A 112,922-nucleotide genomic window follows, 5' to 3' on the forward strand; every position below is an offset into this window, starting at 1 on the left:
CTCGGTGCACAGGGTGGTGCCGAGGATGGCGCACGCCTGTCCGGGGTCGACGACCCCGGCGCCGCGGGCGGTGGCGGCGATGTCGTAGGGGGCCATCACGACGGGAAGGCCGGTGGGGAGGCCCAGTTCGGCCGCCGCGTGAGGGGTGAGCCCGGCGACGCACTCGTCGTGTCCGAGGACGCGCGGCAGCAGCCGGCGGGCCCACGCCAGGCCGAACAGGTCCACGATCGCCGGGTCGTACCCGCCCGTGGCGTGGTCGAGGAAGGGGGCCGACGCGTCGGAGGCGTCGATCGCCGTGACGCCGGTGAGCTTCAGGAACAGCCAGCCCGCCGCGGTCAGCGCGGTGTGCGAGCGCTCCAGGCGCGCCGGGTCGTGCTCGGCGAGCCAGGTGAGCACCGCGTTGGGCATGCCCGCGCAGCTGAGGGAGCCGTTGCGGCGGTACGCCTCGGCCAGGACGCCATCGGTCTGCCAGCGCGCGAGCAGATCACCGGCGCGCCCGTCGGACCAGAGGATCGCCGGGCCGGTGGGGCTGCCGTCGCCGTCGACCAGCCAGCAGCCGTCCCCCTGGGCGGTGAACGCGATCAGCCGCACCGCGTCCTGCCCGGGTCCCAGCTGGGCCAGGGCGCCGCGCACGGTGGAGGCGACCCCGCGCCACACCGCGTCCATGTCCTGCTCGGCCCATCCGGGGTGGGGCCGCAGCACCTCCGTACCGGTGCGGGAGACCGCCACTTCCCTTCCCTCGGTGTCGAACACGACGGACTTGATGACCGACGTGCCGACGTCGACAGTGAGAACCGTCATGACCGAAATACCTGCCCCTTCACCACGGCTGGAGCGGCGGCGTACCAGTGGATCGCCACCGCTCGGGGAACCGACGCCGTCGGCGGAATTCCGCGCCGACAAACCCAGAGAATCGGCGCCGGGAAGCCACGTCAATCGGGGCGCGGGATTATCCCGCGACCGGCCCACGGCACCGTGCGATGTCCTGGGCCACCGTCCCCGCACACGGGGCAGGCGACGGTCCGCGGGCATGTTACCTTCGCGTGAGTTTCACATCAGTTCGTCTCACGGCGGTCCGCCGGGGTGGTGCGGAAGGGATAAGGAGCCGCAGGCCATGACCCGTACGGATGGGCAGGAGGAACGGCGGCGCCGGTTGCGCGAACTGGTCACGGCCAAGGGCTTCGTCCGCACCTCGGACCTGTCGGCCGAGTTCGCCGTCAGTGTGATGACCATCCACCGCGACCTGGACGCCCTCCAGGCGCAGGGCTGGCTGCGCAAGGTGCGCGGCGGCGCGAGCTGTCTGCCGTCCACGCAGTTCCACGGCAGTGTCGGCGAGCGCATGACGACGATGACGCAGACCAAACAGCGGCTGGCGCGGGCGGCCGCCGAGGAGCTGGCTCCCGGCCAGATCGTGGTGCTCGACGACTCCACCACCTGCCTGGGCCTGATCCAGCATCTGACCCACCACACACCGATCACGGTGATCACCAACTCGCTGCCCGCCATCACGGCCCTGGCCAGGGAGCCCGGAGCGGCGCTGGTGGCGCTCGGCGGCGCCTACTTCCCGGCGTACGACGCGTTCATGGGACCGCACACCGCGCAGAGCATGTCCGCCTTCCGCGCCGATGTGCTGTTCATGTCCACCACCGCCGTCACCGCGGGCCGCTGCTATCACATGTCACCCGAGACGGTGCAGGTCAAGCAGGCGATGATGGCCGCCGCGGCCCGCCGCGTACTCCTCGTCGACCATACGAAGTTCGCCAACCAGGGGCTGTACGCCCTGGCTCCGCTCACCGACTTCGACCTGGTCGTGGTGGACGACGCGGCACCGGCCGGGGAGGTGCGCGGGCTGCGTGAGCGCGGCGTCGATGTGCGCATCGTTCCCGGTGGGGACTTGCCGGATACATCCAAGCTCTGACGCCGACGTCCTGTGGCCCCTCGTGATCGTCAACGACGTCAACTCGCGCGCCACCATCCCGCTCGGCCTCCAGGCGTTCTTCGGGCAGCAGGGCAATGAGTGGAGCCTCGTCATGGCGGCCTCGGTGATCTCTATGCTGCCGACCGTGATCATCCTCGTCCTCCTCCAGAAGCACCTCGTGCGCGGCATCGTCACCAGCGGCCTGGGCGGCCGCTGACCCCTGTGTGCCTCCTCTTCTCCGGGAAAGGAATCCCCCTCGATGGCCATCCCCGCCTGGTTCACCGAAGAACGCTTCGGCATGTTCATCCACTGGGGCCTGTACGCCCTGCCCGCCCGCCACGAGTGGGTGAAGAACCGCGAACGCATCACGGACGAGGACTACGACCGCTACTTCCGCCACTTCGAACCGGACCTCTTCGACCCCCGTGAGTGGGCGCGGTCCGCAAAGCGCGCCGGAATGAAGTACATGGTGCTCACGACCAAGCACCACGACGGCTTCTGCCTGTGGGACTCCAAGCTCACCGACTACACCTCGATGAACACCCCGATCGGCAAGGACCTCGTCGCCGAGTTCGTCCAGGCCGTGCGCGCCGAGGGGCTGCGCGTCGGCTTCTACCACTCGCTCATCGACTGGCACCACCCGGACTTCGTCGTCGACGGCCTCCACCCGCGCCGTGACGACCCGCCGGAGGAGATCAAGCGGCTCAACGAGGGCCGCGACATGGCCCGTTACCGCGCCTATCTGCACGGTCAGGTGGAAGAACTGCTGACCGGCTACGGCACCATCGACTACCTCTTCTACGACTTCTCGTACAAGGACGACGACCACCACGACGTGTGGAACGGCAAGGGCAGGGAGGAGTGGGGCTCGGAGGAACTCCTCGCGCTCACCCGCAGGCTGCAGCCCGAGATCATCGTCAACGACCGGCTCGCCATCCCCGGCGACCTCGTCACCCCCGAGCAGTACCAGCCCGACCGGCCCATGGAGATCGACGGGCGGCCGGTGGTGTGGGAGGCGTGCCAGACCCTCAACGGCAGCTGGGGCTACGACCGCGACAACCTCAATGTGAAACCGGTCGACCTGCTGGTCCGGATGCTCGTCGACGGCGTCTCGAAGAACGGCAACATGCTGCTGAACGTCGGCCCGACCGGACGCGGCGACTTCGACGCCACCGCCCTCGCCACACTGGAGGGGATCGGTGCGTGGATGTCCCGCCACCAGCGCTCCATCCACGGCGCCGGCCCCTCCCCGCACCGCGCCCCGGTCGACACCCGCTACACCCAGCGCGGCAACCGCCTCTATCTGCACCTCTTCACCTGGCCCTTCGGCCATGTCCACCTGCCGGACCTGGCGGGCAAGGTCGAGTACGCGCAGCTCCTGCACGATGCGTCCGAGATCAGGTACCGCGAGATCGACCCGTCGATCAAGGCGCAGAACACCGGCCTCGGCGGCCAGCCACCCGGCACCCTGACCCTGACCCTGCCGGTCGTCCGCCCCGATGTGGCGGTACCGGTCGTGGAGCTGTTCCTGCGCCAGGACACCTGACACTCGACCGGGGCGCGCCCCCCCTCACCGTCGGTGAGCTCAGAAGCGGCCCGCGCCCCGGTACAGGTCCAGCTCCCCGTCCAGCTCGACGGCGAGGACCGTCGCGTACTCGTCCAGGTCCTCGGTGGCGGGCCGGTCGAGCCACAGCACACCGGGGACCTCGTGCAGACCGCCGATGACCTGGTGGCCCAGCTCGGTGCCGGTGCCGAGGACAGTGACCCGCCGCACCGGGGTGCGCAGGCCGCGCACGCCGATGGGGCCGCGGGGGATGTCGAACACGGTGAGATAGAGCGTGCGGCGGTCGGCGGAGAGCGTGCTGGGGCCGTAGTGGTGACCTGCGGGCAGGCCGCGGACCGTGCCGTAGACGGCCTCGGCGTGCCGGGCGAGCCACGCGCCCACGCCCTCCAGGCGTTCGACCTGCTCGGCCGGGATGGTGCCGTCCTCCTTGGGGCCCACGGACAACAGCAGGTTTCCGCCGCCACCGATGGTCTCCGTGAAGTACCGGATGAGCTGACCGGTCGACTTGTAGTTGTGGTCGTGGTGGCGGTAGCCCCATGAGTCGTTGAGGGTCAGGCACAACTCCCAGGGCCCGGCGGGCGGTTCGATCGGCACACCCTGTTCGGGGGTGGCGTAGTCGCCCTCGCCGAGCATGCGCGCGTTGAGCACACACCGCGGCACCTCGGAGCGGATCAGCCGGGCCAGATCCTTGATCCGCCACTGCTCCTCGGTGCGCTCCCACTCACCGTCGAACCACAGCAGGTCGGGACGGAACCGGGTGGTCAGCTCCCGCACCTGGCCGTCGCGGTAGGCGAGGTAGCGGGCCCACGCCGCCAGATCCTCCTCGTCCTTCGGCACCTCGGCGTAGGGGTTGTTCTCCTGCTCGGGCGGGCGGCCCTCGTAACGGGTGGAGGCGTAGTCGGGGTGGTTCCAGTCGTTGTGGGCGTAGTAGAGGCCGACCTTGATGCCGCGTTCCCGCATCGCCGCCGCGTACGGGCCGACCAGATCGCGCCCGGCGGGGGTGTGCCGCACCACGTCGAGGTCGCCCTCCGCGGTGTCCCACAGGGAGACGCCGTCGTGGTGGCGCGAGGTGAGCACGGCGTACCGGGCACCGGCCCGGGCGAAGAGGTCCGCCCAGTCCTCCGGGGCGTAGTGGCGGGCGGTGAAGCCGTGTCGCTGCGCCATGTACTGGTCGTGGGGGACATCGCCCTCGAAGAACGACCAGGACTCCTGGACGCCGTCGACGGCGTAGATGCCCCAGTGGATGAAGATGCCGAACTTGGCGTCGGGGAACCAGGGTTGCATGGCCATGGTGCGCTGAACTCCCGTTTCCTAAAGGGCCCTGGAGGGGCCTGGAGTGTCCTGGAGGGCGGAAAGCGTCCAGGACCAGCGGTACGTGCCGGGGCCGACGCGGTAGCGGGCGAGGGTGTCCGGGCCGCACGAGGCGGTGCCGACTCCGCGGTGCGCGGCGTCGATGTGCACCACGCAGACGTCGCGCGGGACCAGTTCGTCGTGGTGCGCGGCGGCCGCCAGGTCGGCGGCGCGGTGGCGGGTGACGGAGACCTGGCGCGGCGCGTCGAGGGCGATATGCCACCGGGTGTCGAGCGTGAAGTGGCGCACCGCGTGCCGCCCGCCGCTCTCCTGCGGGCGCAGATACGGCGTGCACAGCTCGTCCACGGCGGCCTGGTGGTGGCCGACGGCCCCGCCCGCGCACCGGTCCGGGTAGGTCTCCCAGGGGCCCGGCCCGTACCATGCGAGGCGGTCGTGCCGGGCGGCCGTCTCGAAGAGCGTGCCCACGCGGGGCACATCGGTCAGCCCGGCGGGCAGCTCGGCCGTCTCCGCCACGTGGATCCCGGCGCGGATCGCGGAGTGATTCCCGGCGCGGCTCCCGGCGTGGGTCCCGTCCGGCACCGGCCGCAGCACCTGCCGGTGGCGCACCGGACCAGCCGTGGTGTCGTACTCCGCGAGGACGGTGACCACCCCGGCGGCGTCCCGCTCGACGGACACCAGCCGACGGCGCGGGGCATCAAGCCCCCAGGCCCGCCACCGCTCGCCGAGCCCGCCAGCTCGTCGTTGTCCGTCGGCGCCCGCCACAGCGAGAGCACCGGCGGCGCGGACAGCGCCGGATGTGCCAGCAGCCCGTCCGCGCCGACCTCCACCGGCGGCAGGCCGTGGCCGTCGACCGGCGTGGGGGGCGTGGCGGGCGCGGTGGACGCGGCACGCTCCCGCAGCAGCACCCGCGGCGTGCACACCTCCGTTTCCGCCGGCGCCCACGCCTCCTCCTCCGCCGTACGGACCCGCAGCGTCAGCCATGCCTCGCCCGGAGCGGACGGCAGCCCGGCGAGCAGGTCCGGCGGCAGCTCGACCGGGGCGCTCGCACCCGGCGGGACGTGTGGCAGCTCCGCCGGGACCGGCGGGTGGTCGGCGCCGTGCCCGTCGACGGACAGCACCCACTCGGCCGCCAGCCACGACAGATCGCGGAAGTGCTGACGGTTGTGGACGCGCACCCCCTCCTCGTCGCGGGTCAGCCGCACCGGCGCGGCGATCTCCCGGTGCTCGTACATGACGGGCTTGGGCGTGCGGTCGGGGAAGACCACGCCGTCGGCGATGAACGCGCCGTCGTTCGGCGTGTCACCGAAGTCGCCGCCGTAGGCCCAGCGCATCCCCGGCCCGGCGACCCCGCCGCCGTACCGGCCCGCGCCCGCGAGCCCCGCCGGGCGGCCGTCGGAGAGCCGCTGGAGGATGCCGTGGTCCCAGAACTCCCAGATGAATCCGCCCTGGAGACCGGGCGTGGCCTCGATGGCCGCCCAGTAGTCGGCGAGGCTGCCGTTGCTGTTGCCCATGGCGTGCGAGTACTCGCAGAGGATGAGCGGCTTGGTCTGCTCACCGGAGCGCGCGTGTGCGGTGATCTCGTCGATGGAGGCGTACATCGGGCAGATGATGTCGGTGACGGTGTCCGGGCGGGTCCAGCCGCGGTGCAGCGCCCCCTCGTACTGCACGGGGCGGCCCGGGTCGTGGCGGCGCACCCAGGCGGCCGCGGCGTCGTGGTTGGCGCCGTAGTCGGATTCGTTGCCCAGCGACCACACGATGACCGACGGGTGGTTCTTGTCGCGCAGCACCATCCGCGAGACGCGATCGGTGAACGCGGCGAGGTAGCGCGGGTCGTCGGCGATCTCGTGGGCGTGGTCGTGCGCCTCGATGTTCGCCTCGTCGACGACGTACAGGCCCAGCTCGTCGCAGAGATCGAGGAAGGCCGGGTCGTTGGGGTAGTGGGAGGTGCGTACGGCGTTGAAGCCGAAGCGCTTCATGGTGACGAGGTCGGCGCGCATGTCGTCGTACGACACCACGCGCCCGGTCAGCGGGTGGAAGTCGTGGCGATTGACCCCGCGGATGAACACCCGCTCGCCGTTGACCAGCAGATCCCGGCCGCGCACCGCGACATCGCGGAAGCCGACGCGGTGGTACGAGGTGTCCGCGACCGAACCGTCCGCGCGGTGCAGCCGGATCACGCAGTCGTAGAGGTGCGGGGTCTCCGCGGACCAGGTCCGCGCCTCCGGCACGGTGGTGTGCAGCCGGGCCTCGCCGAGGAAGTCCGACACCCGCTCCTCGGCGGCGCACCACGCGGCGTACTCCGCGTCGAACCGCAGCTCACCGACGCCCTCCAGCGATCCGCTGACATACCACCCGGCGGGGAGGGCGCCGTGCGCCGAGCGGACCAGCACCTCGGCCCGTAGCCGCCCGTCCGCCGGTGCGTTGATCCGCACATCGGCCAGGTGCAGCGGGTCGACGGCGTACACATACACGGATCGTGTGATGCCACCGTGCCACCAGTGGTCCTGGTCCTCGATGTGCGAGGCGTCCGACCACTTGACCACCGTGAGCCGTACGGTCGCGCGCCCGCCCGGCCGCACGGCGTCGGTGATGTCGAACTCGCCGGCCAGGTGCGAGTCCTTGCCCATGCCCACCGGGCGGCCACCGGCCTCGGCCAGCAGCACGCTCTCGAAGGCCCCGACGTGGAGCACGATCCGCTTGCCCGCCCACTCCGCGGGGATGTCGACCTCGCGCTCGTACACGCCCGTCGGGTTCTTCGCCGGGGAGGCCGGGGGGAACTCCGGCCACGGCATCGTGAAGTTGGTGTAGTGCGGCAGGTCGTCGGTGTCCTGCGTGGTCCAGCAGCCGGGCACCCGGGCGGTTCCCCACCGCTCGGCGAGGGGCTCGTCGGGCGACGCCAGCAGCTGGAACCGCCAGTCGCCGTCGAGCGCCGTCCGGCCGGTGTCCGTGGCGCCGCGCACCACCGCGTGCAGCGGCAGCCGGCGCCAGGACGTGAGCTCGGGCGTCTCCCAGGGGCGGGCGTACGGGGGCGGGTGGTGCATCAGCGGATGGCTCCCTTGGCCAGGTCGGCGATGAAGTGGCGGGCCGCGAAGATGAACATGATCAGCAGCGGGATCAGGGCCAGCAGCGCACCGGCCATGACCATGCCGTAGTCCGTCATGCTGTGCACGCTGTTGAGCTGGGACAGCGCCACCTGGAGGGTGACATGGTCCGGGTTGGTCAGGGCGATCAGCGGCCAGGCGTAGTCGTTCCACTGGCTCATGAACGTGAAGATGCCGAGGAACGCCAGGCCCGGTCGGACCACGGGCAGCGCCACATGCCAGTACTGGCGCAGGAAGCTGCAGCCGTCGAGCCGTGAGGCGTCCATCAGCTCGTCGTGAATGGCGCCCGTCATGTACTGGCGCATCCAGAAGATGCCGAACGCGTTGGCCGCCGCCGGGACGATCAGCGCGGTGAGCGAGCCGATCCAGCCCAGCTTCGCCATGATGACGAACTGCGGGATGGCGGAGAGCTGCGCGGGCAGCATGAAGATGCCCATCATCAGCCCGAACAGCAGCTTGCGGCCCGGGAAGTCGAACTTGGCGAAGACGAACGCCGCGAGCGAGTCGAAGAACAGCACGAGCACGGTGACGGTGCCCGCGACGATCAGCGAGTTCAGCATCGACCCGAAGAAGTCGATGTTGTCGAAGAGGTGGCCGACGTTCTCCCGGAAGTGCGACCCGGGCCACAGCTTCGGCGGATACGAGAAGATCTCGCTGGAGGTCCGGGTGGCCATCACGACGGCCAGATAGAACGGGAAGACGGACAGCAGCACGCCCGCGATCAGCGCGGTGTGCAACGAGACACCGCGGGCCATGGCCCCTTTGGTCCTGCTCATGACGGCCTCCTAGCCCTTTTCCCGGCGGTTGACCAGACGCCAGTTGATGAGGGAGAAGACCACCACGATCATGAAGATCGCCCAGGCGATGGCCGCTCCGTAGCCGAAGTCGTTGTTGTCGAAGGTCTGCTGGAAGAAGTAGAGGACCACCGTCTGTCCGGCGTGTTCGGGGCCGCCCGCGAAGGTCGACAGGCCGTCGTTGCGGCCGAGCAGCACCTGGGACTCGGAGAACGACTGCAGGCCGGTGATCGTGGAGACCACCACGGTGAACAGGATGACCGGGCGCATCATCGGCATGGTGACCGAGAAGAACGTCCGGATCGGCCCGGCCCCGTCGACCCGCGCCGCCTCGTAGAGCTCGGTGGGAATAGTCTGCAGACCGGCCAGGAAGATGATCGCGTTGTACCCGGTCCACTGCCACGTCATCAGCGCGGCGACGGCCACCTTGATGCCCCAGGGCTCGTTGAGCCAGGCCACCTCGCTGATGCCGACGGTCTTCAGCACGGCGTTCATCAGGCCGAAGCTGGTGGAGAAGATGGAGCCGAAGATGACGGCGACGGCGACGACCGAGGTGACGGACGGCACGAAGTAGGCGAAGCGGTACACCCCCTTGAAGCGCACCGCGGAGTTCAGCATCACGGCGCTGACCAGGGCGATGAACAGCATGGGCAGGGTGCCCATGGCCCAGATCTCCAGCGTGTTGACCACCGCGTCCCAGAACTGGGTGTCGGCGAGCAGATAGCGGAACTGCGAAAGTCCCGCGTACTCCATGTCACCCAGACCGTCCCAGCGCTGGAAGGCGAGGAAGAGGGAGAAGCCGGCCGGGATCAGGCCGAAGCAGAGGAACAGCAGATAGAACGGTGAGATCGCCGCGTACAGCCGCCAGTGGCGGCGGATGCGGCCCTTGCGGCCGGAGAGCACCGTGGCCGCCGTTCCCGCCGGGCCCGGCGCGGTCGCGACCGCCGCGGCCGGTGCCGTTTTCATGTCGGCCATGGCTCAGCTCACCCCCAGGTGGTCCGCGATGCGTCGGCATGTGCTCATGGCGTCCCGCCAGGCTCGCTCGGGGTTCTTGCCGGAGATGTGCACGGAGGTCAGCTCGTCCATGATCGGCTGCTTGAGTGCCACGTCGTAGGGGCTGTTGTAGGCGACCTGGATCCGCTGAGCCGCCTTGGCGAAGATGTCGTTGGTGACCTGACCGCCGAAGAAGGGGTCGGGCTTGCGCATCGCGGCCATCTCGTAGGACGCGGGAGTGGAGGGGAAGAGCGACGCCTCCACGAAGCCGCGGGTCTGGTTCTCGGGGCCGAGCAGCCAGGTGATGATCTCGAAGGCCACCTCGGGTCTGCGGCAGTACTTGGTGATCCCGAGGAACGAGCCGCCGTCGTTGGCCGGCCGCTCGGGCATCGCGGCCACCCGCCACTTGCCGGCGGACTTCGTCAGCTGCGACTTGAAGTCCCCGGACACCCACGAGGCGCCGAGCTGACTGGGCAGCCTGCCGTCCTCCAGCGCCGCGGTCTGGTCGACCGTGCCGGACTTGAAGGGGGAGACCAGACCGCGCCTCTTGCACTCCAGCGCCAGATCCCAGGCGCGGACGATGTGCTCCTGGTCGCCGATGAAGTGGCGGTCCTTGTCGACGAAGCGCTTCGCCGACTGGCCGATGCCCATGTTGAGCACCGCCAGCAGATCGTTGACCAGGTACGCGCCCTTGACCCGCTTGACCAGCCGCTCGCCCGCGGCGAAGTAGTCGTCCCAGGTGCTCATGGCCGCGGCCACCTCGGCGGGCTCGGTCGGCAGGCCCGCCTTCCGGAAGACGTCGGGGCGGTAGTAGTGCACACAGGGGCCGGTGTCGATGGGGAAGCCGATCTGACGGCCGTCGTCGGCGGTGCCCTGGGCCCATTTCCAGTCCAGGTACTGGCTCTTGAGCCGGTTCGCGCCGAGCGTGTTGAGGTCGATGAACTGGTCGGCGTTGGACAGCAGCGAGGCGATGTCCTCGCCCTTCAGACCGGTGATGTCGGGCGCGTAGGCGCGGGCGGTCAGTGTCGTCAGCAGCTTGGAGCGGAAGTATCCGCCGATCTGGGTGGCCTTGAGGTCGACCTGGGTGAAGTGCTTGGCGGCGTCCTCCACCAGCTTGTCGCTCAGTCCACCACCCCAGTACCAGAGTGTCATGTTCCGGCCGGTCGATCCGGCCGGGACCGCACAGCCCGCGGCCGCGCCGCCCAGCACGGCGGCCGAGGTGGTTGCCAGGCCCGCGCGAAGCAGTCCTCTGCGTGAGGGGTGCACTGCTTCACCGCCTTTCGGTGTCTCGTCGTTGAGGTGTCGGGGTGTTGCCGTGGGGGGGTGTCCTCGAGAAGGGGCTTCTGCGAGAAGGGGCTTCTGCGAAAGGGTGTGGCGCCGCGTCACCACGGGGTGGCCGTCACCACGGGGTGGCCGGTCACCACGGCGCGGCCGGTCACCACGGGGTGGCGGTCATGACGGCGCGGCCGGTCACAGCGGTGTGGCCGGTGCTTCCGGCGGCGGCGGGCCGACGCCGGCGGGGATCCGGTCGGCGAGGAAGCCGTACGTCCGGCGGAGCTCCTCGGCGCCGGGGTCGGCCACGACCTCGCGCCACCACTCCGCGACACCGCCCCAGCCGGGCGCCGCCAGCGCTCCGCCGTGGCGGCGGGTGGACAGCCCGGAGGCGAGCACCGCGAAGCGCAGCCGTTCGGCGAGCGGCCAGCCGGCCAGGGTGGCGGCGACGAAGCTCGCGCCGAAGACGTCGCCGGCGCCCGTCGCGTCCAGGACATCGATGTCGAGCGCGTCGGCCTCGGCGTACTCCCCGGTGTCCTGGTCCACGGCGATCGCCCCGTCCCGGCCGCGGGTGACCACGGCGACCGGCACCAGACCGGTGAGCGCGCGCAGGGCCGCCCCCGGGGTGGCGGTGCGGGTGTACGCCATGGCCTCGGTCTCGTTGGGCAGGAAGGCGTGGCACCGGGAGAGCTGATCGAGCAGATCCGTGGACCACCGCTGGGAGGGGTCCCAGCCGACGTCGGCGAAGACCCGGGTGCCGGAGGCGGCGGCCTTGGCGATCCAGTCCTGTGGCTCGGGGCCGATGTGCACGAGCGCGGAGCGGGCGGCCGGGGGGTCGCCGATCAGCTCGTCCTGGCCGTACGGGGGTTCCGCGCCGCCGGTGACCAGCGCCCGGTCCGCGCTCAGCGCCAGCGAGACGGTGACGGGCGTGTGCCAGCCGGCGGTTGCCGTACGGGACGGCGAGAGGTCGATGCCCTCCTGCCCGGCGAGCACCTCACGGCAGTAGCGGCCGTAGAGGTCGTCGCCGAACACGGTGGCGAGCGAAGTGCGCAGCCCGAAGCGGGCGGCGGCCACCGCGAGGTTCGCGATGCCGCCGGGGCCACTGCCCATGCCCCCGGCCCAGATCTCCTCGCCCGGCACGGGTCCCCGGCCGAGGCCGGTGAAGACCAGGTCGTAGAAGAGCAGTCCGGTGAGCAGGACGTCGGGAGCGGTATCGCCCGGTGACCCGTCGGGGAGCGGCTCGCTCACGAGCGCGTCCTCTCGTCAAGGGTGTGCAAGTTCTGACGTGGATCGTGAGCCACCTGAGCAAACTTTTCAAGACCTAATCAAAAACAAGCATGGAGTTGATTGAAATTGCAGGGTAGTGTGCGCCGCATGCTGGCAGAGCGACGACACCAACTCATCCTGCGGGCATTGCGCTCCGGTGGCCCCGCGTCCGTGACCGACCTCTCCTCCGAGCTGGGAGTGAGCGCCGCCACCGTGCGCCGCGACCTGATCAGACTGGAGGAGGACGGCCTGCTCACCCGGGTGCACGGGGGTGCGGTGGCGGAGGACGGCGATCAGCCCTTCGCCGAGGTCGCCGAGGTCCGGGTCACCGACAAGGACGCCGTGGCCGAGCGCGCCGCATCGATGGTCGAGGACGGCCAGACGGTGCTGCTCGACATCGGCACCACCGCCTATCGCCTGGCCCGGCAGCTGCACGGCCGTCGCCTCACCGTGATCACCAGCAATCTGGTGGTGTACGAGGAACTGGCGGAGGACACCGGGATAGAGCTGGTGCTGCCCGGGGGCGTGGTGCGCCGCGAGTACCGCTCGCTCGTGGGCTTCCTCACCGAGGACAGCCTGCGCCAGTTGCACGCCGACTGGCTGTTCCTGGGCACGAGTGGCATCCGGCCCGGCGGCCATGTGATGGACACGACCGTGGTCGAGGTCCCGGTGAAGCGGGCCATGATGGCCGCCTCGGAGAAGACGGTGCTGCTCGCCGACGCCGGGAAGTTCCCCGGCCGCGGGATCGCCAAGGTGTGCGGTCCGCAGGACATCGACATCGTGGTGACCAACGCGTCCGCGGATCAGGCCACATGTGCCGTCCTCGCCGAGGCCGGCGTCGAAGTGATCAAGGTCTGACCGCTCCCGGAGCGGACAGCGAGTCGGGACATCTCGGAGGTTCTTCAGTGAGACTGACCATTCTCGGCGGCGGGGGATTCCGGGTGCCGCTGGTGTACGGGGCGCTGCTCGCCGATCGCGGGGAGGGCCGGGTCACCGGCGTGACCCTGCACGACCTGGACGCCGGCCGGCTCTCCGCCATCGCCCGGGTGCTGGCCGAGCAGGCCGCGGACCATCCGGACGCGCCGACGGTGACCGTCACCACGGACTTGGACGAGGCCCTCAAGGGCGCCGACTTCGTGTTCTCCGCGATCCGCGTCGGCGGCCTGGAGGGGCGGGCGGCCGATGAGCGGGTGGCGCTGGCCGAGGGCGTGCTGGGACAGGAGACGGTCGGCGCCGGTGGCATCGCGTACGGGCTGCGCACACTGCCGGTGGTGGATCACATCGCCCGGCGGGTGGCCGCGCTGGCCCCGGACGCCTGGTTCATCAACTTCACCAACCCGGCCGGTCTCGTCACCGAGGCGATGTCCCGCCACCTGGGCGACCGGGCGATCGGCATCTGCGACTCGCCCGTGGGCCTGGGCCGCCGGGTGGCCCGCGCGCTCGGCGCCGAGCGCCCGCGGGACGCGTGGATCGACTACGTAGGGCTCAACCATCTCGGCTGGCTGCGCGGGCTGCACTTCGACGGCCGCGACCAGCTGCCGCGGCTGCTCGCCGACCAGGAGCTGCTGGGCTCCTTCGAGGAGGGCAAGCTCTTCGGCCCGGAGTGGATCCAGTCGCTCGGCGCCGTCCCCAACGAGTATCTGCACTACTACTACTTCAACCGCGAGGCGGTGACGGCATACCGGGAGGCCCGGCAGACCCGCGGCGCGTTCCTGTGCGAGCAGCAGGCCCGGTTCTACGACGCCCTGCGCGACCCGGCCGCGCCCGCGCTGAGGACGTGGGACAACACCCGGGCCGAGCGCGAGGCCACGTACATGGCGGAGAACCGCGAGGCGGCGGGCGCGGGGGAGCGGGACGAGGACTCCCTGGCCGAGTCCGGCGGCTACGAGAAGGTGGCCCTGGCCCTGATGCGGGCCATCGCCCGCGACGAGCGCACGACGCTGATCCTCAACGTGCGCAACCGCACCACCCTGTCCGCCCTGGACGAGGACGCGGTCATCGAGGTCCCCTGCCTGGTCGACGGCAACGGCGCCCATCCCGTGGCCGTCTCCCCGCTCCCCGCGCACGCCACCGGCCTGGTCTGCTCCGTCAAGGCGGTGGAGCGCGAGGCCCTCGCGGCAGCCGCCTCCGGCTCCCGCGCCGCTGCCGTCAAGGCGTTCGCCCTGCACCCCCTCATCGATTCGGTCGAGGTGGCCCGCCGCCTGGTGGACGCCTACCGCCGGGCACATCCCGGGCTCGCCTACCTCACCTAGCCCCGGCCCCGGGCGAGTGCCCGCGACCGGTGCCCCCCGAGCAACGCGCCCGCGGCCGACCCCACGCCGTCACCCCAACCCCGAAAAGAGTTCCCCGTGCACGACGAACGCCGCCGGATCGAGGAGCGCGTCGCGCGCGTCCACGACCAGCGCATCAAGCCCGCCGTCTACTCCGCCACCACCCCGCTGGCCGTCGAAGCCTGGCAGGCCCCCGGCGAGCCGGTGCCCTTCGCCGAGGCCGAGCGGGCCCCGTACGAGCCGTTCGCGATGGACACGCCCTGGGGTCCGCCGTGGGGCACCACCTGGTTCCGCATGCGCGGACAGGTGCCCGCGGAGTGGGCGGGCGAGCGCGTCGAGACGGTGATCGACCTCGGCTTCGTCGGCGACTGGCCCGGCAACCAGGCCGAGGCCCTCGTCCAGCTGCCGGACGGCCGGCCGCTGAAGGCCGTCAACCCGCAGAACCAGTACGTGCCCGTGGCCCGTCCTGCCGTCGGCGGCGAGGAGATCCACTACCTGGTGGAGGCCGCCTCCAACCCGGACATCCTGGCCAACGACTTCAGCGGCCCCAACCCGCTCGGCGACCGGCTCACCGCGGGCGACCAGCCGCTGTACACGTTCCGGCGCGCCGACCTCGCCGTCCTCGACGAGGAGGTCTGGCACCTCTCCCTGGATGTGCAGGTCCTGCGCGAGCTGATGCTGGAGCTGGACGCGCACGATCCGCGCCGGCACGAGATCATGACCTGTCTGGACCGGGCCCTGGACGCCCTGGACCTGGACGACGTCTCCGGCACCGCCGCCGACGCCCGCGCCGTGCTGAGGACGGCGCTGGACCGGCCCGCGCACGCCAGCGCGCACATCATGTCGGCGGTCGGCCACGCGCATATCGACTCGGCGTGGCTGTGGCCGATCCGCGAGACCAAGCGCAAGACGTCCCGCACCTTCTCCAACGTCACCGCGCTCGCGGAGGAGTACGAGGAGTTCGTCTTCGCCTGCTCGCAGGCCCAGCAGTACGCATGGGTGCGCGACAACCACCCGCAGGTGTGGGCCCGTATCCAGCAGGCTGTCAAGGACGGTCAGTGGGCGCCGGTCGGTGGCATGTGGGTGGAGTCGGACGGCAACCTCCCCGGCGGTGAGGCGATAGCCCGGCAACTGGTGCACGGCAAGCGCTTCTTCATCGAGCACTTCGGCATCGAGACCAAGGGCGTGTGGCTGCCGGACTCCTTCGGCTACAACGCGGCCTACCCGCAGCTGGCGAAGCTCGCCGGGAACGAGTGGTTCCTCACCCAGAAGCTCTCGTGGAACCAGACCAACAAGCTTCCCCACCACTCGTTCTGGTGGGAGGGCATCGACGGCACCCGCATCTTCACCCACTTCCCCCCGGTGGACACCTACAATGCCGAGTTCTCCGGCAAGGAGATGGCGCACGCGGTGCGCAACTACCAGGACAAGGGTGTGGGCACCCGCTCGCTCGCCCCGTTCGGGCACGGTGACGGCGGTGGCGGCCCCACCCGCGAGATGATGGAGCGCGCCCGCCGCCTCGCCGATCTGGAGGGCTCGGCGAGGGTGCGGGTCGAGCACCCGGACACCTTCTTCGCCGAGGCGAGCAAGGAGGTCCCCAAGGACCAGGTGTGGTCCGGGGAGCTGTATCTGGAGCTGCACCGCGCCACGTACACCTCGCAGGCCCGCACCAAGCAGGGCAACCGGCGCAGCGAACACCTGCTGCGCGAGGCGGAGTTGTGGGCGACGACGGCCGCGCTGCACGCGCCGGGCTACCGCTATCCGCTGCCGGAGCTGGACCGGCTGTGGAAGACGGTGCTGCTGCACCAGTTCCACGACATCCTGCCCGGCTCGTCGATCGCCTGGGTGCACCGGGAGGCCGAGGCCGAGTACGCGCGGGTGGCGGCCGAGGTGCGGGAGCTCACCGAGCGGGCGCTGGACGCCCTCGCCACGACCGGTGACGGGTCGCCCGCCGTGTTCAACACCAGCCCGCGCGACCGCGCCGAGGTCGTCACGGTGCCGTCGGATCTCGTGGCGGAGGGACAGCGGCTCGCGGACGGTTCGGTGGCCGTGTGGACGCGGGTCCCGGCGAACGGCAGCGCACCGCTCGTTCCCCAGGGGACGCCCCCGCGTCCGGTCGCCGTCGACGGCCGGGTGCTGGACAACGGCCTGGTGCGGGTGGAGCTCGCGGAGGACGGCACCATCGCGTCCGTACGCGACCTGGCGGCCGACCGCGAGGTGCTCGCGCCGGACGCGGCGGGCAACCTGCTCCGCCTCCACAGCGACCTGCCCAACTACTGGGACGCCTGGGACATCGACAAGCACTACCGGAACCGCTACACGGACCTCACCGGCGCCGAGTCCATCACGGTGGCCGAGGACGGGCCGCTGCTGGGGGCGCTGCGCGTGGAGCGCCACTTCGGCAAGGGCTCGCGGATCGCGCAGACCATCGTGGTGCGGGCGGGCAGCCGCCGTATCGACATCGAGACGGAGATCGACTGGCACGAGGCGGAGAAGATCCTCAAGGCCGCATTCCCGGTCGATGTGCGGGCCGACCACTCCCGCGCCGAGATCCAGTTCGGCCATGTGCAGCGCCCGACCCACACCAACACCAGCTGGGAGGCGGCCCGTTTCGAGGTGTACGGCCACCGCTGGGTGCACATCGGGGAGCCGGGCTACGGGGTCGCGGTGCTCAACGACGCCACGTACGGCCACGATGTCTCGCGCACCACACGGGAGCCGGACGGTGGGACGACCACGACGGTCCGCCTCTCCCTGGTGCGCGCGCCGCGCGTGCCCGACCCCGAAGCCGACCAGGGGAAGCACCGCTTCACCTACGCGCTGCTGCCCGGCGCGACGGTCGAGGACGCCATCGCGGAGGGGTACGCGCTGAACCTGCCGCTGCGCGTCGGCGCCGCCGCCCCGGCGGCCCCCGTGATCACCAGCGACAACCCGGCGGTGACGGTCGAGGCGGTCAAGCTGGCCGACGACGGATCGGGCGATGTGGTGGTGCGGCTCTACGAGTCGCTGGGCGGCCGGGCGCGGGCGGTGCTGCGCACGGGATTCCCGCTCGGCGGGGCCCAGGTCACGGACCTGCTGGAGCGCCCGCCGGCCGAGCGGCCCACGGAGGTCTCGGCGGTCGGTGAGGACCAACTGGGCGTGGCGCTACGGCCGTTCCAGATCCTCACCGTGCGGCTGACCCCCGCGGTACGTGCGTCCTGACGTGGTGTCCGGGCCACCGGTCATGACGGCCGGGCCGGGAACGGGAGCGCCTCGGCAGCCGTCACCTCGTCCCCGGCCCGTACCCCGTGCAGGACGTGGGCCAGCACCTCGGCTCCGCGCACCACACGCGGGCCGGGGCGGTTGAAGTAGGCCGGGCCGTCCAGCACCCAGACCCTCCCGGCCCGTACGGCGGGCAGGTCCGCCCAGCCCGGCAGGCGGGTGAGCGGGTCCGTCTCCCGCAGAGTGCGCTCGGGCGGGAAGCCGCACGGCAGGACCAGCACCACCTCCGGCCGGGCGGCGCGCACCGCCTCCCAGGTCATCGGGCTGGTGTGCGCCCCGGACGCGGCGAGCAGCGGTTCGCCTCCGGCGGTGGCGATCTGGTCGGGGACCCAGTGTCCGGCGGGCCACAGCGGGTCGAGCCATTCGATCGCCACGACCCGGGGCCGGGCCCGGCCCGCCACCGCCCGACGGATCCGATCGAGGCGGTCGCGCAGGCCGGCCCGGCGCCGCTCGGCACGCTCGCGCACACCGAGCAGCTCGCCCACCGTCACCAGAGAGTCCAGTACGTCGTCGAGCGTATGCGGCTCCAGGCTGAGGACGCGGGTGCCGGCGTCCAGCAGCCGGACGGCCCGGCTGACCTTCCGGTACGACACGGCGCACACCTCGCACAGGTCCTGGGTGAGCACCACATCGGGGCGCAGGGCCGCCAGCGCCCCGGTGTCGAGGGTGTAGAGCGAGGACCCGGAGTGTGTCGCGCCGCCGACCGCGTCGGAGATCTCCCGGCTGGTGAGGGCGTCCTGGTCGAGGCCGGTGGCGGTCACCACGGGGATGTCCGCCACCGCTTCCGGCGGCCAGTCGCATTCGTGGGTCCGTCCGGCCAGATGCTCGGCGAGCCCGAGTTCGGCGACGATGTCGGTCGCGGCGGGCAGCAGGGAGACGATGCGCATACCGCGACTGTAGGCGGGTTGTCCGGGACATCGGTGACAGGCGGCGCGCGGTCGGCGGCGCGCCGGTGGCGTGGCGCCGTCAGATGGCCGCGGCGCGTCGCGGGTCGGTGCGGTGACGTACCTCCTCGGAGCCGCCGGGGTCGTTCGGGCGGTCCAGGGAGCGCCACCACCGCGCCACCTCGGAGCCGGTGGCGAACCACACATCCTGGCGCCGCCTCAGGTACGCCAGGAACTCCTCCAGCACCCCGATCCGGCCCGGTTTGCCGATGCAGGACGGCTCCAGGGTGATCACACAGCACAGCCCGTAGCCGTGGTACGCGTCGAACTCGGCGCACCAGTCGTCCAGGGTCTGCCCGTATCCGGCGATCCGCACCTGACCGGCGGGGTAGGCCGGTCCGTAGTTGAACATGAAGCGGGGGAAGTCATTGAGCTCCCAGTGGGCCGGAACGTCCACCAGCGAGGTGGCGCCGGGGCCGGTGGCCGGGTGCAGCAGGGTCGGCCGGTCGTCGCCCCGCGCCAGGGAGGTCCAGGTGAAGCCCAGTTCGCCCAGCACCCCGGCGGTGTCGTCGCCGATCTCCGCGGAGGGCGGCCGGAAGCCGGTGGGCCGCCGTCCGGAGATGTCCTCCAGCACCCGCGCGGAACGCTCGATGGCGCGGCGCTGCCCTTCCGCGTCGAGGGTCGCGTAGTCCTCCAGCCCGTCGCCGCGGGAGGCGATCTCATGGCCGCGGGCGGCCACGTCCCGCACCGTCCCGGGGTAGCGCTCGGCCACCGTCGCCGGGATCATCCAGCTGGCACGCACATCGGCCGCCTCGAGGGCGTCGAGCAGCCGGGGAGCGCCGCGCTTCGGGCCGTACTCGCCCATGGACAGGGTCTTGGGCCGCTCGTGGCAGGACTCGTCCAGCCGCAGCCAGAACAGCTCCGCGTCGAGGTTCACCGTCACCACGACCGCGCACCGGGCGCCGCCCGGCCAGGGCGGGTTCTCCTCCAGCCGGGGCCACGCCTGCTCGCTCTTCACCGCGTTCTCCTTCACTTGTCGCCCCTGGCGTCCCCGTGGTGTGTCCGCCACCACTGGGCGATCTGGCTTCCGGTGGCGAACCACACGTCGTCATGGGAGCGGATGTGCTCGATCAGCCGGCGCAGCAGCAGCACCCGGCTCGGCTTGCCCATGACTTCCGGGTGCATCATCACGACGTAGCACAGCCCGTAGCGGTAGTAGCCGTCGAACTCCCGCCGCCAGTTGTCGAGGGTGAGCTCGGTGCCGGCGATCCGGTCCTGACTGCGGGGCTCCGCCGGGACGTCGTTGTAGGCGAACTGGGGGAAGTCGTCCAGCTCCCACTGCGCGGGGATCTCGATGAGATCGGTGTCGCGCCCGTCGATCCGCCAGCGGTACGGGCGGTCGTCGCCGCGCATGGAGCTGGAGTAGGAGAAGCCGAGATCGCACAGCAGCTGGGGGCTGTCGGCGCGGAAGTCACCGGAGGGGGTGCGGAATCCCACGGCCGTGGTCCCGGCCACCCGCCGGAAGACCTCCTGGCTGCGCTCGATCAGCGCGCGCTGCTCGGCGATGGTCTTCGAGTAGTACAGCTCGTGCATATAGCCGTGGTGGCCCAGCTCATGGCCGCGGTCCGCGATGGTCTTCAGCAGGCCGGGCCAGCTCTCGCCGGTCCAGCCGGGGACGAAGAAGGTGGCGGGGATCCGGAAGTCCGCCAGCAGGTCCAGGATCCGGGGGGTGCCCCGGTGCGGGCCGTAGGCGCCGAGCGAGAACAGCCGTGGTGAGCGCCAGATGTCGGGGGCGTGGCCGAGGTTGGCCAGCAGCGCCGGGCCGTCCACGTCGAAGCTCAGCATCACGGCGCAGCGGGCGCCGCCCGGCCACCGGGGGCGGTCGACCGCCCCCGGTCGGGGCCGGGGGCCGGGCGTCGGGGTGGCGGAAGTGGTCATGGATGGCTCCGTAGTATCTGCTACGAACTTGTCGTGAATGCGACGCGAGGAAAGTAGGATGCGCCGCGGACGCACGTCAAGAGAGGACAACCGATGGAAATGGCGGAGATCCCGGAGGGCGCGCCGCTCCAGCAGCGGGTGGCGGCCGCCTGGCCGCGGCTCGCCCCCGCCGAGCAGAAGGTCGCGGCGTTCCTCAGGGAGCATCCGCAGGAGGTGGGCTTCTCCTCCGCCAGCGAACTCGGCGCGCTCACCGGCACCAGCGACGCCACGGTGGTGCGCACCGCCAAGGCCCTCGGCTACAGCGGCTTCACCGGTCTCAAGCACGCCGTGGCCCGGTCGCTCGCCACCCTGATGCGGCCCTCCGCGCGGCTGCGCAGCCGCGTCGAGCACATGGCCGGATCCACCGAGGAACTGCTGGACCGGGTCTTCGAGGACGCCGCCGAGGTGATCCACGAGACCCGGCGCAGCCTGCGCGCCGACGCCTTCGCCGCGGCCGTGGAGCTGCTGCTGCCCGCCAAGGAGGTCATGACCTTCGGCGCCGGCCCGTCCGGCATCATCGCCGAGTACCTCGCGTTGAGGCTCAACCGGCTGGGGCTCAGGGCCCGTCACACGGCGGACATGGGCTTCAGGCTGCCGGACGCGCTGGTGCCGCTCTCGGCGGACGATGTCGTGGTGATCTTCGGCCCGGCCCGGCTCTTCAAGGAGATCGAGGTCATCGTCGACCACGCCGAGGAGGTGGGCGCCCCGGTCGTCCTGATCACCGACGCCCTCGGCCCGGCGCTCGGCGACCGGGTGGCCGTCACCCTCCTCGCCACCCTCTCCGCCTCCGGGGCCACCCGCGAGGCACTCGGCTCACTGGCCGTGGTCGACGCCCTGGCCCTGGCCGTGGCCTCCCAGTTGGGCGAGCGCGCGCTGGAGACCTCCGAGCTGCTGACCCGCCTGCGCGGCCACTTCCTGCCGCCCGGCAGCCCCCATTACGGGCGTGACGAGTGATGCGTGTGCGTCCTGCCGGGACCGGCCGCCCGGTATGAGAGAGGCGTCTCACCAGGTGGGCGGTCTTGGCCAGGCATCCGACACGCGGTACCTTCGGTGGGATATCGACGATGGTCTGACGGAAGCCGGTGGGAATCCGGCACGGTCGCGCCACTGTGAACGAGACGTATCCGAAAGGGACGTTCCGTGAGTCAGACCCGCAGCCATCGTCCTGTGCACCACCGAGATGGGACGCGAACTCCCTTTAGGAGGCCACTGTCATGGCGCAGCATGTCGCGCAGCCGACAGCCACCACTCCCGCCCTGCCCGCCACGCTGCCGCTGAAGGCGATAGCTCCCTGGGCCGTCTTCTTCGGCATCCTGATGCTGGTTCTGCTGTACTTCGTCGGCGCCGAGCAGGGCGCCACCGCGGTCGTCTCCGGCTCGGGTGTCCACGAGTGGGTGCATGACGCCCGCCATCTGCTCGGCTTCCCCTGCCACTGACGCGAGGGACGCCGCACCCCCATGAACTCCGCAACAGTGAGAAACCTGTTGGCGCGGGGCATGCTCGCCGGTCTTGGTGCCGGTGTGCTCGCCCTGATCGCCGCCTATTTCCTCGGTGAGCCGAACGTCGACCGCGCGATCGGCTTCGAGGAGGCCCACGCCCCCGCGCATGAGCACGAGGTCGAGATCGTCTCCCGTAGTCTGCAGTCCACCGCGGGCCTGGCCACCGGTGTGCTGATCTACGGGATCGCGTTCGGCGGCATCGCCGCCCTCGCCTACTGCGTCGCCCTCGGCCGCGTCGGCCGCTTCAGCCCGCGGGCCACCGCGCTGCTGCTGTCCGGCTGCGCGCTGCTCGCGGTCTATGTCGTGCCGTTCCTGAAGTACCCGGCCAACCCGCCCGCCGTCGGCAACGGCGACACCATCGGCAAGCGGACGACGCTGTACTTCCTGATGATGGTGCTCAGCGTGCTCCTCGCGATCGCCGCCACCATCCTCGGCAAGCGGCTCGCCCCGAAGCTGGGCACCTGGTACGCCACCGTCGCCGCGGTGGCCGCCTTCGCCGTCGTCATCGGGCTGGCGTTCGCCTTCCTGCCCGTCATCAACGAGGTCCCGGCGGACTTCCCGGCCACCGTCCTGTGGCGGTTCCGGCTGTCCGCCCTCGCCATGCAGCTGATCCTGTGGGGTGGCTTCGGCCTCCTCTTCGGCGAGCTCGCCGAGCGGTTGCTGAACCCCAGGCCCGCGAAGGCCGAGGACAGCCGGGCGATGGCGGCCGCCCCGAACTGACCGACCACGCCGAGACGCACGAGGGCCCGCGGAACCATTTCCGGGGCCCTCTCGCGTTGAGCGCCTTGCGTTACTTCCGCGGGGGCGGGCGCCGCAGCCCGTTCTCCAGCAGCGCGAACGCGTGCTCCGCGTCGGCCACCGCACCCGCGTAGCGCTCGTCGGCCGGTTCCCCGTACGTCACGCGTGCGGTGTTGTCCTGTGCGAGTGACCACTGGACGGCGACGATTTGGACGGCGGCCAGCCGCGCGGTGAGTTCCGGGGTGTCCGCCGACTCCCGCAGCGCCTGCGCGAGCGCGCGCTCGGCCCCTGCCTTGAACCGCTCCATCCGGGCCACCAGCGAGGGCGTGTCGAGGATCATCCGGGTGAGCTTGAGGATCTGGGGATGGTCGTTGAGCCCGGTGATCGGGTCCCGTTCGCGCAGGCCCTTGAGGAAGTGCTCGCGCAGTGCGGTCAGCGGGGCGGTGCGGGGCGGGCGGGCCCGTACGACGCGGGCGCTTTCGGTCTCGTGGTCGGCGAGGCGGTGCACCACGAGGTCTTCCTTCGCCGGGAAGTAGGCGAAGAGCGTGCGCTTGGACACCTCGGCCGCCTCGGCCACCTGGGCCACCGACACCTGGTTGAAGCCGCGTTCGAGGAAGAGCGTGATCGCCGCCTCGGAGATCGCCGCGTGGGTCCGCTGCTTCTTCCGCTCCCGTAGCCCTGGCTTGCCGTCCACGACGACCACCGTAGCAGAGCGATTGCCCTCAGGAGATTTCTGCACCTGGTATACATATAGTCCGAGGAGAGAAATCGAGAGGGAGTGACCGTGTCGACGGAGAAGACGGAGAGCGCGACCGAGGTCGTCATCGCGGGCGCCGGCCCGACCGGGCTGATGCTGGCGTACGAGCTGGCGCTGGCCGGGGCCGAGACCCTGGTGCTGGAGAAGCTGGACCAGCGCATCGAGCAGGTGAAGGGCGGCGCGATCCAGCCACGTACGGCCGAACTGCTGGAGTCGCGCGGGTTGTTGGAGCCGATGCTGCGGCGGGCCACCCCGCGTGACCCGGTGGGCGGGCACTTCGCGATGCTGCCCGTGCCCTTGGACTGCACCCCCTGGCGGACCAGGCACAACAGTCCGATCGGCATCCCTCAGTGGAAGATCGAGGAGGTGCTCGAAGAGCGGGCGACCGCCGCGGGCGCGCGGGTTCTGCGTTCCACCGCCGTCTCGAAGGTCGAGCCGGACGAGGACGGTGTGGTCGTGACGGCGGACGGCCTACGGGTGCGGGCGCGCTATCTGGTCGCGTGCGACGGCGGCCACAGCACGGTGCGCAAACTGCTGGAGCTGCCGTTTCCGGGGCGGGCCGGGACCCATCAGGCGGTGCTGACCGACATCCGGCTGACCGCGGTGTCCTCGCTGGTGCCCAAGCAGATGGGGCACATCAGCACCATGACCCGTCGCGTGGGCGGCTACTGGGCCATGCTGGTCCCGGTCGGCGGTGACCTCTACCGCTTCACCTTCGGGCACGAGGGCCAGGCGGACACCGCCCGCGACGTCCCCGTCACCCATGAGGAGATCGCCACCGCGCTGCGGGAGGTGTACGGCGAGGAGACCACCCTGGGGGCCGTGGAAAACTCCTCGCGCTTCGGCGATGCCACGCGGCAACTGGAGCAGTACCGCGTGGGCCGCGTGCTGTTCGCGGGCGACGCCGCCCATATCCATTCGCCGATGGGCGGCCAGGGGCTCAACCTCGGTATGCAGGACGCGATCAACCTCGGCTGGAAACTGGCCGCGGTCATCCAGGACCGGGCGCCGAGCGGCCTCCTGGACAGCTACCACGCCGAACGGCACCCGGCCGCGGCCCGGGTCCTGCATCACACTTCGGCCCAGCGCGTCCTGGCGGACACGAACCCGAGCGAGGACGTGGCCGCCCTGCGTGACATCTTCGTCGACCTGCTGCGCCTGCCCGACGCCAACCGCCATCTCGCGGGACTGATGTCCGGCCTCTCGCTGCGCTACGAACTGCCCGGCGACCATCCCCTCACCGGACGGCGGGTACCGGACGCCGACCTGGTCACCGAGGGCGGCGCCACCCGGCTGTCGGCGCTGTTCGGCTCGGGCCACGCCGTTCTGCTCGATCTGGCCGGAGCCGTTCCGGACGGCCTCCGGCTCCCGCCCCGTGTCGACCTCGTCCGGGCCACCTGCGCCGACGACCTGGGCGCCGCCGCCCTGCTCATCCGTCCCGACGGCTATGTGTGCTGGGCGGCGGACACCTCGGCCGCCTGCGACGAGAGCCTGCTCGCCACGATCGAAGGCGGGCTGACGAAGGTGCACTGAGCCGGGCGCTTCAGGCCCGGCGGCGGTGTCCGGTGGTCAGTGCGACGAGTGCCGCAAGCGCGAGCAGACCGGCCGGGCCCGCGTAAAGCGCTACGGCGGCTCGGAGGCCGTACCACGTTGTCAGGAGTCCGGCGATGACGGCCGGGACGCTCATCGCCAGATAGCTCAGGACGTAGTAGGCGGCGAGGGTTCCGGAGCGCTCCTCCGGGGCGGCGGGGGCCAGCAGCAGCCGCAGCGCGCTCTGGGTCACCGCGCCGAATCCCGCGCCTGCCAGCAGGGTTCCGCCGAACAGCGCGGGCAGACTGTGCAGGTACGGGCTGACCAGGGTCAGCAGCGCCCCGGCCATCAGGGCGACGGCACCCCCGGCGCTCACCGCGCGGGCGGGCCGGGTCCGGGTGGCGCAGACGGCCAGGGCGGCACTGGCGGTGAGGGCGAAGAACACCAGCCCGCCGGTGGCGTGCGGGGCGTGCGGGGCGATCAGACGGGCGAGTTGCGGGCCGAGCGAGGAGTAGAAACCGCCGAGGGCCCAGGCGGCGATGACACCGGGCGCGATGAGCGGCAGCACCGCCCGGGAGGCCTGGGCGACAGTGGCGCCGGGCTGGAGCGAGCGCCACACACCGGGGTGCGGGTGTGCGGTCTCGGCCGTACGGACGACGAGGACGGCCTGCGCGGCGAACAGCAGGAGCAGCAGGACGTAGACGGTGTGGGTGGGGGCGGGGGCGTACTGGACGAGGGCGGTCGAGACGAGCACACCGGCCGCCATGCCGGAGACGGGGGTGACGCTGTTGGCCAGCGCCGCCCGCCCCGTGTGACGCGGATCCTCGAAGTCGAGCAGGGCGGCGCCCGCGGCGCCGGTGGCCACGCCGGTGGCCAGCCCCTGGACGACCCGGGCGATGATCAGCTCCGTCACCCCGTGTGCGGTGGCGAAGACGGCCATGGAGGCGGCCTCGGCGAGCAGCGCCCCGGCCAGTACGGGGCGCCGCCCCAGGTGGTCCGAGAGCGTTCCGGCGACCAGGAGTGCCACCAGCAGCGCGAGCGCGTAGGCGCTGAAGACGACGGTGACCATCAGGGCGGAGAAGTGCCAGCGCGCCTGGTACTCGGCGTAGAGCGGGGTCGGCGCGCTGGACGCGGCCAGCAGGCCGATGAGCACGGAAGCGTGCAGTGCGAAGGCGCCGCCGCGGCCGAGAGGAGGAGGGAGGTGGTGGGGACGGGACAGTGGGGCCGTGGCAGTGGGCATGAGACCTTCCGAGCACACTTAAGGCAATTTCTTTGCCTTAAGTGACGGTAGCGCCGCCTCCGCATCTAATGCAAATCCTTAGCTTTTGGGTGCTCGGAGGAGGTGCTCAGTGGTCCAGGGGGAGCAGGACGCGGAATGTGGCGCCCGCGCCCGGGGCCGTACGCACCTCCACCCGGCCGCGGTGGGCCGTCACCAGGGAGCGGACGATCGCGAGGCCGAGCCCCGCGCCGCCGCTCCCGGTGCGGCCGCGGGCGTCATCCGCGCGGTAGAAGCGGTCGAAGGCGCGGGCGGCCTGCTCCTCGGACATCCCCGGGCCCTCGTCGTGCAGCTCCAGCACCGCCAGACCGTCCTCGGTGCCGACGCCGATCCGGACCGGAGTGCCGGGCGGGGTGTGCGCCACCGCGTTGCCGACGAGGTTGGAGGTCACCTGGCGCAGTCTCGCCTCGTCGCCGAGCACCGGCGCGCCGCCCGGCGGCCCGCCACCGGGGCCGGTGAGGGTGACGGGGCGCCGTGGATCGAGCGCGCGCAGGTCGTGCAGGGCGTCGGCGGCCAGGGTGCGCAGATCCATCGGGGTGGGATGGAACGGGAGGTCCGCGGCGGCGGCGTACTCGTCGAGGCGGGCCAGCAGCAGCAGATCCTCGACCAGCCGGACCAGCCGTGCCGCTTCCCGCTCGATACGGCCCATCGCGGCGTCGACATCGGCGCGCTCGGGCATGCCGCCCATCCGGTACAGCTCGGTGAACCCCTTGATGCCGAAGAGCGGGGTGCGCAACTCGTGGCTGGCGTCCGCGATGAAGCGGCGCATCCGCTCGGCGGCGGCCGCCCGCGCGGCGTCGCTCTCCTCGACCCGGTCCAGCATGCCGTTGAGCGCCATGGCCAGACGGCCGAGTTCGGTACGGGCGGCGGCCAGCTCCGGGACGCGGCTGGACAGGTCGCCGTCCGCGATGGCCGCCGCGGTGGTCTCGACCCGGCGCAGCGGGCGCAGCCCGGCGCGTACGGCGAACCACCCGGCCCCGCCCAGCAGCGCCAGCACCAGGGAGTCGATGAGCAGCATCCGGGTGCCGAGCTGTCTGATCGTCGCGTTGACCTGGGTGAGGGAGGCCGCGATGACGACGCCGTGGGTGCCCTCGGCCCGCTTGTGCCGTTCTCCCGGCGCGTTGAGCGGTACGGCGATCACCCGCCATGCCTCACCGCCGTCGGCGGCCGGGGCCTCGAAGGGCCGACGGCCGCGCTCGCCGACCGCCGCCGCGCCGAGCGGGGGCAGGGCGGGAGCGCTGTGTGCCGAAGGCCGGATGACCTGCCGGACCCGGCCGTTCGGGCCGAGGGAGGCCAGATAGACATCGCCGGTCAGCTGCTGCTCCACGGTGTCGCGCACCCGCGATGTCCGATCGCCCGCCATGTCGGACGGGTCGGTGAGGCGCGCGGTGTCCGTGGCGGCGGTACGGAGCCGGTTGTCCAGCTGATGCACCAGGTCGCGCTGGAGCAGGACGACGGCCAGGGCGTTGCTGCCGAGCAGGGCGACCACGAGCAGCATCAGGGCGATCGCCAGCAGCCGGCCGCGCAGCGAGAGCCGGCCGCGCAGCGAGAGCCGGCGGCGCTGCCCGCGCGCTGGGCTCTCGCTCACCGCGGCGGCCTGCGCAGCACATACCCGGTGCCGCGCACCGTATGGATCAGCTTCGGTTCGCCCAGGTCCACCTTGCGCCGCAGATAGCTGATGTAGGAGGCGACGATGCTGTCGTCGCCCCCGAAGTCGTACTGCCAGACCAGCTCCAGGAGCTGGGACTTCGACAGCACCTGCCCGGCGTTCTCCATCAGCACGCGCAGCAGGCCGAACTCGGTCGGGGACAGCCGCACCGGCTGCCCGCCCAGGATCACCTGATGGCTGTCGGGGTCCAGCTCCAGTTCGCCGACGACCAGCCGGCCGTCCGACTGGCGGCCGCTGACGCGGCGCAGAATGGCCCGGATGCGCAGGACCAGCTCCTCCAGGTTGAACGGCTTGGTGACGTAGTCGTCACCGCCCGCCCTGAGCCCGCTGATCCGGTCCTCGGGCGCATCGCGGGCGGTGAGGAACAGCACCGGGGGATGGCCCGCCGCGGCGAGCGGATGCTGCCCGCGCAGCCGGTGGACGACCTCGAAGCCATCGATGTCGGGCAGCATCACATCCAGCACGATCAGGTCGGGACGCCGCTCCCGCACCGCGGCCAGCGCCTCTTCACCGGTCGCGACCGCGACCACGGCGAAGCCCGCCAGCCGCAGACTCGCGGAGAGCAACTCGCGCAGCGTCGGCTCGTCCTCCACCACCAGCAGCCGTTCCGGTGCCGTCATCCGTCCCGTCCCCACCCGATCGTCCGCCCTTCCGCTTCCCGGCCCGTTACGCGTCGCGCCGGCGGAAGACGATGAACGCCGCGGTCAGCAGGGCCGCGACACACCCTGCCATGACGGCGAGCCCGGACCAGGGGGCCAGGAGCGCCGGGTCGCGGTAGCCGGTGATGATCTGCCCGCCCGCGATCGGCGGCCAGTACTTCGACACCCCGTCGCCGACCGCCCCGGGCAACGCGGGCGCGAACGCCTGCACGATCAGCATCGCGCCGAACAGGGTCGTCGCCGTCGCCGTCGTACTGCGGATCACCGTGCCGATCGCAAGGCCGAACAGCGCGGCGAGCGTCAGATAGAGCCCGCCGCCCAGAACGCCGCGCAGCGCCTGGGGATCGGACAGGCCGAGGTGCGGGGCGTCCGCACCCGCCAGCGCGGCCTGCCCCACGAGAAAGCCGCTGAGGGACACCAGCAGCCCGGCCGGCAGCGCCACCGCGATCAGGGCCGCGGCTTTGGCGGCCAGCACTCGGGCCCGGTGCGGTACGGCGGTCAGCGTGCTGACGATCGTGCGGGCGCCGTACTCGGAGGTGATGATCAGGCCGCCCAGCAGGCCGAGGGCGATCTGCGCCAGCAGATAGCCGCGCAGACTGGTGGCGAGCGGGTCGAAGGTGGCCCGGTCGGCAGCCGTCATGGTCGCGTAGTCGCCTCCGGCGGATGTGCCGTTGAGCGAGGCCAGACCCATGCAGAACGCCAGGGTGCCGAGGATGACGTAGCCGGTGGACCGCATGGTGCGGATCTTGATCCACTCGGCGCGCAGGGCGTGGCGGAACGTGGCCCGGCCCGCCGGTGCCGGGGGCGTCCGGTGCGTTCGCGGCCGGTCGGGTGCCGGCTCGTGGCCCATCGCCGTCCGGGTGTCCGCGGTGCTCCCGCTCATGAGCCCGTCTCCTTCTCCGTGTGGTATTCGCGGGCATCCCGGGTCAGGTCCATGAAGGCCCGCTCCAGCGACGGCTGCCGGGGCGTCAGCTCGTGCAGCTCCACTCCGCCGGCCGCGGCCAGTGCGCCGATCCCGGCCGCGTCCAGCCCGGTCACCACCAGGCCGTCCGCGCCGTCCGCGCGCACCTCGGCCGCCGGTGCCAGCATCCGGCGCAGCGATTCCGGCCGCGGGCCGCGCACCAGGACCTCACGGGTGGAGTGCGCGTCGATGAACGCCGCCATGGCGGTGTCCGCGATCAGCCGTCCGCGGCCGATGACGATGAGGTGGTCGGCGGTGAGTTCCATCTCGCTCATCAGATGGCTGGACATCAGCACCGCGCGCCCCTCGGCGGCCATCCGCCGCATCAGCCCGCGGATCCAGACGATCCCCTCCGGGTCGAGCCCGTTGAGCGGCTCGTCGAAAACGAGTACCGGGGGATCGCCCAGCAGCGCCGCCGCGATGCCGAGCCGCTGCCGCATGCCGAGCGAGAACGTCCCGGCCCTGCGGCGGGCCACGCTCTCGAGACCCACCTCAGCCAGGACCTCCGCCACTCGGCCACCGGGGATGCCGTTGCAGGCCGCGAGAGCCAGCAGATGGTGGCGGGCCGTCCGGCCGGGCAGCACCGCGCCCGCGTCCAGCAGCGCGCCGACGGCTCTCAGCGGTGCCGGTTGCGCGGAGTACGGGCGCCCGCCCACGGTGGCGGTCCCCGAACTGGCGGCGTCCAGGCCCAGGATCATCCGGAGCGTGGTCGACTTGCCCGCGCCGTTGGGACCGAGGAAGCCGGTCACTTCCCCCGGGCGGACGGCGAACGACAGGTCGTCGACGGCCACCACCCTGCCGTAGCGCTTGGTCAGTCCGCGTACTTCGATCATCATGACTCCAGAGCCGAGGTGCGTGCCCGGTGCCGTCGCGTGCGCAGGAGGAGGACGGCGACCACGGCGGCGGCGAGGAAGGCGCTGGTGGCCATGGCGATGTAACTGTGCACGCCCAGCGCCGAGTTCACCGTCTCCCCGTCCACGACCGTGTTGGTGGACTTGAGTACGGCCGAACCCACGAACTTCAGGATCACCGCCCCGGTCGCCACCATCACCATGACCATGCTGGACACCACGCCCTGCCGTTCCGGGGGTGCGAGCGTCGCCGCCATGTTGAAGCCGGATGTCACGAGCGTTCCCGCGGTGAGGCTCAGCAGGAAGGAGCAGACGACCGCGAGCGGGAGCACGGAGTCCCCGAGGAACATCCCGACGGTTCCCACCGTTCCGATCGCCACTCCACCCGCCAGCGCCACGGCCGGTCCGACGCGGGTGCTGAGCACCCCCGCCAGGGTGCCGCCGAACACGATGCCGATCGCCGGTACGCCGTACAGCAGGCCCAGCGCTCCCGGGGCGGCGAGTCCGTACCCGAGGTCCTGATCCGCCGAGACCTTGGCGATCAGGCCGAAGAGCGTGAGCATGCTCTGGTACGCGCCGGTTCCGAAGACGACCACGAGCAGCGTGAGCACCAGTGGCCTGCCGAGGTTTCTGATGTCGATCACGGGCTCGGGAATCCGGCTCGCCACCAGGAACCACCGGGCCAGTGCCGCGGCGCCACCGACGAGCAGGGCCAGCGGGCCCACGGTGAACCAGCCGAACTCCGACCCGAGGCTCACATAGCTGAGCACCGCCGCCAGCCCGCCACCGAGGAGGACGGCCCCGGCGATGTCGACCTTGCCCGGCGTCCTGACCGTGGACTGGGGAACGAGGCGGTGCACCAGGACCGCCGCGATGGCCGCGAAGATCGCCGACGCCACGAACACACTCCGCCAGCCGAACTCCGCGGCCGTGAACTCGAAGAGGGCGGGCATGACGATGCTGAGGAGCGCGGAGCCGGAGGTCACGACGCCCGTGACGACCATCGCCATGTCCGGTGCGCACATGTCACGGATGAGGGCGACCGTGAGGAACACGGCTCCCACGGCCGCTCCCTGGAGCAGGCGGCCGAAGATGAACACCCAGAGATTGGGGGCGACGAGACACACCAGGGCGCCCGCCAGGGCGGTGATCAACGTCGCCACCAGCACCCTGCGCTTGCCGTGGATATCGGCGCTCTTCCCGAGCAGCGGCGCCCACATCGCTCCCGCCAGCAGCGAACTGGCGTCGATCCACGCCGACTGATCGGTACCGAAGTGGTCGAGCATCTCGGGAAGGACGAGGAGCGGTGCGGTGACGACGGTGTCCACCATGGTGTTCACCAGAATCAGGATGGCCACCTGGCCGATGAGCCGCCTGTTCCACCTCGTGTGCTGTTCGCCGCCGAGCGGTCCCGCGCCGGTATCGGTGCCGGTGCCCGCGCTCGTGCTGGTGGCGGCGCTCGTGGGGGCGCTGCCAATGCTGCCGTTGGGCATGAAGCGCTCTTCCTTCCGTCCCTCTGGACCTGGTTGCGGTCGCCCGACGTCGTCGTGGCGCGTCGCATCACAGTGATCCGCCGTTCTGGGACAGCTCTGCACGAGTCTGGGCGTGTGATGTGAACCGGAAGCCGGGCCAGGAGGAAACCGGCAGGTCGCGGCAGCCGACCGGCCGGTGATTCACAGAAACTCACAGAATCGGTCGACGGTCAGCCCTGGCCCGGTTCGGGCAGGCCCGGACCGGCGCAGTGCACATCGGCCGCCGGAACGGTCCCGTCGACCAGGTACGCGGCGGCGGCACCGTCCACGCAGGGGTTGCCCCGGCTGGCGAACACCCCGTGGGAGTAGTCCTGGTGGAGCGTCACCAGCCGCGAACCGGGCAGCCGGTGCCGGAGCCGGCGCGCGCCCTCGATGGGGGTGACGGGGTCGTGGTCGGAGGCGATCAGCAGGACGGGCGGGGCGCCGGGGCTGCCGAGCCGGGTGCGGTGGGCGGGCCGGTGGTGCCAGTAGGCGCAGGCGGACGCCTCGATACCGGTGAGGACCGGCCGCGGATCCAGCCGCCGTGTCCGGCGGATGTCGGCGGCCACCCGGCGGGGCGTGGGGGCGTGGCCGTCGGCGCACTTCACGATCCGGTTGGCGGCCTCGTAGTTGCGTGACTCCGGGCCGTCGAAGGGCTCGTCGGGGCGGAGGGCGCGGGTGTCGCCGTCGCGCAGGGAGGCGCGGAGGCCGTCGGCGAGGCCCGTCCAGCGTTCGGTGCGGCCGAGCGCGCGGTAGACGGCGCGGTCGAACCCGGCCGCGCCGAACCCGTCCACGGGATGGGCGGCTAGCCCCGCCCGCACCCGCAGATACGCCTCGCGCACCGCCTCGGGGCCGCCGCCGAGCCCGAACCGTCCCGCGTGCCGCGCCACCCAGCGGAAGAACACCTGGCGCTGGCGCAGCAGGGCCCGGGTCTGCCGCAGGTCGAAGTCGTACCACTCCCACGGGCCGACGACGCTGTCGAGCACCATGCGGGACACCCGGCGGGGGAAGTGGGCGGCGTAGGCGGCGCCGAGGTAACTGCCGTAGGAGACACCGAGGAAGCCGGTGCGCCGCTCGCCGAGGGCCGCCCGAATGGCGTCCATGTCGTGGGCGGTCTGCTCCGTCGACAGATACGGCAGGGCGTCGGCCGCCCCCGCCGCGCAGTCGTCCGCCATGTGCCGCAGGGAGTCGAGGTGTGCGCGCTCCGCCCCGGGGCCGACCGGTACGGGATCGGCGCCCGGGGTGTCGAAGAGGCCGCCCATGCGGCCGCAGTCGGCGGGTGCGCTGTGGCCGACACCGCGCGGGTCGAAGCCGATGATGTCGTACGAACGCCGGACGCCCTCGGGGAGTTTGGCGCGCTTGGTGACGCCGTACGGCAGCCCCGATCCGCCGGGCCCGCCCGGGTTCACCAGGAGGATGCCGCGCCGCTCGGCGGGGGCCCCGGAGGCCCGTACCCGGGAGACGGCGATCCGGATGCGCTTGCCGTCCGGGTGGCTCCAGTCCAGCGGGACGGCGAGCGTGGCGCACTCGACGTGTTCCGGCGCGGGCGGGTCCGGTACGGAGTCCGGGCAGGCGCCGAAGCGAAGGGCCGGGGCCGGGGTCGGGCTCGGGTTCGGGGGAGCGGCGTGGGCGGGGGCGGGCGCGCCGGTGAGGAGGGTGGCGGCGCACGCCGTCAGGGCGCATGCCACCGAGGCGCGCCGTTGGGGGGAGGTCATGTGTCTCGCTCTCCTCGGACCATCAGATGACAATGAAAACGATTATCGATTAGTGCGCGGTGGGCGGTCAAGGCGGGGACACCCGGCGGCGCCCTGTGCCCCGGCCTGCCCTGACCGCCAGCCCGACGACGAGGGTTTACCCCCAACCTGCCTACGATGAAGGAGAGTTGTGGCCCACCTGCTGATGGTCGAAAGCTGGGTCGGATCGATGAGCAGGCTGCTGCCACGGGCGATCCGCGAGGGTGGGCACGAGTTCACCTTCCTCACCCGCGACCTGCATCACTATCTGCGTTCGGCGCCCGAGGGCACCGCGCATCCGCTGCTCGCGGCCCGTCATGTGCTGACCGCCGACACCAACGACGCCGACTCCCTGCTGCCGGTGGTGGAAGGGCTCCACGGCACACTGCGCTTCGACGGCGTCATCACCTCCTGCGACTACTACCTGCCGACGGCCGCGCGTGTCGCCGGCCGGCTGGGGCTGCCCGGACCCTCCGCCGAAGCCGTGGAGAACGCCTGCCGCAAGGACGCCACCCGGCGCGCGCTCGAAGCCGCCGGGGTGGCCGGGCCGCGCTACGCGGTCTGCGCCGACTGGGCGCACACCGCCGGGGCGGCCCGCGACATCGGCTATCCGCTGGTGGTCAAGCCCGTGGACCTGTGCGCGGGGATGTACGTACGGCGGGTCGAGGACGAACGCGAACTGCTGGACGCCTACCGGGCGCTCGCCGACTTCCCCGTCAACGCCCGTGGCCAGCTCCGTTCCCCCACCGTGCTGCTCGAAGAGCTCCTCGACGGGCCGGAGGTCAGCGTCGAGACGGTGTCCTTCGGCGGTGCGGCCGAGGTGGTCGGGGTGACGGACAAGAGCGTCGGCGGGGCGCCCGCGTTCATCGAGACCGGGCACATGTTCCCGGCCGCGCTCGCCCCGGAGGACACCGAGGCGGCGTGCCGGACCGCGCTGCTCGCGCTGAAGGGGCTCGGCCTGGACGGTGTCGTGGCCCATACCGAGATCAAGCTGACCACCGCCGGGCCACGGGTGGTGGAGGTCAACCCCCGCCCCGCGGGCAACCGCATCACCGAACTGGTCCGCCATGTCACCGGGATCGACCTCGCGGCCGCCTGCGTGGACGTGGCGCTCGGGCAGCGGCCCGATCTGCGGCGGCGGGACACCGGGCTGCGCAGCGCCGCCATCGGCTTCCTGATACCGGACACCGCCGGAACACTGGTGTCGATCGAGGGCGGCGACGCGATGTGGGAGCAGCCGGACGTCCTCGAGGTGCGGTTCGCCGAGCCCGGCGAGCAGGTCACGGCGGCCGGCAGCAACAACGAATACCTCGGCCATGTCATGGCGGCCGACGCGGCCGGGGCCGGGGCCCGCGCCCGCGTCGAGACCCTGCTGGCCGGGGTGCGCCCGCGGGTGGTGGCCGCATGACGACGCGCACCGGACGAGCCACCTCCTTCGAGGAGTTGCGCGGCCGGGTGCTGGCCGGGGCCCTCGGGCCCGATCCGCGCACCCTGCGGATCGCCGCGGCCTTCACCACCCGCCAGGCCGTACGCCACGCCGGGCGCGGCGGCGGCTACCGCAACGAGGTGCTCAGCCTGCGGCTGGCCGAGGCCGTCGGCTCGTGCGCCGTCGAGCCCGGCGCGCTGCCCGACGGCGCGATCGACGACTGCGTCGGCGCGGACGTGGCGGGGTTGCTGCGCCATGACCTGACGCCGGTCCGGGTCGCCGCCCTCGACGCGTATCTGACGCATGCGATGCCACACACCTCCCACCACGGGGCACGGCCGGTGGCCCTCGCGGCGGGCGACTCCCTCCAGAAGTCCCGTGCGCGCGCCGCGTCCGTCGCCGGGCTGCTGGACCTGGCGCCGGGCCGGACCGTCCTCGTCGTGGGAGTGGTCAACTCCCTTCTGGAAGCGCTGCGTTCGCGCGGACTGCGCTATGTGCCGTGCGACCTCAAGGGCGGCGCCACGGAGTGGGACGAGCCGATCGCCACCGACGCGCTCGCGCGGCTGGCGGACTGCGACGCCGTGCTCGCCTCCGGTATGACGCTCGGCAACGGCACCTTCGAGCCGCTGCGCGAGCACGCCCTGCGCCACGGCAGGCAACTGGTGATGTTCGCCCAGACCGGGAGCGCGATCCTGCCGCGGCTGATCGGCGCCGGGGTCACCGCGGTGTGCGCCGAGCCCTACCCGTTCTTCTGGCTCGACGGCGGCCCCGGGACCATCCACTGTTACGGGGGCGCCCCATGACCCCGGCCCTCCACCGCGCCCCCGCGGGCGGCGACCTCCTCGCCCTGCTCGGCCGTACCCCGCTCGCCCGGATCACCACCGACCTGCCCTGCCCCCACCCCGGCTTCTGGGCCAAACTCGAAGGGCTCGGCGCCGGCGGGATGAAGGCCCGCGCCGCCGTGTCCATGGTGCTCGGCGCCCGGGAACGCGGCGAACTGCGCCCCGGCGCCCCGGTGGTGGAATCCACCTCCGGCACCCTCGGCATCGGCCTCGCCTTCGCGGGCCAGGCGCTGGGCCACCCCATCGTGCTGGTCTGCGACACCGAGCTGGAACCGTCGATGCGGCGGTTGCTGCGCACCTACGGCGTCCGCCTGGAGCTCGTGGACCGCCCGGCGGCCGAGGGCGGTTGGCAGGCGGCCCGCCTGGCGCGGCTGCGCGAGATGCTGGCACTGCTGCCGGACGCCTACTGGCCCGATCAGTACAACAACCCCGACAACACCACCGGTTACGCCTCACTCGCCGCCGAACTGACCACCCAGCTCGACCATCTCGACATCCTGGTGTGCAGCGTCGGCACCGGTGGCCACAGCGCCGGCCTCATCCGGCCGCTGCGCGAGCACTGGCCAGGGCTGCGGCTCATCGGGGTCGACGCCACCGGGTCCACCATCTTCGGCCAGCCCGCGCGGCCCCGGCACGCGTATCTGGTGGCGCTGCCGATCGGGCTCACCGCCGCGCTCACCCACCGGGGCTGGCTGGAGGAACTGCTCATCCGCCCCCTGGACATCCTGCTCGCCGTGCCGTCGCTGCTGCTGATCCTGCTGGTCGCCACCGTCTTCACCCCGGGCACGGCGGGTCTGGCGCTGCTGGTGGCGCTCGCCAACATCCCGGACGCCGCCCGGCTGGTGCGCGCCGCGGCCGCCGAGGCCGCCTCGCGCCCGGCGGTCGAGGCGATGCGGCTGCAGGGCGAGACCTGGTGGCGGATGGGGGTCGGCTACGTCGGACGGTCCATGCTGCGCACCCTGGCCGCCGACGCCGGAATCCGGCTCACCGGTGTGCTCTACCTGGTGGCCACCGCGGCCTTTCTGGGCGTCGGCGTGGCGCCGGACGCCGCGGACTGGGCGGTGATGGTGGACCGCAACCGCACCGGGCTGTTCGTCCAGCCCTGGGCGGTCGTCGTGCCCGCGCTGCTGATCGTCGCGCTGACCACGGGCAGCAATCTGCTGTTCGACGCGGCGCTGGAGGACGGCGGGCGCACGGAGAAGAAGAACGGGCGCACCGAGAGGAAGAACGGGCGCACCGAGAGGAAGAACGGGCGCACCGAGAGGAAGAACGGGCGTACCGAGAGGGAGAAGGGGAAGCGGACGTGAACGCGGTCGCCGAGATCAAGGACCTGCGCGTGGAGATCGACGGCCGGGCCGTGGTCGACGACGTGAGCCTCAGCGTGGAGCCCGGACAGATCACCGCGCTGGTGGGCCCGTCCGGCAGCGGCAAGACGACCACCGGGCTGGCGCTGCTCGGCGAGTACCCGCCGGGGGCCCGGGTGACGGGTCACGTACGCGTGGCCGAGGGGCTGGTCGGCTATGTCCCGCAGCATCCGGCCGCGGTCCTCAACCCGGCGCGCCGGATCGGCGCGCTCCTCCACGACATAGCCCGCCGACAGGTGCGCCATCCGCGGCGCTCCGAGCGCCGCGCCGAGGCCCGCGAACGGGTTCTCGCCGCCCTGGCACAGGCCCAACTGCCTGATCCGGCAGCCCTGTTGCGCCGCTATCCGCATCAGCTGTCCGGCGGTCAGCAGCAGCGCGTCGTCCTCGCGCAGGCGCTGCTGCTGGGCGCGCGGGTCGTGGTCGCGGACGAACCGACCACGGGGCAGGACGCGCTCACCAAACGCCGTGTCGTGGAGCGGCTGTCCGCGGTCGCCGAACGCGGTATCGCCGTCGTACTCCTCAGCCATGACCTGGACGTGGTGCGGGCGCTCGCCGACGAGGTCGTGGTGGTGCGCGCGGGCCGGGTGGTGGAGTCGGCCCCCACCGGGCGGCTGTGGACGGCGCCGGCACACCCCTGGACCCGTACGCTCCTCGCCGCACAGCCAACCACACCGGCCGGTACCCCGCCGGGCGATGTACCACGCGACGAGCGGCAGGCCGGGGAGGCGACACCCGGACCGGGGGCGCGCGGGCTGCGGGTGCGCGGGCTGGCCGCACGCCACGGCGCCACCACCGTGCTGCGCACCGCCGAACTCACCGTCCGTTCCGGCACCTGCCTGGCCGTCGTCGGCCGGTCGGCCAGTGGCAAGACCACGCTCGCCCGGTGCCTGGCCGGACTCCACCGCGACCACGACGGAGAGGTGCTGCTCGACGGCGCCCCGCTGCCCCGCAGCCTGCGCTCCCGCACCCGGGGGCAACTCGCCGCCGTGCAGTACGTCTTCCAGGACGCGCGGGCCGCCTTCGACGAACACCGGCCGGTCCTGGACCAGGTGGCGCGCACGGCGTCACGGCTGCGAGGAGCCGCCCCGGCGACGGCGCGGACCGAGGCGGAGGCGACCCTGAACGGTCTCGGACTCGCGCCCGACCTCGTACGGCGCCTCCCGGGGCGGCTGTCGGGCGGCGAGCTGCAGCGTGCCGCCCTCGCCCGCGCCCTGCTCGCCCGGCCCCGGGTGCTCGTGTGCGACGAGGTCACCTCCGGCCTGGACCCGATCACCCGCCGGGACATCCTCGACCGCCTCGTCGCCCTGCCCCGCGACCACACCGACCTGGCCCTGATCCTCATCACCCACGACCTGGACGCGGCGGCCCTGGCCACCCGCATCGCCGTCCTGGAGGCGGGCGAACTGATCGAGCAGGGCCCGGCCCACCAGGTGCTGACCGCGCCGAGCCACCCGTTCACGGCCGAGCTGACGCGCGCCTGGCCGGCCCTCGCATGATTACGCTGCATCCATGAGTGAGCTGATCAGGATCCCCGCCCCGGACGGGGTCGCGCCCGCCGCCCAGTACTCCCATGTCGTCCAGGGCACCGGGCACTTCGTGGCAGTCTCCGGCCAGATCGCCCTGGACGAGGCGGGCGACATCGTCGGCGAGGGCGACCCGGCGGCCCAGGCCCGTCAGGTCTTCGAGAATCTGCGGCGCTGCCTCGCCGCCGCCGGTGCCACCTTCGACGATGTGATCAAACTGACGTACTTCGTCACGGACATGGCCCATATGCCGGCCATCCGCGAAGCCCGCGCCGCCCGCATACCCGACGACCGGCTGCCCGCCGCCTCGGCGGTGCAGGTCGTCTCGCTGGCGCGGCCGGAGTTCCTGATGGAGATCGAGGCATTCGCGGTGGTGGCCGGGTAACCCCCGAGGACGACACGCGGATCGCTTACGGGGCGTCGTCGGCGATCCGGTGTCGCAGCTGGTCGTGGGCCCAGGCGGCGAGGGTGGTCGGGGTGGTGGTCCGGAGGGTGCGGGGCTGTTCGGGCACGAAGTCCTCGCGCAGTCCGGTCGACATGCCGAGCACGGCCTCGACCAGGCTCTCGGCCATCCCCGCCCGGCGGAGTCGCGCCCGCATGGCGTCGTCGGTGATCCGCTCGACGCCGATCCGCCGGCCGGTGGCGGCGGTGAGGATGTCGCCGACCTGTCGCCAGGTGAGGTCGGCGGGCCCGTGAACGGCCTGTACGCACCGGCCGGACCAGGCGGGCGCCAGCAGACGGGTGGCGGCGACCTCGGCGATGTCGCGGGGCGCCACCCACGCCATGGGCTGGTCGAGCGGCAGGATCACCTGGAGGGCGCCGGCGCGCAGGGCCTCGACCTCGAATTCGAGATTGGTGAAGAAGTAGCCGCAGCGCAGATGGGTGACGTCGACGCCCGTGCCGTTCAGAGCGATCTCGGTCTGGGCCAGGCCGTCGATCTCACCGGCGCCGTGGCGCTTCTCCGCGCCCACGCTGCTTTGGAACACCACGCGGCCGATCCGGTTCTCGGTGACGGCGCGCACCACGCTTTCGGCGGCGCGGGCGTATTCGGCGAGGGGATCCCCGTGGCCGCTGGTCGGGTTCACCCAGAACAGGGCGTCCACATCGCGGGTGGCGGCCACCACCGCGTCGGCGTCGTACTGGTCGGCCGGCACCGCGTCCACCTCGTCCCGGACCCCGGGCGCCAGCCGCCCGGGGTCGCGCAGCAGGACACGTGGCCGGACCCCGGCGCGGACGAGTGTGGCCACGACGTGGCGGCCGACGTTTCCGGTCGGGGTGGTGACGGCGATCCGCATGGCTTCTTCCTCTCGTCGATGGCCTCGATGGCCTCGATGGCTCGACCGCACCCTAGGAACCAAGGCGGCCTGAAGCTGTCCTCCTCTCCTGGAAGGCTGAGGGCATGGAGCTCGATCCCACGATCAGGACCTTGACCATGCTGACGCTGCTGCAGTCAGGGGGCGAGTGGACGGCCACCGAGCTGGCCGAACGGCTCGGCACGAGCGTCCGCACCGTGCGGCGCGACGCCCAGCGGCTGCGCCGTCTCGGCTACACCGTCGAGGCCCGCCCGGGACCGGGCAGTGCCTATCGGCTGAGCCCCGGGACCAGGATTCCGCCGCTGCTGTTCACCGCCGACGAGATCACCGCGCTGGTGGCCGGGCTGCATCTGATCCGCGCGTTCCTCCCCGAGGAGGCGGTCGCGTCGAGCGCGCTGCTCAAGCTGGACCAAGTGCTGCCCCGCCCGCTGCGGCGCCGCGCGGCCGCCACCGACCTGGCCACCGAGGTGCTGCAGCAGCCCGGCGCCGTGGTCTCGGCGGCGACCGTCGGTGTGATCGCCGACGCGGTGGCCGAGGACGGCAGACTCCGCTTCCGCTACACCGACCAGCACGGCCGTCCCTCCACCCGGCTGGTCGAGCCGTACCGCCACTTCCTGCGCGCCGGACACTGGTACCTCGTGGCGTTCGACGTCGACCGGGACGACTGGCGCACCTTCCGCCTCGACCGGATCACCGGCATCTCACGGGTGGCGGGCACCTACCGGCCGCACACGTTCCCCGATCGGTCCATCGAGCACTGGCTGACCACCGACTTCGGCCGCGCCACTCACGGCGTGGCGTGAGGCTTCGGGACATCCGGGCCCCGCTGGAAGGTCCGCCGGTAGGCGGAGGGCGTGGTGCCGAGGGCGTCGCGGAAGCGGGCCCGGAGGTTGGTGCTGGTGCCGAGGCCGCTCTGGGCGGCGATCCGCTCGATGCCGAGGTCGGTGACTTCGAGGAGTTCACGGGCGTGGCTGACGCGCGCGGTGAGCAGCCACTGGTGCGGGGTGATGCCGGTTTCCTGGCGCCACATGCGGACCAGGGTGCGGGTGGAGACGCGGGCGTGGCGGGCGAGGGCCTCCAGCGTGAGGGGTTCGTCGAGGTGGTTCAGCGCCCAGTCGCGGGTGTCGGCCAGGGTGCGCGCGGTGGGTTCGGGCAGGGCCTGGGCGATGTACTGGGCCTGGCCGCCGTCGCGGTGCGGCGCGGCCACCAGTTCCCGGGCGATGTCATTGGCGACGGCGGCGCCGAGGTCCTTGCGGACGATGTGGAGACACAGGTCGATGCCCGCGGTCACACCCGCGGAGGTCAGCAGCGGATCGTCGTCGAGGTAGAGGACACCGCGGTCCACCCGGACCCGGGGGTAGAGCTCTTCGAGCTCGTCGGCGCTGGCCCAGTGCGTGGTCACCGTACGGCCGTCCAGCAGCCCCGCCGCGGCGAGTGCGAAGGCGCCGGTGCAGATGGAGGTGATTCGGGCGCCCCGGCTGAAGGCGGCCTTCAGGGCCGCCGCCACCTCGGGCGCCGGTGGCCGCTGATACTCCCAGTAGCCGGGCACGATGATCGTGTCCGCCTGGGCCAGGGCGGGCAGCCCGGCGGTGTCCCCGACCGTGAACCCGGTGCTGGTCATGACGCTGCCCCGGGCTCCGCCGCACACCGTGAGTTCGTACGGCGTGTTGGGCCGGGCGTTGAAGATCTGCGTCGGGATGCCGAGGTCGATGGGGAGGACCCGGGGCAGCGCCAGGACCGCGACACGATGAGGGGCCATGGCTCCAATGTTACGGCCATAACTTTCCCGCCAGGCCGGACAGCCGGGCGGAGATCCGCGGACGGTCACCGGCGACCGTGTCCCGAAAGTTGCGAAGGGTGGCATCGGAGCATGTGGTTGATCGAGAAGCGCTGGCCGACGATCGAGCCATGAACAGCGTGACCACCACCAAAACCCCCATCGGCCGGTACTTCGGCGTGACGGGCGGCCGGGTCTACGGCAACGTCCGCGAGGGCGACGGCCCGGCCCTGGTCTTCCTCCACTACTGGGGCGGCTCCCACCGCACCTGGCGGCCGGTCATCGAGCGCCTCGGCCCAGCGCAGGCCTTCGTCTCGTACGACCACCGCGGCTGGGGCGAGTCCACCGAGGTACCCGGCCCCTACGGCATCGAGCAGCTCGCCGACGACACCGAGCGCGTCATCGAGGAACTGGGCTACGGCGCATACGTCGTGGTGGGCCACTCGATGGGCGGAAAGGTGGCCCAGGTGCTGGCCGCCCGCCGCCCCGCCGGGCTGAAGGGCGTGGTGCTCGTCGCACCCGCTCCGCCGGCACCGGTCGGTGTGACGCGGGAGTTCCAGGAGGCGCTGGCGCATGCCTACGACAGCGACGAGACCATCGACGGCAGCATCGATCTCGTCCTGACCAGCGGCGAACTGTCCGCCGAGGCGCGCCGCCAGGTGCACGAGGACAGCTCCCGGGCGGGCGAGGCGGCCCGTATGGCGTGGCCGCGCGAGGCGCTGGTCGAGGACTTCGCGGACCGGGTCGGCGCGATCGACGTTCCGGTACTGGTGCTGGCCGGCAGCGACGACAAGGTGGACCCGCCGCATGTCCTGCGCGACCACCTGCTTCCGCTGATCCCCACGGCCACCCTCACCGAGCTCGGCGGCACCGGCCACCTGTCGCCACTGGAGGTGCCCGACCAGATCGCCTCCCACATCGGCGCGTTCGTCGCCCGGCTCCGGGGCTTGGTGGCGGGTCGGTAACCGGGCGCGGGCGGGATCGCCCATGGGCTACATTCGCGCCTGTGCCCGAATCACATGTCCACGCCGCCGCCGACGGCGCCGTCCCCGGCTTCGGCATCGACGCCATCCACGAGGCCGCGCGGCGCCTGACCGGTCAGGTGGTCAGGACGCCGCTGCTCAACTCCCCGATGCTGGACGACCTCGTCGGCGCCCGGGTCCTGGTCAAGGCCGAATGTCTGCAGCTGACCGGCTCGTTCAAGGTGCGCGGGGCGCTCAACGCCCTGCTCACCCTGGACGAGGACGCCCGCCGCGCCGGGATCGTGGCCTACTCGGCCGGTAACCACGGGCAGGGCGTGGCCGCCGCGGCGCGGCTCGCCGGGTGCCCCGCGGTCATCGTCATGCCGAGCACCGCACCCCGTATCAAGGTCGACAACTGCCGCTGGTGGGGCGCCGAGACGGTCCTGTACGACCCGCGGACCGAGGACCGGGAAGAGGTCGCCCGGAAGATCATCGAGGAGCGCGGGATGACGCTGATCCCGCCCTTCGACGACCCTCGCGTCATGGCCGGGCAGGGCACCGTCGGCCTGGAGCTCGCCGACCAGGCGCGCGAGCTGGGCCTGACCCCGGACACGGTCCTGGTGAACTGCAGCGGCGGTGGGCTGGCCGCCGGTGTGATCACCGCGCTCGGCCACGCGCTCCCCGGCCTCGCGAACCACATCGTCGAACCGGCGGGCTTCGACAAGATGGCCCGGTCCCTCGCCACCGGCCGCGTATGCGCCAACCCCCGCCCGCCGGGCGGCCTCATGGACGCCGTCTCCGGCCCGGTGGCCGGTGCCCGCCCCCTGGCCGTCCTCCGCCACTACGACGTCACCGGCCTGACCGCCACCGACGAGGAGGCCCTGGCCGCCATGGCCACGGCCCACCGCCTCCTCAAGATCGTGCTGGAGCCGGGCGCCGCCGCGTCCCTGGCGGCCCTGCTGTCCGGGAAGGTGGACGTCCGGGACAAGGTAGTGGCGCTCGTGGCATCGGGCGGCAACGTCGATCCGGCGGTCTTCCGCAGGGCCCTGGCGGACTGAAACCGTTCCACCGAGGAGCACTACGTCGACGTCGCCCCGGCGGAGAAGACCGGTGGGCGATGTGACGCCCAGCAGAACGCGGTCGGCATCCGGATCGAGCCGCCGCCGTCTCCGCCCTGCGCCACGGGCACCATGCCCGCGGCGACCGAGGCCGACGCGCCACCTGATGAACCACCCGGGGTGACATCCGTACGCCACGGGTTCCGCGTCACCCCGTGGACCCGGCTCTCGCTCACCGAGAGCGGGCCGAACTCCGGTGCGCGCGGATCGACGCGGCCCTGCCCCCGCCGGCGCAGCCGGAGAACGACGCCGCCGAGGGCTGGGACGCCCTGGACGCGCGGCTCCTCGAACTGCTCAGCGCCGACGGTCGAATGTCGATGCGCAAGCTCGCGGCGGCCACCGACGTGGGCCTCACCACGGTGCGCCGCAGACTGCGGTCGCTGTTCCCGTCCCCGCTGAGCCTGCGCTGCGACCTCGCCCGCTCGCCGTTCGGATGGCCGCAGTCCGCGGTCTACTTCGCGTCCGTACCGGCCCAGCACCTGGAGGAGACGAGCCGTGTGCTGTCCGGCTTCCGCGAGGTCCGCGCGTGCGCGATCATGGCGGGCCCGCACGATCTGGTGGTCGACGTCTGGCTGCGCGGCCTGAGCGATGTGCACGCCTTCGAGGCGCACCTCTCCCGGCGGCTGCCCCGCCTGACCATCGACGACCGTTCGCTGGTCCTGCGCACGGTCAAACACATGGGCCGGCCGCTGGACGAGGACGGCCGCTCGGTGGGCGTCGTCCCGCTGCTGCAGCCCTGTTGACGGGCGTGGAGCGGGCCCCGGACACCGATGGCCGTCGGTGTCCGGGGCGCGCGGGGATGCCCTGTCTCAGGCGCTGGGGACGAGGGAGTCGTCCTCGGGGTGGGCGCCGGGGAGCTGGTGCCGGGCGGCGATCAGGGCGGCGTCGATGTCCCGGGTGCCGGTGACGACGCACAGCGTGTACGAGACGTCGGCGAGCCGCTGCCGCGCCTCGGGGCTGCCGTCCTCGGCGTGCAGCGTGCGGAGGGTCTCGTACTGCTGGATGAGGTCGGTCAGCACGGCGGGGTGGGCCATGAGCATGGCAGGCTCCTTCTTCTCCTGGGACGGGGGCGGGGCGGGGCGTCGTTACGCGTGGACCGGGATCCGGTCGGGCCGCGCCTCGGTCTCGACCTGGTTGCGGATCCTGGCGCAGCTGCGGGAGATGAGGCGGGAGACGTGCATCTGGGAGATGCCCAGCTCCTCGGCGATGCCGGCCTGGGTCATATCGCGAAAGAACCGCAGATACAGGATGTGCTGCTCCCGCTCCGGGAGCCGGTTCAGGCACGGCTTGACCGATTCCCGGGCGATGACGGTGTCGTAGCGGGTCTCGGACCGGCCGAGGGTGTCGGCCAGGGAATAGCCGTCGTCCGCCCCGGCGAGTTCGGCGTCCAGGGACAGGGACCGGAAGCTGTCGATGGCTTCCATCCCGGTGAGGACGTCCTCTTCGCTCATGTCGGCTGCCTGGGCGACCTGGGCCACGGTGGGGGAGCGGTCGTTGCCTTCGGCCGCGGTGAGGTCCTGGATGGTGGCGCGGACCCTGTTGCGCAGCTCCTGCACCCGCCGGGGGACATGGAGGTCCCAGGCGCAGTCGCGGAAGTACCGCTTGAGTTCCCCGACGATCGTGGGGATGGCGTAGGGCTGGAAGGCGCCCCCGCGTTGCGGGTCGTAACGGTCGACGGCCTTGACCAGGCCCAGGGCGGCGACCTGCTCCAGATCCTCCAGGTTCTCCCCGCGGTTGCGGTAGCGGCGGGCGAGTCGGTGGGCCATCGGCAGCCATGCCTCGACCAGCTTCTCGGCCAGGGCCTCCCGCTCGGGCCCCTTGGGCATGGCGGCCAGCCGTTCGAAGTCGGCCGCGGTGTCAGGAGTGTCGTCGTGGTGGCGGCGGGCGCCGGTACCCATGGCGCTCATCAAGGTCCTCTTCTCTCCCTGCTCGGTTCGCTGTTCAGCGGAGCGGGAGGCCGGCACGGCACGTCTGGGGCTCACAGCGCGCGACGCGCGCCTCCCGCCAGGTGTGCCTGCCTTCCGAAGCACCTTGGTCACTCACTCTTCTAGCCAAGGCCACGGACCTCAAACCAATGAATTCATGAATTCTGGTTCGTGTTCGGTTCTCGCGGAGCCGCCGCCGGTCACGGCGGCGGGGTGCGGAGTGACGTGGGCCACGCGGGGTTTGTGGTCGCGTCAGTCCCTCATGACGCGACGCCAGATCGCGACGGTGGTCGCGGTCGCGGCGGAGAAGTCCTTCTCGGGGGAGCAGGCGGCGCGGTAGAAGGTCCGCTCCGTCAGCCAGCACAGTGCGTGGGCCAGCGCCGCGGCTCCGTCGGGGGCGCTCTCGTCGGGGATCCCCGCCCGCGTCAGCACCGGGGTCATGATGCGGGCGAAGGCTTCGACCGTGTCGTTCCAGGCGGCTCCGATCACCGGATGCAGCGCGGAGTGGTCCACGGCCGCCCGCATGACGGTGCCGTGCTCGCGCCAGACCCGCTCCACGCCCTTGACGGCCCGTTCCATCACCTCGACGGGTGGGGACGCCGCGTCCCGCGCCGTGCTGTCGGCCTCGGCCCGGATGGTGCGCAGGGTGCGCTCGACGAGGGCGGCGAGGACCTCGTGCTTGTTGCCGAAGTAGAAGTAGAGGGAGCCGCGGGAGATCCCGGCGCCTTTGGCGATCGCCTCGACCGTGAGCTCCTCGAGGCCGGTGTGCTCGAGCAGCGTCTCGGCGGCGTCCAGGAGGGCCTGCTCGCGCAGGTCTCCCTTTCTCGGGGCGGCACTGCGCCTTCCCACGGTGATCTCCCCTGATCGGCTCTTCCGAGCACTGTACTTCCGCCGGACAAGGACTCAGGACGTGCCCGGCGGCCGGCTCACGCGCTGGTGATCCGCGCTCCGTCGGGGAAGTCCGTCGTCCGCGACAGCTCCTCCCAGCCGCGGATATCGTCGTCCACCGCCCGCCGGGCCGCCCCGACCAGGCGCAGCGCGTCCGAGCCCAGCACCAGATGGCCGGGGGGCTCGGGGACGTCGAGGATGTGCAGGAGTGCCTCGGCGGCCTTCCGCGGGTCGCCGAGCTGATTGCCGCTGGCCGCCATCCGCGCCTCGCGGATCGGTGTGAACAGCGCGTCGTAGTCGGCGATGGTCCGCTCCGCGCGGGTCATCGACCGGCCCGCCCAGTCCGTACGGAACGAGCCGGGCTCGATGGCCGTGACATGGATGCCGAACGCGGCGACCTCCTTACGGATGCTCTCGAGCATGCCCTCCAGTGCGAACTTGCTGCCGCAGTAGGCCGACATCCCGGGCACCGCCATCAGACCGCCCATGGAGGTCACCGCCATCAGGTGGCCCGCGCGGCGCTCGCGCATATGGGGGAGGACGGCCTGAAGTGTCGCCGCGGCCCCGAACACATTGGTCTCGAACTGTGCCCGGACCGCCGACAGCGGTGTCTCCTCGAAGATCCCCTCCAGGCCGTACCCGGCGTTGGCGATGGCCACATCGAGCGGGCCGACGGCCGCCTCCACCTCGTCGACCACGGCACGTACGGCCACGTCATCGGTGACGTCCAGCCGGCGGGCGTGGGCCCGTCCCGGCGCCAGGGCCTCGAACGCCGCCCGGTCGGTCTCCCGGCGCACGGTGCCGACCACCGTGTGCCCCGCATCGAGCGCCCCCTCGGCGAACGCCCGGCCGAGCCCACTGCTCACACCGGTGATCAGAAAGGTCTTCATCTCCGCTCACATCCCTTGGTCGCGGCGGCCGCGCCGCGCATGGCTCCGGCCTCTCTCCTAAAATCTACACTACGTCGATTTTTTTCGTCGTGACGTAGGCCGGGGTTGGCGGACCCCGACGAGAGCGGTCGCGCCGTGGTGGTCCCGAGGTCTGACCGCCACCCGCGCGCATGCGCCCCAAGACGGACGCCGTCGTATGCCCCGGGCGGATGTGGCCGGGTGCGCGTGGGTGACAGCCTCCGGGTGTCGGAGCAACCCCGCACACAGGAGCCGCCGCCATGTCCACCAGCGCAGCGCCACTCGCTCCCTCCTCCCCCGCGACCTCCGCGCCCGTCCCACCATGGGCGAGACGCGCGGCGGCCGCGGCCTTATGGGCATCGGCGCCGTCCGCGCTCTGGCGGTTCGCCGTGGTGCTCGGCGTCCCGCTGGGGCTCGCCGAGTCCGAGTACGACGCGATGCTCATCCCCGGCTGGGGGTATCTGGTCGTGCCGTTGCTGTCCGCGGTGCAGGAGGCCCTGGCCTTCCTGACGCTGGGGCTGGTGCGGCCATGGGGGGAGGTGTGGCCGCACTGGATCCCGGTCCTGCGGGGCCGCCGCGTCCCCGTACCCGCCGCGGTCGTACCGGCCGCGCTGGGCGCGCTCGGCTGCACGGTCTACGGTGTGCTCTTCACCTGGACGACGCTGCACTCCGACATGGAGATCACGCGGTGGGGGGAGTGGCTGATGAACGCCTGCTACGTGCCGCTGGTGGCGTGGGGGCCGCTGCTGGCCGCCGTCACCGCGCACTACTACCGGCGCCGCGCACACGGCTGACCGGCAGCCGGACGGTCACCGCTCCCGGCGTCTCAGGCGGCGACCGTGTCCCGGTAGCTGCCGAGCCTGCCCTTGTGGAAGACCAGGGGTTCCCCGGGGCCGGTGGACATGCGCCGTACGCGGGCGATGACGATGAGGTGGTCGCCGCCGTCGAGCTCCTGCTCCGGTTCGCAGTCGATCCAGGCGACGGCGCCGTTGACGCGCGGGGCGCCGTCGGGGGAGGGGTGCCAGGGCACATCGGCGAACTTGTCGCCGCTCTTGCGGGACAGCGACCGGCACACCGCGTCCTGGCCCTCGGCGAGGACGCTGGCGCTGAACCGGCCACCGCGGCGGACCCCGGGCCAGCTGCTGGAGGTGCGGGCGATGCTGAAGGCGACCAGCGGAGGTTCCAGGGAGAGCGATGCGAAGGTGCCGACGATCAGTCCGACGGGCCGCGCTGAGGCGGGGTCCACGCCGGTCACCGCCACCACACCGGTGGGCAGGTGCGACATGACGTGCCGGAAGTCCATCTGGTCCGCGTGGTCCATGGGGTCCATCTGGCCGCTCCGCGGGCCGGAGGCGGTGGTCGGGGCGGTGGTCATGGTGATGCTCCCTTCGATGTGGTGGAACGGTTGAGATCGTGCGCCGGTGCGCCGGCGGTCGGGCCAACGCACCGACGGGTCAGGCCAGTGCGCCCACGGCGCCCGGCAGTTGGTCGCCCGCGCGCCGCGCGGCGCGGATCCTGGAGGCCGGGTGGTCGGGCAGGGTGCGGCGCCGGCCCGCGCCGTAGAAGCTCTCGCGGAGGGTGGTGGCCCGCTCGTCGTAGGCGTCGCGGGCCAGGCCCTGCCGCCGCAGCTCCGGGAGCGCCAGCTCGATGAAGTCCTCCCAGCCGCCGGGCTTGGTCGCGTAGCTGAGGTTGAATCCGTCGAGGTCCGCCGTGTCCCGCCAGCTGCGCAGCTCGGCGGCGACGGTGCGCGGGGAGCCGACGATGACCGCGCCGGTGCCGCCGATGCCGATGAACTCGGCGATCTGCCGGGAGGTCCAGGTCCGGGTGGGGTCCGCCTTGGAGAACATCTCCACGATCGAGCGCGAGCCGTCCACGTCCGCGTACTGGAGCGGCATGTCCGGGTCCAGTGTGCTCAGGTCGATCCCGGTCCAGCCCGCGTACCGGGCCAGCGCGCCCTCGTAGCTCACATTGGCCAGGTGGCGCTCGTACTTCTGCCACGCCTGTGCGTCGGTGGGCGCGACGATCACGGTGATCAGGGCGAGGATCCGCACGCTCCTGGGGTCGCGGCCCGCCTGGGCGACCGCGGTCCGGATCCGGTCGACGCCGTGCCGGGTGAGCTCGGGCGTCATCGTGTTCACGAAGACCGCTTCGGCGTTCCGCGCGGCGAAGAGCAGGCCACGCGAGGAGGCGCCGGCCTGGAAGAGCGTGGGGGTCCGCTGCGGGGACGGCTGGCACAGGTGGACGCCGGGGACCTCGAAGTAGGTGCCCTTGTGGTCGATGGGGTGGATGCGCCGCGGATCGAGATATTCACCGGCCTCCGCGTCGCGGATGACCGCGTCGTCCTGCCAGGAGCTCTCCCACAGCTTGTAGCAGACCTCCAGGTACTCGTCCGCCATGTCGTAGCGCTTGTCGTGCGGGATCTGCGTACCGAGCCCGAGGTTGCGCGCGGCCGATTCGCTGTAGGAGGTGACGATGTTCCAGCCGACCCGGCCGGCCGTCAGATGGTCCAGCGTGCTGAACTTGCGGGCCAGCGCGTAGGGCTGCTCGTACGTCAGGGACGCGGTGACGCCGAAGCCCAGGTGGCGGGTGACCGAAGCCATCGCCGGGACGATCAGGGCCGGGTCGTTGATCGGGAACTGGGCGGCGTCGCGCATCGCGGCGTCGGGGGACCCGCCGTGGACATCGTGATATCCGACGGTGTCGGCGAAGAAGATGCCGTCGAAGCAGGCGTCCTCCAGCATCCGGGCCGTGTCGGTCCAGTAGTCCACGTCGGTGTAGCGCCGGCCCTCGTCCTCCGGGTCACGCCAGGAACCCGCGGTCAGATGGGCGGGAGCGGCGACGTCGAAGGCGAAGAACTTCAGCGGCTGACTGCTCATGCTGCGCTCCAGGGCGAGAGGCGGGGCCTTCCTGCGGTGAGAGTTCCGCAGAGCACCTGAGATGGGGAGAGTAGGACCGCTCCGACGTTCAGTATGCGAACGCGGCGTCCATATTCAGCATGCTGGAGTCTCGCGAGGGCCGGTGTCAACAGGTGGGCCCGACGCGCCATGTGCCCACGGCGGGGCGGAGTCGATAAATCGCCTACGGGAGCCCAGGAGGGCAAGCTGGGCTCGCCGCAGGCCCCGGGGCGGGACGCCCGGATGTGCCCCGAAGGGGCGCGGGGCCGTATCGATATGCGGCTCCGCCGCGGGGCGCGACCGGCCACGATGGCGCCGCAGTCGGCCGACGACGCATCGCGGCACTTCCAGCGGAGCGCTCAGGCGGACGGCGAGTCCTGCCAGAACGCCTCGGTCAGGCGGTCGACGATGGACCGCATCTCCTCGAGTGCCTCGGGGATCCGGTCCCGGCCGAACCGGTACCGGGGCCCGTCGAGGGCCAGGATCGCCACCAGGGTCCCGGACGAGTCGCGGATCGGGCGCGCCAGGGACAGCAGCTCTTCCTCGAGTTCGTTGTCGATGACGCCGAAGCCCTGCTCGCGTACCTGCTCCAGATCCTTGAGCAGGAGCGCGCGATCGGTGATGGTGCGCGAGGCGTAGGGCTCCAGCCGCTCCGGCAGGAGCGCGAGCACCTGCTCCACGGGCAGGTCCGCGAGCAGGACCTTGCCGGTGGAGCTGGCGTGCAGGGGGTAGTGCTCGCCGACCATGTTCCGCGGCACGATGCTGACCACGTGGGAGCCCGCGGCCTCGGCGATCAGCTCGACCCCGCCCCTGAGGTCCGGCACCGACAGGGTCACCGACTCGTTGAACCTGTCCGCCAGCTCCTGCAGCAGCGGCTGGGCGCGGGCGGCGAGGCCCGCGTGGGGGTCCGCGTAGCGGCCGAGCCGGGCCAGCTCCCAGCCCAGGATGTAGTTGTTGTCGACGCGGTCGACGAGCCCGCTCTGCTCCAGGCTGTACAGCAGGCGGAAGGCGGTGGGCCGGGAGATCCCCGCCGCCTTGGCGAGGGTGGTGACGGTGGCTCCGGACCGGGGCTGGGCCGCCAGCTCGCGGAGCAGCCGGACGCCTTTGGTCACGGACTTGTTGGTCATGTCCGCCGGTCCGGACGCGTCGCTCATGGGGCCCTTTCGTCGTGCCGATCGCCGTGCGGAGCCGCTCCGCGCGCGACCATTCCCTCCACCGTACCGTCGGCCTGTTCGGGGAGTGAACGCCGTCACCGCGACGAGCCGGGGGCGGCGGCCGCGCGAGGTCTTGACAGCGGGGCGGCGCATGCGGCCCACTATCCATACGCGTTGATATGAACGTCGCGTTCACTAAGTGGACGCGCCTCGGAGTCGGGGCTCTGCGAAGGAGGACTCACTTGCCCGGGCAGCCAGACGTCGTCGTCATCGGAGCCGGAGTCGCCGGCCTGATCACCGCTCGCGAACTCGGCCGGAAGGGAGCCAAGGTCGTCGTCCTCGAGGCACGCGACCGGATCGGCGGCCGGACCTGGACCGATCACCGGCTGGGGCGGGACCTGGAGCTGGGCGGCACCTGGGTGCACTGGGTCCAGCCGCACGTCTGGGCGGAGATCACCCGCTACGGCCTGGAGATCACCCGCGGCCCCCGCTCGGAGGAGACCTACTGGCTCGCCGGGGACCAGGTGCGCCGCGGGACCCTGGACGACTTCATGCGGCTCATCGACCCGGGCATGACCCGGCTGCTGGAAGACACCATGAAGTGGATCCCCCGCCCGAACGCGCCGCTGACCGTCCCACGGCTGGCCGACGTCGACCAGTTCAACCTCCAGGAGATGCTCGACGACCTCGAACTGTCCGTCGACGAGAGGAACGCCAACGAGGCCGCGTGGGTCGGCCACTTCAACGCCCCGCTCGACCGGTGCGCCTACGCCAGCGCCCTGCGCTGGACCGCCGCCACCGCCGGGTCCTGGCACCTCATGCACGAGGCATCCGCGATCTTCCGGCTCGCCGGCGGCACCCGGAGCCTGGTGGAGGCCATCGCCGCCGACGCGGAAGCCGACATCCGGCTGTCCGCGCCGGTCCGTTCCCTCACCCACGACGCCCACGGCGCCGAGATCACCTACGGCGACGGGCACACCATCACCGCCCGGCGCGTGGTGGTCACCGTGCCGCAGAACGTCCTGCACCAGCTCGACATCGCCCCCGCGCTGCCGGACGGCAAGCTCCGCCCCAGCCTGGAGAAGACCGCCTCCCGTGGCGCCAAGGCGTGGATCCGGGTCCGCGGCCGCATCAAGCCCTTCTTCGCCTACTCCTCTCAAGCCCACCCCCTCTCCGTCGTGCGCACCGAGTTCATCGGGGAGGACGACGCCGTGCTGGTCGCCTTCGGCCCGGACTCGACCCGGATCGATGTCAACGACCCGAAGGCCGTCGACGCGGCACTGAAGGTCTGGCGCGACGACCTCGAGGTGCTCGAGGCCGGGGGCCACGACTGGATGGCCGACCCCTACTCCCAGGAGACCTGGCTGATCCAGCAACCCCACCACCTCACCCGCTACCACCGCGCCCAGCAGGAGAGCACCGGAGTCCTGCACTTCGCCAGCAGCGACTACGCGAACATCTGGGCCGGTTTCATCGACGGCGCCGTCGAAAGCGGCACCCGAGTGGCGCGCCAGGTCCACCGGGACCTCCAGCGGCCCTCCGCCGGCTGACCGGCACGCCGTGGTCCGCCCCTGGGGGTCGCCTCAGGCGGTGACCTCCCGGTGCATGGTCCGGAGCTGGTGTGTCGCGGCCGGGAGGTCGAACTCCTCGGAGTAGGTGAGGGCATCCTCCCAGTGGACATATACCTGGTTCGACCGAGTCCACGCCAGGAGGTCGACGATCCGCGTGAAGGCCGACGGGGCGAACGGCGGCACCGGATCCTCGTCCTCGCCCTCGAGGTACCTCGTCGTACGCAGTTTCCGCCCCGCCAGCAGGCGCAGCCAGGCCGCCGCCGCGTAGGCTGACTGCGACACGACATGCCGCTCCGGGTCCTGGTCCTCGGAGTAGCACAACCCCACCTCGGTCAGTTGCTCATGGACGGCGTCGAGGTCGATCGGCTCGCCGGCGGCGGCTTTGCGGATTCCCCGCACCGCATCCGGGGTCGAGAGCACGGGCTCGTCGCTCAATTCCTCGTCCTCTCGCTCAACGCGGTCGAGCAGGGGAGCGATCAGGCCGTAAAGGCGGCGCATCCGCTCATGCGGGTCCAGCTTCGCGGCGAACTCATCGATGATCTCCAGCAGTTCGGAGTATGTCGTGTCCGTCATACCCGCCTGGATAGCACGAGGCACGGACACGCAGGTCGTCGAGGTTCCGCAGCATGAGACACCAAAAGGTGTCCATTGACAGCGGCTCCTGTGGTCACGACCATATGGGATATGCATTCGACGCATTCGGGCGTGCTCTGCCGCTACGTGGACTACCTGCGCACCTCCAGCGCGCTCTGTCGCTGACCGGGCGGTCGCACCGCCCCCGGAGGCCCGGCACCCGTAGCTGACCACCTCCTGCCACCGGCCCGGCCCGGCCCGGAAATCCTCCCTCCCCCGGCACCGTGCGCTCCGTACGCGGGTGTGCGCCGCCCGGGTATCCCGTTGCGCTCGTCACGGTCCGGCGTCCGCCCGCCCCTGCCGCGTACCAACTCGCCCGCCCCGAAAGGCAATTGACCCATGTCGGCTTCCGCCCCAGCACCCGCGTCGTCGGTCGAGTTCATCGGCATGATCGAGACCCAGGAGGTCTCCGAGACCCGGCCCGCCACCGGTCCGGCGATCGACCCGGAGTACACCACCCGCTTCGCCCGCGCCCATGAGGACGCGGGCTTCGACCGGATCCTGATCGGCTACAGCTCCCGTCGGCCCGACGGAACCCAGGTGGCCGCGCACGTGGCGGCCCGCACCGAGCGGATCGGCCTGCTCATCGCCCACCGCCCCGGCTTCGTCGCCCCCACCCTCGCCGCGCGGGGCTTCGCCACCCTCGACCAGTTCACCGGCGGGCGCGTGGCCGTGCACACCATCACCGGTGGCAACGACGCGGAGCAGCGCAAGGACGGCGACTACCTGGGCAAGGACGAGCGCTACGAGCGCACCGACGAGTACCTGGGCATCCTGCGGCGCGCCTGGTCCTCCGCCGAGCCGTTCAGCCACGAGGGCCGCCACTACCAGTTGGAGGACTACTCCTCCCAGGTCCTGCCGCACCGGGCCACCGGCATCCCGCTGTACTTCGGCGGCTCCTCCGAGGCCGCCTACCGGGTGGGCGGCAAGCACGCCGACACCTTCGCGCTGTGGGGCGAACCGCTCGCGGAGACCGCCGAGCAGATCGCCTCCGTACGCGCCGCCGCGGCAGCCTCGGGACGTGCCGGGGCGCCCGGGATCAGCGTGTCCTTCCGCCCGATCCTGGCGGCCACCGAGGAACTGGCCTGGGAACGGGCCCACCGCGTCCTGGACACCATCAGGACCGGGACCGGACGCCCGTTCTTCCACCAGCAGAACGGCGAGCACGCACCCCAGAACGCCGGATCACGGCGGCTCCTCGCGGCCGCCGCCAAGGCCGACCGCCACGACCGGGCGCTGTGGACCCCCACCGCCACCGCGACCGGCGCGGGCGGCAACACCACCGCCCTCGTCGGCACCCCCGAGACGGTCGCCCAGGCGCTGCTGGACTACGTGGACATCGGCGCCACCACCCTGCTCATCCGCGGTTACGACCCGCTCGACGACGCCATCGACTACGGCCGCCATCTGATCCCCCTCGTACGCCAGGAACTCGCCCACCGCGCCGCCACCGCACTGTCCGCCTCGTCCGCTCCGGCCGCTCCGGCCGCCCCGTCAAGGTGAGTCGCTCCGCGACAATGGAACGGCAATGGTGTGCGGCGGAGTACGCCGCGGACGCTGGAGGAATCCTGTGGCGCTGACCTCGAAACCCCTGCGCAAGCTGGGCTTCTTGACCATTGGGCTGTTCGACGGGGCCGACCCCCGCCCTGGCCATGAGTCGACACTCGAGATCATCGAACTGGGCGAGCGGCTGGGTTTCGACAGCGCCTGGGTGCGCCACCGCCATCTGCAATACGGCATCTCCTCTCCCACGGCCGTTCTGGCGGCGGTCTCCCAGCGCACCAGCCGCATCGAACTGGGCACGGCCGTCATCCCCACGGGATGGGAGAATCCGCTGCGGCTGGCCGAGGACCTGGCGACGGTCGACATCCTGTCCGGGGGCCGCCTCAACCCGGGGGTCAGCGCCGGTCCGCCGCACCACTACGACCAGGTCAAGGGCGCGCTCCACCCCGACACCGCCGACGCCGAGGACTTCGGCCACGAGCGGGTGCGACGGCTGCTGGACTGCGTACGCGGCGAACCGGTCACCGACTTCAGCGGTGTCGAGGGCTTCGAGGTGTTCTCCGACCGCGTCCAGCCGCACGCCCCGGGGCTCGGCCGCCGCATGTGGTACGGCGGCGGCAGCCTGCGGTCGGCCCAGTGGGCCGGTGAGCACGGAATGAACCTGCTCACCAGCAGTGTGGTGAAGGCGGAGAAGTCCGAGGACTTCGCCGAGATCCAGCTTTCGCACATCCGGACCTTCCGCGCCCACCACCCCGACGGCGACCGAGCCCGTGTCTCGCAGGGGCTCGTCGTGATCCCCACCGACACCGCCTCACCGGAACAGCGCGCGAAGTACGAGCGATTCGCCCAGCAGCGGCTGCCGCGTACCGCCACGCCCCAGGGGCCCGCGCGCATGATGTTCGCGCCCGACCTCGTCGGCACCTCCGATGACATCGCCGAACGGCTCACCTCGCACGCCGCGTTCCGGGAGGTCGAGGAGGTGGCGTTCGCGCTGCCCTTCACCTTCGGCCACGAGGACTACGTACAGATCCTCAGCGACATCGCCGGCAAGCTGGCCCCGGCACTGGGCTGGCAACCGGCCCGGTAGCGCTTCACGAAGGCTCCGACGGCTTCGCCGGCTTCGGCTCGTGCCCCTGCCCGTGCGTGTGAGAGTGCCCGTGCTGGTGTGAGTGCCCGTGCCCGTGTCCGTGCGTGTGTCCGTGGCCATGTCCGGCTCCCCCGGACGGCGCGGGCAACGGGTCCCCGGCGCGGAGCGGGGCCGCCTCGTATCTGCCCTCGTGGGCGACGATCGGCCGCCGGTCGCCCGCGAGTTCGGGGTACCTCTCCTCCAGCTTCTGCCGGGACTCGGCGGTGCGCCGCATGGCGGTGACGTAGTCGCGGTCGCCGCGGTAGGTCCCTTTCCAGGTCTGCGGCATCCGCTCCGGCGGCGGTGGCACCGCGGCGGTGCCACCGAGGGCGAAGCTGCTGGGGATCTTGCGGGTCGCGGTCCCGCAGTCCGGGCAGTTCGGCAGCGGGGCCGTGAACGACTGGATCACCTCGAAGCGGTGCCCGGTCTCGCAGACGAGTTCATAGATGGCCATCGGTCCTCCTCACCAGAGTGACAGCGAGCGGTCGAAGATCCCGGCGAGGTCGTCCTCGGTGACCTCGCGCGGGGCGGTGGCCAGCAGCCGCTGCTGCTTCATGGCGCCGTCCACCAGTGCGGGGATGTCGCCCTTGCCGTAGCCGACACCGCCGATGCCGTCGGGCATGCCGATGTCGCGCATCAACCGCTGGATCGCGGTGGGCAGATACTCGGCCGCGTCGGCGGGGCGTTCCATCTCCGGGGCGAGGAGTTCCGCGGCCCGCAGATGCCGCTCGGGCTGCGCGCTGAAGGTGAAGCGGAACGCCTCCGGCGCGGTGAGCGAGACGGCCATCCCGTGCGGCACCATCGGCTCGTGTGCGGGGTAGCCGGCCGGGTGGAAGTCCTTCACCCGCCCGGCGATCGGGTAGGCGTTGGCGTGCGGGATGTGCACACCCGCGTTGCCGAAGCCGAGACCGGCGAAGGTGGCCGCCAGGGCCATCTCGGAGCGCGCCCCGGGGTCGTCCCCGTCGCGGACCGCGGTACGGAAGGACCGCGCGAGCAGGTGCAGAGCCCGCTCCGACCACGCGTCGGAGATCGGATTGGCACCGCAGTACGGCACCCGCTGCTCGGGGTGTTTGCGCGGATAGGTGTCGTACGGGCGGGCCGTGTAGCTCTCCAGCGCGTGGCAGAGGATGTCCATGCCGCTGGCGGCGGTCACCCCGGCGGGCAGGGTGAAGGTCAGGTCCGGGTCGATGACCGCGAGGGTGGGCCGCAGCCGGGCGTGGCTGATGCCGGTCTTCACCTTCAGCTCCAGCACGTCGAGCACGCAGATGGTGGTGGACTCCGAGCCGGTTCCGGTGGTGGTGGGGACCGCGACCAGCGGTTTGAGCGGGTTCTCGGGCGCCAGCGCCCTGCCCACGGGCGCGTTGATGTAGTCCATCAGCGTGCCGGGGTTGGTGCTCAGCAGGTTGACGGCCTTGGCGGTGTCGATGCTGGAGCCGCCGCCCACCGCGACGAAGGCGTCCCACGGGCCCGACGCCCGCGCATGGTCGACCGCCTCCCGCAGGCTGACGTCGGTGGGTTCCACATGCACACCGTCGAAGACATGGGCCTCGATGCCGAACGCGGTCATCCGTTCGGCGATGCGATGTGGCGCGCCGGTGGCGGCCACCCCGGCGTCGGTGATCACGAGGACCCGGCGGACCCCGTGCTGGGAGAGGTCGAAGCCGATCTCGTCGGATGCTCCCGGCCCGAACTTCAGCGCCGGGGCGCCGTAGGTGAACACGGACTCGGGTCGGGCCGGAACGGTGCTGCTCATACGCGTCCCTCCAGGGGATCGGAGTAGGTCCCGGCGGCGCGGCGAGCCGGGCTCGGAGCGCCGGCCGGGTCCGGACGATCAAGCGTAGAAGCCATCGGGGGCGAGCCGCATCGAGCGCAACTGCTCGGCGTCGTGGCCGAAGACGACGGTGGCGTCCGACCGCTCGGCGATGCCGCGGATCTTCTCCACCGAGGCGTACCAGGCGGTCAGGTCGTTGACGATGGCGGCGGGGGTGGCCGGCGGGCCGTAGGAGTCACCCATGTAGACGGCGTCCGAGGTGAACAGCATCGTCCCGGTCTCCGGCAGGTCCACCTTCATCGACATCGTGCCGGGGGTGTGCCCCGGGGCCTCGATGAGGGTGACACCGGGCAGGATCTCGGTGTCGCCGCTGACGGTGTCGAAGTCACACGCCGCGTAGTCCGTCTTGAGGTGCGCACCGTTGAAGGCGCCCTCGAAGCCGAAGGCGAACTCCTTCTCCTTCTCGTGGCACACCAGCCGCGCGCCGGTGCCGGTGAACATGCCGATGTTCCCGGCGTGGTCGAAGTGCAGATGGGACAGGACCAGATAGTCGATGTCCTGCGGCTGGACACCGAGCTGGCCGAGCCGCGCGTCGAGGTACTCCTCGTCGCCCACCTGGTCGTAGGGGAAGTACTCCTGCAAACCGGTCGGGGCCCAGCGGGTCTCCCAGTCGCGGGGGCAGCTGGTGTCCCACAGCAGCGTCCCCTCGGGGGTCTCCACCAGTACGCAGTGGGTGGTGCAGGAGTACCACTCCGGGGGCCGCTGGTGCTCGGTGCGCGTCCGCATCGTTCGGCCCGCCTTGAGCAGCAGCCACGTCAGATCGCAGCTCATCGCTCCGCAGCTCAGTACGTGGACCTTGTTCGCGGTCTTCGCGGTCATGGAGCTTCACCTCCGGTCGGGACGCCGCCGCCCGAGGGCCGGGCGGCGGTCATGGAAGAAGGGGTCTGGTGGGACTTGGTGTGATCGGGGGTGTGTTCGGGCTGGAGGTCGCGTCCCCGGGATTCGCGGACGATCAGCGCGCACACCAGCCCGACGAGCGCCGCGCCCGCCCAGATGGAGGCGATCGGCCAGGAGGCGCCGTCGGCCGCGCTGACCAGGGCGCCCGCCACGAGCGGTACGAACCCCGCCACGACACCGCCGAGTTGATAGCCGATCGAGGTACCGGTGTAGCGGACGTCCGCGGGGAACAGCTCCGCGTACATCGCCGCCGTGGGCGCGTACATCCCCGCGTGTGCCACGGCGAGGGCGAGCAGCATGGCCAGCCAGGTGAGCCCGGTCTGCCCGGTGGCCAGCAGCCAGAAGAACGGGAAGGCGAGCACGGCCGCGAATCCGGCCGCGCCCAGGAACACGGGGCGCCGGCCCCAGCGGTCCGACAGCGCGCCGAAGCAGGGCACCGCCAGCCCCTCGGCCACCGCCGCGATGAGCATCCCGGTCAGCAGCACACCCCGCGACAGATCGAGATGGGAGGAGCCGTAGGACAGCACGAAGACCGAGACGATGTAGAAGGGGACACCGGCCGAGATGTACATGCCGACGGTGAGGGCGATCGCCTTCCAATGGTGGCGGAACGCCTCCATGGCCGGCATCTTGCGCGCCTGCCCCGACGCCTTCACCTGGGCGAACGTCCGGGTCTCGGTGATGCGCGAGCGGAGGAAGAGACCGACCCCGATCAGCACGACGCTGAGCAGGAACGGGATGCGCCAGCCCCAGGCGAGGAGGTCGTCGTCGGGCAGCGTGGAGACCGCCGCGAACACGGTCGATGACAGCACCAGCCCCAGCGGCACCCCCATCTGCGGCAGGCTCCCGTAGAACCCGCGCCGGTCGCGTGGCGAGGACTCCACGACCATCGTCACCGCGCCGCCCCACTCGCCACCGACGGCGAACCCCTGGAGGAAGCGCAGCGTGACCAGCAGGACGGGCGCCCAGAGGCCGATGGTCCGGTAGCCCGGCAGCAGGCCGACGACGACGGTCGCCGCGCCCATCAGGAACAGCGTGAGCATGAGCGCGTGTCGGCGCCCCACGCGGTCCCCGAAGTGACCGAAGATCACTCCGCCGAGCGGGCGGGCGATGAAGCCGACCGCGAAGGTGCCGAACGCGGCCAGGGTGCCGGCCGTGGGTGAGAAGTCGGGGAAGAACTCCGTGCCGAAGACCAGCGCCGCGGCGAGGCCGTAGATGTAGAAGTCGTACCACTCGATCGTGGTGCCGATCATTCCGGCCAGCGCCGTTCTGCGGATGGCCGCCTGGGATGGCTGGAGATGTCCTTCGGCTCTGGCGTCGGGTGCCGCGTCGGTGACGGGGATGTGGCTCATGCGGGTGCGCTGCTCTCGTCTTGGGGAGTCGGGTGAACCCTCTGGCGGGGTCAGAGGGTTGGCACCATGCCGCCGTCACACCGGAGGGCGGTGCCCGTGATGTACGCGGCCTGGGTGCTGCACAGAAACGCGGCGGCGGCGCCGAACTCATCGGGTTCGCCGTAGCGCCCGGCCGGGATCGTGGCCTTGGACGCGGCCTCGATCTGGTCCAGCGGTCGGCCGGTGCGCTGGGCGGCGGCCTCGTCGATCTGCCGGGCCCGCGGGGTGGCGATGCGCCCGGGCAGCAGGGAGTTCACCGTCACGCCCTGCGCGGCCACCTCGGCGGCGAGCGTTTTGAGGTACCCGGCGAGCGCCGCCCGTCCGAGGTTGGACAGCGAGAGGTTCGGCAGGGGTGCCTGCACACTCGTCGAGCTGATGCTCAGGATGCGGCCCCAGCCCTTGTCGACCATGGCCGGGAGGGTGCCCCGCACCAGGATCTCCTGGGGGGTGACCAGCGTGGCGATGGCCTGTGCGACCCCGGCGGTGTCGGTGGCGCGGGCCGGTCCCGGCGCCGGGCCCGGCCCGTTCAGCACGAGGATGTCGAGGTCGCCGACGGCCTCGCGGGCGGCCGTGAGGAGCCGCTCGGCGCCGCCGTCCGCGACCAGGTCACAGCCCACGCCGACGGCGCCCGGCAGCTCGCCCGCCACCTCCTTGGCACGCTCGGCCGAGCGGCCTGTGACCACGACGTTGACCCCTTCTTCCGCCAGGGCCCGGGCGGTCGCCCGGCCGAGGCCGGACGTGGATGCGCAGATGAGAGCGGTTTTGCCAGTCAGACCGAGTTGCATGGCGCCTTTCCTTTTCGGTTCGCACCGTCTTAAATATAAGACGCTGTCTTATATGCAAACCAGATGGTGCCCACGGGGGAGTGATGCGTCAAGGCTTGACGCACGTCGAAGTCGAGAGTCAGACTCCGATTTCTCGGACAGCGTCCTATATCTCGTCATTGGTCGAACGGCCATTGACACCCGCACATCGAGAGGCAAGACCGTGACCGTCTCCCAGTCCCCAGTGCCGTCCGCAGCCCCGAAGCGGCTTCGCGTGGCGCGGCAGCGACCCCGGTGGTCCGAGCTCCGCGAGGTTCTGCAAGTACGCCGGCCGACCCTCAACCCGGTCGAGCGGCGGCTCGGGGCCGCGCTGAGCATCCGCGACCTCCGCAAGGTGGCGGTGCGTACGACTCCGCGCGCGGTATTCGACTACGTGGACGGCGCGGCCGACGCGGAGCTGACCGCGCGACGGAACAGGTCCGCCTTCGCGGCGGTCGAACTCGTGCCGGAGTACCTGTCGCCGGTCGACCATCCGGACCTGTCCACGCGGGTGTTCGACCGGGAGATCGCGATGCCGCTGATCTTCGCGCCGACCGGATACACCCGGATGATGCACCACGAGGGCGAGGCGGCGGTCGCGCGCGTGGCCGCCCGCCACGGCCTGCCGTACACGCTGTCCACCGTGGGCACCTCGACCGTCGAGGACGTCGCCGCGGCGGCCCCCGGCGGCGAACACTGGTTCCAGCTCTATCTGACCCGCGACGAGCGCCTCAACGCGGAACTCCTCGACCGCGCGCTCGCGGCCGGATTCACCACCGTGGTCCTCACCGTGGACACCCCCGTGGCGGGCCGCCACCCCAAGGACATGCGCAACGGCCTCACGATCCCGCCGTCGCTCACCCTGCGCACGCTGTTCGGCATGGCCCGCTACCCGTCCTGGGTGCTCAACAAGCTGACCACGGCCCCGATCGCGTTCGCGTCGCTGCGCAGCATGGCCGGCGAGACGGACGTGATCGACGCCGTACGGGTGGCCGACGTGGTCTTCGAACCGACCCTGAACTACGACCATCTGGCGTGGCTGCGCGCCAACTGGCCGCACCGGCTGCTGGTCAAGGGCGTCCTCAGCCCGCGCGACGCGCGCCGCGCCGTCGAGACGGGCGCGGACGGTGTGGTCGTGTCCAACCACGGGGGACGGCAGCTCGACCGCACCCCGGCCACCCTCACGGTGCTGCCCGGGATACGCGAGGAGCTCGGCCCCGACGCCACGGTGATCCTCGACAGCGGCGTCACCCATGGCCAGGACATCCTCGCCGCGCGGGCGCTCGGGGCGGACGCGGTCATGATCGGCCGCGCCTATCTGTACGGCCTGATGGCCGGTGGTGAGCGGGGCGTGGAGCGCGCCGTCACGATCCTCCGCGAGGAGTACTCACGCAGCCTGCAACTGCTCGGGCTGAACGCGAGCGACGCCATCGCGCGGCACCACGTGCGGATGCCGTGAGCGGTCGTATGAGGTGAGCGGCCGTATGCCGTGAGCGGTGTGGGAACGGGAGAGGGCCCGCCGGCGAGGCGGGCCCTCTGGCCGATCTCGGCTCAGGAGACCCGCTGTGGAACGCTCAGCGGGTTCGCGTCGCGCAGTGCGGGCGGCAGCAGGTGCTGCGGTACGCCCTGATAGGCGACCGGCCGCAGGAACCGGTGGATGGCCTCGGTCCCCACCGAGGTCGTGGCCGGTGCCGTGGTGGCCGGGTAGGGGCCGCCGTGCTGCTGTGCGTAGGTGACCGACACGCCCGTGGGCCACTGGTTCCACAGCACACGTCCGGCCTTGGCGGCCAGCAGCCTGATCAGCTCCGCGGCGATGGTGTCGTCGTCCTCGCCCTGGATGGAGGCGGTGAGCTGTCCGTCGATGGCCCTCGCCACCTCGAGCAGTTCGCTCTCCTCCGCGTACTCCACGACCAGCGCGGTCGGCCCGAACACCTCCCGGATGAGCGCATCCGGGTCGCGGAGCAGGTCGGCCGAGGTCGTGCACAGCACAGTCGGCGACGGACCGGCGCCGTCGTGGTCGCCACTCACCAGGACGCGCACCCCGGCGGTGTCGCGCAACTCCCGCACCGTACTCGCGTAGGAGGTCCGGATGCGCTCGTTGAGCAATGTGAGCGGCGCGTCCGGGACCGCGCCGGGCAACTCGTCCACCAGCTTGGCCGAGGCCGGGACCAGCAGGATGCCGGGCTTGGTGCAGAACTGCCCGGCGCCGAGGGTGAACGACCCGATGAACTCCGAGACGATCGCGGCCCCGCGCCGCCCGGCGGCGGCCTCCGTGACGAACACCGGGTTGACGCTGCCGAGTTCACCGAAGAACGGGATGGGGTCCGGACGGCCGTTCGCGAGGTCGAGAAGCGCCCGGCCCGCCTCGGTCGATCCGGTGAACGCTCCCGCCTTCACCCGCGGGTCCACGATCGCGGCCCGGCCCGACTCCGTCCCGAAGACCACGTCGAAGAGCCCCTCGGGCGCGCCGGTGGACCGTAGCGCCTGCCGCACCACCTCCGCCGTGGCGGCCGAGAGCCTGGGGTGGCCGGAGTGGGCCTTGACCACGACCGGGCAGCCCGCCGCGAGCGCCGAGGCGGTGTCCCCGCCCGCCACGCTGAACGCGAACGGGAAGTTGCTCGCGGAGAAGACGACGACCGGGCCGAGCGGTTCGAGCACCCGGCGCAGATCGGGCCGCGGGCCCATCGGCCACGCGGGGTCGGCACGGTCGATCGTCGCCCCGAGGTACTCGCCCCGCGTCACCATCTCGGCGAAGAGCCGGAGCTGGAAGACCGTGCGGACCATCTCGTTGCCCAGCCGGGGCTCCCCGAGGGACGTCTCCTCGTCCGCGATGGCCACCAGCTTCGGCGCGGCCTCTTCGAGCGCGGACGCGATGGCCTCGAGAAACGGGGCGCGGCCGGCCGGTTCGAGGCGGCTCCACCGCTCGAACGCGCCCGTGGCGGCGTCGAGTTTCCGCACCAGCTCCAGCGCGTTTGTCGCATCGGTCATCAGGCGTGCTCCCTTATGATGTCTTAAATATGAGACATAATCTTACTCTCAAGACACGGTTGCATGCGTCGGCGCCTCCGTCAACGTGCTTGACGGCCGCCGAGACGGCCTCACATACTCAACCTGTAAGACAACGTCTGAAGTTTCGTACACGGTGGACAGAGTGAGGCGTGGCTCCATGAAGGCAGCAGTACTGCACCGGCCCGGTGCGCCGTTGACCGTCGAGGACGTCGACCTCGACGCCCCCGGACCGGGCGAGGTCACCCTCCGTGTGCTCGCCGCGGGGGTGTGCCACAGCGATCTGCACTACATGAACGGCGACCTCAACGTCCGCCTGCCCGCGGTGCTCGGGCACGAGGGGACGGGCGTGGTGGAGCGGGTGGGGGAGGGGGTGACCCGGGTCCGCCCCGGCGACACCGTCATCACGCTGTGGCGCCCGCGGTGCGGCGACTGCGAGTTCTGCACCACCGGCCGCCCCGCCCTGTGCGCGCTGGGCCGGGTGCAGGCGGCCTCCGGCGGTCTGCTCGACGGGACGTCACGGCTGAACCTGAACGGCGAGAAGCTGCACCACCTCATGTGCGTCTCCTGCTTCGCCGAGCAGTGCGTCGTGTCCGAACGGTCGGTCCTCACGATCGATCCGGACGTTCCGCCGGAGATCGCGGCGATCACCGGATGCGCCGTGGTCACCGGGGCCGGTGCCGCGCTGAACGTCATGAAGGACGCCACCGGAGAGGGTGTCGTGGTCATCGGCGCCGGTGGCGTCGGGCTGAGCGCGGTGATGGGGCTGCGCCTCGTCGGCGCCGATCCGATCGTCGCCGTCGACACGGTGGACGCCAAGCTGGAGAAGGCACTCGAGCTCGGCGCCACCCACGCGGTCAACGTCCGCACGCACGGCCTCGCCGAAGAGCTCACCAGGATCTCGCCACGTCCGATGGCCTGGTCACTGGACGCGGTCGGCAGGCCCGAGACACTCGCCCAGGCGGTCGAGGTCGTGGGCACCGGCGGGACCGCCGTCGCCGTCGGCCTCGGCAAGGTGGGCGCCACCGCGGCTGTGCCCGTCAACCCCCTGGTACAGCAGGAGAAGCGGCTGATCGGCAGCCTCTACGGCTCGGCCAACACACCGGTCGACATCCCCAAGCTGGTCGAGCTCTTCAAGACCGGCCGGCTGCCGCTCGACAAGCTGCTCGGTGAACGGTACGAACTGTCGGCGGTCAACGAGGCGTACGCGGCGCTGGCGCAGGGGGCCACCGGCCGTGCGGTGATCGTTCCCGGCCCTAAGCTGTGAGTGCGGACCGGCTCATGAACGGAACCGGTGGTAGGGGAGATCGATGAACAGGGAACTGGTCGCGGAACTGGGCCGACGGCTGTGGCACGCGAGCAACGGAGCCGTCGCCGTCGACCCCGCCGAGGTCGACTCGGGCGCGGTGGACGCGGCCGCGGTGGACGCGGCCCTGGCCGATCGGCTCGATGGCCTCGAAATGGCCTATGCCGTCCAGGGCGCCGGCCACGACCTGGCGATCGCCGCCGGTGAGCGGGCGATCGGCTACAAGGTCGGCCTCACGGCGCGGCCCGCGCGGGAGGCTTTCGGTGCCGATGAGCCCGCTGCCGGCTATCTGCTCGCCGGCAGGCTGATCGAGGACGGCGAGCCCCTCACCACGGCTGGGCTGTTCGCCCCGCTGGCGGAAGTGGAGGTCGCGTTCACCCTCGGTGAGGCGCTGACCGGTCCGCGGGTGACCGCTGGGGACGTCCGCGAGGCCACCGCCGCCGTGGCACCGGCCTTCGAGATCGTCGACAGCCGGTGGCGTGGCGGCGCGCGAACGCTCCCCATGCTCGTCGCCGACAACACCAACGCCGCGCGCGCGATGGTGGGCCCCGCGGTCGCGCCGTCGGCTGTGGACCTGTCGAAGCTCGCCGCCACGCTGACGATCGGCTCCCGCACGGTGCCGGGGAGCGCGGCCGCCGTCATGGGCGACCCCGCCGAGGCGGTGGCATGGCTCGCCCGGCATCTGCTGCGCGGTGGAAGGCGACTGGAAGCCGGGGACATCGTCCTGAGCGGCACCCTGTGCGCCCCGACGGCGATCAGCGTCGGCGATCGCCTGGTGGCCGACCTCGGTGAGCTGGGCCGGATCGCCCTCGACGTCAACTGACCAGCAGGGGCTGGGGCCAGGGCGTATGCGGCGCCAGCCCCTGTGTGAGGGGCGTCAGCGCATCACGCGGTCCGCGGTGAGAACGCGGGACGTCTCGGCCAGCAGGGCGCGCAGCCGGTCCGCGGACAGCGGGGCGCCCGGGTCCGCGGGCGGCCGGGTCCGGAACGGGCCGCCGGACCTGATCTCCTCGACCATCTTGGCCATGGCGGCCTTCAGGCCGTCGGTGTCGGCGAAGTAGGGCACCACATAGGCGGCGGTCTCCGGCTCGAAGCGCCAGCTCTCGGCCAGGGGGCCCGCGTCGACGGTGTCGAAGCCCAGCCGGTCGATCAGGGCGGCGGCGCTCGCCTTCGCCTCCGGGTCGTCACCCGCGATCGGCAGGGCGGTGCGGTCGGCGGCTCCGGTGGGACGGGCGAGCGCCGGGATGTGTCCGTCGCTGATGTTGTTGAACGCCTTGACGAGCTTCGCACCGGTCAGGTGGAGCTGGACGAGTTCGCTCGTGGTGGTCTTGCCCGAGTCGAGCTCGTCGAAGTCCCCGTCGCGGAACGGGTAGTAGTTGATCGTGTCGAGCACGACCTTGCCCGCCAGTGCGGCGGCCGGGAGCTTGCGGTAGGCGGCCAGCGGGATGCTCACCACCACCCAGTCGCCCGCCCGGGCCGCCTCCTCGGGCGTCGCGGCCCGGGCGCGCTCCCCGAGCTCGGCGACCGTCTGGGCCAGGGTCTCGGGCCCGCGGGAATTGGACAGGACGACGTCGATGCCCGCCGCGATCGCGAGCCGGGCCAGTTTCGTGCCGATGTTGCCGCTGCCGATGAAGCCAAGCGTTGCCATGAAAGAGGTCTCCTCATCTGACGGACCCGCCACCGGACCGGAGTAAACGGAGCGAGTGCTCCTCTTGAAGGTAACACAAGCGGAGCACATGCTCCGTAATATCCGGAGCGAGTGCTCCATAAAGCCGCCTGTACGCTGAATGCCGTGACCAGCGCCGACCAGTCCACGCCCACGCAGCCCCCCGCCAGGCGCGCCCGCCGGGCGGACGCCGAGCGCAACCGCGCCGCGATCATCGAGGCGGCCGGTGTGGTCTTCGCCGAGCAGGGCTGTGCCGTCGACGTCCGCGAGATCGCCCGGCGCAGCGGCGTCGGCATGGGCACGCTCTACCGCCACTTCCCGACCAAGGACGACCTGCTCGCCACCGTCATGGAGCGGGAATTCACCTCCTGGCTCACCGCCGCCCATCAGGCGGCGGCCGCGACCGAGGATCCCTGGGAGGCCCTGACCGGCTTCTTCGAACAGGCCCTCACCAATCAGGCGCACAACCGCGCCCTCGTCGAGACCTACACCGCCACCGGCGCCCCCGCGCACCAGTGCGCCCGGCGCCGCGACGCCTTCATCGACGAACTGCGCATCCGCTGTGTGGACGCCGGACTTCTGCGCGACGGCGTCACCACCGCCGACCTCGTCCTGCTCAGCACCTCCCTGAGCCAGACCGTCCAGGCCACCGACGACAGCCACCCCGGCCAGTGGCGCCGCCTTCTGCGCATCTCCCTCGACGGCCTCAGCAGCCGCAATGCCGAACCGCTGCCGGACGCGGACGCCGGGACATAGGTGTCTGATATTTTGGACGCTGTCTACGGAAATGTGTTCCGCTGAAACGTGTGCTGGGAGGCCATCGTGGCGCGTCTCACCGCTCCGGCCCTTCGCCGGGGCCTGGACATCCTGGAACTGCTCATCGACCAGGATGAGGGGCTACGGGTTCCGGAGATCACCCAACACCTCGGCCTGCCCCGTGCCACCACGCACGAACTCGTCAACACGCTGGCCGACCGCGGCTATGTGACGATCTCCAAGGAGACCGGACGCGTCGCGATCGGGCTCAGCGCCCTGCGTCTCGGCGCGGGCTACGAACGCGGGCTCGACCTCGCCACCGTGGGCCGGGAGTGCGCCGGCGAGGTGGCGCGGGCATGCGGCGAAACGGTCCAGGTCGTCGTGCGCGACGGCGGATTCGCCGTGTTCATCGTGCGCATCGACAGCAAGTACTCGGTCCGGCTGGTGTCCCAGGTGGGGAGCCGCCTGCCCGCCTCCTGCACCGCGGGCGGAAAGGCTCTGCTCAGCGCCCTCTCGGCCGGGGAACTCGATGAGCTGTTCCCGAACGACAAGGCGCTGCGGCAGATGACCTCCAACAGCATCTCCACCCGCAAGCAGCTCCTGTCCGAAATCGAGACGGCCCGCGAGCGCGGCTGGACCGAGGAGTACTGCGAGTCCAACGACCACGCGGCCTGCGTCGCCGCCCCGGTGCACGACCGCCTGGGCAACTGCGTGGCGGCCATGAGCATCTCGGTGCCCACCCCGCGATGGGGCGACGCGGAAAAGGACCACTACGTCGAACTGGTCCGCAACGGCGCGAAGGCCATGGCGCGACGCCTGGGAGCGAGCGTGCCGTCGTAACACGCACCAGCGCGCACTGGTCACCGGACGGTTTGGTGGCGGCGGGTGCGGAAGTAGGCGCGGCTGCTGGGGGAGTGGAGGAGGGTCACGCCGGTGGCGGAGATGGCGATGGCCAGGATGGCGCGGACCGCGTAGTCCGGCTGGTAGACCCCGCCCGGGTCGGAGAGTCCGCGCATCGCGTGCGGGAGCAGATAGACGAGGAAGAGCACGGCCGTCACCGTCGCCGTGACGCGGGCCGGGCGGCCGCCTTTGCGGAGCCGGAGGGCGGCGCCGACGGTGATGAAGAGGAGCAGGTATACGAACTGGGTCAGCTCCGGGTCGTTCACGGCGATGGTGGCGCTGATGAACGCCGAGACGACCAGCAGGACGGCGGCCGCGGTGATGTGGCCGGGGCGCTGGACCGGGTCCGGGGCCGAGTCCGGGTCCGCGGCCGGGCCCGGCCAGTGGTCATCGTCCGGTGAGCCGGTCATCGTGCCCTCCTTGTCCGCGGATCCGGTGGCCGAGCGGCGGCCGTGCCGGGGTCGTGGCGGGCATCGTCCGTCCGGGGGACCGGGACCCGTCCCGGACCGGACACGGCATTCAACTCGTACGCTTGTGGGGGCCGATGAGCCCCGTGCCGTGGCGACGGGGCGTCCTCCCGCCGCACGCGCCCGCTTCGGGACGGGTCCCGGAGGAGGGCGCGGACCCTGGTGGGAGTGCGTGTCCGCGCGCGTGTCGAGAATCGCCAGAACCGAGGAGACCGCCGATGCCCCTCTCCGCCAGCCTCGCGCGCGGAGTCGCGCCCAGCACGCCCGGCATGCTGCACGCCCGCACGCTGACCGGCGATCTCAGCGCCCCGCCCCGGCCGGGGCTGACGGTCCGTTTCGGGCGGGGCGAGAAGCCGGATGTGGATCTGGGCGTCGGTGTGGACGACCTCCGGGTGAGCAGGCGCCACGGCGAGCTGACGTATCGCCAGGGGCAGTGGTGGCTGCGGAACACCGGGCGGCAGCTCGTCCGGCTGCCGCGCGGCACGATGATGCACCTCAGCACCGAGCCGATCCCGCTCGACACCGGCTACACCCCGCTGTTCGTCAGGGGTTCCGGCTACCGTGAGCACCTGGTCGAGCTGTATGTGGCGGGCCATGACGACCAGGGGCCGGTGTCGCGGCGGCGCGCCGAGACGCTCAGGCCGGAGATCTGGCCGCTCGACGACGACGAACGGCTGCTGCTGGCCGTCCTCGGCCAGCGGTATCTGCTGTACGAGGAGGATCCGCGCCCCCTGACGTACGCCACGGCGGCCAAGCAGCTCATGTACCTCCGCCCGGACGCGGGCTGGAACGAGCGCAAGATCGAGTATCGGGTCGAGGCCGTACGCCGCCGTCTGCACAGCACCGGCTTCAGATACCCGGTGATGCACGACAAGTCGCAGGGCCGCCCCGCCGACAACGGGCTGCTGCACAACCTGCTCAAGGGGCTGGTGGAGTCCACCACGCTCGTACCGCCCGATCTGGACCTCATCGAGGACGACGCCCTCTGGCCCGATCCCGCGCCGGAGTAGCCCGAGCCATTCGGCGCTGACTGCCCGTTTCCGGGACCCGTCCCGGAAGCGGCGGCGAATCATGCCTGTCGCCGAACCAAGTCGCCGAACGAACAGGAAGGAACACCCCCATGAGGTGCATGCGCATCGTCGTCCTCGCGGGCATCACCGTGGCAGCCACGACGGCCGCCCTCGCGCTCCCGGCGCAGGCCGACATTCCGGCCCGTCACCACGGCCCGGCCGCCCAGTGCGAGTACCCCGCCGACGTCCTCGATCTGACCAACTGGAAGCTGACGCTGCCCACCGGCGAGGACGAGGATCCGACCGACGTCACACAGCCCGAGCTCGCCACCTTCTCCGCCAAGCCCTGGTTCCAGGTCACCGGGGACTGCGACGCGGTCCGGTTCCGCTCCTCCGTCAACGGCGTGACGACGGGCGGCTCCAGCTACCCGCGCGCCGAACTTCGGGAGATGACAGACGAAGGGGAGGAGGAGGCAAGCTGGTCGACCGGCGAGGGCACCCACACCCTCGTGGTCAAGGAGGCGTTCACCGCGCTCCCCAAGGAGAAGCCGCACCTCGTGGGCGCCCAGATCCACGGCGGGGACGACGATGTCACGGTCTTCCGCCTCGAAGGCAGCAAGCTCTACATCACCGACGGCGACGACGCCCACCACCACCTCGTCACCGACGACTATGAGCTGGGCACCGAGTTCGAGGCCAAGTTCGTCGCGCGGAACGGGAAGATCGACGCCTATTACAACGGGGAACGTGAGACCACGATCTCCTCCGACGGCGACACCAACTACTTCAAGGCGGGCGCCTACACCCAGGCCAACTGCGACAACTCGGACCCCTGCGACGATGACAACTACGGCGAGGTCCACATATCCAGCCTCAAGGTCACCCACTCCTGACCAGGGGGGGCGGTGCCGGGTCGCACCCGTCGCGGGGAGGCCCGGCACCGGCGCGACGCGCGAACGCGCGCCGATGGCATGTGACAGTGGCGCCTGCCCCCGTCGCATGTGCTCCCGCAACACCGCAACCTCCACAAAGGTGAAGATTTCTGGAGTGGTGGGTGAATTCCCTTCTCAACCGGCCAGGTCCCACGCGCCTCCGGCGTGAACCGAGCCCCGTACCGCCCTCACGAACGCCGCAACCGGTACGTGTCTTTCCGCGTACGCAGTAAGTTCGATCCGCGTGCGGTAACGGCAGACAGCAGCGGTTCTGGTCTCGTAGGAGGGGAGTGTCGTCGTGCGGCGGGGGGAGAAGGTCGGCAAGTACCGGCTCACCAAGGGGCCCGTCGAGGGAGGGAGAGGCGCGGTCTGGTTCGCCGTCGACACGGAGCTGGGCCGGTCCGTCGTCCTCAAGCGGGCCCTGCTCGAGGACAACAGCCAGGCCGACTTCGACGAGCTGCTGGCCGAAGCCCGCGCCCTGGCGAAGTTCAGCCATCCGAACGTGGTCACCCTCTACGACGCCGTCCGCGCGGGCAAGGGCAGGAACGCCACGTTCTGGCTGGTGATGGAGCATGTGACCGGCGGCAGCCTGGACGTCCCGGTGAAGATGGCCCCCGAACTCGCGGCACATATCGGCGCGCAGATCGCGGCCGCGCTGGCGGCCCTGCACCACAAGGGCCTCGTGCACTGCGACGTCAAGCCCGGCAATATCGTGATCACCCCCGACAGGGTCGCCAAGCTGACCGACTTCGGCGCCGCGTACCGGGTGGACGGCAGCGAGACGATCACGCCCAACGGGCCGGTCAGCCTCACCCCCTTCTTCGCCGCCCCCGAGGCGTTCCGGGGCGCGCCCGAGCGTGCGTCCGATGTGTTCTCGCTCGGCGCCACTATGTACTGGCTGGTGACCGGGACCCCGCCGATGCGCGGCGCCGGGCGGGCGGTCCGGATGGAGGCCATCAGCCCCCAGGTCGGGCCGCTCGGATCCATCCTCACCGCGATGCTCCAGCGCGAGCCCGGGGCCCGGCCCGCGGCCGCCGAGGCGCTCGCCGCCCTCAAGGACATCGCGGGACCCCCGGACCAGTTCCCGGCCCTCCCGATGGCCCCGTCGACCACGCCCTACACGGACGTCCTGACGCGTGGCGAGGTTCCGGCGGCAGGGCCGCCGCGCCGCACGGCGACGCTGGTCCGGCGGCGCCCTTTGCTCATGGCCGGCGCCGCCGCCGTCACGGCACTGGCCATCGCCGTTCCGTTCATCGTGATGAGCCTGGGTGACGATGACGGGGCCAAGGCCGCCCCGGCACCGGGCAGAACGGCCGCCGCGGGCTTCATCGGCGACCCCCGTACGGCCGACCCCTGCGCCCTGCTGAACGCCACCGTGTTCCATCGGTACGACGAGGCCCGGCTCGACCGGGATTACGGCAATTTCAACCGGTGCGATGTCCTTCTGCGGGAGCGGAGCGAGGAGGTCGTGGACGTCAGGGTGGAGCTCGACGCCGATTCGCTGCCGGAGGGCGTGGAGAGGAAGACCGAGGGCAGGGTCACCGTCGTGGAGCGCGCCGCCGAGGACGACGAGTGCGAGCGGGCCGTGGCGGTGACCGGCGCCCGCGACAACAGCCTCCGGGTCACCGCGGCGGCGAGACAGCCCGACGAGCTCAAGGAGCCGCTGTGCGACACCGTCGATCGCGCCGCGAAAGTCGCGGTCAAGGTGCTCAACCGCGGTGAGATCCCCCGGCGTTCCCCGGACTTTCCGTCCAATTCGCTGGCCCACCTGGACGCGTGTACGTTGCTCGACGTCAAGGCGCTGGAGAAGGTGCCCGGGATCGACGCCCGGGACCCGGACGTCGGGTTCGGCCGCTGGCAGTGCCAGTGGAAGTCCACCACCAGCGAGTACGAGGTGGACTTGCGCTTCGACCAGGGCGATCTGCCGCACGACAAGGGCGCCCGGTCGACCAAGCTCAGCGATCGTCAGGCCATCGTGCTGCCGGAGGACGAGGGCCCGGGGAGCTGCCGCGTCGAGGTGGTCCACCGTGACTACACCGGCCTGGACCGGGTGAAGGGCACCGAGCGGGTGGCCCTCGTCATGAAGGGGGCGGGCCGCAAGGGACGGCCCTGCGAACTGGCCACCGACCTCGCCGGGTCGGCCGCCGCGGCGTTGCCACCCGCCTGACGGCCGTGGCGTCGCCGTCCGTCTGAACCGCCGCCCGTGCGCCGCGCCCGGTTAAGGGAGGCGGGCTCGCCAGGTGTGCGATGTCCGCTCCACGCTCGCGGCCAGTTTCCTGGTGGCAGGATCGGCGCCCGCCGAGCGCTCCGAGTGGGCGACCCTCACCGACTGGTCGAGGTGTTCGCGCATCGCCGCGAGGAAGAGCGCGTCGAAGGCGGTGCCCTTCGCCCGCTCGATGGTGCGCAGTTCGTCCTCCGTCACCATGCCGGGCATGTCGTGCCCCGCGTGCGGATCGGTGTCGGGTACGCCCGCCCGGGCGAGCAGCTCTCGCAGCCGTACGACTTCGCCGCGACAGGCGGTGGCCACCGGTTTCGCCCACTTCTCCACCGCGGCGTCGGAGGAGTGGCCCGGGACCAGGTCCAGCAGGAGCACCGCTTGGTCGTCCATCGCGATCATCAGCTGGATCCAGCCGATGTCGCTGGAGTTGAACGTCCCCGACGTCGCTTGCCCGCTCGGGGCCCGTGCGGCGGGGTGCCGCGCCGCCGATGTCGACCGCGCCTCGTCCGACGGCTTCCCGCTGTCCTCGCCGCATCCCGTGGCGAGCAGTACCGCCAGTATCGCCAGTACCGCTACGGACGCCGCGCGCCGCGCGGCGGTGGCCGCCGCCATGGCGACTCCCCTCGTCTCTCGTAGGCGTGGGTGTGGGTGTGGGCGGAGCCCCCCGTCACGGGGCTCCGCCCACCGGCAGGACGGGGCCGCCCTGCCGGGCTGTGCGTTCTCCTCCTCGGTCAGGGACGGCCGTCGGCGCCGCACTTGACGATCACATTGATGCAGTCACGCACCCGCCGGGCCATCTCGTCCTCGGGCCACGCGTTGAAGAAGTCACCGTGCATGGTGTATCCGGCACCCGACGCCAGCTTGAGCCGTGCGGGGTCGCCGTTGACCGGGTAGCGGAGCACCTGGCGCAGCTTCGGCACGGCCACCGGGTGCGTCGCCGGGCACTGGCCGCCGACCGGGTACGCCATGTGGCTCTTGTGGTCGGGGGAGTCCAGGTCCTTCCCGTTCCAGCACTGCGGGAAGTCGAGGTAGGACTCCAGCATCGAGTCGGACGGGCAGTTCACGAAGCCCTTGGAGGGGTTGACCTCTCCGTGGTGCAGGCACGACCAGCGCGCGATGGACGTGGGGTCGCCGACGCCGGTGGCCTTGGCGTTGCCCGCCACGATCCGCAGCCCCTGGGGGAGCGGTTTGATGGTCGCGATCACATCTTCGCGCACGCCTTCACCGAGGTAGTAGAAGGTGGTGCCGGTGGGTTCGACCTCCTTGCCGCCTGCGTAGAGGGTGGGGGTCCAGTACGACGACAGGTCGGTGGTCGGGCTGCAACTGGTCCGGCCCCGCTTCAGGGCGGCCAGATCGGTGTGTGCGTTGGTCGAGTCGTTACCGAAGAAGCTGTGCATATGGGACGCGCCGGGGAGCCCCGGGAACACGATCGGGTCGTCCGGCAGCCGGTGGGTGAACGGGCACTCGGCGACGAACTCCGCGACGCGCACCGGTGCTTCGGCGCTCCGTGGGCTCGGCGCGGCCTTGTCGGTGGCGCGGAGCTCGGCCCGCGCACTGGCCGGGCCGGTGGACAGCATGGACAGGATGAGGCCGACGGCGGCGAGGACGACACCCGGTCCTCGCCAGCGGCCGAGGACGCGCCGTAACGGCGGGAAGCGCGGGGGTGTAGGCGACATGACTCTCCTTTCCGTGCGCACACGGGAAGAGCGAAAGAGCGGGAGAGGGAGCCCAGCGGTGTGGTCACGCGGGGCCGTCGGGAGAGCGCTCTCAGAGAGCGTTGCCGCGGACGTTAAAGGTGACTCAGGTCACTGTCAAGAGTCCGCGGCAACGACGAGTCCGTTGTCGCCTTCGAGCCCGTGGGGTTCCGATCAGTCCGTGGAGTCGAGCTCGGCCCGCTCGGTCGCGAGCGAGTGAATGAGCAGCAGCACGATCCCGGAGATCAGAAAGACGCGGGTGGCGGCCTCCAGCCCGTTCCACTGCTTGGACTGCCACATGGCGAACCACTCGCCGCCGATGGCGATGAACCCGGCGCCGAACAGCAGCATCAGCATCAACAGCCCCACGGTGCTGGCCTGACGGGCGCGGCGGACGCCGCCTCCGCGCAATCCCGCGCCCCACATGGCCGTCGCGGCGAGGAGGACCAGGGCGGCGACGCTCTCCCAGACGATGATGGCGACGTAGGCGGTGTCCTGGAGCGCGGTGGACTTGATGGCCCGCCACATCAGGTCGTCGTCCTTGAACGTGGTGTCCATCGCCAGGACATGGCGGACGAACTGCTGATTGCTGTCGAAGTCGGTGATGTTGCCGAGGGCGACAAGCGCGATGTACAGCGCGATCGTCCCGGTGAGCACTCCCGAGACGGCGGAGTAGGTGCGAGGGGAACGTATTCTGCCGGTGCGCTCGCTCACGATGACTCTGTCTCCCCGTTGTATTCCGTTGATCGGACCGAGCCGTAGCGTACAACTGTCTGGATCACGGCGGTCATGGACGCCGTAGGTGATGCGCTGCTGTGCCCTCCGGGATGGAGGTCCCGGAGGGCACGACGTGGTTTCCGCCGGAGCGTCAGCCGGTGAAGGTCAGCGAGGCGGTGGAGGACGACGGGCCGAAGCCGGGTGCCCCGGCGAAGGCGGCGGTGTACGTCGCCGCCGTGAGGGTGTTGGGCGGGACGACCACATTGGTGAGGGCGGCCACGCCACTGGCATTGGTGACCGCCGAGCCCAGTGGCAGCGGACCGGTGACGGCGTTGGCCGTGAAGGTGACGGTCTGGCCCGGCACGGGATTGCCGCTGACCGTCTCCTTGAGGGTGGCGCTCAGCAGCGGGATGACGAACTGGCCGGTCACGGGGTTGAGGGTGATGACGGTCGGAGAGGCGGTCAGGGTGGTCGCGAGCGTCACGGACGGCGTGAGCACGGTCACCGTGTCATTGTTGTTGGTCACCCACACCTGGCTGGGCGAGGTGTTGGGTCTGGGGCGCGTTGCCCACCGGGATGGTGGCGGGGTGGCACATGACACGGGACGGAGCGCCCATCCGAGAGCGCTGCCGACCGTCGTGGTCGGCGGCGAACTTCCCCGAAGGGGATGGGCTGCCGATCCGGGTTCATCAAACCCAGTAACGCAAAACCGCGGGGCGGTGACAAGGAAAGCGGGAGAAGTCACCCGTTCGGCTCAGCGGGTCCGGTGGCGGGGAGACGCAGGTCACATCCGTCCATGTCACAGGGGGGCGGGCTACCCCGTCTCAGGGGTGTAGCCACTGACAACCACGGAGGAGCACACCATGGACGCGCGACTGAACTACTCCGCCAGCCCGACCGCGGGCAAGGTCCTGGGGCCCGTCATGGCGGCGGGCAAGGCGGTCAAGGACTCGCCGCTGCCGCCCGCCACGCAGGAGCTGGTGGCGCTGCGGGTGAGTCAGATCAACGGCTGCGCCGCCTGCCTCGACATGCACACCAAGGAGGCCGCCGCGGCCGGTGAGACCGCGGTGCGGCTCAACCTGGTGGCGGTGTGGCGGGAGGCCACCGTCTTCACCGACGCCGAGCGTGCCGCGCTGGAGCTGGCGGAAGAGGGGACCCGGGTCGCGGACGCGGCCGGTGGCGTCAGTGACGAGGTGTGGGCGAACGCCGCCAAGCACTACGACGAGGAGCGGCTCACCGCCCTGGTGATCCTGGTCTCGTTCATGAATATGGTGAACCGGCTGAACGTCATCACCCAGCAGCCGGCGGGCGACTACCAGGTCGGGCAGTTCCACTGATCGGCGCGAGTCCGTCCGGCCGGTCGTTTTAGGGGGGAATCGGCGTGAGCGAGGTCGAGGCGTTCGAGGAGCTGCGGCCACTGCTGTTCTCGATCGCCTACCGGATCCTGGGCAGCGTGAGCGAGGCCGAGGACGCGGTGCAGGAAACGTGGCTGCGCTACGACGCCTCGGCCACCCGGCCCACGTCCGCCAAGGCGTATCTGTCGGCCACGGTGACGCGCGTCTCGATCGATGTGCTGCGCTCCGCGCGGGTGCGACGGGAGGCGTACGTGGGCCCGTGGTTCCCCGAGCCGCTGCTCAGCGATCCGTACCAGGATCCGGCCCGGGCGGTGGAGCTGGCCGACTCGGTGTCGATGGCGGCGCTGCTGCTCCTGGAACGGCTCAGCCCGCTGGAGCGGGCGGTGTTCGTGCTGCGGGAGGTGTTCGGCTTCGGGTTCGACGAGATCGCCGCGGCGGTGGGGCGGTCGGAGGCGGCGTGCCGGCAGCTGCTGGTGCGGGCGCGGCGCCACATGCGGGCCGGACGGCCTCGGTTCACGGCGGACCGGGAGGAGCGGCGGGAGCTGGCCACACGGTTCTTCGACGCGCTGAAGGACGGCGATGTGGGCGGGCTGCGGAAGCTGCTGGCCGCCGATGTGCGGCTGGTCGGAGACGGTGGCGGCAAGGCCCCGCAGCTGGCCAGGGCCGTCATGGGCGCGGAGAACGTGGCGCGGTTGCTGGGCGGTGTCTTCCCCTGGCTGCTGCGGATCGATGTGTCGTTGGAGCCGTGCGAGGTCAACGGCCAGCCCGGCGCGATCCTCCGCGACCGGGACGGCAGGGTGCTCCACACGCTGGCCCTCGATGTGCTCGACGGGCGGATCCAGACCATCCGCACGGTGATCAACCCCGACAAGCTCGGCCACCTCGGGCCGGTCGGCGACGCCTGGGCCGTGGACCGTGAGGTGAAGCGGGCCCGCAGGCGGCCGAACCGACCGCGGGACGTGGCCGCTCGACGCTCTTGGTAGTCTCGGGGAGCCAGTCGTGCCACATCCGAGGCCAGGGAATCCGGTGCGAATCCGGAACTGACGCGCAGCGGTGAGGGGGACGGGCGGGGCATGTGACACCACTGGGAGGAGTCCGTGACGGCCGAGGGGCCGTCGCGAACGAGCACCGGGAAGGGGCCCCGTCCGGACGAGCCCGAGTCCGAAGACCTGCTGGCACCTCCGCGCCCGGCGCGCGGAGGACGTCCGTAGGCCAGGCTCCGCGAACGAGCCCCGACCACCGAGGCTGCCCGTGCTCCGTTCCGCCCGCCGTACCGCGGCGCTCCTGCTCGCCCCCGCCCTTCTGCTCACCGCGTGCGGTGGCTCCGGCCATGACGACGCGGACCCCGGAAGGGCCGCCGGTTCGGGCTATCCGCGCACGATCGACAACTGCGGCCACAAGGTCACCTTGAAGTCCGCCCCGAAGCGGGCCCTGTCGCTCAACCAGGGCACCACGGAGATCCTGCTCTCGCTCGGCCTCGCCGACCGCATGGCCGCCACCGCCACCTGGACCGATCCGGTGATGAAGGGCCTGGAGAAGGCCAATGCCAGGGTGGAGCGTCTGGCCGACAACGCGCCGTCCTTCGAGAAGTCCCTGGACGCCGAACCCGACTTCGTCACCGCCTCGTTCGTCTCCACCCTCGGCAAGGGCGGCGTGGCCACCCGCGAGCAGTTCGAGAAGCTGGGCGTGCCCACGTATGTCTCGCCGTCCGACTGCGCGGCGGGCAGGGACACCGAAAGCGGTGGCGACGGCGCCCGCGGCAAGCCCCTCACGCTTGATGTGGTGTACGGCGAAATACGCGACCTGGCCCACGCGTTCGGTGTCGACGAGCGCGGTGAGAAGCTCGTCGCGCGGCTGCGGGAGCGCGTCCGCAAGGCCACGGACGGAGTGGACGCCTCCGGTGTCTCCCTCATGTACTGGTTCGCCAACTCCCAGTCGCCCTACCTCGCCGGCTGCTGTGGCGCGCCGGGTGCCATCACCCGGGCCGTAGGGGCGGAGAACGCCTTCTCCGACACCCACGACGAGTGGCCGCAGATCAACTGGGAGACCGTGGCCGACCGCGACCCGGACGTCATCGTCCTCGGCGACCTCACGCGCAAGCAGCAGACCGCGGAGACCGCCAGGGCGAAGATGCGCTTCCTCGAGACCAACGCCGCCACCCGCAACCTCACCGCAGTGAAGAAGAAGCGGTACATCCTGCTGAGCGGGCAGGCCATGAACCCGTCCCTCCGTACGGTCGAAGGGGTGGAACAGGTCGCCGCCGGGCTGCGCGACTTCGGGCTCGCCAAGTGAGCACCCGTCGAGTGAGCACCCGACACCCGGGCATCCACCGTGTGAGCGCCCGCCTCCTGCTGCTGATCGCGGGAGGGCCGGCCGCGCTGCTCGCGTCGGTCGCGTTCGCCGTGACCATCGGCCCGGCCGACATCTCCACCGCCGACGTATGGGCGGCGGTCACCGCCCATCTCGGCCTGGGGAAGAGCACCTTGCCGCCGCTCCGGGACGGCATCGTGTGGAACCTGCGCATGCCGCGCACACTGCTCGCCGCGGTGTGCGGGGCGGGCCTGGCCCTCTGCGGGGCCGTGATGCAGTCCCTGCTGCGCAATCCACTGGCCGACCCGTTCGTGCTCGGGGTGTCCTCGGGTGCCTCCACGGGTGCCGTCACCGTGGTCGTGCTCGGCGTGGGCGGCGGGGCCGTGTCCCTGTCGGCGGGCGCGTTCACCGGTGCGCTGGTGTCGTTCGGCCTGGTGCTGGTACTCAGCCACAGCCTCGGTGGCAGCACCGACCGCGTGGTGCTGTCCGGGGTGGCCGCCATGCAGCTGTTCTCCGCGCTGACCTCGTTCATCGTCCTCACCTCCGCGGACGCCGACACCACCCGGGCCGTGCTGTTCTGGCTCCTCGGCTCGCTCACCGGCGCCGGATGGGGCGATGTACTGCTGTGCACCGGCGTCCTGGCCGCCGTCCTCGTGGTCTGTCTCGGCCACGCCCGCACCCTGGACGCGTTCGCCTTCGGGGAGGAGGCCGCGGCGGCGCTCGGCGTCCGGGTGGCCCGTACCCGTCTCGTCCTGCTGTGCGCCACCGCGCTGCTCACCGCGACCCTGGTCAGCTCCGCCGGGGCCATCGGCTTCGTCGGCCTGGTCCTCCCGCACGCCACCCGCGCCCTCACCGGGTCCGGCCACGCCCGTCTGCTGCCGGTCACCGCGCTGGCCGGGGCCATCTTCCTGGTGTGGGTGGACACCGCCGCCCGCACCGTCATCGACCCCCAGGAGGTCCCGGTGGGCGTGGTGACGTCCCTCATCGGCGTACCGGCCTTCGTCGCCGTGCTCTACCGCGGCCGGAGGAAGACATGACCGACTCCACCGCGAAAACCCCCGGCTTGGAGTCCGCCGCGGAAACCCCCGGCTTGGAGTCCTCCGCCGCCGCCCCGGAAGCGGCGTCCGGGCTCCGCGCGGACCGGGTCAGCCGCCGCACCGACGGCCGGCTGATCGTCGACGGCATCACCCTCGCCCTGCGGCCCGGCGAGACGGTTGGCCTGCTCGGCCCCAACGGCTCCGGGAAGTCAACCCTGTTGCGGCTGCTCGCCGGGATCCTCGCCCCCTCCGCCGGAGTGGTCGCCCTGGACGGCCGCGCCCTGGCACAGGTCGGCCGCCGCGCCACGGCCCGCCGTATCGCCACCGTCGAACAGCACGCCCACACCCAGACCGAGCTGACCGTGCGCGAGGTGGCGGCCCTCGGCCGCATCCCGCACCGGCGCGCCTGGGCGTCGGCCTCCGCGACGGACACCCGGGCCGTCGACGCGGCCCTGGAGCGCAGCGGACTGACCGACCGGGCCGGTCAGTCGTGGCACACCCTCTCCGGTGGCGAGCGCCAGCGCACCCAGATCGCCCGGGCCCTCGCCCAGGAACCGCGCGAGCTGCTGCTCGACGAGCCGACCAACCACCTCGACATCCAGCACCAGCTCGATCTGCTCGACCTCGTCGTCAGCCTGCCGATCGCCACCGTGATCGCCCTCCACGACCTCAACCTCGCCGCGATGTACTGCGACCGGCTGCTCGTCCTCCGCGAGGGACACGTCGTCGCCGAAGGCACTCCCGGCGATGTGCTGACCCCGTCCTTGATCAAGCGGGTCTACGGCGTCCAAGCCGATGTCAGCCACGATCCGGGCCACCCGGTCATCCGCTTCCTGCGCCGGACCCCGAAGCAGTGAGACCCCGGTCACCGAAGCCGTGAGACGGTGGGCGGTATCCTGCCAACCGGTCGCACGAGCGAAGGATCCACCACGTGAGCGATGCGGCGGACACACGGCCTCCCGCGGACGCCCCCATCCGTGTGCTGATCGCGGATGACCAGGCGATGGTGCGCACCGGGTTCCGGCTGATCCTCGATTCCCAGCCCGGAATCGAGGTGGCGGGCGAGGCCGCCGATGGCTCCGAGTGCGTGGAGCTGGCGCGACGGCTGCGTCCCGAGGTGTGCCTGGTCGACATCCGGATGCCGAACCTGGACGGCCTGGAGGCGACCCGGCTGCTCGCCGGGCCCGGAGTGGTGGATCCGCTGCGGGTCGTCGTGGTCACCACGTTCGACCAGGACGACTACGTGGACACCGCGATCCGCAATGGAGCCTGTGGCTTCCTGCTCAAGGACGCCGGTCCCGAACTCCTGGTGGAGGCGGTGCGGTCGGCCGTGCGCGGTGGCGCGATGGTGTCTCCGGCGGTCACCGTGCGGCTGCTCCGGCAATGGGCGAGCCGCCCCCGCCGCGTCACCCGGGCGAACCCCCTGACCGGCCGGGAGCTGGACATCGCCCGGCTGGTGGCGGTGGGCCGGACCAACCAGGAGATCTGTGCCGAACTGCACCTGTCGCTGTCCACGGTGAAGACGCACCTGAGCAACATCCAGGCCAAGCTCACCGTCCGCAACCGCGTCGAGATCGCGGCCTGGGCCTGGGACACCGGAGCGGTGCGCGCCCGTTAGCCGGGCGTACGGCCCGGGCCCACGGCGCGCCGCGAGCCGTCAGGACGTGTGCCAGTCGGGATGGCCGGGCATGGCCGGGAGCCCCTTGGCGTACAGCCAGGACCGGAGGAACGGCCCCAGATCGCGGCCGGCGACGCGGCTCGCCAGACGGATGAAGTCGGCGGTCCCCGCCGTGCCGTCGCGGTGCTCCGCCACCCAGGCGCGCTCGATGCGCCGGAACGTGGCCTCGACCGAGAATCCCCGGCCGCTGGACACCGGGTCAGGGGGAGTCACCCGCAGCTCCTGACCGGAGCGGTTCCAGGTCGCCTGGTGGCCGTCGACCGTCACCGAACGGACCGTGGTCCCGGTCAGATCGAGGTTGAAACGGGAGAGGGGGCGGGTGGCCCGGCCGTGCAGGGTGGTGGTCGCCGTGTACGTCTTGAGGTCCTCGGCGAAGCGCAGCGCCAGGGCGGTGTGGCGCACCGTATAGCCGCCGTTGCCGAGCCCGGGGTGCAGCTTGTCCCCGATTCCGGCGGCTCCGGGCGCGGGGGTGTGGGTCTCACCGGCGGACGCCGCGTCGGGGGTGCGGCCGGCCGCGCCCGTCAGGGCGGTGGCCAGCGCCGTGACGATCCACGGCGTGAGGGTTGAGTTGCGTGTGTGACGAGCCATGAGCCCAGGGTTGCCCGGATGGCGGCGGCCTTGGATCACCCGGACAGCGGGTTCATGGCGATCGGCATCGGCCAAAAGAACGACCGGACCAGCCTCGGCGGCCGGTCCTGGTGACAGGTGTTGCGCGGAAGTGACGACACCTGCTAATCATTTAACACGTGTCGTTGAAGAGGAGGGCGGGCCATGGGTGCGCAACGGGGATCGGTCGTGCTTCGGCAGCCGCATCGCCCTCGGGCCATCGGCTTCCTGGGCCTGGAGACGGTCGGTGACTGGGCCGTGAAGGCGTACGGCATCAGCGCGTGGACCGATGCGCCGCGTCCCGCGCTGGTGGCCGCGACCGTGGCGGCCGCGGCCACGGTGCTGCCCGGCCCCGCCCGGACGGACAGCCGCTATGGCATCGGGTTCGCCATCGCGCATGACGCGGCCGACCGCTGTTTCGCGCTGGTGGACTGGTGGCACGGGGAGAACGAGATCCATCAGCGACTGTTCTCAGCACCCCTGGAGCAACCGGACGCGCTGACGCCGCACCCCGGTGAGGCCATCGGCTGCGTCTGGGAGCTGGCCGTCACCGACTTCGAACGCCGGGCATGGCTGCGCCATGTGCTCGCCAACCCCGAGAGCCCGGACACGGATGCCTATCTCACCGCTCGTTTCGCAGGAAGGGTCTAGTCATGGGGATGACACCGGAACGGCTGGCGGACTTCGGCGAGGCATGGCGGCGGAAGGATCTCGACCTGCTGATGGAGTTCATGGCGGAGGAGTGTGTGTTCCGCGCGTCCGTCGGCCCGGAGCCGGGCATGACCTTCCGCGGCCGGGCCGAAGTGCGCAAGGGTTTTGAACTGATGCTCGCCTACGACGCGGGGCTGGAGTCGCGGCCCGGTGGGTCGGCCTTCGTCGCCGGGGACCGGGGCGCTGCCCAGTGGTCCTACACCGGTACCGATGCCGATGGCCAGGTCCATGAGGTGCACGGCTGCGACATGTTCGAGTTCGACGGCGATCGGATCCGGGTGAAGGACGCCTACCGGCGCGTTCACGGAGACATCGGTCATGCTGCCACCGACTAGGGCCGAGGACGTCGAGGGCCTCCCGGTGGGCATCGCCCTGCTCCATCACTTCGCCAACACCGAGGACCGCCGGGGGTTCGTGGCGCACGGGCGGCGCCTTACGGGGCACGACGCGCTCGCCACGCCCGTCGATCTGGAGCGCTGGCTGCGGGAGCATGACCTGCTCGTGGGCGACGCCCCCGGCACCAAGGCCCATCAGGGCCACCTGACCAGGGCCCACGAGCTGCGCACGGCGCTGCGGGCGGCGCTGCGCCAGGACGCGGAGGGTGACGGCCAGGGTGGCGAAGCCGCGGTCGGCTACTCCTTCCACGTCACACTGACCGCCGGTCACGGCGCCCGTCTGACCATCGCCGCCGACCCCGTGGACACCGCCCTCGCGCACATCGTCATGTCCGCGCTGACCGCCACCGTGAATGGGACCTGGCATCGGCTCAGGATGTGTCCGGCCCCCGACTGCCAGTGGGTCTTCTACGACAACTCCCGCCCGGGCCGGGCCAGATGGTGCTCACCTCAGCTGTGCGGCAACCGCGCGAAGACGCAGGCGTATCGCCGCCGCCAATCGACCTGAATCGTGAGGAGGCCGCACCCGCGCCTCTCAGTCGGTGCCCGGCCCGAGACCACCGTGCCCGCCCTCAGCGGCCCCGGCATCCCCGACGACTGACACGGGCGGCTTGTAGGCTTACGTGGCATGCCGGATGCCCCGCCCCGAGCCGAGCCGTTCACCCCGCGGACCGACCCCGCCGCCATCGAGGACCTCCGCGCGCGGCTGCGCGCGACCCGCTGGCCGGACGCGCCCGAGGACGCCGGGTGGGCGCTCGGGACCGACCTCGCCTACCTCCGTGAGCTCGTCGCCTACTGGGCGGACGGGTTCGACTGGGCGGCGCAGGAGGCGGCGCTCGCCCGGCTGCCCCGGTTCCGCGTCCGGCTCGGCGGCCTCGGGATCCACTTCGCACACGTCAAGGCCGCCGCCCCGGCCGGGCCCGCCCTGCCGCTGGTGCTCAGCCACGGCTGGCCGGACTCGTTCTGGCGCTATACGAAGGTCATCCCGCACCTCACCGACCCCGGTGCGCACGGCGCCGACCCCGCCGACGCGTTCGACGTGGTCGTGCCCGACGCGCCGGGCTACGGGTACTCCGACCGGCCCACCGGCCCGCCGCTCGACTCCATCGCCGTCGCCGGGCTGTGGGCCGAGCTGATGGACGTCCTCGGCTATGCGCGGTTCGGCGCGGCGGGCGGGGACATCGGCAGCCATGTGAGCCGCTACCTCGCGCTCGACCACCCCGGCCGGGTGGCGGCCGTGCACCGCATGGACGGCGGACTGCCCGTCTTCACCGGCGACCCGGCGGACCTCACGCCCGAGGAGCGCGCCTGGTTCGAGGGCGTCACGGGCTGGGGCGCGGCCGAGGGCGCGTACGCCGCCATGCACCGCACCAAGCCGCAGACCGCCGCGGTCGGGCTCACCGACTCACCGGCCGGGCTGGCCGCGTGGATCGTCGAGAAGCTCCGGGCGTGGAGCGACTGCGACGGCGACATCGAGCGGAGCTTCACCAAGGACGAGATCCTCACCAACGTCACGCTCTACTGGTTCACGGGCACGATCGGCTCCGCGATGCGCATGTACCACGCCAATGCCGCCATCCCGCCCGCGCAGCACGCCCGCCGGGTCGAGGTGCCGTCCGGCTTCTCGCTCTTCCGCGGCGATATCGTCCGCCCGCCGCGGGCGTGGCTGGAGCGCACCACGAACCTCGTGCGGATGACCGAGCCCGCGCGCGGCGGACACTTCGCGCCGTTCGAGGAGCCCGAGCTCTACGCGGAGGAGCTGCGCGCCTTCTTCCGTCCCTACCGGGCGGCGGCGACGGGCTGAGATCCGGTTCCGGCACCGCTGCCACACCCTCAGGGCACGGGGCCGGCTCACGGGTCGGTGTCCAGCGCTGGTGGACGGCCTGGTCGGCGGGGTCGGGCCGGAGCAGTGACAGCCGGGGCCGTACGGCGTCGGTGCGCGCGGCCGGGGGTTTGCGGGCGCCCGCGCCGAACTGCGCCGGCCATGCGGCGCCCGGGCCCCGGTAGTCCTGCTCGGCCGCCGCGTGCAGGGTCCAGTGCGGGTCGTACAGATGGGTGCGGCCCACGGCGCACAGATCGGCACGCCCCGCCAGCAGGAGGGAGTTGACGTCGTCGTACGAGGCGATCGCGCCCACCGCGATGACCGCGGCGCCGGTGGCGGCGGCCACCTCGTGGCGGATGCGGTCGGCGAACGGGGTCTGGTAGGAGCGGCCGAAGGCCGGGCGCTCGTCCTTGGTGACCTGGCCGGAGGAGACGTCGATGGCGTCCGCGCCGTGGGCGATGAACGCGCGGGCGATCTCCACGGCGTCATGCTCGGTGTTGCCGTCCGGGACCCAGTCGGTGGCTGAGATGCGCACGATCATCGGCCGTTCCGCGGGCCATGCCTCCCGTACGGCGTCGAAGACCTCCAGCGGGAAGCGCAGCCGGTTCTCCAGCGGGCCGCCGTACGCGTCGGTGCGGCGGTTGGCGACGGCGGCGATCCGGTCCATATCGGTGCGGGTGAGCTCGCGCGGCACGGCCGAGCCGGGGCCGTACGGCAGCGGGGACGGGCCGACGACCTCGCAGTTGTCCCGCGGCAGCGGGTCGTCCATGCCCTCCCACATCAGCCGGGTCGAGCCCTTGCGGCCCGAGTGGCCCAGCTGGAGGCCGATCCGGGCGGTGCTCCGCTCATGGACGAAGGAGACGATACCTGCACCGGTACCGCCCCGTCCTGGACACGGTCACCCGCCGCGATCTCCATGCGCGCTAGGGCAGGGGCATCATCGGACCTATCTTCAGCCTTGATGTGGACACGCCATGCGCCGAGCGCTAGCTTCTGGGGAAAGTCCAGACCTGCATCATAACTCCTGGGAGGATTGATCGGATGTTAGCGAAACGGGTCGGCAATCGGATCCAACTGCTCTGCGTCACCGGCGCACTGGTCGGCGGCCTCGCCCTCAGCGGCGGCACCGCGGGGGCCGACCCGGTGCGGGACGCGGGTGTCCAGGCGCTGCCCGCCGGGGTCTACTTCCAGAACGAGGGCACCGTCCAAGGGTGGTCCAACTACCCGCAGAAGCCCCAGAAGCAAGGCGTCATCCGCAATGTCACCACCCCCGCCTATAAGGGCGGCAACGCCATCGAGGCCAAGCAGACGTACATCAACGAGGGCGGTGGCTACCACTCCGAGACCATACAGGCGTCCACCCAGGCCGTCGGCCAGGACCGCTACTACGGCCAGGCCGTCTACGTCGCCCCCAACTGGCAGTTCCACAACCAGAACGTCACCTTCCAGCAGTGGTCGCCCGAGGATCCCGAGGGTCCCTGGGAGCTGATGTTCTTCCAGAACGACGAACTGCGCATCGGCGGATCCGGCGGTTTCAGCGCGAACGTCGCCAAGGTGACCGATCTGCGCGGTAAGTGGATCCGGATCGTCACACGCCTCAAGTTCCACGCGACCGACGGCGCCATCGAGATCTGGGTCAACGGGGTGAAGAAGTACAGCAAGACCGGCGTCACCGTGCTGCCCAAGACGTCGAACACGATCCGCTGGTCGTCCGGGATCTACTGCACCGGCTGGCGCGAGAACCTGCCCGCGGGCCCGTCGGAGCTCTCCGTCTTCCACGACCAGGCGCGCATTGCCAACTCCTACAGCCTCGCCGAGCCCGCCAATTGGTGACACGGCAGGCAGGGGCTTCCCGCCTGACCGGCGGGAAGCCCCTCCTCGGGTGCCGCTACCCGACCGCGGGGAGGGCCGTCAGGAGCGCTTCTCGATGGTGATGAACGGGTCCCACTGGAAGTACCCGACCAACTGCTGGTCGCTGTCCAGGACCTGGAAGTAGAAGTGGTAGGTGACCTCGCCGATCTTGTTGACGTCCGCCTCCCAGAAGTGATCCTCGTAGTCCTGTGTCTCGAAGTCGGGCCGGTCGGTGGCCCCTTCCTTCGGGATCGGATAGGTGCCGTCGGCGACCACGATCCGCGGGACGCTGATGAGCGGGTCGCCGCTCACGTACCGGTACAGCAGGGCGCAGTACTCGCTGTTGAGCGACAGCGTCGTCTCGCGCCACCTGACGATGTCCCTGGGGTTGGCCCGGAAGTTCAGCTCGGCCCCCGAGGTGCCGACGACACGGTCCTGACGCGTCGTCATATAGATCAGGCTCTGGTCGACATACGTCGGCGCGTTGTAGTCCTTTGACGCGTCGGGATACTGCTTGGCGATCGAGTACGCGTCGAACGCGATCAGCACGTTGATGATTTCCGACATGCTCCTACTCCCCTTTCACTTTGTATGCCATCGCCCGCGGGTAGTCGTGCCGGTGCAGGCGGACCCGGACCAGCAGCGGTCCGGAGTTGACCGGGTCGGTCGGGTCGGTGAGGCGGACCAGCAGCTCGTCCAGCTCGGCGGCGTGCGCCACGCTGACCCCGTGCGCCGGGGTCTTCTTGCCGGAGAAGACATCCGCCAGCCGCTCGTAGTGCCACGGGTGGAGGACGTTGTAGAAGTCCGCGCCCTCCGTGTCATCGGCGCCGTGGGAGTCCCGGCCCGCGTAGTAGGACGGGTGCACCAGCATCTGCTCGATGCCGTAGAAGTGCCCGTTGTCCATCACGAAGACCACCGGCCGCAGCCCGAGCCTGGTGTGGGTGGAGATCTCCTGGCAGGTCTCCTGGAAGGCGCCGTCGCCGACGAACACCATCGGGCGGGCGTGGCCGCGCTCGGGGGCGAGCGCCGCGCCGGTGGCCGCGCCCACCGACCAGCCGATGGACAGCCAGCTGACCTGCGACAGGAAGCCGCCCGCGGGCAGGGTCAGGTTCATCGAGCCGATGAGGGAGAACGCGGCGTCGGAGACCACCGTCCAGCTCTCCCGGGTCTCCTTGGCCAGGAAGTGGTTGATCCGGTCGAACACCCCGTCGTACGTGAGCCGTTCACCGGAACCGGACGACGAGCCGCCGGCGCGGAGCGTCGTGGCGCGGTGGTCCTCGAGGGAGGCGGGACGGTCCCCGGCCGCGCCGTGGTGGGCGTGGGCCTCGGCGAAGTAGTCGGCGGTCAGGCCACCGGAGCCGAAGCGCGCCACCAGCGCGTCCCGGAGGGCCGGTATCAGCCGGGCGAGCTGGACGTCGGGGAAGTACTGGGTGCCGACGCTCACGCCGCCCCGGGCCGCCACCACCCAGTCCGTGCCGACAGCCAGTTCACCGCCGAGGTTCTTCGAGGTGGACCAGGTGCCGAGGCCGATCCGGCAGGTGGCCCAGTCCTTGAAGACCGAGTGCACATCCGGGTGGCTGGCCTTGCCGTTGTAGACGCCGTGGAACTGCGGCAGCCGCTCGTCGAGGACGGCCTTGGCGCCGACGGTGGTGCAGAACGGCACCCCGGTGGCCTGCGTCAGATCGGAGAGCTGACGGTCCAGGCGGAACCGCTCGACCTCCTCGCCCGCCCATACGATCGGGCGGGGCCTGCCGTCCGGTCCGGGGTGCGCTTCGACCAGGGCGAGGATCGCGGCGACGGCGGTCGCCAACATGGCCTGGTTGCGCGCGCTGAACGGCCGCTCGCGGCGCAGCAGCGGCGCCTCGGCCACGGCACACGGCTCGTCCCACAAGTCCTCCATCACCTCCAGGTAGACGGGCCTGCGCTCGGACAGGCAGGCGGTGAGCGCGGCGTCGATCTGGCCCGGGGCGAGGCCCGGGTTGGAGATGACCTGCGCCTCCACGGTGACCTGCCGGTAGGCGTCCAGGTTGCTCTCCCGGCGCGGGCTCATATGGGAGGTGAGCAGGCCGAGGGCACGGTAGTTCTGCCACTGCTCGTACGGCGGGCAGGCGTTGATGGCGATGAGCGGGACGTGCTCCACATACGCCCCGCCACAGGCGTTGAGCAGGTTGAACGCGCCGACGCTGTAGGTGACCGCGGCCGCGCCGATGCCATGGAGACGGGCGTAGGAGTCGGCGGCCTGGCCCGCGCCGCCCTCGGTGGGGGTGCCGACCCACTCCACGTCGCCCTCGGCCCGCAGAGTGGTGAGGAACGGGCCGAGGTGGTTGCCGGGCACCCCGAACAGATGGGTGATGCCCAGCTCGGCCAGGCGGCGCGCCAGATAGCGGGCGACCGTGCACTCGGGGGTGATCTCGGTCATGAACTGCCCTTCTGGTCCGGACCCGGGGTGGTGAGGGGCGGTGCCTGGTGGACGGCGGTGGCGGCGCGGACGGCGCTCTCCAGGGCGCCCTCGATCCAGGCGTGCTTGAGCGAGGTGTGCTCCCCGGCGAAGTGCACCGGGCCCTCGGGGCGGGAGGCGTCCAGGTGGAAGCTGGTCATCTGGTGCGGGGTGTACGTGGCGGCCTCGCCGAAGGCGTACGGGTCGCGGGCCCAGCTCTTGGTGGCGCCCAGGCCGGTGAAGAACACCTCGATGCGGCGTCCGTGCAGGGCCTGGAGGTTGCGCAGGGCGTAGACATAGCGCTCCACCTCGCGCATGGAGTCCCAGCGCGCGGCGTCGTCGGACCAGGAGTACGAGGCGAGCACCACACCGCCGGTGCTGCCCTCGACCGGGTGCGAGGGGTAGTACATGAACCGGTTGGGGTTGTCGGTGGCGGAGCCGCCACCGAAGCAGTGGGTGGCGGGGCGCACGGCGGGGCCGCGCAGTGGCATGGTGCTGTTGACCTGGCGCAACTCCTCGGTGACACCGCTGTCCTTGACCGCGGCGCCGAGCAGGTCGCGGCCCGCCTCGGCGAGCGCGGGCACGGGATCGGTGCCGGTCCCGCCGCGCTGGTAGTAGTCGTAGAGGCCCGGTGTGATGCCGTCGAGCTCCTCGCGCCAGTCGTCCTCGGTGAACTCCCACCACCGGTGGCTGAACTCCAGCAGCACCTTGGTGGCCGAGTCGTAGTGGGTCTCGATGATGGCGCGGCGCTTCTTGTACGACATCGAGGGGACGATCTCCACGAAGCGCAGGGTGGAGAACGGGATGGCGACGATCGCCAGGTCCGCGGTCCACAGGCGGGTGGGGCCCGCCGGGTTGTCCTCGGCGACGGTCTGCACGGCCACGCCCCAGCCGTCGGGTCCGACAGCGCCGGTGCCCTCGGGGGCGGAGTCGCGGCTGGGGTCGAAGTACTCCAGGCGGATCATGCGGTGACCGAACCGCACCTCGTCGCGCAGGCCCCGGTGGAGGGCGTCCGGCAGTCGCCAGCTGCCGCCGGGTATCTCCCAGTAGCGCACACCGGGGCTGATGTCGGTGTGGCTCAGGAAGCTGTGGAAGAAGGAGAGATGGAGCCGCGACGACATGTTCTCCAGCGTTCCGACCGCCTCGATGGCCTCGTCGCTGAACCCTGCGTAGTCGCGCAGGAAGCCGCCCATCGAATAGCCGTCGAAGTCATGGATCACCCGGGCCCAGCCCTCGATCCACTCCTCGAGCGGCTTGTTGACCCGCTTGCCGTCCACGACGTCGGAGTAGTAGTCCCGCACGCTCTCCAGCGCGTCGTCGACCATCCGCACGGCGGGGGCGCGGACCTCGTCGTCGGTGAGGTGGAAACCCTCGTTGATCTTCTCCGGGACGGCGCTGTAGTCGGCGCGCCGCACCTGGACGCGGTTGGTGCGGATCCAGGTGTTGCCGCGCTTGTCGGGCTCGCGGAAGTCGGGGCTGTCGTCGCCGTAGGTCCAGGTGCGGCCGGTGAAGGAGGTGTACGTCACCGGGGGGACGGGGACATCGGGGCCGCTGCCGGTGGCGGGGTCGACGTCCACGTTGTAGAACAGGCGGCGGCCGAGCCCGAGTTTGTCGACGAGGGCGAGGACGAGCGGATGGAAGTCGGGCAGCCGCATGGCGCCGGCCTCGGCGTACTGGGCGGCGTCGTCGAACGGCTGGTGGTGCTTGGTGGTGCGGAAGGTCTTGATGCGCCCGCCGGCACGGCCGGTGTTGGCCTCCAGGATGGTGACGTCGTGGCCCGCGTCCTTGAGCAGGCGGCCGGCCACCAGGCCGGTGATACCGGCGCCGATGATGAGGATCTTCTTGCGGGGGTGGCGGGTGACGCCGAGGCTGCCCGTGTCGATGAGGGTGTGGAGATAGCCGAGTTTGAGGTCGGTGTCGTCCGGTCCGATGAGGAGGAGTTCGCGGGCCAGCTTGAGACAGGTCTGCCAGCGCGCACGGGTGGCGGAGTTATCGCGTGGAGCGTCGGTCATAGCTTGCGATCGTAGATTTGCAGAAACGATTTCCCGTTTCTTTCGAAAGGTAATGTATGGGTAAAGTCCTAAAAGGGCGGACCTTATGGCTGACGGAATTTCGACTTGCTGGATTTTCCCTGGGAGGAGCCCGGGATCCGGCTGGGGCAGGTGCTTCACCAGGGGCCGAAGGGGAAGGGAGGAGCGGCGGCGTCAGCGTCTCGGCGAACTCGACGGCCATCGCGACGACGGGCGCAACGGGGCCAGGTCGGCCATGCTCGCGATATGGACGGACGTCGAACTCCTGCCCGATAATGAAGTAAGGCGCGCCGCAGCGATACCTGTGGCCGCTCGAATGCCGTTCAGAAACTCATTCCGGCGGATCCGGCCGCCCATCCGAATTGGTTTCAGGCCGTCGGGGACGTGACGTACGGGAAACGAGATGAGCGGGTTTCCGGCGCGCCGGAAACCCGCTCATCTGCCGTACGGGGACTTAAGTCGGAGTCGTCACCGCTTCCTTCAGGCGGCCCGGTCCGCCAGGGTGTTGCGCAGGGCGGCGAGCCCGTCGGCGTAGATGCCGTGGAAGAGCGCGACGGCTTCGTCGTCGCTGACGCCGGTGGGGGTGAACTCCCCGGACCACTCGACGCGCGACGCGTCGGACCGGCCGGGGACCTCGCGCACGCGCAGCGTGGAGAGGTAGTCGGTCACCGGGAACGGCGCCTCCAGGATGGCGTAGCTGTACGAGCGCGCCGCGTCGTCGAAGGCCACGAGCCGCTCGACGATCACGCCGCCTTCCTCGTTGCGCAGCCGGCGGACGCGGCCGCCCTCGGCGGCGACGCTCTCGGAGATGTACGGCAGCCAGTCGGGCAGCGCGTCGAAGCCACCGATGAGCTGCCACACCCGATCCGGTGGTACGGGCAGGTCGAGGGTGGCGGTGGTGGAGGCCATGGAGATGCTCCTGTCGGGGTGGGGGAGGGGGGTCGTCAGGCGGTGGGCAGGGGCGCGAGGGGGGAGACCAGTCCGGCCTCGCGGAGCTCGGTCCAGAAGGCCGCGGGGACGGCCTCGTCGAGGGCCGCGACGTCCTCGGCGATACGGCTGGGCCGGGTCGCGCCCGGGATCACGGCGGCGGCCGCCGGGTGGGCCAGCGAGAACTGCAGGGCGGCCGCCTTGACACTGACGCCGTGCCGCTCGGCGAGCTCCTTGATGCGCGCCACCTTCTCGATGATGTGCGCGGGCGCGTCCTGGTATTCGAAGTGGGTGCCGCCCGCGAGGATGCCGGAGCTGTAGGGGCCGCCGACGACGAGGCTGATGTCCTGGTCGGCCGCCGTGGGGAGCAGGCGCTGCAGGGCGCGGTCGTGGTCCAGCAGGGTGTAGCGCCCGGCGAGCAGGAAGGCGTCCGGCTTCGGCTCGTCCAGGTCGAGGGTGAGCTCGATGGGTTCGACGCGGTTGACGCCGAGCCCCCACGCCTTGATCACGCCCTCGTCGCGCAGCTGCTGCAGGACGCGGAAGGCGCCGGTGCGGGCACTCTCGTAGACGGCGAGCCACTCGTCACCGTGGAAGTCCTGGGCCACGTCATGGACCCAGACGATGTCGAGCCGGTCGGTGCGCAGGCGCCGCAGGCTGTCCTCGATGGACCGCTTGGTGGCGTCGGCCGTCCAGTCGTGTACGAGCTTGTTGGGACGGCCGTGCTCGAACAGGCCGCCCTTCTCGCCGAGTTCACGGGTGGCGGGGTCCTCGACCTCGTCGAGGATGACGCGGCCGACCTTGGTGCTGAGCACGTAGCTGTCGCGGGGGCGCCCGGCGAGCGCGTCGCCGAGGCGTATCTCCGCCAGGCCCGCGCCGTAGAAGGGGGCGGTGTCGTAGTAGCGGATGCCGTGGTCCCAGGCGGCGTCGACGGTCGCGGCGGCCTCCTCGTCGGAGACGTCGCGGAACATGCTCCCCAGCGGGGCCGTGCCCAGTCCGAGGCGGCCCGGCAGCAGAGACGTGATGGTCATGAAGTGTCCTCGCGGAAAGAGGGGAAAGGGACGGACTCATGGCTCTCGGCCGGTCCGCCGTTCGTTCGCCTCCGACGTTAGGATCGGGACTTCAGACTGTCCAAGACTCTCTTGGATAAACTTGAGTCCTCGGAGGTCTTACATGCTTGACCTGCGACAACTGCGCTACTTCTGTGCCGTGGCCGAGACCGAACACGTCGGCCGCGCCGCCGAGCAACTCCACATCTCCCAGTCTCCCCTCAGCAGGCAGATCGCTCAGCTGGAGAAGAACCTCGGCCTGACCCTGTTCGAGCGCAGCCAGCAGCGCATCCGGCTCACCCGCGACGGTGCGATCTTCCTCGGGGAGGCCCGGGCGCTGCTGCGCCACGCCGACCGGCTGGAGAACCTGGGCCGTCGGCTGGGCAGGGGCGAGGAGGGCGGGCTGTGCATCGGCTACGTGGCCGACGCCATGCACACCGGTGTGCTCCCGGGTGCGCTGCGCCGGCTCCAGGAGGAGAGCCCCGGCATCCATGTCGCGCTGTACAGCATGGCCGCGGCCGAGCAGTTCGAGGGGCTGCGCCAGCGCAGCCTGGACATCGCCCTGGTGCGGGAGGAGCCGGGCCGCGACGACCCCGTGCTGCGGGCCGCGCCGCTGCTGGAGGACCCGTTGCTGCTGGTCCTTCCGGCGGGCCACCCGCTGGCCGCGCGCGAGACGATCTCGGCGAAGGATCTGGACGGACAGCCGTGGATCGCGGTCGAGGAGCCGGGCGACCCGGCGTGGCGGGACACGTTCGTCGCCTCGTGTGTGGCCTCGGGCTTCACCCCCGACATCCGGCTCGACGCGGCGGATCCCCTGACGGCACTCGGCCTGGTGGCCTCCGGCCTCGGGCTGGCGCTGGTGCAGAAGAGCATGGTGCGCGGTGCCACGGAGGCCGTGGCCGTGCGCACACTGCCCTGGCATGAGGCATCCGTCCACCTGTGGGCCGTCTGGCACCACGTCGATCTGCGGCCGGTCGTCGCCTCGTTCCGCGAGACGGTGCTGTCGGACGAGCGGGAGATGGCCGCGGCGCCGCCGGCCGGTGGCCTCGCCTCCGGGGTGTGAGGTCAGCCGGGGAGCTCACACCCCGGAATGGGGGGCTCACACCCCGGAATTCGGAGTGACGAGGCGTCAAGGGGCGACGCCTCCAACGAGGCCACGGCCGCGACCAGGGTGGTGAGCCTCGGGTCCCGCGCCGCCAGGTCGAGCGCCTCGCGCAGGGCGCCTTCGTACGTCGGCCGGGCCTGGCCGAGCAGGAGCAGTCCGGCCTCGGTGACATTGGTGTAGATCCCGCGCCGGTCGGTGGGGCACAGGTAGCGGGAGAGGAGTTCGCGGTCCTCGAGCCGGGCGACCAGGCGGGTGGTGGCGCTCTGGCTGAGGGCGACCGCGTCGGCCACCTGCTTCATCTGCAGATGGCCGTTGTCCCCGTCGTGCTGTCGGCTCAGGACGTCCAGGACCGCGTACTCGCGGGCACTGAGCCCATGGCTGGTGTGGAGCACCCCCTCGAGATGCGTCTCGATCCTGCTGTGCAGCAGTGACAGGGCGCACCAGCTCTGGGCGAGGGGGGTGGCGACGAGGTCCGGTGTGGTCATGGGCGGTGTGGTCATGGGTGCCTCCTGATGCGGGGTGGGGCGGGGCCCGGTCGGGGGTCCGCGGCGGCGACGGTGACGTGATACACAGCATGAGCAATATAGCGCGCTTGCAATTACTGCGTCTGCAAGTATTGTGGATGCTCGTAAAGGGCGGTAGCAATCACTTGGAGTGAACTTTCATGCCCATCGCACTGCTGGCCCTCGCCATCGGGGCCTTCGGGATCGGAACCACCGAGTTCGTGATCATGGGCCTGCTGCCCGAGGTCGCCGGGGACTTCGATGTGTCCATCCCCACCGCCGGGTTCCTGGTGACCGGCTACGCGCTCGGCGTCGTGGTCGGCGCGCCGCTGATGACCGCGCTCGGTACGAAGATCTCCCGCAAGCGCATGCTGATGCTGCTGATGGGGCTGTTCGTGGTGGGCAATCTGCTCTCCGCGGTCGCCCCCGCCTTCGGCGTGATGGCCGTGGGGCGGATCGTCGCCTCCTTCGCGCACGGCGCGTTCTTCGGCATCGGATCGGTCGTCGCGGCCGACCTGGTCGCGCCCGAGAAGAAGGCCGGAGCCATCTCGATGATGTTCACCGGCCTGACCATCGCCAACGTCGTCGGCGTGCCGCTGGGCACCTCGATCGGCCAGTCGCTGGGGTGGCGGACCACCTTCTTCCTCGTCGCGGCGCTCGGCGTGATCGGCCTGGCGGGCATCGCCAAGCTCGTTCCCGACATCCCCAAGCCGGAGGGTGTGCACCTGATCCATGAACTGGCGGCCTTCCGCAACGCACAGGTGCTGCTTGCCATGGCGATGACCGTGCTCGGCTTCGGCGGTGTCTTCGCCGCCATCACCTACATCGCGCCGATGATGACCGAGGTCGCGGGCTTCGCGGACTCCTCCGTCACCTGGCTGCTGGTCCTCTTCGGCCTCGGCATGGTCGGCGGCAACCTCCTCGGCGGCCGGTTCGCCGACCGGGCGCTGATGCCGATGCTGTACGTGTCGCTGGGCGCCCTCGCGCTGGTCCTGGCCGCGTTCACCTTCACCGCGCACAACAAGGTCGCGGCCGCCGTCTCCATCGCCCTGGTCGGCGCCCTGGGCTTCGCCACCGTGCCCCCGCTGCAGAAGCGGGTGCTGGACCACGCGGCGGGTGCCCCCACCCTCGCCTCCGCCGTCAACATCGGCGCCTTCAACCTGGGCAACGCGCTCTCGGCCTGGCTCGGCGGCCTGGTGATCTCGGCCGGACTCGGCTACACCGCGCCCAACTGGGTCGGCGCCATCCTCGCCGGCTCCGCCCTGGTCCTCGCCGTCCTCTCGGCCGCCCTGGAGCGCCGCGACGCCCGCCGCGGCCACGACGGAGCCACCACCGGACCGGCCCCCGCGTTCACCGGCCGGCACTGAGCCACCCCGTACCGGCACTGAGCGCCACCCCGTACCGGCGCTGAGCCACCCCGTGACCAACACCGAACAGCACCATCACCACCAAGGAGACCGACCCGCCATGAGCACCCCCGAGACCGTCGTCGCCCCGCTGACCACGAAGGACGCCGAGGCCCTCGTCCAGGCCGCCCGCACCGCCGCCGAGGCGGCCGGGGTGGCGGCCGCGATCAGCGTCCTCGACGCCGGTGGCCATCTGCTGGCCTTCCGGCGCGACGACCGGGCCGTACTGATCGCGGGGGAGACCAGCACCCGCAAGGCGTTCACCGCACTCCAGCTGGACGCCCCCACCGCGGGCCTGGTCGACGCGGTCCAGCCCGGAGGCGCCTTCCACACCCTGCCCACCGCCCTCGACCGCCCGCTGCTGTTCATCGCCGGTGGCGTCCCGGTCCACCGCGACGGACGGCTGATCGGCGCGCTCGGCGTGGGCGGCGGCGCCCCCGAGCAGGACCACGAGATCGCCACCACGGCGGTCGCGACGCTCGGCTGAGACCCCGGGCCACCGAGACCCGCGAGTCACAGAACCCCACAACGCACACGACCCGACGAAGGACACCATGACCTCCGTACCCAACGTCACCCTCCACACCGGCCTCGAGATCCCACAGCTGGGCTTCGGTGTCTTCCAGGTGGAGGACGCGCAGACCACCGGCGCGGTGCTCTCCGCCATCGAGGCCGGTTACCGGTCCATCGACACCGCGGCCATCTACGGCAACGAGGCCGGTGTCGGCCGTGCGCTGGCCGAGTCCGGCGTCTCCCGCGAGGAGCTGTTCCTCACCACCAAGCTGTGGAACGCCGACCAGGGTTACGACTCCACCCTCGCGGCCTTCGACGCCGGCCTGGCCAAGCTGGGCACCGACTATGTGGACCTCTACCTGATCCACTGGCCCACCCCGGCCCGCGACCTCTACCTGGACACCTGGCGCGCCCTGGAGAAGCTGCTGGCCGACGGCCGCACCCGGGCCATCGGCGTGTCCAACTTCCAGCCCGCCCATCTGGGGCGGCTGCTGGACCACAGCGGTGTGGTCCCGGTCATCAACCAGGTCGAGCTGCACCCCTACCTCCAGCAGGGGGAGCTGCGGGCCTTCCACGCCCAGCACAACATCGCCACCGAGGCGTGGAGCCCGCTGGCCCAGGGCGCCCTTCTCCAGGACCCCGCCCTCACCGCGATAGCGCGGCGGCACGGCAAGACGCCCGCCCAGGTGGTCCTGCGCTGGCACCTCCAGCTGGGGAACGTCGTGATCCCCAAGTCCGTGACCCCCGCCCGCATCCGGGAGAACATCGACGTCTTCGACTTCACCCTCACCCCTGAGGACATCGAGGCGATCGGCGCCCTCGACCGTGGTGAGCGCACCGGGCCGGACCCCGACACCCTCAACTGACCGGGCCACCCGGCCACTGGGTCACCCCACCCCGCCACCCCCCACTCGACCGCGCCGTCGCGGCCGTGCTCATCAGCCGGCCGGGGCGGCGCGGCCCGTTCCCCCCGTTTCCCCTCTCCCGGAAGCCGTCCTCGCATCATGTCCACTGCCCTGAACCGTCTGACCCACCCCGGCGGCCGCCTCACCCTCGGCCTGGAACTCCCCCTGGACAACGACTGGGGGCAGTCCCGGCTGGCCACCGACCGGAAGGCGGGCCACCCGTTCGGTGTGCCGTCCCTCGACGCGCACGCCCACCTCGCCCGCGTCGCCGACCGGTCCGGATTCGCCGCGCTATGGGTCCGTGACGTCCCGCTGTACGACCCGGTGCACTTCGGCGACGCCGGGTCGGTGTTCGAGACCTTCACCCACCTGGGACATCTCGCGGCGGTCACCGAACGCGCGGTCCTCGGCACCGCGGCCGTCGTCCTGCCACTGCGCCGGCCACTTCTGGTCGCCAAGGCGGCCGCCACCGTCGACGTCCTGTCCGGTGGGCGCTTCGTCCTCGGCCTGGCCAGTGGTGACCGTCCCGTCGAATACCCGCTCTTCGGCGTCGAGTTCACCACCCGCGCCGAGACCTTCCGCACCGGTGTCGAGGTGCTGCGCACCGCCTGGGCCACCCCGCCCACCGGTGAGGGGCTGGATCTGCCCCAGCTCGGCCTCACCCCCGACCGGCAGCTCGACGTCCTGCCCAAGCCCACCGGCGGGACCATCCCGATCGCGGTCGCGGGCCACGCCCAGCAGAGTCCGGAGTGGATCGCGGAACACGTGGACGCGAGCCTCAACTACCCCCGTGACCTGGGAGCGCTCCGGCTGAAGACGGAGCAGTGGCGGCGGCTGACGGCCGACCGTCCCAAGCCCTATCTGACCCCCATGATGCTCGACCTGCTGCCCGACCCCGCGGCCCCCGCCACCACCATCCGGCTCGGCCTCCGCACCGGCCGGGAGGGGCTCGTGAGGCACCTGGAGAAGATGTCCGCCCTCGGTGTCGCGCATGTCGCGTTCAATCTGCGGCCGAACGACCGCCCCGTCGAGGACGTCCTGGCCGAACTCGCCGACCACGTACTGCCGCACTTCCCCTCGCCCGCCGTCGCCGAGGGGGCCGCGGCGGGGTAGATCGCCGCATTTGTTTGTTCCATGCAGTAGACACGGCGTTCATCTCATGAGAAAAAAGGTCGCAGCCCGGCCCCCACGGAGCCATGGGCAGCAGTGATCGGCCTTCTCGACGAGGAGTGACGTGCCTAGCGCAAGGGAGCATTCGAAGTGAGCAGGATGGGCGCGGTCGCGTCCTCGGTACCCGAGTCACCACCGCCGAGGACGGTCACCTTCACTCTGGACGGGGTCGGCAAGGTCTACCCGGGTGTCGTCGCCGTCTCCGATGTCACCCTGAGCGGCTACGCGGGCGAGGTGCTCGCCATCTGCGGTGCGAACGGCGCCGGCAAGTCGACGCTGACCAAACTGCTCGCCGGTCAGGAGCGCCCCACCAGTGGGCGGGTGATCGTGGACGGATACGACGGCGAGATCACCACACCCTCCGCGGCCCTGGACGCCGGAGTGCTCCTCATGCACCAGGAGCCGGTCATCGTCGACACCTTCAGCGTCCAGGAGAACGTCTGGCTGACCGGCCTCAGCGCGGCGGGCCGCCGCAGGCCGTGGCAGCTCGTCGGGGGGCGTGACCGCGCGGAGCGTACGCGCGCCGCCCTCGGCGTGGTCGGGATGCGCGAGGTGGACCTCGGCATGCCGGCCGGACGGCTCGGCCCCGGGCCCCGTCAGATGGTGGCGCTCAGCCGGTCCCAGGTGAATGAGCACCGTGTGCTGCTGCTGGACGAGACCACCGCCTCCACCACCGAGGAGCACTTCAAGGACGTCGAGTCACTGGTGCGCAAGGAGCGCGAGGCCGGTGCCACGGTCGTCTTCGTCTCGCACCGCATGCCGGAGGTGTTCGCGCTCGCCGACCGCATCGCGGTCATGCGCAACGGCTCGCTCGTCGACGTGGTCGACACCGCGGACACCACACCCGACGAGATCATGACGCTCATGATCGGCGAGGCCGTCATGGCCCTCGAGCCGCCCGAGCCGGTGGCCGCGGCGGACGCCCCCACCCTGCTGGAGGTGCGGGACGTGTCCTCGGGATCGGCTTCCGGCATCTCCTTCTCGGTGCGGGAAGCCGAGATCGTCGGCGTCTACGGACTGGTCGGCAGCGGGCGCAGCTCGCTCGCCCGGTCCATCTCGGGCCACCAGCACCGCGACACCGGTACCGTGCGGGTGCGCGGCGACGAGGTGAACCCGCGCTCACCGCGGGCCGCCCTGCGCCAGGGGATCGCCTACCTCAGCGAGGACCGCAGGCGCGAGGGGTTCGTCAAGGACTTCGACAACGCCACCAACCTCACGCTGAGCACGCTGGGCGCGTTCTCCACCCGTGGAGTGATGCACACCCGCCGGGAGCGCCGCCGGGTGGCGCGGCTGGTCTCCGACTTCGGGATCAAGGGCGGCGCCGACCAGCTGACCAGCTCGCTCTCCGGTGGCAACCAGCAGAAGGTGTGCATCGCCAAGGCGCTCGAGAGCGAGCCCGACGTCGTCGTGCTGGACGAACCGACCAAGGGCATCGACGTCGGTGCCCGGCTGAACATCTATCAGATCGTGCGGGGCCTCATCGAGCGGCGCAAGGCGGTCGTGGTCGTCACCAGCGAGGCCGAAGAGGCCCTGGCCCTGTGCAACCGGGTGCTCGTGCTGCGCGACGGCGTCATCGCCGGCGAGTTCGTCTCGAAGACCAGCACCACCGACGACCTGACCCGTACCGCCCTCGGAGGAGAAGTCCAGTGAGCCACGACACCGCGACCAGGACGGCCGCCGCACCAGCCGCGGACGACGAGGGGACGGCGCCCGCCCACGGGCTGACGCCGCGCCGGGCCGGGCAGTGGGCGAAGGAGCAGTACCCGCTCTACATCCTCATCGCGCTGCTGATCTTCGCGGGCCTCACCTCCGACGCCTTCTTCTCCTCGTACAACGTGTCCAACCTGCTGCTGCAGGTCTCGGTGATCGGCATCGTCACCCTCGCGCAGTTCCTCATCGTGCTCACCGGTGGCATCGACATCTCCGTCGGCGCGGTCGCCGGGCTCGCCGGTGTGCTCTCCGCCGGTCTCTTCGGCGGCGGGAACACGTTGCTCGCCGTGGCGGTGGCGATCGTGCTGGGCGGCGCCATCGGTGTCTTCAACGGCTACCTCATCGCCTACCGCGGACTCGAGGCCTTCATCGTGACCCTCGGCATGCTCGCGCTGGGCCGCGGGCTCGTCTACGCCTACACCGAGGGCCAGCCGATCAGCCCCCACGCCGCCGACTTCCGCACCATCGCCACGACGGCGATCGGCGGCGTCCCCGTGCTCGGCATCGTGTGGATCGTGCTCGCGATGGCCATGGCCTTCCTCACCCGCCGCACCGTGTTCGGGCGCCGTGTGTACGCGCTCGGCAGCAGCAAGGAGGCCGCCCACGCCGCGGGTGTGCCGGTGCGGGCCACCATGATCACGGTGTATGTGATCGCCGGTGTGCTGGTCGGCTTCGCGGGGTTCCTGCTCGCCGCCCGCATCGGCGCGGCCACTCCGACCGGAGGGGACAACTACGAGATCGACTCGATCGCGGCGGTGGTCATCGGCGGTGCCAGCCTCGTGGGCGGCCGCGGCCGGGTGCTCGGCGCGTTCCTGGGCACGCTCATCTTCGGCGTGATCTCCAACCTGCTGGTGCTGCTCAACGTCTCCACGTTTCTGCAGGACGCCTTCCGCGGGGCCCTGATCATCTTCGCGATGGTCCTCACCACCGTCCAGTTCACCCGGCGCCGTCGGCAGCGGACCGCACACTCCTGAGCCCGGCGCATGACCAGACACGACACGGAGATCTGCATGACAACCATGCGACGGGGCTCGCTCGCCGCGCTGTCCGCGGCGGCGCTGGTCCTGGCCGGCTGTACGACCATCGGTGGCAAGGCGTCCTCGGGCGGCCCCAAGGAGGCCAAGAAGCCCACCGACGTCACGATCGGATTCTCCCAGCGGCAGCTGGACGCGCCCTACTTCGCGGCGATGGTCGACGCGGCCAGGAAGAAGGCCAGGAAGCGGGGTTTCCACCTGGAGGTGCAGAACGCCGACGGGGACGCCGTCACCCAGCTGAACCAGGCCCAGACCCTGGTGGCGCAGGGCATCGACGTCCTCGTGGTCGACGCGATGAGCCCGAAGACACAGAAGGTGCAGCTGAAGGACGTGGCGGGGGAGGTGCCGCTGGTCTTCGTCGACACCGGTATCGAGGGGGTCGGCGTCACCTCCGTCTCCTCCGACAACTACGCGATCGGCAAGCTCTCGGGCCGGCTCGCGGCCAAGCGGTTCCACCATGGCTCGACGATCAGCCTGGCCGTCCTCAACGGCGGCCCGGACGACGAGATCGTCGGCCCCGACCGCCAGCGGGGATTCCTCGACGGTCTGCGCGCCGGTGGCGTCCGGTACCACATCGTGGCCAGGACCCCCGCGAACTACTCCCAGGACGCCGCGGTACCGGCCACCGAGTCGATCCTCGCCGCACACCGGGACGTGGACCTGATCGTGGGCCTCAACGACTCGATGACGCTCGGAGCCCTCAGCACCCTGCGCGACAAGGGAAACAAGAGGACGCTGGTCGCCGCGGCGGCGGACGGGCAGAAACAGGCGCTCCAGGAGATCAGGGCGGGCGGATGCGACGGCCGGTACATCTCCACGGGCCTGAACTCGCCGAAGCTGGCCGCCGATCTCGCCTTCGACCTCGCGCTGCGGATCGGCACCGGCGACGTGGCGCCCAAGGACATCCAGAAGCAGCGCTACACCAAGGCCGCGGGCATCAATTGCGAGAACGTGGAGGACTTCCTCGACCCGCACTCCGTGTTCTGAGCCGCGGCCGCGCGCACGGGGCAGGGGCCGGAATCTCACGATTCCGGCCCCTGCCCCGTGTGATGCGATCGGTCAATCGCGTTCGTAGACCGCGTCCGGCATGTCGCCGTTGATGGTGTAGCCGCCGTCGACCGAGAGCGTCGCCCCGGTCGAGTACGAGGCGTCCTCGGAGGCCAGATAGGCGATCGCCGCGGCCACCTGCTCGGCGCGGGCCACCGCGCCGAGCGGGATGCGCCGGTTCAGCGAGGCCACGACGTCCTCCGTGTAGAGGGGCGTGGTCAGCGCGGACCACGTGGCCCCCGGGCGCACCGCGTTGACCGTGATGCCGTGCTCGGCCCACTCTCCCGCGAGGGTGAAGGTGAGCGCCTCGATCCCGCCCTTGGAGGCGGCGTAGGCGGCCGCCTCGCGCAGCGAGATCACCGAGTGGATCGACGAGACATTGACGATACGGCCCGGCCGCTTCGCCGCCACCATATGCCGCGCGACCGCGGTGGCCATGAGGAACACCCCGCGCAGATTGACGCCGAGCACCGTGTCGAAGTCGTCCGCGCTCATCTCCAGGGCGGGGGAGATGCGCAGGATGCCCGCGCTGTTCACCAGCGAGAACGGAACGCCGAGCGTGGCCACCACCTCGTCCACGGCCTTCCGTACCTGGTCGGGGTCGGAGACGTCCACCGCGAAGGGTGTGGCGGAGCCACCGGCGCCGGTGATCGTGCGCGCGGACTCCTCGGCGCGCTCGGCCGAGATGTCGAAGACGGCCACGGAGCCGCCCTCGCCCGCGATGCGCTCGGCCGCGGCCCGGCCGATGCCCGCCCCCGCCCCGGTGACGATCGCGACGCGATCGGTGAATCGGCTCATGCCGCACCCTTCCCCTCGTCCGATACGGTGATCAGCACCGGCACGCCCCGTTCGTCGACATCGACCGGCACCTCGTCGTCGGCGATCTCGTGGACGCCGAGCGTGAACTCGGCGCTCAGTGTGGATCCGCCGGCGATGACGGGCACGCCGGGGCGCTCCAGCCGCTCGCCGAGCGGCATGAACGGTGAGGTGGTGTGCGGTTCGACCGCCACGATGTGCTCGGTGCCCCACCAGGGGTAGTCGTCGGGCGCGTGGCACTCCTGCCACACCCAGATCTCGGGGAACAGCTCGGGCTGCCAGCTCATCGTCGCCACCAGACCGCAGCCCGGTGAGCGCAGCCCGAACCAGCCGCCCGTGACGGTGGCGTAGCCGAGGTCGGCCGTCGGGCCCTCGCCCGGCGCGAGTCCGAGGGCTCCCACGCCCGGGGCGACGGCGGGCACCCGGCGCCTCTCGCCGGGTGTCATCCACTGCCGGGCGCCGAAGTCCTCCGGATGCGCGGTGAGCTCCTCGAACGGGCCGTACACGGTGGCCGCGCGGGCCACGGTCGCGGTGTTGAAGGCGGGGTGCAGGCCCCAGTTCGAGGGCAGGGCCCGGGTGGAGAGGTTCTCCACCTCGCTGCGGAAACGCAGCACGGAGCCGTCGAGCGAGAAGGTCTTGGTCATGCGGAACGGGTAGCGGGCGAGCCGGGTGACGCACCGCAGCGCGGTCCCGTCCGCCGTCTCCACGGCCTCGGCCGCCCACGAGCGGCGGGCCGCCTCACCGTGGAACGGCAGCGGAGCGCCGTGCACGGTGGTCGGTGGCCCCGCGTTGGGGAACAACTCCTGTATGCCGCCAGCGTAGTTGTCGAAGAACGACACATCGCTCGCGTCCGCCGTGTCGGCGGCCGGCACCCGGTCCACCCAGTGCGGGTCGCGCCACAGGATCTCCTCGCCGGTGGCCTTCCAGACCAGCGAGAGGATGTCGGTGCCCCGGGCCGGGTTCACCACCACCGTGACCGCGTCGTTCTCCAGTGTCCACGCACCGCCGTCGACGGGCCGGACCGAGGTCGCGCTCGCCATGCTCACTCCCATCCGATGACCGACTTGCCGACGCTGCCCGCGGCGAAGTCCGCGAAGGCGTCGGGGCCCTCCTCGATCGAGGAGACGCTGGTGATGATCGGGGCGAGGTCCACACCGAGCCGGCCGGCCTCCGCCACGGCCTCCATCATCAGCGGCACGCTGAAGACGAACATCCCGCGCAGGGTCACCTGACGCATAATCAGGTCCGGTACCGGGTCGATGGTGAAGTCGGGGCCGAGCCCGACGAACACCACGGTGCCCCAGGTCTTCACCACCTCCACGGCGGTACGGCGGCCGTGGACGTTCCCGGAGGTGTCGATGACGGCGTTCGCGCCACCGGGCACCACGGCCTGGATGTCGAAGCCCGCGGAATCGTGGACATCGGAGTAGCCGAGGCTCTCGGCGAACGCACGGCGCTCGGGGCTCGGGTCGGTGCCGACGGCGCGCAGGCCGAACGCCTTCGCCCAGGCGAGCACGGCGAGACCCACCGGGCCCACGCCGATGACGACCACGGTCTCGCCCGGCCTCACCTCCGAGCGGAGCAGCGCCTGGTAGGCCGTCGTGGCACCGCAGGCGAGGAACGCGCCGACGGGGAAGCTCACCTCGTCCGGCAGCACCACGCAGTCCTTGGCCGTGACGACCAGTTCGTCCTGGCAGCCACCGGGCCGGTTGAGCGAGTACACCCGCGCTCCGCGCTCGCAGTGCACATCCCAGCCGCGCCGACAGCTCTCGCACTGGCCGCAGCCGGAGTAGTGCTGCACCGCGACCCGGTCGCCCACCCGCGGATGGCTCACACCGGGGCCGACCGCCTTGACCACACCGGCGATCTCATGGCCGGGTGTCATCTCGGGCGAGCGCGGCTGAGTGGCGTGCCGCATCTCCTCGTGTGTCATGTGGAAGTAGTGCAGATCGCTTCCGCACAGGCCGGCCGCCTTCATGTCGAGGACCAGCTCGCCCGGTCCGGGCTCGGGGAGTGGCGCGTCGACGACGGCGACCTTCTCCTTCGCGGCGAATCGCAGCGCACGGACCGTGGTGGCCGGCGCGGTGGTGGTCGTCATGGTGTCTCCTTTCCTGGGGCGCGGGAGGCGCGGGATGCGGGTCGGCGGAGTGCCGGGATGTCCGCCGCGTACAGCACCGATTCGGTGGTGACGGCGGGGTCGACCGTGCCGAGCGGCGGTGAGCAGCAGAGGTGGAGGACGGACTGGTCGGCGCCGCCGACGGCGACCGCGTAGGGGCTGAGGCCGCCGGTTTCCACGACGGCGAGCAGGGTGCCGTCCGGGTCGAACAGCCGGGCGCCGTGTCCGATCGAGGAAGCGACCCAGACCCGGTCGTGGGCGTCGATGGCCAGACCGTCGGGCAGTACGGGAAGCTCGCGGGTGGCGCGTTCGATGTCCAGGTGGCGGGGCGGGCTGCCGAACTGCTTCCACACCCGCCGCTCGCCGAGCGTGGGCGCCCCGCCGCCGCTCCAGGCCACCGGCCACGAGGAGACGCGTCCGGCGAAGGTCTCGGCCACCAGCAGCCGACGGCGGTCGGCGGTGAGCACCATGCCGTTGGGGAAGACGAGCCCGTGGCCCTGGAGATCGGCCCGGCCGTCGGGGGAGACCCGCACCAGGGCGGTCTCGCGCAGGGAGCCGGGCTCGGCGTCCGTATTGCCGAAGTTGCCGATGAGGGCCCAGCCGGACTCGGTGACGAGCATGTCGTTGGCCACGCCCTCGATGAGATGGCCGAAGCGCGCCACGGTGGTGAGCGCCCGGCCGTCCCACCGCAGCAGGGCGCGCTCCAGCATCGAGACGACCAGCAGCGATCCGTCGGGCGCGAATCCGAGCCCGGACGGCCGGCCGGGCACCTCGCACACCGTGCGCACCTCATGGCCGGTGTCCGGTGAGCGGCCCGGACGGAAGGCGAGGACGCGCCCGCTGTAGAAGTCGGAGGCGAACAGTTCGCCGTCGCGCCATCGGGGGCCCTCGAGAAAGGTGAACCCGCTCGCGACGGGGGTGGCGTGGACGGTCGTCACCGATGTGCGCATGAGGCTCCTGTTCGTCGTGGCACCGCGAGGCGGTCACGAAGGCGGCCACGGCACATTCTCATGGTGCGGACTTGTTGTCTAGTGGATGAGAATTCGTGAACCAGGGCTCCAGGCCGCGATAGGCGTCCAGGAACTCCCGGTGGCGCGCCGAGTAGTCCCGGTGCCGGTCCGCGGACGGGGTGAACTCCGCCTGGACCGTGGAGAGTTCGCGGACCACCTCGAAGCCGTCGACCAGGCCGCTGCCCACCGCTGCGGTGACGGCGGCGCCGAGGCTGTTGGCCTCCTCGACGATGCTGCGGCGGCGTATCCGGGCGCCCCAGACGTCGGCGAGGACGCGCAGCCAGAGGTCGCTCGCCGCGCCCCCGCCGATGGCGTCGACGCGGTCGACCGGATGCCCGGCCTCGCGGAAGGCGCCGACGCAGGTGGCCAGGTTGAAGGCGACCCCCTCCAGGACGGCCTTCGCCAGATGCGCCGGGCCATGGTGCCGGGAGAGCCCGACGAAGGCGCCCCGGGCGTCGGCGTTCCAGTACGGTGAGCGCTCGCCGAGCAGATGGGGCAGGAAGTAGAGCCCCGTGGTGTCGGCGTCGTCGATCCGCGCCAGGGTGCGGCCGATGCGCTCCGGCCCGCCGTCCGGGCGCAGCACCTGCGCGATCCACTCCAGCGAGGCGCCGCCCGCCTGCATCGTGGCCGTCGGGACGTAGTGTCCGGGCAGGACGTGGTTGAACGTCATGGTGCGCAGGGCCGGGTCGTACAGCGGCCGCGTGGCCGACATCGAGATCCACGAGGAGGAGCCGAGGTAGGTGTAGGCGCCGTCCTCGGGGGTCAGCACCCCGGCGCCCAGCGCGGCGAGGGGGCCGTCCCCGCCGCCGATGACCACGGGGGTCCCGGCGGGCACCCCGGCCTCCTCCGCCGCCCGGGCACGGACCCGGCCGACGACCGAGGCCGACTCGGCGATGTCGGGCAGCAGGCCCGGGTCGACGGCCGCCGCGTCGAGCACGGTCCGCGACCAGATGCCCGCCCGCTGGTCGAAGGCGTTGGTGCTGGAGGCGTCGGAGGGATCGGTGACGAGCGTTCCGGTCAGGCGCTGGACGATGTAGTCCTTGGCCAGGCACATATGGGCCACCCGGCGGAAGGTCCGCGGTTCGTGGTCGCGCACCCACATCACCTTGGCCAGCGAATACGTGGGGTGGATCCGGTGCCCCAGCAGCCGGTAGGCGCGCTCCTCGCCCAGCTCGGCGGCCAGTGTCCCGGCCTGCTCGGTGCTGCGGTGGTCGGCCCAGATCATCGCGGGCCGCACCGGCCGGTGCGCCCGGTCGAGCAGCACGGCCCCCATCATCTGGCCGCTGAATCCGATGGCGCCGATCCGCTCCGGGGGCGTCCCGCTCCGGGCCAGCAGTTCGCGGCCGGCCCGGCAGACGGCCCGCCACCAGGACTCGGGGTCCTGCTCCGCGATGCCGCCGGCCCGGAAGTCGGTGTCGTAGCGCACGGTCACCGCCGTCACCAGCCGGCCGTCGTCGGTGTGCAGGGACGCCTTGTTCCCGGTGGTGCCGAGGTCATGGGCGATGATCACGGATGTTTCTCCCCAGCTTCCTGGTGTCCGGGCATGGCCTGGAACGTTGCGCAGGTCACTGTCATCCTGTCCGTACAGGATGTCAAGGGTGATGAGCGGGGGTACGACGGGGCCGCGGGGTCGCGAAAAGGGCGGCCGACCCGATGTCGTATCGGGGCCGCCGCCCAGGTGGGAGCGCGTTTCAGCCGGTGCTGTCGTTCACCAGCATCGACGGTGGCGCCCCGGCCCGGCGGCGCCGGCGGACATGCACCTGGAAACGGCTGCGGTCCGCGCGGTGGTAGGCCGTGAAGTACTCCACCGGCCTGCCCTCCTGGTCCCAGGCGGTGCTCCGCAGGAGCAGCACCGGGTCGTGGGCGTCCACGCCGAGCGCCTCGGCCACCGACGGGGCTGCGGGCACCGCCTCCACCTCACGCCTGCCGTGGTCCAGCCCGACGCCGTACTTGCCCTCCAGCAGGGCGTAGAGCGACTGGTGCGTCAGATCCTCGTCGAGCAGTCCGGGCGCCACCCGGTGCGGCAGCCAGGTGCTGGTCAGCGCCCATGGCTCGGCGTTGACATAGCGCAGCCGCTCCAGATGGATCAGCGGTGCGCCCTCCTCGACCTCCAGCTCACGGGCGGCGTCCGCCGTCGCGGGGGCGAACTCCAGCCGGCGCACCGCGCTGACCAGCGCTCCACCGCGGGCGGCCACGTCCTCGTACAGGCCCGTCATCGACTGGAAGAGCGACTCGTCGACCTTGCGGGCGGCCACGAAGGTGCCCTGCCCCTTGCGCCGCACGATGCGGCCCTCGCCCTCGAGCTCGTCGAGGGCCTGGCGCACGACGGTCCGGGAGACGCCGTACCGCTCGCACAGGGTCACCTCGCCGGGCAGCCGTTCACCCACCTTCCAGACGCTGCCGAGCTGTGCCAGCAGCAGCTCCTTGAGCTGGGCGTAGAAGGGCAGTGCGGCATCGCGGTCAATCCGTCCGGGTTCCACGGCGCAAGCGTAGCGCCTGGCGGCGAAGACAACAGCCCGTCCTCTTGACATCCTGTACGTACAGGCCGTCTTATCACTGCCGGAGTCCACCCAAGGAGACATCATGTCCTGGTACCAGGGTGCCCGGATCGCGGTCACCGGAGCCGCCGGGGGCATCGGACGGGCCACCTGCGCACATCTGGCCGGTCTGGGCGCCGAGGTGTACGCCCTCGATCTCACCGCGTCCCCCGTCGGACGGTCCGTCCTCTGCGACGTCACCGACGAGGACAGCGTGACGGCCGCGATCGGCACGGTCGTCACCGAGGGCGGCCGGATCGACGGCCTGGTCGCGGCCGCCGGGGTCGTCGAGGACGACGTGCCCGCGGAGCGGATGAGCGCCGCCGAGTTCGACCGGGTGCTCGGCGTCAATCTGAAGGGCACGTTCCTCAGCTGCGCCGCGGCCGCCCGGCGGATGCTCGACGCGGCGGGAGGCCGGATCGTCACGGTCTCCTCGATGTCCGGCACACATATCGTCAACCACCCGCAGAAGCAGTCCGCGTACAACGCCTCCAAGGCCGCGGTGAGCGCGTTGACCCGTTCCCTGGCCGTCGAGTGGGGGCCGCGCGGGGTGCGGATCAACAGCGTCGCGCCCGGCTATGTCGCCACGCCGCTCAACGACCTCAAGCGGCATATGCACCCGCGCTGGAAGGAGGGCACGGTCGCCGGACGGTTCGCGGAACCCGAGGAGATCGCCGCCGCCATCGGCTGGCTGCTCGGCGACGAGGCCGCCTACTGCGTGGGCACGGAACTGCTGATGGACGGGGGTTTCGCACTCCGATGAGCAGCACATCGAGGACACCGGACGGGGCGGCGGAAGGGGACACGATGGACCGGCGGGTGACCGTGACCGCGGACGGCGACGTCGTCGTGGAGGAGGTGGCACGGGTACGGCCCGCGGCCGGCGAGGCGCGGGTGCGCACCCTGCTGACCGGCATCTGCGGCTCGGACGTCCACGCCCTGCGCGGTGAACACCCCTTCATCTCCCGGCCGTACCACCCGGGACACGAGGCCGTCGGCGTGGTCGCCGAAACCGGACCCGGCGTCACCTCCGTGGCCGAGGGGGACCGGGTGCTGCTCGAACCCAATCTGGGGTGCGGGACCTGCCGCCACTGCCGCTCCGGCCGCTACAACATCTGCGGGGAACTGCGGGTCATCGGCTGCCAGACGGCCGGGGCGATGGCGGACGGCTTCACCGTCCGCGCCGACCGGCTGCACCGGGTGCCCGACGGGCTCACCGATGTGCAGGCCGTGCTCGTCGAGCCGCTGGCCACCCCCGTGCACGCGGTGCGCCGGGCCGGGGACCTCGCCGGCGCCGGTGTGCTGGTCCTCGGCGCCGGGCCGATCGGACTGCTCACCGCCCTGGCCGCGCGGGCGGCGGGCGTGCGGACCGTCATCGTCACCGATCCGGTGGCGGCGAAGCGGGACCGGGCGGTGCGGCTCGGGGCGGACGCGGCGCTCGCGCCCGGTACCCCCGGCCTGCCGGAGCTGGTCAGGGAGCGGCTCGGCGGCGGCGCGGACGCGGTGTTCGACTGCGTGGCGGTGTCCGCCTCCGTCACCCAGGCCGTGCGCTCCGTCGAGAAGGGCGGCACGGTCATGGTCGTCGGGGTGCCCCAGGGCCCGTTGAACGTCCCGCTGGACCTGGTCCAGGACCGCGAGATCGCCGTGCGGGGCTCCCTGATGTACGTCGGGGAGGACATGCGCGCCGCGATGACGCTTCTCGGGACCGGTGCCGTACCGGCCGACGAGTTCGTCACCGCCACCTTCCCCCTGGACCGAGCGGATGAGGCGTTCCGGGCCGCCGGTGGCCCGGACCAGATGAAGGTGCTGGTGAGCGTCGGCTGACCGGCCCGCGAGCACAAGTGAGACGGCCCGAACGAAAGCGCGCCGAAGCGCCCCGAACGAAGGAGACGGCGTGAAAGCCATCGTCTACGACCGACCCTACGCGTACCGCTACACCGACCTGCCGGATCCGGAGCCGGGCCCGGACGAGGTACGTCTGCGGGTGCGGTCCGCGGGGGTCTGCGGCACGGATGCCCATCTCCACCGCGGCGAGTTCTCCCCCCGCTATCCGCTCACCCCCGGACACGAGGTGGTGGGCGAGGTGGAGTCGCTCGGGGAGGGGGTGACGGCGCTCGCCGTCGGACAGCGCGTCGCCCTCAACAACCGTGTCTCCTGCGGCTCGTGCGCCAACTGCCGCCGCGCCAGACCGGCCTTCTGCACCCGGCTGCGGGACCACGGTGTCACCCGGCCGGGCGGGTTCGCCGAAATGATCGTGGTGCCCGCGTCCCACTGCCACCCCGCCGATGACATCCCCCTGGACGTGGTGGCCTTCGCCGAGCCCGTCGCGTGTGCCGTGCACGGCATGGACGTGCTCGCCCCACAGCCCGGCAGCGATGTTCTCGTCTTCGGCGCCGGCACCACGGGGCTGCTGCTCGCACAGCTGCTGGCGGGCAGCGGCGCGGGGCGGGTGACCGTCGCGGCGCCGACCGAGGCCAAGCTGAAGCTGGCCCGGGACTTCGGCGCCGACGAGACGGTGGTCATGGACCG

At 71.6% G+C, this 112,922-nt stretch carries 104 protein-coding genes, 4 pseudogenes and 2 riboswitches (2 of these 110 running past the window's edge); of the genes and pseudogenes, 53 read left to right on the forward strand and 55 right to left on the reverse strand.

Annotated features, from left to right (window positions below; genetic code table 11):
• Positions 1-801, reverse strand: the start of a protein-coding gene (locus LIV37_RS42365; RefSeq protein ID WP_020873223.1) for an FGGY-family carbohydrate kinase. 840 nt of this gene lie to the left of the window's left edge; the window shows 801 of its 1,641 coding nt (coding positions 1-801); its start codon is at positions 799-801; its stop codon lies beyond the left edge, outside the window.
• 313 nt (positions 802-1,114) lie between these two features.
• Here LIV37_RS42365 and LIV37_RS42370 point away from each other — a divergent pair, with 313 nt between their 5' ends.
• The 3 genes from LIV37_RS42370 to LIV37_RS42380 are packed head-to-tail and all read left to right on the forward strand — an operon-like array spanning position 1,115 to position 3,464.
• The gene (locus LIV37_RS42370; protein ID WP_020873224.1) at positions 1,115-1,918 is read left to right on the forward strand and encodes a DeoR/GlpR family DNA-binding transcription regulator; all 804 of its coding nucleotides are present in this window, start codon (positions 1,115-1,117) and stop codon (positions 1,916-1,918) included.
• A gap of 22 nt (positions 1,919-1,940) precedes the next feature.
• On the forward strand, positions 1,941-2,135 hold the full coding sequence (locus tag LIV37_RS42375) for an ABC transporter permease family protein (RefSeq protein ID WP_020873225.1): 195 nt from the start codon (positions 1,941-1,943) through the stop codon (positions 2,133-2,135).
• 42 nt (positions 2,136-2,177) lie between these two features.
• A complete protein-coding gene (locus LIV37_RS42380; RefSeq protein WP_020873226.1) occupies positions 2,178-3,464 on the forward strand; it encodes an alpha-L-fucosidase in 1,287 nt (428 codons plus the stop codon).
• Between the two features lie 39 nt (positions 3,465-3,503).
• Here LIV37_RS42380 and LIV37_RS42385 read toward each other — a convergent pair whose 3' ends face one another.
• From LIV37_RS42385 to LIV37_RS42410, 6 genes and pseudogenes are all read right to left on the reverse strand, one after another.
• Complete coding sequence (locus tag LIV37_RS42385; RefSeq protein WP_020873227.1) at positions 3,504-4,772, reverse strand: alpha-L-fucosidase; 1,269 nt, start codon at positions 4,770-4,772, stop codon at positions 3,504-3,506.
• Positions 4,773-4,793: 21 nt separating this feature from the next.
• Positions 4,794-7,834: pseudogene (locus tag LIV37_RS42390) on the reverse strand (glycoside hydrolase family 2 TIM barrel-domain containing protein).
• The gene (locus tag LIV37_RS42395) at positions 7,834-8,670 is read right to left on the reverse strand and encodes a carbohydrate ABC transporter permease (RefSeq protein ID WP_121823849.1); all 837 of its coding nucleotides are present in this window, start codon (positions 8,668-8,670) and stop codon (positions 7,834-7,836) included. Before LIV37_RS42395 ends, LIV37_RS42390 begins: the two are co-directional and overlap by 1 nt.
• A gap of 9 nt (positions 8,671-8,679) precedes the next feature.
• Positions 8,680-9,663 carry a carbohydrate ABC transporter permease gene (locus LIV37_RS42400; protein WP_020873229.1) on the reverse strand — a complete coding sequence of 328 codons (984 nt, stop codon included), beginning with the start codon at positions 9,661-9,663 and terminating at the stop codon, positions 8,680-8,682.
• Positions 9,664-9,666: 3 nt separating this feature from the next.
• Positions 9,667-10,947, reverse strand: a complete 1,281-nt coding sequence (locus LIV37_RS42405) for an extracellular solute-binding protein (protein WP_020873230.1) — start codon at positions 10,945-10,947, stop codon at positions 9,667-9,669.
• 204 nt (positions 10,948-11,151) lie between these two features.
• Positions 11,152-12,201, reverse strand: a complete 1,050-nt coding sequence (locus LIV37_RS42410; RefSeq protein WP_020873231.1) for a PfkB family carbohydrate kinase — start codon at positions 12,199-12,201, stop codon at positions 11,152-11,154.
• 126 nt (positions 12,202-12,327) lie between these two features.
• Between LIV37_RS42410 and LIV37_RS42415 the strand changes: the two genes are divergently transcribed.
• The 3 genes from LIV37_RS42415 to LIV37_RS42425 all read left to right on the forward strand — a co-directional run bounded on the left by LIV37_RS42415 (position 12,328) and on the right by LIV37_RS42425 (position 17,690).
• Complete coding sequence (locus LIV37_RS42415) at positions 12,328-13,077, forward strand: DeoR/GlpR family DNA-binding transcription regulator (protein WP_020873232.1); 750 nt, start codon at positions 12,328-12,330, stop codon at positions 13,075-13,077.
• Between the two features lie 47 nt (positions 13,078-13,124).
• On the forward strand, positions 13,125-14,471 hold the full coding sequence (locus tag LIV37_RS42420) for a 6-phospho-beta-glucosidase (RefSeq protein WP_121823848.1): 1,347 nt from the start codon (positions 13,125-13,127) through the stop codon (positions 14,469-14,471).
• Between the two features lie 96 nt (positions 14,472-14,567).
• Positions 14,568-17,690: an alpha-mannosidase gene (locus LIV37_RS42425; RefSeq protein ID WP_020873234.1), complete on the forward strand. Its 3,123-nt coding sequence runs from the start codon at positions 14,568-14,570 to the stop codon at positions 17,688-17,690.
• A gap of 20 nt (positions 17,691-17,710) precedes the next feature.
• Here LIV37_RS42425 and LIV37_RS42430 read toward each other — a convergent pair whose 3' ends face one another.
• The 3 genes from LIV37_RS42430 to LIV37_RS42440 all read right to left on the reverse strand — a co-directional run bounded on the left by LIV37_RS42430 (position 17,711) and on the right by LIV37_RS42440 (position 20,572).
• Complete coding sequence (locus LIV37_RS42430; RefSeq protein WP_020873235.1) at positions 17,711-18,637, reverse strand: cobalamin-binding protein; 927 nt, start codon at positions 18,635-18,637, stop codon at positions 17,711-17,713.
• A gap of 79 nt (positions 18,638-18,716) precedes the next feature.
• The gene (locus LIV37_RS42435) at positions 18,717-19,652 is read right to left on the reverse strand and encodes a polysaccharide deacetylase family protein (protein WP_020873236.1); all 936 of its coding nucleotides are present in this window, start codon (positions 19,650-19,652) and stop codon (positions 18,717-18,719) included.
• 11 nt (positions 19,653-19,663) lie between these two features.
• Positions 19,664-20,572: a polysaccharide deacetylase family protein gene (locus LIV37_RS42440; RefSeq protein WP_020873237.1), complete on the reverse strand. Its 909-nt coding sequence runs from the start codon at positions 20,570-20,572 to the stop codon at positions 19,664-19,666.
• A gap of 93 nt (positions 20,573-20,665) precedes the next feature.
• On the opposite strand from LIV37_RS42440, the gene LIV37_RS42445 reads away from it, so the two are divergent.
• The 3 genes from LIV37_RS42445 (at position 20,666) to LIV37_RS42455 (ending at position 22,830) form a co-directional block, all read left to right on the forward strand.
• On the forward strand, positions 20,666-21,565 hold the full coding sequence (locus LIV37_RS42445) for a MurR/RpiR family transcriptional regulator (RefSeq protein WP_020873238.1): 900 nt from the start codon (positions 20,666-20,668) through the stop codon (positions 21,563-21,565).
• A gap of 94 nt (positions 21,566-21,659) precedes the next feature.
• Positions 21,660-21,787: riboswitch (cobalamin riboswitch) on the forward strand.
• 38 nt (positions 21,788-21,825) lie between these two features.
• Entirely contained in the window at positions 21,826-22,047 is a 222-nt protein-coding gene (locus LIV37_RS42450; RefSeq protein WP_020873239.1) for a CbtB domain-containing protein, read from the forward strand.
• Between the two features lie 21 nt (positions 22,048-22,068).
• Complete coding sequence (locus LIV37_RS42455; protein ID WP_121823847.1) at positions 22,069-22,830, forward strand: CbtA family protein; 762 nt, start codon at positions 22,069-22,071, stop codon at positions 22,828-22,830.
• A gap of 70 nt (positions 22,831-22,900) precedes the next feature.
• Here LIV37_RS42455 and LIV37_RS42460 read toward each other — a convergent pair whose 3' ends face one another.
• Positions 22,901-23,551, reverse strand: coding sequence for a TetR/AcrR family transcriptional regulator (locus tag LIV37_RS42460; RefSeq protein ID WP_020873241.1), 651 nt, complete (start codon positions 23,549-23,551; stop codon positions 22,901-22,903).
• Between the two features lie 81 nt (positions 23,552-23,632).
• Here LIV37_RS42460 and LIV37_RS42465 point away from each other — a divergent pair, with 81 nt between their 5' ends.
• The gene (locus tag LIV37_RS42465; RefSeq protein ID WP_274596661.1) at positions 23,633-25,138 is read left to right on the forward strand and encodes an FAD-dependent monooxygenase; all 1,506 of its coding nucleotides are present in this window, start codon (positions 23,633-23,635) and stop codon (positions 25,136-25,138) included.
• A gap of 10 nt (positions 25,139-25,148) precedes the next feature.
• On the opposite strand, the gene LIV37_RS42470 is transcribed toward LIV37_RS42465, so the two are convergent.
• The 7 genes from LIV37_RS42470 to LIV37_RS42500 form a co-directional block, all read right to left on the reverse strand.
• Positions 25,149-26,375, reverse strand: coding sequence for an MFS transporter (locus LIV37_RS42470; protein ID WP_020873243.1), 1,227 nt, complete (start codon positions 26,373-26,375; stop codon positions 25,149-25,151).
• 106 nt (positions 26,376-26,481) lie between these two features.
• Positions 26,482-27,999 carry a sensor histidine kinase gene (locus LIV37_RS42475; RefSeq protein ID WP_020873244.1) on the reverse strand — a complete coding sequence of 506 codons (1,518 nt, stop codon included), beginning with the start codon at positions 27,997-27,999 and terminating at the stop codon, positions 26,482-26,484.
• On the reverse strand, positions 27,996-28,700 hold the full coding sequence (locus LIV37_RS42480) for a response regulator transcription factor (protein WP_020873245.1): 705 nt from the start codon (positions 28,698-28,700) through the stop codon (positions 27,996-27,998). The genes LIV37_RS42475 and LIV37_RS42480 overlap by 4 nt, the downstream gene beginning before the upstream one ends.
• 46 nt (positions 28,701-28,746) lie before the next feature.
• Positions 28,747-29,622: an ABC transporter permease gene (locus LIV37_RS42485; protein ID WP_020873246.1), complete on the reverse strand. Its 876-nt coding sequence runs from the start codon at positions 29,620-29,622 to the stop codon at positions 28,747-28,749.
• Positions 29,619-30,533 carry an ABC transporter ATP-binding protein gene (locus LIV37_RS42490; protein WP_020873247.1) on the reverse strand — a complete coding sequence of 305 codons (915 nt, stop codon included), beginning with the start codon at positions 30,531-30,533 and terminating at the stop codon, positions 29,619-29,621. Before LIV37_RS42490 ends, LIV37_RS42485 begins: the two co-directional genes overlap by 4 nt.
• Positions 30,533-32,044 (reverse strand): MFS transporter, encoded by a 1,512-nt coding sequence (locus LIV37_RS42495; protein ID WP_020873248.1) that lies wholly within the window; start codon positions 32,042-32,044, stop codon positions 30,533-30,535. The genes LIV37_RS42490 and LIV37_RS42495 overlap by 1 nt, the downstream gene beginning before the upstream one ends.
• A gap of 209 nt (positions 32,045-32,253) precedes the next feature.
• Positions 32,254-33,777 (reverse strand): alpha/beta hydrolase, encoded by a 1,524-nt coding sequence (locus LIV37_RS42500; protein WP_020873249.1) that lies wholly within the window; start codon positions 33,775-33,777, stop codon positions 32,254-32,256.
• A gap of 169 nt (positions 33,778-33,946) precedes the next feature.
• Here LIV37_RS42500 and LIV37_RS42505 point away from each other — a divergent pair, with 169 nt between their 5' ends.
• From LIV37_RS42505 to LIV37_RS42530, 5 genes and pseudogenes are all read left to right on the forward strand, one after another.
• Positions 33,947-35,203, forward strand: a complete 1,257-nt coding sequence (locus tag LIV37_RS42505; RefSeq protein WP_020873250.1) for an ATP-grasp domain-containing protein — start codon at positions 33,947-33,949, stop codon at positions 35,201-35,203.
• On the forward strand, positions 35,200-36,024 hold the full coding sequence (locus LIV37_RS42510) for a Rossmann-like domain-containing protein (protein WP_020873251.1): 825 nt from the start codon (positions 35,200-35,202) through the stop codon (positions 36,022-36,024). The genes LIV37_RS42505 and LIV37_RS42510 overlap by 4 nt, the downstream gene beginning before the upstream one ends.
• A pseudogene (locus LIV37_RS52770) lies at positions 36,021-37,172 on the forward strand (pyridoxal-phosphate dependent enzyme); the annotation flags it as partial. The gene LIV37_RS42510 and the pseudogene LIV37_RS52770, both read left to right, overlap by 4 nt.
• Positions 37,118-38,923, forward strand: a complete 1,806-nt coding sequence (locus LIV37_RS42525) for an ABC transporter ATP-binding protein (protein WP_373920806.1) — start codon at positions 37,118-37,120, stop codon at positions 38,921-38,923. The pseudogene LIV37_RS52770 and the gene LIV37_RS42525, both read left to right, overlap by 55 nt.
• Positions 38,924-38,936: 13 nt before the next feature.
• Positions 38,937-39,335 carry a RidA family protein gene (locus LIV37_RS42530; protein ID WP_020873253.1) on the forward strand — a complete coding sequence of 133 codons (399 nt, stop codon included), beginning with the start codon at positions 38,937-38,939 and terminating at the stop codon, positions 39,333-39,335.
• A 25-nt stretch (positions 39,336-39,360) separates the two neighbouring features.
• Here LIV37_RS42530 and LIV37_RS42535 read toward each other — a convergent pair whose 3' ends face one another.
• Entirely contained in the window at positions 39,361-40,245 is an 885-nt protein-coding gene (locus LIV37_RS42535; protein ID WP_020873254.1) for an NAD(P)H-binding protein, read from the reverse strand.
• A gap of 104 nt (positions 40,246-40,349) precedes the next feature.
• Here LIV37_RS42535 and LIV37_RS42540 point away from each other — a divergent pair, with 104 nt between their 5' ends.
• Positions 40,350-41,066: a helix-turn-helix transcriptional regulator gene (locus LIV37_RS42540; protein ID WP_020873255.1), complete on the forward strand. Its 717-nt coding sequence runs from the start codon at positions 40,350-40,352 to the stop codon at positions 41,064-41,066.
• Here the strand turns inward: LIV37_RS42540 and LIV37_RS42545 are convergent.
• A complete protein-coding gene (locus tag LIV37_RS42545; protein WP_020873256.1) occupies positions 41,051-42,022 on the reverse strand; it encodes a GlxA family transcriptional regulator in 972 nt (323 codons plus the stop codon). The genes LIV37_RS42540 and LIV37_RS42545 overlap by 16 nt on opposite strands.
• A gap of 149 nt (positions 42,023-42,171) precedes the next feature.
• Here LIV37_RS42545 and LIV37_RS42550 point away from each other — a divergent pair, with 149 nt between their 5' ends.
• Positions 42,172-43,005 (forward strand): alpha/beta fold hydrolase, encoded by an 834-nt coding sequence (locus tag LIV37_RS42550; protein WP_020873257.1) that lies wholly within the window; start codon positions 42,172-42,174, stop codon positions 43,003-43,005.
• A 41-nt stretch (positions 43,006-43,046) separates the two neighbouring features.
• Positions 43,047-44,060: a threonine ammonia-lyase gene (locus tag LIV37_RS42555; RefSeq protein WP_020873258.1), complete on the forward strand. Its 1,014-nt coding sequence runs from the start codon at positions 43,047-43,049 to the stop codon at positions 44,058-44,060.
• 20 nt (positions 44,061-44,080) lie between these two features.
• Here LIV37_RS42555 and LIV37_RS42560 read toward each other — a convergent pair whose 3' ends face one another.
• On the reverse strand, positions 44,081-44,296 hold the full coding sequence (locus tag LIV37_RS42560) for an amidase family protein (protein ID WP_420834372.1): 216 nt from the start codon (positions 44,294-44,296) through the stop codon (positions 44,081-44,083).
• Between LIV37_RS42560 and LIV37_RS42565 the strand changes: the two genes are divergently transcribed.
• Positions 44,276-44,863 carry an Lrp/AsnC family transcriptional regulator gene (locus LIV37_RS42565; protein WP_020873259.1) on the forward strand — a complete coding sequence of 196 codons (588 nt, stop codon included), beginning with the start codon at positions 44,276-44,278 and terminating at the stop codon, positions 44,861-44,863. The two genes, LIV37_RS42560 and LIV37_RS42565, sit on opposite strands and share 21 nt — an antisense overlap.
• Positions 44,864-44,929: 66 nt before the next feature.
• On the opposite strand, the gene LIV37_RS42570 is transcribed toward LIV37_RS42565, so the two are convergent.
• The 4 genes from LIV37_RS42570 to LIV37_RS42585 all read right to left on the reverse strand — a co-directional run bounded on the left by LIV37_RS42570 (position 44,930) and on the right by LIV37_RS42585 (position 47,823).
• Positions 44,930-45,160, reverse strand: coding sequence for a DUF5133 domain-containing protein (locus tag LIV37_RS42570; protein WP_020873260.1), 231 nt, complete (start codon positions 45,158-45,160; stop codon positions 44,930-44,932).
• Between the two features lie 45 nt (positions 45,161-45,205).
• Positions 45,206-46,027: a SigB/SigF/SigG family RNA polymerase sigma factor gene (locus LIV37_RS42575; RefSeq protein ID WP_020873261.1), complete on the reverse strand. Its 822-nt coding sequence runs from the start codon at positions 46,025-46,027 to the stop codon at positions 45,206-45,208.
• 270 nt (positions 46,028-46,297) lie between these two features.
• Positions 46,298-46,894 (reverse strand): TetR/AcrR family transcriptional regulator, encoded by a 597-nt coding sequence (locus LIV37_RS42580; protein WP_020873262.1) that lies wholly within the window; start codon positions 46,892-46,894, stop codon positions 46,298-46,300.
• Positions 46,895-46,971: 77 nt separating this feature from the next.
• The gene (locus LIV37_RS42585) at positions 46,972-47,823 is read right to left on the reverse strand and encodes an oxidoreductase (protein WP_020873263.1); all 852 of its coding nucleotides are present in this window, start codon (positions 47,821-47,823) and stop codon (positions 46,972-46,974) included.
• Positions 47,824-48,101: 278 nt separating this feature from the next.
• Between LIV37_RS42585 and LIV37_RS42590 the strand changes: the two genes are divergently transcribed.
• The gene (locus LIV37_RS42590; RefSeq protein WP_121823846.1) at positions 48,102-48,635 is read left to right on the forward strand and encodes a hypothetical protein; all 534 of its coding nucleotides are present in this window, start codon (positions 48,102-48,104) and stop codon (positions 48,633-48,635) included.
• A gap of 32 nt (positions 48,636-48,667) precedes the next feature.
• Here LIV37_RS42590 and LIV37_RS42595 read toward each other — a convergent pair whose 3' ends face one another.
• From LIV37_RS42595 to LIV37_RS42605, 3 genes are all read right to left on the reverse strand, one after another.
• On the reverse strand, positions 48,668-49,216 hold the full coding sequence (locus LIV37_RS42595) for a flavin reductase family protein (RefSeq protein ID WP_020873265.1): 549 nt from the start codon (positions 49,214-49,216) through the stop codon (positions 48,668-48,670).
• A 79-nt stretch (positions 49,217-49,295) separates the two neighbouring features.
• The gene (locus tag LIV37_RS42600; RefSeq protein WP_020873266.1) at positions 49,296-50,717 is read right to left on the reverse strand and encodes an LLM class flavin-dependent oxidoreductase; all 1,422 of its coding nucleotides are present in this window, start codon (positions 50,715-50,717) and stop codon (positions 49,296-49,298) included.
• 377 nt (positions 50,718-51,094) lie between these two features.
• Positions 51,095-51,889: an IclR family transcriptional regulator gene (locus LIV37_RS42605; protein WP_020873267.1), complete on the reverse strand. Its 795-nt coding sequence runs from the start codon at positions 51,887-51,889 to the stop codon at positions 51,095-51,097.
• A 242-nt stretch (positions 51,890-52,131) separates the two neighbouring features.
• On the opposite strand from LIV37_RS42605, the gene LIV37_RS42610 reads away from it, so the two are divergent.
• Positions 52,132-53,439 (forward strand): flavin monoamine oxidase family protein, encoded by a 1,308-nt coding sequence (locus LIV37_RS42610; RefSeq protein ID WP_020873268.1) that lies wholly within the window; start codon positions 52,132-52,134, stop codon positions 53,437-53,439.
• 33 nt (positions 53,440-53,472) lie between these two features.
• On the opposite strand, the gene LIV37_RS42615 is transcribed toward LIV37_RS42610, so the two are convergent.
• Positions 53,473-54,033 carry a hypothetical protein gene (locus LIV37_RS42615; protein ID WP_020873269.1) on the reverse strand — a complete coding sequence of 187 codons (561 nt, stop codon included), beginning with the start codon at positions 54,031-54,033 and terminating at the stop codon, positions 53,473-53,475.
• Positions 54,034-54,432: 399 nt separating this feature from the next.
• On the opposite strand from LIV37_RS42615, the gene LIV37_RS42620 reads away from it, so the two are divergent.
• Together LIV37_RS42620 and LIV37_RS42625 are read left to right on the forward strand one after the other, a co-directional pair.
• Entirely contained in the window at positions 54,433-55,596 is a 1,164-nt protein-coding gene (locus tag LIV37_RS42620; protein ID WP_020873270.1) for an LLM class flavin-dependent oxidoreductase, read from the forward strand.
• Between the two features lie 25 nt (positions 55,597-55,621).
• Positions 55,622-56,683 (forward strand): LLM class flavin-dependent oxidoreductase, encoded by a 1,062-nt coding sequence (locus tag LIV37_RS42625; protein WP_214664203.1) that lies wholly within the window; start codon positions 55,622-55,624, stop codon positions 56,681-56,683.
• A gap of 4 nt (positions 56,684-56,687) precedes the next feature.
• Here the strand turns inward: LIV37_RS42625 and LIV37_RS42630 are convergent, their stop codons facing one another.
• The 5 genes from LIV37_RS42630 to LIV37_RS42650 all read right to left on the reverse strand — a co-directional run bounded on the left by LIV37_RS42630 (position 56,688) and on the right by LIV37_RS42650 (position 61,626).
• On the reverse strand, positions 56,688-57,176 hold the full coding sequence (locus LIV37_RS42630) for an FmdB family zinc ribbon protein (protein ID WP_020873272.1): 489 nt from the start codon (positions 57,174-57,176) through the stop codon (positions 56,688-56,690).
• Positions 57,177-57,185: 9 nt separating this feature from the next.
• Positions 57,186-58,475 carry a hydroxyacid-oxoacid transhydrogenase gene (locus LIV37_RS42635; protein WP_020873273.1) on the reverse strand — a complete coding sequence of 430 codons (1,290 nt, stop codon included), beginning with the start codon at positions 58,473-58,475 and terminating at the stop codon, positions 57,186-57,188.
• Between the two features lie 78 nt (positions 58,476-58,553).
• The gene (locus tag LIV37_RS42640) at positions 58,554-59,372 is read right to left on the reverse strand and encodes an N-acyl homoserine lactonase family protein (RefSeq protein WP_020873274.1); all 819 of its coding nucleotides are present in this window, start codon (positions 59,370-59,372) and stop codon (positions 58,554-58,556) included.
• Complete coding sequence (locus tag LIV37_RS42645) at positions 59,369-60,802, reverse strand: MFS transporter (RefSeq protein WP_243146054.1); 1,434 nt, start codon at positions 60,800-60,802, stop codon at positions 59,369-59,371. The genes LIV37_RS42640 and LIV37_RS42645 overlap by 4 nt, the downstream gene beginning before the upstream one ends.
• Positions 60,803-60,852: 50 nt before the next feature.
• Entirely contained in the window at positions 60,853-61,626 is a 774-nt protein-coding gene (locus LIV37_RS42650; protein ID WP_020873276.1) for an SDR family oxidoreductase, read from the reverse strand.
• Positions 61,627-61,879: 253 nt separating this feature from the next.
• Here LIV37_RS42650 and LIV37_RS42655 point away from each other — a divergent pair, with 253 nt between their 5' ends.
• Positions 61,880-63,103 carry an alpha-hydroxy acid oxidase gene (locus LIV37_RS42655; protein ID WP_020873277.1) on the forward strand — a complete coding sequence of 408 codons (1,224 nt, stop codon included), beginning with the start codon at positions 61,880-61,882 and terminating at the stop codon, positions 63,101-63,103.
• Between the two features lie 92 nt (positions 63,104-63,195).
• Here LIV37_RS42655 and LIV37_RS42660 read toward each other — a convergent pair whose 3' ends face one another.
• Positions 63,196-64,632: an aldehyde dehydrogenase (NADP(+)) gene (locus LIV37_RS42660; protein WP_020873278.1), complete on the reverse strand. Its 1,437-nt coding sequence runs from the start codon at positions 64,630-64,632 to the stop codon at positions 63,196-63,198.
• A 178-nt stretch (positions 64,633-64,810) separates the two neighbouring features.
• On the opposite strand from LIV37_RS42660, the gene LIV37_RS42665 reads away from it, so the two are divergent.
• Both LIV37_RS42665 and LIV37_RS42670 read left to right on the forward strand, forming a co-directional pair.
• Positions 64,811-65,917, forward strand: coding sequence for an alcohol dehydrogenase catalytic domain-containing protein (locus LIV37_RS42665; RefSeq protein WP_121823843.1), 1,107 nt, complete (start codon positions 64,811-64,813; stop codon positions 65,915-65,917).
• A gap of 43 nt (positions 65,918-65,960) precedes the next feature.
• Complete coding sequence (locus LIV37_RS42670) at positions 65,961-66,779, forward strand: 2-keto-4-pentenoate hydratase (protein ID WP_020873280.1); 819 nt, start codon at positions 65,961-65,963, stop codon at positions 66,777-66,779.
• A 54-nt stretch (positions 66,780-66,833) separates the two neighbouring features.
• On the opposite strand, the gene LIV37_RS42675 is transcribed toward LIV37_RS42670, so the two are convergent.
• The gene (locus tag LIV37_RS42675; RefSeq protein ID WP_020873281.1) at positions 66,834-67,604 is read right to left on the reverse strand and encodes an NADPH-dependent F420 reductase; all 771 of its coding nucleotides are present in this window, start codon (positions 67,602-67,604) and stop codon (positions 66,834-66,836) included.
• A 144-nt stretch (positions 67,605-67,748) separates the two neighbouring features.
• Here LIV37_RS42675 and LIV37_RS51900 point away from each other — a divergent pair, with 144 nt between their 5' ends.
• Together LIV37_RS51900 and LIV37_RS42690 are read left to right on the forward strand one after the other, a co-directional pair.
• The gene (locus LIV37_RS51900; RefSeq protein WP_020873282.1) at positions 67,749-68,378 is read left to right on the forward strand and encodes a TetR/AcrR family transcriptional regulator; all 630 of its coding nucleotides are present in this window, start codon (positions 67,749-67,751) and stop codon (positions 68,376-68,378) included.
• Positions 68,379-68,444: 66 nt separating this feature from the next.
• The gene (locus LIV37_RS42690; protein ID WP_121824950.1) at positions 68,445-69,218 is read left to right on the forward strand and encodes an IclR family transcriptional regulator; all 774 of its coding nucleotides are present in this window, start codon (positions 68,445-68,447) and stop codon (positions 69,216-69,218) included.
• A 20-nt stretch (positions 69,219-69,238) separates the two neighbouring features.
• Here the strand turns inward: LIV37_RS42690 and LIV37_RS42695 are convergent, their stop codons facing one another.
• Positions 69,239-69,688, reverse strand: coding sequence for a hypothetical protein (locus tag LIV37_RS42695; RefSeq protein WP_020873284.1), 450 nt, complete (start codon positions 69,686-69,688; stop codon positions 69,239-69,241).
• 275 nt (positions 69,689-69,963) lie between these two features.
• Between LIV37_RS42695 and LIV37_RS42700 the strand changes: the two genes are divergently transcribed.
• The 3 genes from LIV37_RS42700 to LIV37_RS42710 all read left to right on the forward strand — a co-directional run bounded on the left by LIV37_RS42700 (position 69,964) and on the right by LIV37_RS42710 (position 73,854).
• Complete coding sequence (locus tag LIV37_RS42700) at positions 69,964-70,755, forward strand: FHA domain-containing protein (RefSeq protein WP_020873285.1); 792 nt, start codon at positions 69,964-69,966, stop codon at positions 70,753-70,755.
• A gap of 110 nt (positions 70,756-70,865) precedes the next feature.
• Positions 70,866-71,648: a polysaccharide lyase family 7 protein gene (locus tag LIV37_RS42705; RefSeq protein WP_243146053.1), complete on the forward strand. Its 783-nt coding sequence runs from the start codon at positions 70,866-70,868 to the stop codon at positions 71,646-71,648.
• A 337-nt stretch (positions 71,649-71,985) separates the two neighbouring features.
• The gene (locus LIV37_RS42710) at positions 71,986-73,854 is read left to right on the forward strand and encodes a serine/threonine-protein kinase (RefSeq protein WP_020873287.1); all 1,869 of its coding nucleotides are present in this window, start codon (positions 71,986-71,988) and stop codon (positions 73,852-73,854) included.
• 51 nt (positions 73,855-73,905) lie between these two features.
• Here the strand turns inward: LIV37_RS42710 and LIV37_RS42715 are convergent, their stop codons facing one another.
• The 4 genes from LIV37_RS42715 to LIV37_RS42730 all read right to left on the reverse strand — a co-directional run bounded on the left by LIV37_RS42715 (position 73,906) and on the right by LIV37_RS42730 (position 76,842).
• Positions 73,906-74,517, reverse strand: coding sequence for a DUF305 domain-containing protein (locus tag LIV37_RS42715; protein ID WP_020873288.1), 612 nt, complete (start codon positions 74,515-74,517; stop codon positions 73,906-73,908).
• A 119-nt stretch (positions 74,518-74,636) separates the two neighbouring features.
• Positions 74,637-75,581 (reverse strand): DUF1996 domain-containing protein, encoded by a 945-nt coding sequence (locus tag LIV37_RS42720; protein WP_020873289.1) that lies wholly within the window; start codon positions 75,579-75,581, stop codon positions 74,637-74,639.
• A gap of 192 nt (positions 75,582-75,773) precedes the next feature.
• Positions 75,774-76,313: a DUF2165 domain-containing protein gene (locus tag LIV37_RS42725; protein WP_020873290.1), complete on the reverse strand. Its 540-nt coding sequence runs from the start codon at positions 76,311-76,313 to the stop codon at positions 75,774-75,776.
• Between the two features lie 154 nt (positions 76,314-76,467).
• Positions 76,468-76,842, reverse strand: coding sequence for a hypothetical protein (locus LIV37_RS42730; protein WP_020873291.1), 375 nt, complete (start codon positions 76,840-76,842; stop codon positions 76,468-76,470).
• Between the two features lie 337 nt (positions 76,843-77,179).
• Here LIV37_RS42730 and LIV37_RS42735 point away from each other — a divergent pair, with 337 nt between their 5' ends.
• The 6 genes from LIV37_RS42735 to LIV37_RS42760 all read left to right on the forward strand — a co-directional run bounded on the left by LIV37_RS42735 (position 77,180) and on the right by LIV37_RS42760 (position 82,636).
• Positions 77,180-77,653 carry a carboxymuconolactone decarboxylase family protein gene (locus LIV37_RS42735; RefSeq protein ID WP_020873292.1) on the forward strand — a complete coding sequence of 158 codons (474 nt, stop codon included), beginning with the start codon at positions 77,180-77,182 and terminating at the stop codon, positions 77,651-77,653.
• A gap of 44 nt (positions 77,654-77,697) precedes the next feature.
• On the forward strand, positions 77,698-78,654 hold the full coding sequence (locus LIV37_RS42740) for an RNA polymerase sigma-70 factor (protein WP_020873293.1): 957 nt from the start codon (positions 77,698-77,700) through the stop codon (positions 78,652-78,654).
• Positions 78,649-78,862, forward strand: a riboswitch (cobalamin riboswitch). (Overlaps the previous gene by 6 nt.)
• A gap of 60 nt (positions 78,863-78,922) precedes the next feature.
• Positions 78,923-79,963, forward strand: coding sequence for an ABC transporter substrate-binding protein (locus LIV37_RS42745; RefSeq protein ID WP_020873294.1), 1,041 nt, complete (start codon positions 78,923-78,925; stop codon positions 79,961-79,963).
• 41 nt (positions 79,964-80,004) lie between these two features.
• Entirely contained in the window at positions 80,005-81,018 is a 1,014-nt protein-coding gene (locus LIV37_RS42750; protein ID WP_121824948.1) for a FecCD family ABC transporter permease, read from the forward strand.
• Entirely contained in the window at positions 81,015-81,875 is an 861-nt protein-coding gene (locus LIV37_RS42755; RefSeq protein WP_020873296.1) for an ABC transporter ATP-binding protein, read from the forward strand. The genes LIV37_RS42750 and LIV37_RS42755 overlap by 4 nt, the downstream gene beginning before the upstream one ends.
• Positions 81,876-81,949: 74 nt before the next feature.
• Positions 81,950-82,636: a response regulator gene (locus LIV37_RS42760; RefSeq protein ID WP_020873297.1), complete on the forward strand. Its 687-nt coding sequence runs from the start codon at positions 81,950-81,952 to the stop codon at positions 82,634-82,636.
• A gap of 39 nt (positions 82,637-82,675) precedes the next feature.
• On the opposite strand, the pseudogene LIV37_RS52775 reads toward LIV37_RS42760, so the two are convergent.
• Positions 82,676-82,855: pseudogene (locus LIV37_RS52775) on the reverse strand (M1 family peptidase); the annotation flags it as partial.
• Positions 82,856-83,467: 612 nt separating this feature from the next.
• Here LIV37_RS52775 and LIV37_RS42770 point away from each other — a divergent pair.
• The 4 genes from LIV37_RS42770 (at position 83,468) to LIV37_RS42785 (ending at position 86,212) form a co-directional block, all read left to right on the forward strand.
• Complete coding sequence (locus LIV37_RS42770) at positions 83,468-83,953, forward strand: hypothetical protein (RefSeq protein WP_020873300.1); 486 nt, start codon at positions 83,468-83,470, stop codon at positions 83,951-83,953.
• Between the two features lie 2 nt (positions 83,954-83,955).
• Positions 83,956-84,348 carry a nuclear transport factor 2 family protein gene (locus LIV37_RS42775; protein ID WP_121823842.1) on the forward strand — a complete coding sequence of 131 codons (393 nt, stop codon included), beginning with the start codon at positions 83,956-83,958 and terminating at the stop codon, positions 84,346-84,348.
• On the forward strand, positions 84,332-84,916 hold the full coding sequence (locus LIV37_RS42780) for a CGNR zinc finger domain-containing protein (protein WP_020873302.1): 585 nt from the start codon (positions 84,332-84,334) through the stop codon (positions 84,914-84,916). The genes LIV37_RS42775 and LIV37_RS42780 overlap by 17 nt, the downstream gene beginning before the upstream one ends.
• Positions 84,917-85,036: 120 nt before the next feature.
• Positions 85,037-86,212, forward strand: a complete 1,176-nt coding sequence (locus LIV37_RS42785; RefSeq protein ID WP_020873303.1) for an epoxide hydrolase family protein — start codon at positions 85,037-85,039, stop codon at positions 86,210-86,212.
• Between the two features lie 55 nt (positions 86,213-86,267).
• On the opposite strand, the pseudogene LIV37_RS42790 reads toward LIV37_RS42785, so the two are convergent.
• A pseudogene (locus LIV37_RS42790) lies at positions 86,268-87,095 on the reverse strand (oxidoreductase); the annotation flags it as partial.
• Between the two features lie 176 nt (positions 87,096-87,271).
• Here LIV37_RS42790 and LIV37_RS42795 point away from each other — a divergent pair.
• Positions 87,272-88,063, forward strand: a complete 792-nt coding sequence (locus LIV37_RS42795; protein WP_020873304.1) for a heparin lyase I family protein — start codon at positions 87,272-87,274, stop codon at positions 88,061-88,063.
• A 78-nt stretch (positions 88,064-88,141) separates the two neighbouring features.
• Here the strand turns inward: LIV37_RS42795 and LIV37_RS42800 are convergent, their stop codons facing one another.
• The 5 genes from LIV37_RS42800 to LIV37_RS42820 form a co-directional block, all read right to left on the reverse strand.
• The gene (locus LIV37_RS42800) at positions 88,142-88,648 is read right to left on the reverse strand and encodes an inclusion body family protein (protein ID WP_020873305.1); all 507 of its coding nucleotides are present in this window, start codon (positions 88,646-88,648) and stop codon (positions 88,142-88,144) included.
• A 4-nt stretch (positions 88,649-88,652) separates the two neighbouring features.
• Positions 88,653-90,500 (reverse strand): thiamine pyrophosphate-binding protein, encoded by a 1,848-nt coding sequence (locus tag LIV37_RS42805; protein WP_020873306.1) that lies wholly within the window; start codon positions 90,498-90,500, stop codon positions 88,653-88,655.
• Positions 90,497-92,530, reverse strand: coding sequence for a flavin monoamine oxidase family protein (locus tag LIV37_RS42810; RefSeq protein ID WP_020873307.1), 2,034 nt, complete (start codon positions 92,528-92,530; stop codon positions 90,497-90,499). The genes LIV37_RS42805 and LIV37_RS42810 overlap by 4 nt, the downstream gene beginning before the upstream one ends.
• A gap of 498 nt (positions 92,531-93,028) precedes the next feature.
• Entirely contained in the window at positions 93,029-93,457 is a 429-nt protein-coding gene (locus tag LIV37_RS42815) for an SRPBCC family protein (protein ID WP_020873308.1), read from the reverse strand.
• 35 nt (positions 93,458-93,492) lie between these two features.
• Positions 93,493-94,503, reverse strand: a complete 1,011-nt coding sequence (locus tag LIV37_RS42820) for an aldo/keto reductase (RefSeq protein WP_020873309.1) — start codon at positions 94,501-94,503, stop codon at positions 93,493-93,495.
• Between the two features lie 142 nt (positions 94,504-94,645).
• On the opposite strand from LIV37_RS42820, the gene LIV37_RS42825 reads away from it, so the two are divergent.
• Positions 94,646-95,584, forward strand: coding sequence for a LysR substrate-binding domain-containing protein (locus LIV37_RS42825; protein ID WP_020873310.1), 939 nt, complete (start codon positions 94,646-94,648; stop codon positions 95,582-95,584).
• A gap of 2 nt (positions 95,585-95,586) precedes the next feature.
• On the opposite strand, the gene LIV37_RS42830 is transcribed toward LIV37_RS42825, so the two are convergent.
• Positions 95,587-96,111, reverse strand: a complete 525-nt coding sequence (locus LIV37_RS42830) for a MarR family winged helix-turn-helix transcriptional regulator (RefSeq protein ID WP_121824946.1) — start codon at positions 96,109-96,111, stop codon at positions 95,587-95,589.
• Between the two features lie 179 nt (positions 96,112-96,290).
• Here LIV37_RS42830 and LIV37_RS42835 point away from each other — a divergent pair, with 179 nt between their 5' ends.
• From LIV37_RS42835 to LIV37_RS42865, 7 genes are all read left to right on the forward strand, one after another.
• Positions 96,291-97,496: an MFS transporter gene (locus LIV37_RS42835; protein ID WP_020873312.1), complete on the forward strand. Its 1,206-nt coding sequence runs from the start codon at positions 96,291-96,293 to the stop codon at positions 97,494-97,496.
• Between the two features lie 100 nt (positions 97,497-97,596).
• A complete protein-coding gene (locus LIV37_RS42840) occupies positions 97,597-98,022 on the forward strand; it encodes a GlcG/HbpS family heme-binding protein (RefSeq protein ID WP_020873313.1) in 426 nt (141 codons plus the stop codon).
• Between the two features lie 67 nt (positions 98,023-98,089).
• The gene (locus LIV37_RS42845) at positions 98,090-98,914 is read left to right on the forward strand and encodes an aldo/keto reductase (RefSeq protein ID WP_020873314.1); all 825 of its coding nucleotides are present in this window, start codon (positions 98,090-98,092) and stop codon (positions 98,912-98,914) included.
• A gap of 138 nt (positions 98,915-99,052) precedes the next feature.
• Positions 99,053-100,066: an LLM class oxidoreductase gene (locus LIV37_RS42850; protein ID WP_020873315.1), complete on the forward strand. Its 1,014-nt coding sequence runs from the start codon at positions 99,053-99,055 to the stop codon at positions 100,064-100,066.
• Positions 100,067-100,222: 156 nt separating this feature from the next.
• On the forward strand, positions 100,223-101,773 hold the full coding sequence (locus tag LIV37_RS42855; RefSeq protein WP_020873316.1) for a sugar ABC transporter ATP-binding protein: 1,551 nt from the start codon (positions 100,223-100,225) through the stop codon (positions 101,771-101,773).
• Positions 101,770-102,807 carry an ABC transporter permease gene (locus tag LIV37_RS42860; RefSeq protein WP_020873317.1) on the forward strand — a complete coding sequence of 346 codons (1,038 nt, stop codon included), beginning with the start codon at positions 101,770-101,772 and terminating at the stop codon, positions 102,805-102,807. Before LIV37_RS42855 ends, LIV37_RS42860 begins: the two co-directional genes overlap by 4 nt.
• Positions 102,808-102,843: 36 nt before the next feature.
• Entirely contained in the window at positions 102,844-103,854 is a 1,011-nt protein-coding gene (locus tag LIV37_RS42865; RefSeq protein WP_158634842.1) for a substrate-binding domain-containing protein, read from the forward strand.
• A 72-nt stretch (positions 103,855-103,926) separates the two neighbouring features.
• Here the strand turns inward: LIV37_RS42865 and LIV37_RS42870 are convergent, their stop codons facing one another.
• From LIV37_RS42870 to LIV37_RS42895, 6 genes are all read right to left on the reverse strand, one after another.
• On the reverse strand, positions 103,927-104,712 hold the full coding sequence (locus LIV37_RS42870) for an SDR family NAD(P)-dependent oxidoreductase (RefSeq protein WP_020873319.1): 786 nt from the start codon (positions 104,710-104,712) through the stop codon (positions 103,927-103,929).
• A complete protein-coding gene (locus tag LIV37_RS42875) occupies positions 104,709-105,770 on the reverse strand; it encodes an aldose epimerase family protein (protein WP_020873320.1) in 1,062 nt (353 codons plus the stop codon). The genes LIV37_RS42870 and LIV37_RS42875 overlap by 4 nt, the downstream gene beginning before the upstream one ends.
• A gap of 2 nt (positions 105,771-105,772) precedes the next feature.
• Positions 105,773-106,828 (reverse strand): alcohol dehydrogenase catalytic domain-containing protein, encoded by a 1,056-nt coding sequence (locus tag LIV37_RS42880; RefSeq protein ID WP_020873321.1) that lies wholly within the window; start codon positions 106,826-106,828, stop codon positions 105,773-105,775.
• Positions 106,825-107,796 carry an SMP-30/gluconolactonase/LRE family protein gene (locus LIV37_RS42885; RefSeq protein ID WP_020873322.1) on the reverse strand — a complete coding sequence of 324 codons (972 nt, stop codon included), beginning with the start codon at positions 107,794-107,796 and terminating at the stop codon, positions 106,825-106,827. The genes LIV37_RS42880 and LIV37_RS42885 overlap by 4 nt, the downstream gene beginning before the upstream one ends.
• Positions 107,797-107,854: 58 nt before the next feature.
• A complete protein-coding gene (xylB, locus tag LIV37_RS42890; protein WP_020873323.1) occupies positions 107,855-109,366 on the reverse strand; it encodes a xylulokinase in 1,512 nt (503 codons plus the stop codon).
• A gap of 181 nt (positions 109,367-109,547) precedes the next feature.
• Positions 109,548-110,336, reverse strand: coding sequence for a GntR family transcriptional regulator (locus LIV37_RS42895; protein ID WP_020873324.1), 789 nt, complete (start codon positions 110,334-110,336; stop codon positions 109,548-109,550).
• Positions 110,337-110,439: 103 nt separating this feature from the next.
• On the opposite strand from LIV37_RS42895, the gene LIV37_RS42900 reads away from it, so the two are divergent.
• The 3 genes from LIV37_RS42900 to LIV37_RS42910 form a co-directional block, all read left to right on the forward strand.
• Complete coding sequence (locus LIV37_RS42900) at positions 110,440-111,156, forward strand: SDR family NAD(P)-dependent oxidoreductase (protein WP_020873325.1); 717 nt, start codon at positions 110,440-110,442, stop codon at positions 111,154-111,156.
• Positions 111,153-112,217, forward strand: a complete 1,065-nt coding sequence (locus LIV37_RS42905; protein WP_243146052.1) for a zinc-dependent alcohol dehydrogenase — start codon at positions 111,153-111,155, stop codon at positions 112,215-112,217. Before LIV37_RS42900 ends, LIV37_RS42905 begins: the two co-directional genes overlap by 4 nt.
• Positions 112,218-112,287: 70 nt before the next feature.
• Positions 112,288-112,922, forward strand: the 5' portion of a protein-coding gene (locus LIV37_RS42910; protein WP_020873327.1) for a zinc-dependent alcohol dehydrogenase family protein. The gene runs 385 nt beyond the window's last position; only the first 635 of its 1,020 coding nucleotides appear in the window; it begins with the start codon at positions 112,288-112,290; its stop codon lies beyond the right edge, outside the window.

Source organism: Streptomyces rapamycinicus NRRL 5491, from assembly GCF_024298965.1.
In the GTDB taxonomy this organism is placed as follows: domain Bacteria; phylum Actinomycetota; class Actinomycetes; order Streptomycetales; family Streptomycetaceae; genus Streptomyces; species Streptomyces rapamycinicus.

Bases quoted from the DNA above. Each gene is read 5' to 3' on its own strand.
- LIV37_RS42865 (WP_158634842.1), top strand. From the start codon at position 102,844: ATGACAACCATGCGACGGGGCTCGCTCGCCGCGCTGTCCGCGGCGGCG.
- LIV37_RS42670 (WP_020873280.1), top strand. From the start codon at position 65,961: ATGAACAGGGAACTGGTCGCGGAACTGGGCCGACGGCTGTGGCACGCG.
- LIV37_RS42510 (WP_020873251.1), top strand. From the start codon at position 35,200: ATGACGACGCGCACCGGACGAGCCACCTCCTTCGAGGAGTTGCGCGGC.
- LIV37_RS42735 (WP_020873292.1), top strand. From the start codon at position 77,180: ATGGACGCGCGACTGAACTACTCCGCCAGCCCGACCGCGGGCAAGGTC.
- LIV37_RS42755 (WP_020873296.1), top strand. From the start codon at position 81,015: ATGACCGACTCCACCGCGAAAACCCCCGGCTTGGAGTCCGCCGCGGAA.
- LIV37_RS42905 (WP_243146052.1), top strand. From the start codon at position 111,153: ATGAGCAGCACATCGAGGACACCGGACGGGGCGGCGGAAGGGGACACG.
- LIV37_RS42650 (WP_020873276.1), bottom strand. From the start codon at position 61,626: ATGCAACTCGGTCTGACTGGCAAAACCGCTCTCATCTGCGCATCCACG.
- LIV37_RS42850 (WP_020873315.1), top strand. From the start codon at position 99,053: ATGTCCACTGCCCTGAACCGTCTGACCCACCCCGGCGGCCGCCTCACC.
- LIV37_RS42615 (WP_020873269.1), bottom strand. From the start codon at position 54,033: ATGACGGACACGACATACTCCGAACTGCTGGAGATCATCGATGAGTTC.
- LIV37_RS42720 (WP_020873289.1), bottom strand. From the start codon at position 75,581: ATGTCGCCTACACCCCCGCGCTTCCCGCCGTTACGGCGCGTCCTCGGC.
- LIV37_RS42855 (WP_020873316.1), top strand. From the start codon at position 100,223: ATGGGCGCGGTCGCGTCCTCGGTACCCGAGTCACCACCGCCGAGGACG.
- LIV37_RS42700 (WP_020873285.1), top strand. From the start codon at position 69,964: ATGCCCCTCTCCGCCAGCCTCGCGCGCGGAGTCGCGCCCAGCACGCCC.
- LIV37_RS42370 (WP_020873224.1), top strand. From the start codon at position 1,115: ATGACCCGTACGGATGGGCAGGAGGAACGGCGGCGCCGGTTGCGCGAA.
- LIV37_RS42400 (WP_020873229.1), bottom strand. From the start codon at position 9,663: ATGGCCGACATGAAAACGGCACCGGCCGCGGCGGTCGCGACCGCGCCG.
- LIV37_RS42600 (WP_020873266.1), bottom strand. From the start codon at position 50,717: ATGAGCAGTCAGCCGCTGAAGTTCTTCGCCTTCGACGTCGCCGCTCCC.
- LIV37_RS42395 (WP_121823849.1), bottom strand. From the start codon at position 8,670: ATGAGCAGGACCAAAGGGGCCATGGCCCGCGGTGTCTCGTTGCACACC.
- LIV37_RS42620 (WP_020873270.1), top strand. From the start codon at position 54,433: ATGTCGGCTTCCGCCCCAGCACCCGCGTCGTCGGTCGAGTTCATCGGC.
- LIV37_RS42595 (WP_020873265.1), bottom strand. From the start codon at position 49,216: ATGACCACCGCCCCGACCACCGCCTCCGGCCCGCGGAGCGGCCAGATG.
- LIV37_RS42585 (WP_020873263.1), bottom strand. From the start codon at position 47,823: ATGAAGACCTTTCTGATCACCGGTGTGAGCAGTGGGCTCGGCCGGGCG.
- LIV37_RS42835 (WP_020873312.1), top strand. From the start codon at position 96,291: ATGCCCATCGCACTGCTGGCCCTCGCCATCGGGGCCTTCGGGATCGGA.
- LIV37_RS42530 (WP_020873253.1), top strand. From the start codon at position 38,937: ATGAGTGAGCTGATCAGGATCCCCGCCCCGGACGGGGTCGCGCCCGCC.
- LIV37_RS42675 (WP_020873281.1), bottom strand. From the start codon at position 67,604: ATGGCAACGCTTGGCTTCATCGGCAGCGGCAACATCGGCACGAAACTG.
- LIV37_RS42640 (WP_020873274.1), bottom strand. From the start codon at position 59,372: ATGACCGCGAAGACCGCGAACAAGGTCCACGTACTGAGCTGCGGAGCG.
- LIV37_RS42605 (WP_020873267.1), bottom strand. From the start codon at position 51,889: ATGAGCGACGCGTCCGGACCGGCGGACATGACCAACAAGTCCGTGACC.
- LIV37_RS42630 (WP_020873272.1), bottom strand. From the start codon at position 57,176: ATGGCCATCTATGAACTCGTCTGCGAGACCGGGCACCGCTTCGAGGTG.
- LIV37_RS42625 (WP_214664203.1), top strand. From the start codon at position 55,622: ATGGTGTGCGGCGGAGTACGCCGCGGACGCTGGAGGAATCCTGTGGCG.
- LIV37_RS42825 (WP_020873310.1), top strand. From the start codon at position 94,646: ATGCTTGACCTGCGACAACTGCGCTACTTCTGTGCCGTGGCCGAGACC.
- LIV37_RS42900 (WP_020873325.1), top strand. From the start codon at position 110,440: ATGTCCTGGTACCAGGGTGCCCGGATCGCGGTCACCGGAGCCGCCGGG.
- LIV37_RS42875 (WP_020873320.1), bottom strand. From the start codon at position 105,770: ATGGCGAGCGCGACCTCGGTCCGGCCCGTCGACGGCGGTGCGTGGACA.
- LIV37_RS42535 (WP_020873254.1), bottom strand. From the start codon at position 40,245: ATGCGGATCGCCGTCACCACCCCGACCGGAAACGTCGGCCGCCACGTC.
- LIV37_RS42885 (WP_020873322.1), bottom strand. From the start codon at position 107,796: ATGCGCACATCGGTGACGACCGTCCACGCCACCCCCGTCGCGAGCGGG.
- LIV37_RS42870 (WP_020873319.1), bottom strand. From the start codon at position 104,712: ATGAGCCGATTCACCGATCGCGTCGCGATCGTCACCGGGGCGGGGGCG.
- LIV37_RS42415 (WP_020873232.1), top strand. From the start codon at position 12,328: ATGCTGGCAGAGCGACGACACCAACTCATCCTGCGGGCATTGCGCTCC.
- LIV37_RS42820 (WP_020873309.1), bottom strand. From the start codon at position 94,503: ATGACCATCACGTCTCTGCTGCCGGGCCGCCTCGGACTGGGCACGGCC.
- LIV37_RS42845 (WP_020873314.1), top strand. From the start codon at position 98,090: ATGACCTCCGTACCCAACGTCACCCTCCACACCGGCCTCGAGATCCCA.
- LIV37_RS42540 (WP_020873255.1), top strand. From the start codon at position 40,350: ATGGAGCTCGATCCCACGATCAGGACCTTGACCATGCTGACGCTGCTG.
- LIV37_RS42430 (WP_020873235.1), bottom strand. From the start codon at position 18,637: ATGCGCATCGTCTCCCTGCTGCCCGCCGCGACCGACATCGTCGCCGAA.
- LIV37_RS42485 (WP_020873246.1), bottom strand. From the start codon at position 29,622: ATGAGCGGGAGCACCGCGGACACCCGGACGGCGATGGGCCACGAGCCG.
- LIV37_RS42830 (WP_121824946.1), bottom strand. From the start codon at position 96,111: ATGACCACACCGGACCTCGTCGCCACCCCCCTCGCCCAGAGCTGGTGC.
- LIV37_RS42455 (WP_121823847.1), top strand. From the start codon at position 22,069: ATGAACTCCGCAACAGTGAGAAACCTGTTGGCGCGGGGCATGCTCGCC.
- LIV37_RS42450 (WP_020873239.1), top strand. From the start codon at position 21,826: ATGGCGCAGCATGTCGCGCAGCCGACAGCCACCACTCCCGCCCTGCCC.
- LIV37_RS42800 (WP_020873305.1), bottom strand. From the start codon at position 88,648: ATGTCGGAAATCATCAACGTGCTGATCGCGTTCGACGCGTACTCGATC.
- LIV37_RS42380 (WP_020873226.1), top strand. From the start codon at position 2,178: ATGGCCATCCCCGCCTGGTTCACCGAAGAACGCTTCGGCATGTTCATC.
- LIV37_RS42495 (WP_020873248.1), bottom strand. From the start codon at position 32,044: ATGCCCAACGGCAGCATTGGCAGCGCCCCCACGAGCGCCGCCACCAGC.
- LIV37_RS42810 (WP_020873307.1), bottom strand. From the start codon at position 92,530: ATGACCGACGCTCCACGCGATAACTCCGCCACCCGTGCGCGCTGGCAG.
- LIV37_RS42545 (WP_020873256.1), bottom strand. From the start codon at position 42,022: ATGGCCCCTCATCGTGTCGCGGTCCTGGCGCTGCCCCGGGTCCTCCCC.
- LIV37_RS42385 (WP_020873227.1), bottom strand. From the start codon at position 4,772: ATGGCCATGCAACCCTGGTTCCCCGACGCCAAGTTCGGCATCTTCATC.
- LIV37_RS42695 (WP_020873284.1), bottom strand. From the start codon at position 69,688: ATGACCGGCTCACCGGACGATGACCACTGGCCGGGCCCGGCCGCGGAC.
- LIV37_RS42490 (WP_020873247.1), bottom strand. From the start codon at position 30,533: ATGATCGAAGTACGCGGACTGACCAAGCGCTACGGCAGGGTGGTGGCC.
- LIV37_RS42635 (WP_020873273.1), bottom strand. From the start codon at position 58,475: ATGAGCAGCACCGTTCCGGCCCGACCCGAGTCCGTGTTCACCTACGGC.
- LIV37_RS42445 (WP_020873238.1), top strand. From the start codon at position 20,666: ATGGAAATGGCGGAGATCCCGGAGGGCGCGCCGCTCCAGCAGCGGGTG.
- LIV37_RS42785 (WP_020873303.1), top strand. From the start codon at position 85,037: ATGCCGGATGCCCCGCCCCGAGCCGAGCCGTTCACCCCGCGGACCGAC.
- LIV37_RS42840 (WP_020873313.1), top strand. From the start codon at position 97,597: ATGAGCACCCCCGAGACCGTCGTCGCCCCGCTGACCACGAAGGACGCC.
- LIV37_RS42665 (WP_121823843.1), top strand. From the start codon at position 64,811: ATGAAGGCAGCAGTACTGCACCGGCCCGGTGCGCCGTTGACCGTCGAG.
- LIV37_RS42660 (WP_020873278.1), bottom strand. From the start codon at position 64,632: ATGACCGATGCGACAAACGCGCTGGAGCTGGTGCGGAAACTCGACGCC.
- LIV37_RS42480 (WP_020873245.1), bottom strand. From the start codon at position 28,700: ATGACGGCACCGGAACGGCTGCTGGTGGTGGAGGACGAGCCGACGCTG.
- LIV37_RS42440 (WP_020873237.1), bottom strand. From the start codon at position 20,572: ATGACCACTTCCGCCACCCCGACGCCCGGCCCCCGGCCCCGACCGGGG.
- LIV37_RS42795 (WP_020873304.1), top strand. From the start codon at position 87,272: ATGTTAGCGAAACGGGTCGGCAATCGGATCCAACTGCTCTGCGTCACC.
- LIV37_RS42770 (WP_020873300.1), top strand. From the start codon at position 83,468: ATGGGTGCGCAACGGGGATCGGTCGTGCTTCGGCAGCCGCATCGCCCT.
- LIV37_RS42590 (WP_121823846.1), top strand. From the start codon at position 48,102: ATGTCCACCAGCGCAGCGCCACTCGCTCCCTCCTCCCCCGCGACCTCC.
- LIV37_RS42775 (WP_121823842.1), top strand. From the start codon at position 83,956: ATGGGGATGACACCGGAACGGCTGGCGGACTTCGGCGAGGCATGGCGG.
- LIV37_RS42470 (WP_020873243.1), bottom strand. From the start codon at position 26,375: ATGCCCACTGCCACGGCCCCACTGTCCCGTCCCCACCACCTCCCTCCT.
- LIV37_RS42780 (WP_020873302.1), top strand. From the start codon at position 84,332: ATGCTGCCACCGACTAGGGCCGAGGACGTCGAGGGCCTCCCGGTGGGC.
- LIV37_RS42570 (WP_020873260.1), bottom strand. From the start codon at position 45,160: ATGCTCATGGCCCACCCCGCCGTGCTGACCGACCTCATCCAGCAGTAC.
- LIV37_RS42805 (WP_020873306.1), bottom strand. From the start codon at position 90,500: ATGACCGAGATCACCCCCGAGTGCACGGTCGCCCGCTATCTGGCGCGC.
- LIV37_RS42575 (WP_020873261.1), bottom strand. From the start codon at position 46,027: ATGAGCGCCATGGGTACCGGCGCCCGCCGCCACCACGACGACACTCCT.
- LIV37_RS42705 (WP_243146053.1), top strand. From the start codon at position 70,866: ATGAGGTGCATGCGCATCGTCGTCCTCGCGGGCATCACCGTGGCAGCC.
- LIV37_RS42880 (WP_020873321.1), bottom strand. From the start codon at position 106,828: ATGACGACCACCACCGCGCCGGCCACCACGGTCCGTGCGCTGCGATTC.
- LIV37_RS42815 (WP_020873308.1), bottom strand. From the start codon at position 93,457: ATGGCCTCCACCACCGCCACCCTCGACCTGCCCGTACCACCGGATCGG.
- LIV37_RS42500 (WP_020873249.1), bottom strand. From the start codon at position 33,777: ATGACCTCCCCCCAACGGCGCGCCTCGGTGGCATGCGCCCTGACGGCG.
- LIV37_RS42550 (WP_020873257.1), top strand. From the start codon at position 42,172: ATGAACAGCGTGACCACCACCAAAACCCCCATCGGCCGGTACTTCGGC.
- LIV37_RS42645 (WP_243146054.1), bottom strand. From the start codon at position 60,802: ATGAGCCACATCCCCGTCACCGACGCGGCACCCGACGCCAGAGCCGAA.
- LIV37_RS42715 (WP_020873288.1), bottom strand. From the start codon at position 74,517: ATGGCGGCGGCCACCGCCGCGCGGCGCGCGGCGTCCGTAGCGGTACTG.